The sequence below is a fragment of the Caulobacter sp. UNC358MFTsu5.1 genome (assembly GCF_000712075.1).
In the GTDB taxonomy this organism is placed as follows: Bacteria; Pseudomonadota; Alphaproteobacteria; order Caulobacterales; family Caulobacteraceae; genus Caulobacter.
Map to the genome: position 1 here is coordinate 456,587 of NZ_JONW01000007.1, position 94,036 is coordinate 550,622.

The following is a 94,036-nucleotide window of genomic DNA, read 5'->3' on the forward strand; positions in this document are numbered from 1 at the left end:
CGGCTTGCCGTCCTGCCAGATCGACTGGTGCACGTGCATGCCCGAGCCGTTGTCGCCGAACATCGGCTTGGCCATGAAGGTGGCGGTCTTGCCGTAGGCGTGGGCCACGTTGTGGATCACGTACTTATACAGCTGCATCCGGTCGGCCATGGTGACCATGGTGTCGAACTTCAGGCCGAGCTCGTGCTGGGCGGGCGCCACTTCGTGGTGGTGCTTTTCCGGCTTCATGCCCAGCTCGCCCATGACGGCCAGCATTTCGCCGCGCAGGTCTTGAGCCGAGTCGATCGGGTTGACCGGGAAGTAGCCGCCCTTCGGACCCGGGCGGTGGCCCATGTTGCCTTCCGGATATTCCTTGGCCGAGTTGCCCGGCAGTTCGACGCTGTCGAACGAGTAGCCGGTGTTGTTCGACGCGGTGTTCCAGCGGACGTCGTCGAAGATGAAGAACTCGGCTTCCGGACCGAAGAACACGGTGTCGCCGATGCCCGACGACTTGACGTAGGCCAGGGCGTTCTTGGCGATCGAGCGCGGGTCGCGGTTGTAGGGGGTGCCCGTGTCAGGGTTCACCACGTCGCAGAACAGCGCCAGGGTGGTCTGCTGGTAGAACGGGTCGATGATCGCGCTGGTCAGGTCGGGACGCAGCTTCATGTCCGACTCGTTGATGGCCTTCCAGCCGGCGATCGACGAGCCGTCGAACATGGTGCCGTCGTTGAGGAAGTCGTCATCGACCAGATCGATGTCGAAGGTCACGTGCTGCAGCTTGCCGCGCACGTCGGTGAAACGGACGTCGACGTACTTGACGTCCTTTTCCTTGATCAGGTCCAGGATTTGCTTGGCGGTGCTCATCGTTATCCCCTTTGAGCGTTAAGCGGTTTCGGTCCGGGCCTAGACGGCGGACGGGCCGGTTTCTCCGGTGCGGATGCGGACGACTTCCGTGATCTCCGACACGAAAATCTTGCCGTCGCCGATGCGGCCCGTGCGGGCGGCGTTGGTGATGGCTTCGAGCGCGGCGTCCAACTGGCTGTCTTCGACCACGACTTCGACTTTGATCTTGGGGAGGAAGTCGACGACGTACTCGGCGCCGCGATAGAGCTCGGTGTGGCCCTTCTGGCGGCCGTAGCCCTTGGCTTCCAGCACGGTCATGCCCTGCACGCCCATGTCCTGAAGCGCCTCTTTGACCTCATCCAGCTTGAACGGCTTGATGACGGCTTCGATCTTTTTCATCAGACTTCTTTCACGCCCATACGGCGCGGGCGCCGCTGACTGAGCGGCACGGAGCACGCCGGCCTGTCGGCTCACAAGCGTGCTGACGCGCTTTATGGGCCGAGTTCTGTCGAGTTTGGCTCATTGATCATTATTTGTGCACGTAAAGCCTGAAACTTCATCAGTGCGTGTTTGGGCGCCCAAACCGCTCCGGGAGCGTCGATTGCGGATCGAGGATCGTCGAAACCGCCGTTTCTGGGACGAAGAACCGGTCCGAACGCGCATGGTGCGAGGCGGGAGGGCGTCGCGGGCGTTTCGGCGGAATGGCCAAAAATGCGTCGCCGATTCGAAAACTGCTGAAGATTGTGGCGGAATCCGCGACGGACGTGGCGGAGAAGTCGGGGTTGGTTTTTGCGCGTTCGCACGTTTCGACGGTGAAGCGCGCCCAGGCCGGCCGGGAAATCTTGGAACAACATCCGGCGTCACGGGCGCGACCGGGAAGATATTGCGAGGACGGGGAAGGCCATGAACCGCATTCGGATGATCCGCCACGGCCGTCCCGCCTCGACCTGGGGCGACAGCGATCCGGACCCGGGACTGGACCCCGCGGGCGCCGAGCAGGCGAGGGCGGTGGCCGGGCGCCTGCTGGCCTTGCCCGAGGGGGAGCGCCCGTCCCGGGTGGTCAGCTCGCCGCTGCGGCGTTGCCGCGAAACGGCCCAGCCGCTGGCCGACGCCCTGGGCGTGCCGGTCGAGATCGATCCCCGGGTCGGCGAGATCCCGACGCCGGCGGCCCTGGACGCCGAAGCGCGGCCCGGTTGGCTGCGCCAGGCCTTCCAGGGTCGATGGCGCGATATCCAGGGCGATCTGGACTATGTCGCCTGGACCCGGCAGGTGGCCGAGGGCGTGGCCTCGCATCCCGGCGCGGCGGTGTTCAGCCATTTCGTGGCCCTGAACGCGGCGGTGTCGGCGGCGACGGGCGACGAGGCGGTGGCGGCGTTCCGGCCCGACCACGTGTCGGTCACGGTGTTCGATGTGGTCGACGGCGCGTTGATCCTGGTCGAAAAGGGCCAAGAGGCCTCCACCCAGGTGCTGTAGAGTTGGAGAGAGGAGCCGCCGTGCCGCGCGAGATCATGACCGTCGCCGAGATGACCGCGGCGGACCGCGCGGCCGCCGAGGCCGGAACTCCGACCGCCGTGCTGATGGAGCGCGCCGGCCGCGCCGTGGCCGAGGTCGTCCGCGAACGCTACGCCCGCTGTGCCACGGTGGTGTGGTGCGGACCGGGCGACAACGGCGGCGACGGCTATGTGATCGCCCGGCATCTGAAGCGTCGAGGCTGGCCGGTGCGGGTCGAGGCGCTGGCGCCGCCGGCCAGTCCCGCCGCCCAGTGGGCCGCCGCCCGCTGGAAGGGCGAGGTCGGTCCGCTGGTTTCGGAGCCCGGCTCGTCGGCGCTCTATATCGATTGCCTGTTCGGGGCGGGCCTGTCGCGACCGCTCGAGGGTGAGGCCGACCGCCTGGCGCGGGTCATGCCGGGCGCGGCGCGGATCGTCGCCGTCGATGTTCCCAGCGGGATCCTGGGCGACACCGGGCTTCCCCTGGGCGAGCGGGCCGTGAAGGCCGAGCTGACCGTCACCTTCCACCGGCGCAAGCCCGCGCACGTCCTGGCGCAGGGGCGGGCCGCGTGCGGCGAGGTGGTGGTGGCCGATATCGGCCTGGAGGAGATCGGCGAGGGGCGTCTGCTCGAGAACGAGCCCGGCCTCTGGGCCGAGCGCTTCCCGTGGCCGGCGGTCGACGCCCACAAGCACGCGCGCGGACGGATGATGGCGGTCAGCGGCGAGGCCTGGAACACCGGCGCGGCCCGGCTGGCGGCGCGCGGGGCCCTGCGGATCGGGGCCGGGGTGGTGACCGTGCTGTCGCCGCCCAACGCCCTGGCCGTCAACGCCGCCCACCTGGAAGCGATCATGCTGGCCCCGTTCGAGAGCGAATACGACCTGCAGACCCGCGCGGCGAATGCGGACGCCGTGGTGATCGGACCCGCGGCCGGGGTGGGGGAGGCGACCATGCGGCACGTCTTCGCCCTGGCCCGCAACGGCGCGGCCCTGGTCGTCGACGCCGACGCCCTGACCAGCTTCGCCGAGGACCCCGCCGCCCTGTTCTCGGCCCTGGACCGCGACGACGTGCTGACCCCGCATCCCGGCGAGTTCGAGCGGGTCTTTCCCGGGCTGCTGGCGGCCTCGCCCGAGCGCATCGCGGCGGCGCGGGAGGCCGCGCGGCGGGCCGGGGCGGTGGTCCTGCTGAAGGGACCGGACACGGTGGTCGCCGCGCCCGACGGCCGGGCGGCGGTCGGCCTGAACGGCGCGCCCTGGCTGGCGACGGCCGGCGCGGGCGACGTGCTGGCCGGGTTCATCGCCGGCCTGATCGCCCAGGGCATGGAGAGTTTCGAGGCGGCGTGCGCGGCAGCCTGGATCCACGCCGAAGCGGGCGCGGCGTATGGGCCGGGCCTGATCGCCGAGGACCTGCCGGACCTGTCGACCGCCGTGTTGCGCAGGCTGTGGAAGGCGCGAGCGCGCGCTTAGTGGTCGCGCCGGACCAGGACGACCTGGGTGCGGACGCCCTCGTCGAACAGGGTGTGGCTGATGGCCAGCGCCGTCTGGAAGGTGCGCTCCTCGACGGTGTCGATGAAGAGCACGCGCGAACCGTGCTTCACGGTCCAGCCTTTTTCATCTTGGACGACTTCGATGGTTTCCATGACGCGCTCACCCGGGGACGGACTGAGACGCAAACCCATCCGGGGCGAGATCGTTCCGCGCCGACTCTCTTGGTTTTCAGGGGGAAACACCGGCCCGGGCGTCAGTCGGGGGGGCATGGCCCGGGCCGGCGTAAATCCGGGGCGTTCTTGAACAGCCGCGGACATCTGCATAACCGGCCGGCCTCTTCTTTGTTCCCGGTGTTCCGAAGAAATTTTCGCGCTTCGCGGATGCGCCGCCGGAAGGTCGCTGAAGGGGCGAGTCGGCGGTCGCGATCGCCTGGCGACTTGCCAAGCCGGCCGGGCATGTCTAACCCGCTGCGGCGCATCGTGCGGATGTGGCGAAACTGGTAGACGCACCAGATTTAGGTTCTGGCGCTGAGAGGCGTGGAGGTTCGAGTCCTCTCATCCGCACCACGCCGTCGGGCCTCGCGCCCGGCGGACGCGCCGCTTTATCGGGTCAATGGCCCGTGAGAGTGCACCAATGCCCTTGGATGGTCGCGAAACGCGTGACATAAGGGCGCTCTTTCGCCGCCCCGGTGACGTGGGCGGCTTTGATGTTTTGACCCCTGGGGCGGACGACGGGCGCGGGCGCCCGAAGAGCCGAGAAGCTAAGAATGTCGATGCAGATCGTTGAAAAGTCGGGCGAAGGCCTCAGCCGCGTTTATGGCGTGACGGTGCCCGCGAGTGAACTCGCCACGCGTCTCGAGGCCCGTATCGCCGAAGTCGCGCCCCAGATGAACGTCAAGGGCTTCCGTCCCGGCAAGGTGCCGACCGCCCACGTTCGCCGCCTGTACGGCAAGGCCCTGATGGGCGAAGTCATCGAGGCGACGCTGAACGAAGGGACCCAGAAGGTCCTGGAAGACAACAAGCTGCGCCCCGCCGGCCAGCCGGACCTGAAGCCGTCGTCCGACATGGACAAGGTGCTCGCCGGCGGCGAGGACCTGGCCTTCGAACTGGCCGTCGAGGTGATGCCGGAATTCGAACCGATCGACCCCGCCTCGATCGAGCTGACCAAGCCGGTCTACAAGGTCTCGGACGCCGAAGTCGGCGAGGCCCTGGCCGATCTGGCCAAGCAGGCCCGCACCTACGCGCCGCGCACGGGCAAGTCCCTGAAGGCCAAGGACGGCGACCAGCTGCTGATCGACTTCGTCGGCACCATCGACGGCGTGGCCTTCGACGGCGGCACCGCCAACGACGCCGAGCTGACGCTGGGTTCGGGCCAGTTCATCCCGGGCTTCGAAGACCAGCTGGTCGGCGCCAAGCCGGATGACGTCGTCACCGTGAAGGTGACCTTCCCGGCCGACTACCAAGCCGCCAATCTGGCCGGCAAGGACGCCGAGTTCGCCACCACCGTCAAGGAAGTGCGCGCCCCGGTCGACGCCGAGCCGGACGACGAGCTGGCCAAGCGCCTGGGCCTGTCGGACCTGCAGGCCCTGAAGGACCTGCTCAAGTCGAACCTGGAAGGCCGCTACGCCAACAGCTCGCGCTTCAAGCTGAAGCGCGCCCTGCTGGACATCCTGGACAGCAAGCACGACTTCGCCCTGCCGCCGCGCATGGTCGACGCCGAGTTCGCCGGCATCTGGCAACAGGTCCAGGCCGACAAGTCGCAAGGCGGCCTGCCGCCCGAGGACGAAGGCAAGACCGAGGACCAGTTGAAGGACGAGTACAAGAAGATCGCCGAGCGCCGCGTGCGCCTGGGTCTGGTGCTCGCCGAGATCGGCCGCAAGAACGACGTGGCCGTCACCGAGCAGGAACTGGCCGACGCCATGATGCGCGAAGCCCGCCAGTACGGCCCGCAGGCCCAGCAGGTGTTCGACATGTATCGCCAGCGCGCCGACCTGCAGGCCGCCCTGCGCGCCCCGATCTATGAAGACAAGGTCGTCGACCTGATCTTCGGCAAGGCCAAGATCGAGGAAAAGGAAGTCTCCAAGGAAGAGCTCCTGGAAGAAGACGATCTGCCGGAAGGCTACGGCGGCTAAGACCTCCGTCACCCGACGCGAAGAGGGCGCGGTCCGCGAGGGCCGCGCCCTTTTTCGTGGCGGAAGCTTCGCCCCGGCTCCTTGCAACCTGTTAAGGGCCACGCGATATGCGTTGACGACGGCGCGCGGGGCCGATTCGTGCTCGCGCCGCCCAGACACGATTAAAAAGGGCGATCCCTATGTATGATCCGATGGCGACGGCGATGAACCTCGTGCCGATGGTGGTCGAACAGACCAGCCGCGGCGAGCGGGCGTTCGACATCTTCTCCCGTCTGTTGAAAGAGCGGATCATCTTCCTGACCGGTCCCGTCGAAGACGGGATGGCCAGCCTGATCTGCGCCCAGCTGCTCTTCCTGGAGTCCGAGAACCCCAAGAAGGAAATCGCCATGTACATCAACTCGCCGGGCGGCGTGGTGACCGCGGGTCTCGCGATCTACGACACCATGCAGTACATCAAGAGCCCGGTGTCGACGGTGTGCATGGGCATGGCCGCCTCGATGGGCAGCCTGCTGCTCTGCGCCGGCGCTCCCGGCCAGCGCATCGCCCTGCCGAACGCCCGCATCATGGTCCACCAGCCGTCGGGCGGCTTCCGCGGCCAGGCCTCGGACATCATGCGTCACGCCGAGGACATCGCGAAGACCAAGCGCCGCCTGAACGAGATCTACGTCAAGCACTGCGGCCGCACCTATGACGAGGTCGAGCGCGACCTGGACCGCGACAACTTCATGAGCGCCGAGGAAGCCAAGGCCTGGGGCCTGATCGACCACATCAACGAGAACCGCGACGCCTCGGACGAGAAGGCCTAGGCCTCTCTCAGTCCTTGAAGCTTTGGAAAAGTCGTCGACCGCGAGGTCGGCGGCTTTTTCATTTCGGATAACTTTGGTTTGTCTTCGGGCCGCGGCGCATGTGAAATGCGGGCCTCAGGGGGAGTTCAAGCCATGGCCTTCAAGTTCAGCCGCGTGGCGGCGTTCGGTCTGTCGGGCGCGGTGCTGGCGCTGGCCGCCTCGGCCCACGCGCAATGCGATCCGGTGGTTTGCGCCAATCCGTACTCCTCCCAGAACATGCCGACCGCCCTGGCGCCGCGAACCTTCACGACGTTGGAGGCCGCCAAGAGCTATTGCCGCTCGGAGCCGATCGTCTGGCGGGCGAACGCCGGCGGGAAGATCTACGCCGCCAAGGCCAAGGGCTACGGCACGATCAAGCCGGGCTTCTACATGTGCCGCTCGCACGCCCAGACCGTGGCGCGGATCGACGCCGCGGCGGGGCGCAAGCCGCGCTAGAATGCAACGCCCCTAGCTCCACCGGTCTTTTGTTTCTGACGCAGGCGGCCGATCCGCCTTCGACAGTCTCGGAGTCCGGAATGCCGCTGGCCAAGTTCGCCGCCCCGATCCTGGCTGTTTCCCTGGCGCTGGGCGGCTGCACCAGCCTGGGCGTCCGGCAGGTCGGGGTGGACCGCGTCGACTATGTCGACAAGCTGCGCGACAGCGAAAAGCAGCAGTTGCTCTCCAACATCGTGGCCATCCGGTACGGCGACGCCCCGCTGTTCCTGAACGTGACCTCGGTCATCAGCCAGTACACCCGTGAGGCCTCGGCTCACATGGGCGCGACCCTGGATCCCGCCTCGGACTCCGACGGCGGCTCGGCGGGCGGCGAGGTGCTGCTGCGCGAGACGCCGACCGTCACCTACACCCCGGTCACGGGCTCGCGGTTCGCGCGCAGCATGCTGGCGCCGATGCCGCCGGCTTCGTTGCTGGCGATGATGGAGGCGGGGTGGGCCTCCGACGACCTGCTGAACGTCGGCGTCCGCTCGATCAACGGCGTGACCAACGCCAGCCATGCCGATCTCTTCCAGCAGAAGGTCGATCCGAAGTTCACAGAGGTCGCGGGCGCCTTCCGCCGCCTGCAGCGGAGCGGGGCCATCTCCGTGCGGCTGAAGGAGCGCGACAAGACCTATTCGGGCAGCGCCATGGTCGGGGCCGACATCAGCGACGTCGACCGAGCGGACCTGGCCCTGCTGAAGCAGGCTCTGGGTCTGCGGTTCGACGGCGGCGAAAGCACGGTCGTCTTCGCCAAGGTCGGCGGCGAGAACGAGCTGGCCCTGGCCACCCGCTCGATGTTCGAGATTCTCAGTGAACTCGCGCTGGGCGTGGAGATCGGCGAGAGCGCGGCTCCGCGCGCCGACGCATTGATCCGCGTGCACAGCGGCCCCAAGGCGCCGGCCGACGCCTACGCCTCCGTGCGCTATCGCGGGCGGTGGTTCTGGATCGACGGGGCGGACGAACACTCGCGCCGGATTTTCCTGCTGACGCAGATGCTGCTGTTCCTCAATGACGAGGAGGGCGCGACCCACGCGCCCTTGCTGACGATCCCGGCGGGCTAGCCCGGCTTGCCCCGGAAGATGCGGTAGCCCTTCTCGTGGGCGATCGCCAGCATCTCGCGGTCGCCGGAGGTGTCGCCGTAGGCGGCGGCCAGCGACAAATCGTCGCCGAAGACCTCCTTCAGGCGAACCACCTTCTCGGGGCCCCGGCAGTTGGCGCCGAGCAGGGGACCTAGCACCTTGTCGTCGGTGCTGATCATCAGTTTCGACCCGATCAGGACGTCGGCGCCCAGGCCGCGGGCGAACGGGGCCACCACCACGTCGGGCGAGGCGGTGACGATCACCAGCTTGGCGCCCTTGGCCCGCCAGCGCCGCCAGACGGCCAGGGCGTCGGGGCGGAACAGCTTGGGCGCCTCGGACTGGGCGAAGGCGCGGGCCTCCTTCTCCAGCTGCTCCAGGGGCACGCCGCGCAGGAATTCCCGGACTGCGGCGGCCTTGATCTTGCCCCGGTTGCGGTCGAACACGTAGCCGACGGCGGCGGGGAACAGCCGCACCATGCCCATGAAATGCCGCGCGGGGCTGACCCGCCACTTCAGGAAGGCCGTGAAGCTGTCGCGAACCGTCAGGGTGCCGTCGAAATCGAAAGCGACCAGGGGAGGGCCCTCGTGCAGATCCCCCGTCATCGGCGTCGAGGCCGAAAGGCCCTTGGCCATCAGTGAACGTTTCGCCATTCGTCTCCGCGCTCACGCGCCCCGCAACCGAGCCCGTCTTGCATCACGATTCCGCTTCCACCGCTAAGCTCTTCGCGGATTCAGGGGCGCTCGCGCCAGAGCGTCGCGCGGAGCGAACCGCCGCCGTCTTGCGTTGAGGGTCTGGAACGCCATCTTAGAGAAGAATTCCATGAAACCGTATGCATCATCCACGAACTTGGGGGCTGTAAATCGGCTCCAAGGCTTGTGCCGTGCGTCCGGATCGGGGAATGTCAAGGATTAGACAACTCCCGGCGGATATCCTGCTACTTCGGTGGCGGGTTAGGCGCTAAGGAGTCGGTGGTTTCGGCTTCGGCCTGGACCGCCCTAGCGTGAGAAGCGACCATGACGAAAGCCGCGAGCGGCGATACCAAGAGCACCCTGTACTGTTCTTTCTGCGGAAAGAGCCAACACGAGGTGCGCAAGCTCATCGCCGGCCCGACGGTGTTCATCTGTGATGAATGCGTCGAACTCTGCATGGATATCATCCGTGAAGAGCACAAGATCGCCTTCGTGAAGTCCAAGGACGGCGTTCCGACGCCGCGCGAGATTTGCGAAGTCCTGGACGATTACGTGATCGGGCAGAACCACGCCAAGAAGGTCTTGGCCGTGGCGGTGCACAATCACTACAAGCGCCTCAACCACGCCTCGAAGAACAACGACGTCGAGCTGGCCAAGTCGAACATCCTGCTGGTCGGTCCGACCGGTACGGGTAAGACCCTGCTGGCCCAGACCCTGGCTCGAATCATCGACGTGCCGTTCACGATGGCCGACGCCACGACGCTGACCGAAGCCGGTTACGTCGGCGAGGACGTCGAGAATATCGTGCTGAAGCTGCTGCAAGCCGCCGACTACAACGTCGAGCGCGCCCAGCGCGGCATCGTCTACATCGATGAAATCGACAAGATCAGCCGCAAGTCCGACAATCCGTCGATCACCCGCGACGTGTCGGGCGAGGGCGTGCAGCAGGCCCTGCTGAAGATCATGGAAGGCACCGTCGCCTCCGTGCCGCCGCAGGGTGGGCGCAAGCATCCGCAGCAGGAGTTCCTGCAGGTCGACACCACCAACATCCTGTTCATCTGCGGCGGCGCCTTCGCCGGCCTGGAGCGCATCATCTCGGCGCGCGGCCAGGCCAAGTCGATCGGCTTCGGCGCGAAGGTGGCGGATCCGGAGGAGCGTCGCACGGGCGAGATCCTGCGCGGCGTCGAGCCCGACGACCTGCAGCGCTTCGGCCTGATCCCGGAATTCATCGGCCGTCTGCCGGTGATCGCCACCCTGGAGGACCTCGACGAGGCCGCCCTGGTGAAGATCCTGACCGAGCCGAAGAACGCCTTCGTCAAGCAGTACCAGCGCCTGTTCGAGATGGAGAACATCGGCCTGACCTTCACCGACGACGCCCTGCACGGCGTCGCCAAGAAGGCCATCGCCCGCAAGACCGGCGCGCGCGGCCTGCGCTCGATCATGGAAGGCATCCTGCTGGAGACCATGTTCGAGCTGCCCAACTACGAGGGCGTCGAGGAAGTGGTGGTCAACGCCGAGGTCGTCGAAGGCCGGGCCCAGCCGCTGCTGATCTACGCCGAGAAGAAGGGCGGGGCCGCTTCGGCCTAGGCCTTTCGGCGAAGCTCGCCAAATCGGGCGCGTCCGGCCTCGCCGGGCGCGCCCTTTTCGTCACAGTGGACCTTCGCGCGTCGTGACGCTTGGCGCCGGGCGCGTCCGAAAAAATCCGGGCGGCGGCAGGACTTAGGCGTCCCGGCTCACGCGGCAGCACGGATCATGCATGGTGGAGCAGGGCGGGGGGCATGGGCGTTGCACCTTGACCGCTGGTCCGCGACCCGTCGCCGCTACCGGGCGAGTGCGCTTGAACCGTGTTGCAAAAGGTCCACATAAATAACGAACATCCGCTCAGTCCCGAGCGGACGGGCCGTACGACTCAGGCGCATCGTCTGGGTGACGGCGGCCCGCGTGGCCGAGCGCGAGTGCAACGCGCCGGCCAGGAGTAGAAAGCATCATGTCTGAGATTCGTACGCTTCCTGTGCTGCCCCTGCGGGATATCGTTGTGTTCCCGCACATGGTGGTCCCGTTGTTCGTCGGGCGTGACAAGTCCGTTCGCGCCCTCGAAGAGGTGATGCGCGGCGGCAAGGAGATCCTTCTGGTCACCCAGAAGAACTCGGCCGACGACGATCCGGCCCCCGCCGACATCTACGACGTCGGCGTCCTCGCCACCGTCCTGCAACTGCTGAAGCTGCCCGACGGCACCGTGAAGGTGCTGGTCGAGGGCAAGGGCCGCGCGGCCGTCGTGCGCTTCACCGACCAGGAGGCCTATTACGAGGCCCAGGTCGGCGAGGTGAACGAGGACCAGGGCGTCGGCCCCGAGGCCGAGGCGCTGTCGCGCGCGGTCGTCGAGCAGTTCGAGAACTACGTCAAACTGAACAAGAAGGTGCCGCCCGAGGCCCTGGCCTCGATCCCGCAGATCGCCGAGCCGGGCAAGCTGGCCGACAGCATCTCGGCCCACCTGTCGGTCAAGATCGGCGACAAGCAGCACCTGCTGGAAATCTTCGACGTCGTGAAGCGCCTGGAGAAGGTCTTCGCCCTGATGGAGGGCGAGATCTCGGTGCTGCAGGTCGAGAAGAAGATCCGCTCGCGCGTGAAGCGCCAGATGGAGAAGACCCAGCGCGAGTACTATCTGAACGAGCAGATGAAGGCGATCCAGCGCGAGCTGGGCGACCCCGACGATCAGCGCGACGAGCTGATCGAGCTCGAAAAGCGCATCAAGAAGACCAAGCTTTCCAAGGAAGCCCGCGCCAAGGCCGAGGGCGAACTGAAGAAGCTGCGCAACATGAGCCCGATGTCGGCCGAAAGCACCGTGGTCCGGAACTATCTGGACTGGATGCTGTCGATCCCGTGGGGCAAGGCCAAGACCAAGAAGATCGACCTGGTCGAGGCCGAGGCGATCCTCGAGGAGGACCACTACGGCCTGGAGAAGGTCAAGGAGCGCATCCTTGAATACCTGGCCGTCCAGGCGCGCACCAACTCGCTGAAGGGCCCGATCCTGTGCCTGGTCGGTCCTCCGGGCGTCGGCAAGACCTCGCTGGGCCGCTCGCTGGCCAAGGCGACCGGTCGCGAGTTCGCCCGCATCTCGCTGGGCGGCGTGCGCGACGAGGCCGAGATCCGCGGTCACCGCCGGACCTACATCGGCTCGATGCCCGGCAAGATCATCCAGACCATGAAGAAGGCGAAGACCACCAACGCCTTCGTCCTGCTGGACGAGATCGACAAGATGGGCAGCGACTACCGCGGCGACCCGTCCTCGGCCCTGCTGGAAGTGCTGGACCCGGCTCAGAACGGGACCTTCGGCGACCACTACCTGGAGGTCGACTACGACCTGTCGCAGGTGATGTTCGTCACCACGGCCAACAGCCTCAACATGCCCCAGCCCCTGCTGGACCGCATGGAGATCATCCGCATCCCCGGCTACACCGAGGACGAGAAGGTCGAGATCGCCAAGCGTCACGTCCTGCCCAAGCAGATGAAGGACCACGGCCTGAAGCCGTCGGAATTCGTCGTGCCGGAAAAGGCCATCCGCGACCTGATCCGCTACTACACCCGGGAAGCCGGCGTGCGGTCGCTGGAGCGGGAACTGGGCGCCCTGGCCCGCAAGACGGTCCGTGACCTGGCGCGCGAGAAGCTCACCTCGATCACGATCGACGACGAGCGTCTGGCCAAGTACGCCGGCGTGCGGAAGTACCGTTACGGCGAGACCGACGAAGTAGACCAGGTCGGCATCGTCACCGGTCTGGCCTGGACGGAGTTCGGCGGCGACATCCTGACCATCGAAGCCGTGAAGATGCCGGGCAAGGGCCGCATGACGGTCACCGGCAACCTCAAGGAAGTGATGAAGGAGTCGATCTCGGCGGCCCACAGCTATGTCCGCTCGCGGGCCCTGCAGTTCGGCGTCAAGCCGCCGGTGTTCGAGAAGACCGACGTCCACGTGCACGTGCCTGACGGCGCGACGCCCAAGGACGGTCCGTCGGCCGGCGCCGCCATGGTCACCGCCATGGTCTCGGTGCTGACCGGCATCCCGATCCGCAAGGACATCGCCATGACCGGTGAGATCACCCTGCGGGGCCGGGTCACCGCGATCGGCGGCCTGAAGGAGAAGCTGCTGGCCGCCCTGCGCTCCGGCGTTAAGACGGTCCTGATCCCTCAGGAGAACGAGAAGGACCTGGCCGACGTCCCGCAAAGCGTGAAGGACGGACTGGAAATCATCCCGGTCTCCACGGCCGACGAAGTGCTGAAGCATGCCCTCACGGGGCCGCTGACGCCGATCGAGTGGAGTGAAGAGGATGAGCCGATTGCTGCAACTGCGAAGGTCGACGACGGCGACAGTGACGCTGTTCTGACCCACTAAGAGTAACTTATTGGTGATAACTTAGGCGGCGCGGAGATTTTCCGCGCCGCCTTTGTTTGACGGGCCGTCTGAACCCCGCATACTCCCGGTCGAGCGAAGCGGCGTGAGCTGAAGCCGGCGCCGCCGCTTTCATGCTGGGAGAAGAACATGACCACAAAGGCCGAACTCGTCACGGCGATCGCCGAAAAGGCGGGCATCAACAAGAACCAGGCTAAGGACGCTCTCGAGGCTTTTATCGACGCCGTCACCAGTTCGCTGAAATCGGGCCAGGACGTGCGTCTGGTCGGCTTCGGCACCTTCAAGGCCGTCTCCCGCGCCGCGGGCACCGCGCGCAACCCGCGCACCGGCGAGACCGTGAACCGTCCGGCGTCGAAGACCGCCCGGTTCCAGGTCGGCGAAGGTCTGAAGACCACGCTGAACGGCTGATCCAGTACAGGATTTGGAAGGGCGGGACGCCCGACGGCGTCCCGCCTTTTTCTATGCAGGACTTTCCCGGGCGGACGGGGTATCTCCCACATCCTCGTCCGTCTTGGCCTCGTCCGCCTCGAACGGACCTGAAAAGGCTTAGGTCCGATTGGCCTTGGGGCGGTTAGCTCAGCGGTAGAGCGTCTCGTTTACACCGAGAGGGTCGGGGGTTCGATCCCCTCACCGCCCACCAAGACCGGGACCCGGTCGGCGATGGACATTCGCCGTCGACGCCCGCACTGATCGGCCATGGCCGACGAACCCGCCGACATCACCATCACGCGCCTGACCTGGATCGACCAGGTCCTCGACGCGGTCGAGACGCCGCGCGGGCGCCTGCGGATCACCTTGGGCCTGGGCTCGGGCCTGGCGCGGCGCGCGGGCGATCCGCCGGGCGTGGTGTGGGCGATCGGGGATCGCGGGCCCAACCTCAAGATCGGTCCCGCGGTCGACGACCATGGCCTGGCGCATCTGTCGGGCCTGGCCGGGCGGGAGGGCGCCAAGATCATGCCGAGCCCGGCGATCGGTCCCATGCTGGTCCAGCTGCGCGTCGAGGGCGACACGGTCGCCTGCCTCCAGGTCCTGCCGTTGCGCGACGCGACGGGCGCGGCCTTCGACGGGCTTCCGGGCCCCGGCGGGGACATGGCGGCGATGGAGCCGGCCTTCGACCTGTCGGGCGCCCCGCTGGGCCACAGCCTGGCCGGCGGCGACACCGAAGGGGTCGTGGCCCTGGCCGACGGGACGTTCCGGGTGGCCGACGAATACGGGCCCTCGATCCTGGTCGTGGCGGCCGACGGCGTGGTCCAGGCGCGCTGGGTTCCGGAAGGCGAGGGGGCGGGCCTGGCGGGCGCGGCCTATCGCGTCGAGGCCGTGCTGCCGCCCCTGTCCGCGCGCCGTCGCCTGAACCGCGGCTTCGAGGCCGTCGCCCTGTCGCCCGACGAGACGCGGTTGCACGTGATCCTGCAAAGCCCGCTGGCGCCAAAGGACGAGACCGACGACGAAGGGTGGGGACGCGCCCGGCTCTGGACGCTGGACGCCCGGACAGGCGCGCCGCTGGCTGAGCATTTCTATCCGTTCGACGCGCCGGAGACCTTCCGTCGCGACGCCCTGGCCGAGCCGGTGGGACCCGACGACCTGAAGATCTCCGAGGCCGTGTCGCTGGGCGGCGACCAGCTGTTGGTGCTCGAGCGGATTTCGCGGACGTCCAAGCTCTATCGCGTGACCCTGGACGCGCCCGTGCTGACCAAGACCCTGGTGTTGTCGACCGACGATTGGCCCGAGATCGACGCCGATCTGGAGGGCATGGCGTTGCTTTCGGATCGCGACCTGCTGCTCAGCACCGACAACGATTTCGGCGTCGAGGGGCGGGAGACGGCCTTCTATCGCGTGACGTTCGCCGCGCCGCTTGCCGGCGGCGAGCCGGTCTAGGTACGGCGGATGGCGGAGATCTTGGATCGGCGGGCGTTGAACCGGGCGCTGCTGGCGCGGCAGCATCTTCTGGCGCGCGCCGACCTCTCGGCGCCCGAGGTGCTGAACCGGTTGATCGCCCTCCAGGCCCAAGCCGCCCCCGCACCCTATTTCGCCCTGTGGACCCGTTTGAAGACCTTCGCGCCCCAGGACCTGTCGGCCCGGCTGGAGGATCTTTACGTCGCGCGGGGGACCCTGATGCGCGGAACCTTGCACGTGGCGATGGCGGCCGACTTCGCGGCGATCTGTCCCCTGATCCAGCGCGGCCTCGACCGGGTCCTGACCGAGGGAAGCGTCCATGGCCGCGCCCTGGCGGGGCTGGAGCCGGACGAGATCGCCTCGGCCGCGCGGGACCTGTTGCGCCAGGGCGCGCTCACCGCGACCGAGCTTCGCGACGCCCTGGCCGAGCACTGGCCCGGGCGCGATCCCCAGGCCTTGGCCATGGCGGCCCGCGTCCGCCTGCCGATGCTGCAGCTGCCGCCGCGCGGCCTATGGGGACGAAGCGGCCAGCCGACCCTCGCGGCGATGGCGGACCGCCTCGCCACGCCCAAGCCAGGCCTGGACCTGCCCGAGCTGGTGCGGCGCTATCTGGCGGCGTTCGGCCCGGCCACGGTCGCCGACGCCCAGACCTGGCTGGGGCTCACCCGCCTGGCGCCGGTCTTCGATGCGCTCCGGCCGTCGCTGGCGGTCTTCCGGGGCGAAGACGACGCGGAGCTGTTCGACCTGCCCGAGGCCGAGCGGCCGCCGGGCGACGCCGAGGCGCCGGTCCGGTTCCTGGGCGAGTTCGACAACGTGCTGCTGGGCCACGACGACCGGTCGCGGATCATGTCGTCCGAGCACAAGCGCCGGCTCTACACGGTCAACGGCGTCGTGCGGGCAACCGTGCTGGTCGACGGCGTCACGGCGGGGCGCTGGCGCATCGAGGACGGCAAGGCGTCGTCGACCCTGCACGTGGAGCTGTTCGACAAGGTCGCCAAGCCTGTCGCCAAAGCCTTGGCTGAAGAGGGCGAGCGCCTGCTGGCCTTCGGCGCGAAGCACGCCGGCGGCGAGGTGCGGATCGCGGTGGCCGAGGCCTAGGGCGCGAGGCCTTCCAGCACGGCCGCCGCGTCGCGGGCGACTTCGTCGGCGCGGATGGCCGCGCCCAGGGCCTGGGCGGCGGTGCGGAAGGCCGGCTCGTCCAGCAGGCGGCGCACGGCCGCGGCGATGGCGTCGGGGCCCGCGTCGGCCGACAGGGTCAGGCCGGCGCCGCGATGGACGACCCGGGCGGCGTTGTCGTTCTGGTCGCGCCCCATCGGCAGGCACAGCAGAGGTACGCCCGCCATCAGCGGCCGCAGGGCCGAGCCGTGGCCGGCATGGGTGACGAACAGGGCGGCGTCCTCCAGCAGGGCGCCGTGCGGGGCGCTGCGGACGACGGCGACGTTGGCGGGGGCCTCGAACTCGGCGGGATCGATCGTCGGCCCCGTGGTGACCACGCCGCGCACCGGCAGTTGACCCAGGGCGGCGATGATCGCCCGCAGCACCGGCTCCTGCGCCTGGTAGAGGCTGGAGAACGACACCACGACCAGCGGCGCGTCGTCCGGCGGCGGGGCGAACGGCTGGACCCAGGCCGGATCGGCCAGATAGGGACCGACATGGGCGAAGGGGGCGGGCAGGGGCTCCGGCGCGAAGTCGAAGGCTTTGCTGGTGGCCAGCAGGATCGCCCGGGCGCCGTCGAGCTGAGCGAACAGGTCCTCCAGCGGCGCCAGGCCCAGGGCGGCGCGGGCGGCGTTCAGGTCAGGGAGGCCGGCCTGGAAGAAGGTCCGGCTCATCTGGCCGACCATGGCGTGCATGCCGCGTTCCTCGTCGTTGGCGGCGGGAAGCATGCCGGCCCCGAACGGCGGCGCGCCGGGCATCGTCGGCAGCGACCAGATATTGGCGGCCAGGAGGGCCAGCGGCAGGCCCCGGGCCTCCGCCGCGGCCATCGGGCCCAGCAGCAGCTCCTGCGAGACGACGACGTCCGGCGCGAAGGCGTCGATCGCGGCCAGGGTGTCGTGGGCGTAGGCGAGGGCCGGGCCGGCCATCACGCGGTCCAGCAGGCGCTGGATCACGGCCAGCGGATTGTCGGCCTCGTGGTCCTTCAGGCGGTCGTCGTCGCGGGACTTGCCGGTCTGGAAGGGGGCGGTTGTCCAGGCGCGGAACGGCACGCCCAGGGCCGCGGCGTCAGGCGCGTTGCACGGATCGCTGAGGACCAACACCGCGTGCCCGCGCGCCGCCAGGTCGCGGGCGACCAGCAGCATGGGCTGCACATGGCCGCCGCCTTCCCAGGTGGTGAAGAGAAACCGCGCCATCAGAGCTCCCGACCATATCCGCGCCCCCTGCGTACGCGGTCGGGCCGAGCCTTGCCATAAGCAATCAAAGTGATATCACTTTGCCATCAACCCTGGAGGGCTCCATGTCCGACGCGCCGAGTATCAACCGATCGACCGAACGCGCCTTTGGCGGGATCGGCGGCGGGCTGCCGCTGCTGTCGCTTCCCCTGATGCTGATCGCCGCCGTCTGGTGCTTCAAGCTGGGCGGGCCTCCCGGCGTCCTGGGCGGGGCGGGGCTGATCGTGCTGTTCCTGCTGACCAGCTGCGGCTTCTACTCGCTGCAGCCGAACGAGGCCTATGTGGTCACCCTGTTCGGGACCTATGTCGGCACCGACCGCCGGACCGGCCTGCGCTGGGTGCTGCCCTGGTACGGCCGCAAGAAGATCAGCCTGCGGGTGCGCAACGTCACCAGCGAGACGCTGAAGGTCAACGACAAGCGCGGCAACCCGATCGAGATCGCCGCCAACATCGTCTGGCGCGTGTCGGACACCGCCCAGGCCCTGTTCGACGTCGACGACTACGTGACCTTCGTGAACATCCAGATCGAGACCGGCCTGCGCGAGACCGCCTCGCACTACGCCTACGACCACGACGACAGCGGCGAGCCCACCCTGCGGGCCGACGCCGCCCATGTGGGCGACCGCCTGGAGAAGGACCTGCGCACCCGCATCGCCGTGGCCGGGGTGGCGATCGACGAGGCGCACCTGATGCACCTGGCCTATGCGCCCGAGATCGCCGGCTCGATGCTCAAGCGCCAGCAGGCCGAGGCGGTGCTGGCGGCCCGCCGCACGATCGTCGCCGGGGCGGTCGGCATGGTCGAACACGCCCTGCAGCAGCTGAGCGAGCGCGACGTCGTCGTCCTGGACGACGAGCGGCGGGCGGCGATGGTCTCGAACCTGCTGGTGGTGCTCTGCGCCGACCGGGAGGCCCAGCCCGTGGTCAACACCGGCACGCTCTACGGCTGATCCGGTGCCTGCGTCCCCCCCAGAGTCGCCGAAAGGCGGTCGTCGTGCGTTTCTGATGCGTGTGCGACCCGATGTGCTGGCCGCCGTCGAAACCCTCGCGGCGGCCGAACTGCGTAGCGTGAACGCCCAGGTCGAAATGCTACTGCGCGAGGCCCTCTCGCGACGTGGCGTGCTGCGAGCGCTGGACACCGGTTCAGCTTCGGAGGAACCTCCGTCCCCGTGAGTGTCTTAAGGCTCTGCGACCGTCACGACGGACGCGGCTGACAAGCGAGGTTCCGGCGTGATGGATTTGAGGTTTGATCAGCTCTCGACGTTCGGCGAGGCGGAAGACCCCCAGTTCAAGGCGGTCCGGTCCGGCGGAAAGCCGATCAGGCTGGTCGACACCACCATGCTGTACGCGCCCCGCAGCGGCGGCGTGCGCCGCTATCTGAACTCGAAGCGGACCTGGATCGCGGCGAATCGGCCGCAGGTGCGCCACACCCTGGTCGTGCCCGGTCCGCGCGACGCGCACGACGGGCACGGACGGGTTTCGATCTACGCGGCGCCGCTGCCGTTCGGCGACGGCTATCGCTGGCCCGTGGTCAAGAACGCCTGGATGGAGCGGCTGATCCGCCAACGCCCCGACATCATCGAGGCCGGTGATCCGTACACGCCCGGCCTGGCCGCCCTGAAGGCCGGCGACGCCCTGGGCGTGCCCGTCGTGGGCTTCTGCCATACCGATCTCGGCGCCCTGGCCGCGTTGCACATCGGCGAGTGGGCCGAGAAGCCGGTCCAGAAGCGCTGGGCGGCGATCTACAGCCAGTTCGACCAGGCCGTGGCTCCCAGCCAGTTCATCGCCGGCCGGCTGATCGAGGCCGGCGTCAAGGACGCGATCGGCCTGCCGCTGGGCGTCGACACCGAGATCTTCAATCCCCATCGCGGCGACCGCGAGGCCCTGCGCCGGCGCCTGGGCCTGACCAGCCGCCATCGCATCCTGGTGTTCGCCGGCCGTCCTGCCCGCGAGAAGAAGCTGGACGTCCTGGTCGAGGCGGTCGAGCGCCTGGGCGACCCGTATGTGCTGCTGTTCGTGGGCGCCGGCGGCGGCGCGCCGTCCAGCGACCGGGTGATCTGCATGGACTATCAGCGCGACCCGCAGAGCCTGGCCGCCGTGCTGGCCGGCTGCGACGCCTTCGTCCACGCCAACGACAACGAACCCTTCGGCCTGATCGTGCTGGAGGCCATGGCCTGCGGTCTGCCGGTGATCGGCGTGGCGGCCGGCGGCGTGGCCGAGTCCGTGGACGAGACCGTCGGCGCCCTGGCCACGGCCTCGGAAGCCCGCGCCTTCGCCGAGGCGGTGGAGTCGGTGTTCGCGCGCGACATGGTGGCCCTGGGCCAGGCCGCCCGCCTGCGGGCCGAGCTGCGGCACGGCTGGGACCCGGTGTTCCGCAAGCTGTCGGCGATCTACGGCCGCCTGACCGGCTGCGCCGCGTTCGAGGACGCGGAACAGCCGGTCCTCGAAACGATCGGCTGGAACTAGGCCGCGGCCTGCGTGAGGCGGCCGCGCACGTCGGCCAGAATCTCGTAGGACCGTTTCCGCGCGGCGTGGTCGTGAATCTGCGAGGCGGCCATCAGCTCGTCGGCGCCGGTGGCGTCCAGCACCTTCTGGATCTTGGCACGGACCGTTTCGGGCGAGCCGATCGCCGAATAGCGGAAGGTGTGGTCCAGGCCCGCGATCTCCGATTCCGAGGCGACGTCGCGGATGTCGTCGACCGGCGGCGGCAGCAGGCCGGGATTGCCGCGCCTCAGCGCCACGAACTGCTGCTGGCTGGACGTGAACAGGCGGCGGGCCTCCTCGTCGGTGTCGGCCGCGCAGACGCCGATACAGACCAGCACATAGGGCTGGGCCAAGGCTTCCGACGGCTTGAAGGTCCGCCGATAGATGGCGATGGCCTCCATCAGCTGGTCGGGGGCGAAGTGGGCCGCGAAGGCGAACGGCAGGCCCAGGGCGGCGGCCAGCTGGGCGCTGTAGGTGCTGGAGCCCAGCAGCCACAGCGGTACGTCCTGGCCCTCGCCGGGCACGGCGCGCACGGCCTGGCCCGGCTGGGCGGGCTTGAACCAGGCTTGCAGTTCGACGACGTCCTGGGCGAAGCTGTCGACCGCGCCCATGTAGCGGCGTAGGGCCCGCATGGTGGCCTGGTCGGTGCCCGGCGCGCGGCCCAGGCCCAGATCGATGCGGCCGGGATACAAGGCGGCCAGGGTGCCGAAGGCCTCGGCCACCATCAGCGGCGCGTGGTTGGGCAGCATCACTCCGCCCGAACCGACCCGGATCGTCGAGGTCCCGGCCGCCACGTGGCCGATGACCACGGCGGTCGCGGCGCTGGCGATTCCCGGCATGTTGTGATGCTCGGCCAGCCAGTAGCGGTGATAGCCCAACTGTTCGGCGTGGCGGGCCAGGTCCAGGCTGTTGTGGAGGGCCTGGCCGACGCCGGTCCCTTGCGGGACGGGGGCCAGGTCGAGGACGGAAAAGGGCAGGGGATGAGCGTGCGACATGCACGCTAGATCGGAACGCGGGAGGCGAACCTCAAGGCGACCGGTTCGTACTAGCGTCGACGTGGCGATCGGCGCAGGAATCGCCATGGACAATCGCGCCGCCCGGGCGGCGAACGGAGAGGCTCATGGCGTTGAAGTGCACCCATCTGGAACAGATCCAGGACGTGACGCCCGGAACGGCCGGTTGCGAGGAGTGCCTGAAGACGGGCGACGCCTGGCTGCATCTGCGTCTTTGCCGGACCTGCGGGCACGTCGGCTGCTGCGACCAGTCGAAGAACAAGCACGCCACCAAGCATTTCAAGGCCACGGGCCACCCGATCATCGAGGGCTACGACCCGCCGGAGGGCTGGGGCTGGTGCTATGTCGACGAGGAGTTCTTCGAGTTCGATCAGCCGACCCCGCATCCGGGACCGATTCCGCGATTCTATTGAGACGCGGCGAATCCCTGGACGGGGGGCCAGGGGCGGGATTTGGATTTTCGTGTCGAGGACGAAGGGAAGTGGCGCGAATGACGGGACTTGAACCCGCGACCTCCGGCGTGACAGGCCGGCGCTCTAACCAACTGAGCTACATCCGCGTCGGGCGCGAACAAGTGTCCGGCGCGGTCGTTCCGTAAGCCAAACTGGCGGTGGGTGCGGCCAACTTCAGGGAAGGTGGCGCGAATGACGGGACTTGAACCCGCGACCTCCGGCGTGACAGGCCGGCGCTCTAACCAACTGAGCTACATCCGCATCTGGCTCCGCCGAAGCGAAGTGCGACCCGCCGTTCGGCGAGGGGCGTCTGATATGTCGGGCGAAGACTCGTGTCAACGGCCATATCGAAGAAGAGATCAAACGTCGCCGGAGCGGCCGCGATTTCGTGTGGATCGGCGCGCCGGCCGGCCTGTATCCGGCAGATCGACGTTAGGTAAGGGGAGACCTAGTTGCGACCGTTTCTCAATGTGTCCGAGGCGTTTGAAGCCTTGGCGACACTGAGCTACAACCCGCTCGATTCAAGCCAAGGGCTGTCATGAACGCCTTCCTTCTCCAGTATCTGCCGATCGTGATCTTCCTAGGGATCGCGGCGGTCATCGGCATCGTCTTCATCCTCGCGGCCGCGGTGCTCGCCCCCAAGGCGCCGGACCCTGAAAAGCTGTCCGCCTACGAATGCGGCTTCAACGCTTTCGACGACGCGCGCATGAAGTTCGACGTCCGGTTCTATCTGGTCTCGATCCTGTTCATCATCTTCGACCTGGAAGTGGCCTTCCTGTTCCCGTGGGCCGTTTCGCTGATGAAGCTGCCGCACGACGTGGCCGCTTTCGCCTTCTGGTCGATGATGGTCTTCCTGGGCGTTCTGACCGTCGGCTTCATCTACGAATGGAAGAAGGGCGCCCTCGAATGGGAGTGATCGTTCCCCCCACCGGCGCGGCCCCGAGCTCGCCCCTGGTTCCCGCCGGTTCCGCCGCGCGGTCGACGGTGCAGGGCTATGACCCCAAGCTGCACGACCCCTATTTCGACGGCCTGTCGGGCCAGCTGGCCGACAAGGGCTTCGTCACGGCGGCCGCCGACGACCTGATCACCTGGGCCCGCACCGGCAGCCTGATGTGGATGACGTTCGGCCTGGCGTGCTGCGCCGTCGAGATGATGCACTCGGCCATGCCGCGCTACGACCTGGAGCGCTACGGCTTCGCGCCGCGCGCCAGCCCGCGCCAGTCCGACGTGATGATCGTCGCCGGCACGCTGACCAACAAGATGGCCCCGGCTCTGCGCAAGGTCTACGACCAGATGCCCGAGCCCCGCTACGTCATCTCGATGGGCAGCTGCGCCAACGGCGGCGGCTACTACTACTACAGCTACAGCGTCGTGCGCGGCTGCGACCGCGTGGTGCCGATCGACATCTATGTTCCCGGCTGCCCGCCCACCGCCGAGGCCCTGGTCTACGGCGTGCTGCAGCTCCAGAAGAAGATCCGTCGCACGGGGACAATCGAGCGATGACCGACGTGACCGCCACCGAGGCCGAAGTCCCGGCCCTGTCGCCCCTGGAATCCCTGGGTCAGGCCATCGTCGCCAATTCGGCGGGCGCGATCACCGCGTTCCACGTGGCGTTCGGCGAGCTGAACCTGCTGGGCCCGGCCAATCGCGTCGTCCAGGCGCTGACCTTCCTGCGCGACCACCCCGACTACCGCTTCCACCAGCTGGTGGACCTGACGGGCGTCGACTATCCGGAGCGCGAGCGTCGTTTCGACGTGGTCTACCACCTGCTGTCGCTGGTGAAGAACCATCGCGTGCGCTTCAAGGTCCAGACCGACGAGGACACCGCTGTCCCCAGCGCGACCCCGGTGTTTCCGGTGGCCGACTGGTTCGAGCGCGAAGCCTTCGACATGTACGGGATCTTCTTCGACGGTCACCCCGACCTGCGCCGGATCCTCACCGACTACGGCTTCCACGGCCACCCGCTGCGGAAGGACTTCCCGATGACGGGCTATGTCGAGGTCCGCTACGACGACGAGCTGAAGCGCGTGGTCTACGAGCCCGTGAAGATCACCGAGTTCCGTGCGTTCGACTTCCTGTCCCCGTGGGAGGGCGCCAAGTACGCCCTGCCGGGCGACGAGAAGGCTGGGAAGTAAGTCATGACTGGTTCCAATTCCCCCGCCGCCGCGACCGACTTCTTCCATGACGCGCCGTCGCTGCCGGCCGTGCCGGAAACCCCGGTCCGCAAGTTCAACATCAACTTCGGCCCGCAGCACCCGGCCGCGCACGGCGTGCTGCGCCTGGTGCTGGAGCTGGACGGCGAGATCGTCGAGCGCGTCGATCCGCACATCGGCCTGCTGCATCGCGGCACCGAGAAGCTGATGGAGGCCCGCACCTACCTCCAGAACATCCCGTACTTCGACCGCCTCGACTACGTGGCGCCGATGAACCAGGAACACGCGTTCTGCCTGGCCATCGAGAAGCTGCTGGGCGTTGAAGTGCCTAAGCGCGGCCAGATCGTGCGCGTGCTGTTCTGCGAGATCGGCCGCATCCTGAACCACCTGCTGAACGTGACGACCCAGGCCATGGACGTCGGCGCCCTGACGCCGCCGCTCTGGGGCTTCGAGGAGCGTGAGAAGCTGATGGTGTTCTACGAGCGCGCCTGCGGCGCTCGCCTGCACGCCAACTATTTCCGTCCGGGCGGCGTCCACCAGGATCTGACCCCGTCGCTGGTCGACGACATCGAGACCTGGGCGAAGGCCTTCCCCAAGATCTGCGACGACATCGAAGGCCTGATCACCGACAACCGCATCTTCAAGCAGCGCAACGTCGACATCGGCGTGGTGACCAAGGAAGACGCGCTGGCCTGGGGCTTCTCGGGTGTGATGGTGCGCGGTTCGGGCCTGGCCTGGGACCTGCGCCGCAGCCAGCCCTACGAGAACTACAACGACTTCGAGTTCGACATTCCGCTGGGCAAGAACGGCGACTGCTACGATCGCTATCTCTGCCGCATGCAGGAGATGCGCGAGTCGACCAAGATCATCCTGCAGGCCGTCGCCATGCTGCGCGCCACGCCTGGCCCGGTGATGACCGAGGACAACAAGGTGGCTCCGCCGCGCCGCGCCGAGATGAAGCGGTCGATGGAAGCCCTGATCCACCACTTCAAGCTCTACACCGAAGGCTTCCGCACGCCGGAAGGCGAGGTCTACGCGGCCGTCGAGGCGCCCAAGGGCGAGTTCGGCGTCTATGTGGTCAGCAACGGCACTAACAAGCCGTACCGCTGCAAGATCAAGGCTCCGGGCTTCTCGCACCTGGCCGCCATGGACTGGATGAACCGCGGCCACCAGCTGGCCGACGTCTCGGCCATCCTGGGCTCGCTCGACATCGTGTTCGGCGAGGTGGACCGGTGAGCCTGGTCGACATCGCTCAGGCCCAGCTGGACGCCTACAACGCCCAGGACCTGGACGCCCACTGCGCCCACTTCACCGACGACGTCGTGGTCGCCGGCCTGAACGGCGACGTGGCGCGCACGGGCATCGAGGCCTATCGCGCCTGGTACGAGGCCGCGTTCGCGCAGTTCCCGAACAACAAGGCCAAGCTCCTCAACCGCATCGTGGTCGGCTCGAACGTGATCGACCACGAGCACGTCGATCGCGGCAACGGCGACGCGCCGTTCCAGGTCGCCGCCATCTACACCTTCAGGGGCGACAAGATCGCCCGCGTGGATTTCGCCCGATGAGCGTTCGTCGTCTCGCTAAAGAGCAACCCGCTAGCTTCGCCTTCTCGAAGGACAGCCAGGCCAAGGCCGACTGGTGGAAGGCCAAGTACCCCGCAGAGCGTAAGCAGTCGGCGGTGATCCCGATGCTGTGGCTGGCCCAGAAGCAGGAAGGCTGGGTGTCCGAGCCCGCCATCCAGGAGATCGCCAAGCAGCTGCAGATGCCGGTCATCCGCGTGCTGGAGGTCGCCACCTTCTACGTGATGTTCCAGCTGCAGCCGGTCGGCAAGGTGGCCTTCGTCCAGCTGTGCGGCACCACGCCGTGCCAGCTGCGCGGCGCGCTGGACCTGAAGGCCGTGCTGAAGGCCAAGATCGGCGAGGCCCATGAGGTTTCGGCCGACGGCAAGTTCAGCTGGGAAGAAGTCGAGTGCCTGGGCGCCTGCTGCAACGCGCCGATGGCCGCCATCAACGACTACTATTACGAGGACCTGACGCCGGAGAGCCTGGCCCAGATCCTCGACGATTTCGCCGCCGGCAAGTCGCCCAAGCCGGGCAGCTACGAAGGCCGCGGCGCGTCGGAGCCCAAGGGCAAGATCCAGACCCTGACCGATCCGAAGCTGTACGACGGCTCGGCGGCCAAGAAGATCAAGATCCCGAACCTGCCCGAAAAGCCGAAGAAAGCGCCGAAGACGGAGCCGACGGCCTGATGCAACACGCCGACGCCATCCAGAAGAAGCGACTGACCGCGATGTTCGCCATCGACGCGGTCTGCTTCGTGCTGGCCGGTGCGGCGATCATTGGCTACGTCGCTTTCGAACAGGGCTGGCTGGCGCCGGTGTTCATCGGCGCCATCGCCGTGGGCCTGGGCGCGCAGATCTGGTTCATCCTGGGCTGGATGAAGGCCGCCAAGCAGGACGAGGAGGGCAGGGCGTCGTGACCGACGATTCCGAACTCCTGGCCAAGCGCGTGGCCTATGTGAGGACCATCCGGGGTCTTTACCGCAACGAGCGCATCGCGGGCCTGCTGGGCTCCCTTGTCGGAGCCCTGCTCCTGATCTGGGGCCGAATGGGCCAGGGGGCGCCCGCCTGGGCCGTTCCCGTCGCTTTCCTGGTGATAGGCGCCGCCTGGTCGCTTTTCGCCTATGTCATCATTCGTCGGACGCGCTATGTGCGCGCCCATCCATTCGATCCGCAAAGCTGAGTCATGGTCGGTATCCTCGAAGACAAGGACCGCATCTTCACGAACCTCTACGGTCTCCAGGATTGGGGCCTCGAGGGCGCGAAGAAGCGCGGCTGCTGGAATGGCACCAAGGACATCCTGGACGCCGGGCGCGACTGGATTATCGACAACATGAAGAACTCCGGCCTGCGCGGCCGGGGCGGGGCGGGCTTCGGCACCGGCCTGAAGTGGTCGTTCATGCCCAAGGAAGTGAAGGACGGCCGTCCGCACTACCTGGTCGTCAACGCCGACGAGTCCGAGCCGGGCACCTGCAAGGACCGGGAGATCATGCGGCATGACCCGCACCTCCTGATCGAGGGCTGCCTGATCGCCTCGCGCGCCATGCTGGCCCACGCCTGCTACATCTACATCCGCGGCGAATACGTCCGTGAACGCGAAGTGCTGGAAGCCGCCATCAAGCAGGCCTACGAGGCCAAGCTGATCGGCAAGAACAACGTCCACGGCTGGGACTTCGAGCTCTACGTCCACCACGGCGCCGGCGCCTATATCTGCGGCGAAGAGACGGCCTTGCTGGAAAGCCTGGAAGGCAAGAAGGGGCAGCCGCGCCTGAAGCCGCCGTTCCCGGCCGGCGCGGGCCTCTACGGCATGCCGACCACGGTCAACAACGTCGAGTCGATCGCCGTCGCCGGCACGATCCTGCGTCGCGGCGCGTCGTGGTTCGCCGGCTTCGGTCGTCCGAACAACGCCGGCACCAAGCTGTTCTGCGTCTCAGGCCACGTGAACCTGCCCTGCAACGTCGAAGAAGCCATGAGCATCCCCTTCCGTCAGCTGATGGAAGACCACTGCGGCGGCATCCGCGGCGGCTGGGGCAATCTGAAGGCCGTGATCCCGGGCGGATCGTCGGTGCCGATGATCCCCGCCGAGCAGTGCGAAGACCTGCCGATGGACTTCGACGCCCTGCGGAACCTGAAGTCGGGCCTGGGCACCGCCGCGGTCATCGTCATGGACAAGTCCACCGACCTGGTCCGCGCCATCGCCCGCCTGTCGTACTTCTACAAGCACGAGAGCTGCGGCCAGTGCACGCCGTGCCGCGAAGGCACCGGCTGGATGTGGCGGGTCATGGAGCGCATGGCCACCGGCGAGGCCGATCCGAAAGAGATCGACACCCTGCTGGACGTCACGACCCAGGTCGAGGGTCACACCATCTGCGCCCTGGGCGACGCGGCCGCCTGGCCGATCCAGGGCCTGTTCCGTCACTTCCGCCACGAGGTGGAGGACCGGATCGCATCCTATCGTAGCGGTCGCCTGCACGTGCAGGGCGCCAAGCTGATCGCGGCGGAGTAAACGATTATGGCAATCGCCAAGGTCAACGGCGTCGAGGTCGAGTTCGAGCCCGGCATGACGGTTCTGCAGGTGGCGGAGCTGGCCGGGGAAGAGATCCCGCGTTTCTGCTATCACGAGCGTCTGAGCATCGCCGGCAACTGCCGCATGTGCCTGGTCGAGGTGAAGCCCGGTCCGCCGAAGCCGCAGGCGTCGTGCGCCCTGCCGGCCGCCGAGGGCCAGGAGATCTTCACCAAGACCCCGATGGTCAAGAAGGCCCGCGAAGGGGTGATGGAGTTCCTGCTCATCAACCACCCGCTGGATTGCCCGATCTGCGACCAGGGCGGCGAGTGCGACCTGCAGGACCAGGCCATGGGCTATGGCCGCGACGACAGCCGTTACGAAGAGAACAAGCGCGCGGTCGAAGAGAAGGCCATGGGCCCGCTCATCAAGACCGTGATGACCCGCTGCATCCAGTGCACGCGCTGCGTCCGCTTCATCACCGAGGTGGCCGGCTCGCCGGAGATCGGTCTGATCTCGCGCGGCGAAGACGTTGAAATCACGACCTATCTGGGCGCGGCGGTGACGTCGGAGCTGAGCGCCAACGTCATCGACCTGTGCCCGGTCGGCGCCCTGACCTCCAAGCCCTACGCCTTCGAGGCGCGGCCCTGGGAGCTGAAGAAGACCGAGAGCGTGGACGTCATGGACGCCCTGGGCTCCGCCATCCGCGTCGACGCCCGCGGCGCCGCGGTGCTCCGCGTGCTGCCGCGCGTCAACGAGGACGTCAACGAGGAGTGGATCAGCGACAAGACGCGCTACGCCGTCGACGGCCTGCAGCGTCAGCGCCTGGACCGCCCGTACGTCCGCGTCGGCGGCAAGCTGCAGCCGGCCTCGTGGGCCCAGGCCTTCGCCGCCGTCGCCGCCAAGATCAAGGCCGCCAAGCCGGAGCGCGTCGGCGTCATCGCCGGCGACCTGCAGGACGCCGAGAGCCTGAAGGCCACCAAGGACCTCTTCACCGCCCTGGGCGTGAAGAACCTGGACGCCCGCCAGGACGGCTCGGCCCTGGGCGCCGGCCCGCGCGAAAGCTGGTTGTTCAACTCGACCATCGCCGGCGTCGAGAACGCCGACGTGGTGCTGTTCGTCGGCGCCAATCCGCGCCTCGAGGCCCCGGTCCTGAACGCCCGCTTCCGCAAGCAGTGGATCGCCGGCAAGACCCGCTTCGGCGTGATCGGCGAACAGGCCGACCTGACCTTCGACTACGACTACCTGGGCGCCGGGACCAAGACCCTGTCGGGCCTGGCCAAGGCCAAGAACGACTTCGTCACGGCCCTGAAGAACGCCGAGCGTCCGGCCATCATCATCGGCCAGGGCGCGCTGAGCCGCGCCGACGGCGCCGCCGTGCTGAAGGCCGCCGCCGCCGTGGCCAAGACCTTCGGCGTCGTGCGCGACGGCTGGAACGGCTGGAACGTGCTGCACACCGCCGCGGCGCGCGTGGCCGGCCTGGACCTGGGCTTCGTCCCGGGCGAGGGCGGCCTGTCGACGGCGGACATGCTGAAGCCGGGCGCGCTGGACGTGCTGTTCCTGCTGGGCGCCGACGAGTGCGAGACCGCCGCCTCGGACGCCTTCAAGGTCTATCTGGGCACCCACGGCGACAACGGCGCCCACAAGGCCGACGTCATCCTGCCGGGCGCGGCCTACACCGAGAAGAACGGCCTGTATGTGAACACCGAAGGCCGCGTCCAGATGGGCGAGCGCGCGGTGTTCCCGAAGGGCGAGGCCAAGGAAGACTGGTCGATCCTGCGGGCCCTGTCCGAGCACCTGGGCGCCAAGCTGCCCTACGACAGCCTGGACCAGCTGCGCGCCAAGCTGTTCGCCGAGCACCCCACCTTTGGCCAGATCGACTACGCCCCGGGTTCGGTGGCGACGTCGTTCGACCTGTCGGGCCTGGGCGGCGCGGGCGAGCTGTCGGACGCTCCGTTCGAAAGCCCGATCAAGGCCTTCCACCTGACCAACCCCATCGCGCGCGCCAGCGTGACCATGGCCGAATGCGCGGCCACGGCTTCGGGCGCCGCCAAGATCGCGGCGGAGTAGGCCGGTGAGCGAATTCTTCTCGAACCCCGCGGTGACCTGGACCCTGCTGACGACCGGCGGGATCCTGCTGGTCGTGATCTGGGTGCTGCTGAGCCTGGCGTTCCTGCTGCTGGCCGACCGCAAGATCTGGGCCGGCGTGCAGATGCGCAAGGGCCCCAACGTGGTGGGTCCGTTCGGCCTGCTGCAGTCCTTCGCCGACTTCTTCAAGTTCGTGCTGAAGGAGATCATCATCCCGGCCGGCGCCGACAAGGTGATCTTCCTGCTGGCCCCGCTGCTGAGCCTGGTCCTGGCCTTCGTGGGCTGGGCCGTGGTGCCGTTCGCGCCGGGCTGGGTGGTCTCCAACCTCAACGTCGGCATCCTGTACCTGCTGGCGATGAGCTCGCTGGGCGTCTACGGCATCATCATGGGCGGCTGGGCTTCGAACTCGAAGTACCCGTTCCTGGGCGCGCTGCGCTCGGCGGCGCAGATGGTGTCGTACGAAGTCTCGATCGGTCTGATCATCATCACGGTGATCCTGCTGGCCGGTTCGATGAACCTGTCGACCATCGTCGAGAAGCAGTCGGGCTGGATCTGGAACTGGAACGTCTTCGGCGGCGGCCTGCACAACCTGGTCCTGATCCCGGTCATGGTCATCGCCATGGGCATGTTCTTCATCTCGGCCCTGGCCGAGACCAACCGCCCGCCGTTCGACCTGCCCGAAGCCGAATCCGAACTCGTGGCCGGTTATCAGGTCGAGTACAGCTCGACCCCGTACCTGCTGTTCATGGTCGCCGAATATTCGAACATCGTCCTGATGTGCGCGATGATCAGCGTCCTGTTCTTCGGCGGCTGGAACCCGGGCTTCCCGACGGGCTTCCTGGCCAGCTGGCCGCTGTTCCTGGCCAATCTGTTCCTGGCCCTGGTGTTCTTCGCCAAGATCGTCTTCTGGTTCTTCATGATCGCCATGGCCAAGGCCATCGTGCCCCGCTACCGCTACGACCAGCTGATGCGGCTGGGCTGGAAGGTCTTCCTGCCGATGTCGCTGGTGCTGGTGCTGCTGGTTTCGGCTTGGCGCATCTTCGGGATACAGGGGTGATCGGGAAGGGGACATACCTGGCGCTGACCGCGCTGGGTCTGGCCCTGGCCGGCTGCGCCACCGACGGCGCGGCGCCGGCCAAGACGTCCTATTCGCTGGGGCGCGGCACGGTCTCCTACGACCAGCTGCGGCGCGACAGCGAGCGATGCGCCGCCGACGGCGGCAAGATCGAAGCCAAGCAGGAGGGGGGCGACCCCGCTCAGCTTTCGAACTACACCTGCGTCATTCCGAAGGGCGGAAAATGACGCGGAAGGCGCGCTGGACCGGAATGATCGCCTTGATCGTCCTGTCCGGATGCGCCGGCTTGGAGCACCCGCGCGGCCTTCCGCCGCCACGGACCGGCTCCATGGACGAACAGGTCGAGGCGCGGCGGCAAGCCGAGGCCAAGACCAAGGAATGCGTGATCCGGCAGTCCATCCGCCGGGAACAGGTCGAAGCGGGCAGGGACGTACGTCCCCTCCCAAAAGAGAAGTGTTAGGAGAGCTCTGGTGTTCCAGCGCATCACACAGGCGGTCAAGGGCGTGGCCCTGCTCGACTTCGCGGGCGCCTTCGGCCTGGGCATGAAGTACATGCTCGCGCCGAAGAAGACGGTGATCTATCCGAACGAGCGCGGCCCGCAGTCGCCCCGTTTCCGCGGCGAGCACGCCCTACGCCGCTATCCGTCGGGCGAAGAGCGCTGCATCGCCTGCAAGCTGTGCGAGGCCATCTGCCCGGCCCAGGCCATCACCATCGAGGCCGAGCCGCGCGACGACGGCAGCCGCCGCACGACCCGCTACGACATCGACATGGTCAAGTGCATCTACTGCGGCCTGTGCCAGGAGGCCTGCCCGGTGGACGCCATCGTCGAGGGCCCGAACATCGAGTTCGCGGTCGAGACGCGCGAAGAGCTCTACTACGACAAGGAAAAGCTGCTCGACAACGGCGACCGTTGGGAACGGCTGATCGCGAAGAATCTGGAGTTGGACGCGCCCTACCGCTAAAGGACGGGGCGCGATTCAGAGGGTAAGCGACCGGTCCCCCGACCCGTCGTTGTTTTATGGTTTTTGAGGGAGCACCTGGGCCAATGGCCTTGCCGGCGATAGCTTTCTATTTGCTCGCGGTAGCGACCGTGGTGGCGGGTCTTCTCGTCGTCTCGGCCAAGAACCCCGTGCACTCGGTGCTCTTCCTGATCACCGCCTTCTTCTCGGCCGCGGGCCTCTTCGTCCTGATGGGCGCGGAGTTCCTCGCGATGCTGCTGATCGTCGTCTATGTGGGCGCGGTCGCGGTGCTGTTCCTGTTCGTCGTGATGATGCTCGACGTGGACTTCGCCGAGCTGCGGCAGGGCTTCGCCCAGTACCTGCCGATCGGCGGCCTGGTCGGCGGCGTGCTGACGATCGAGATGATCATGGTGGCGGCCTCGGTCGTCGCCGGCGGCGCGGCCGGCAAGAACGCCGAGCCCCTGGCCTCGCCGGTCGGCGTGCCGAACACCGAGGCGATCGGCCGGGTGCTCTACACCGACTACGTCTTCTTCTTCCAACTGGCGGGCCTGGTGCTGCTGGTGGCCATGATCGGCGCCATCGTCCTGACCCTGCGTCACAAGCCGGGCGTCAAGCGCCAGAACATCGGCAAGCAGAACGCCCGCACGCCCAAGACCGGGATGGAACTGGTGCAAATCAAGCCGGGCGAGGGGATCAGCGAATGATCGGCCTGTCTCACTATCTCGTCGTCGCCGCCATCCTGTTCACGATCGGCGTCTTCGGCATCTTCGTGAACCGCAAGAACATCATCGTCATCCTGATGTCGATCGAGCTGATCCTGCTGGCGGTGAACATCAACCTGGTGGCCTTCTCGGTCTTCCTGCATGACGTGGTGGGGCAGGTCTTCGCCATGTTCGTGCTGACCGTGGCCGCGGCCGAAGCGGCCGTCGGCCTGGCGATCCTGGTGACGTTCTTCCGTAACCGCGGTGACATCGCCGTCGACGACGCCAGCGTGATGAAGGGCTGATCGCAGTGCAGACTCTCGTCACCATCCTCGTCCTCGCGCCGCTGGTCGCCGCGATCGTCGCCGGCCTCTTCGGCCGCCGCATCGGCAACGTCGCCTCGCAGGCGATCACCACGGGCGCGCTCATCCTCAGCTGCGCCCTGGGCTGGTACACGTTCAGCCAGTGGACCTGGGGGCACATGGAGGCCTTCACGGTCAACCTGCTGCCCTTCATCCACGTGGGCAACTTCGTCTCCAACTGGTCCATCCGCATCGACGCGCTGTCGAGCGTGATGCTGATCGTGGTGACGACGGTCTCGGCCCTCGTGCACATCTATTCCTGGGGCTACATGGCCGAGGACGACAGCAAGCCGCGCTTCTTCGCGTACCTGTCGCTGTTCACCTTCGCCATGCTGGCCCTGGTCACCGCCGCCGACTTCATGCAGCTGTTCTTCGGCTGGGAAGGGGTGGGCCTGGCCTCGTACCTGCTGATCGGCTTCTGGTTCAAGAAGGCCTCGGCCAGCAGCGCGGCCATCAAGGCCTTCGTCGTGAACCGCGTGGGCGACTTCGGTTTCGCCCTGGGCATCATGACCACCTACTGGGCGTTCGGTTCGATCCAGTTCCACGAGATCTTCCCGCAGATCGCCGCCGGCGCTTCGCGCACCTGGGAGTTCGCGGGCCACACCTTCCCGCTGGTCGACATCGCCTGCTTCCTGCTGTTCATCGGCGCGATGGGCAAGTCGGCGCAGTTCTTCCTGCACACCTGGCTGCCGGACGCCATGGAAGGCCCGACCCCGGTCTCGGCCCTGATCCACGCGGCGACCATGGTCACCGCCGGCGTCTACATGCTGTGCCTGCTGTCGCCGATGTTCGAATACGCGCCAGTCGCCAAGAACATCGTCACGGTGATCGGCGCGGTCACGGCCCTGTTCGCCGCGACCGTCGGCCTGACCCAGAACGACATCAAGCGGGTGATCGCCTACTCGACCTGTTCGCAGCTGGGCTACATGTTCTTCGCGGCCGGCGTCGGCGCCTACCAGGCGGCGATGTTCCACCTGTTCACCCACGCCTTCTTCAAGGCGCTGCTGTTCCTGGGCGCCGGTTCGGTGATCCACGGCATGCACCACGAGCAGGACATGCGCCGCTACGGCGCCCTGGCCAAGCTGCTGCCGGTGACCTTCCTGGCCATGACGATCGGCACGATCGCCATCACGGGCCTGGGCATCCCGCCGCTGCACCTGGGCTTCGCCGGCTTCTACTCGAAGGACACCATCATCGAGGTGGCGTTCGCCGCCGGCCAGCACAACGGCATCGCGCTGTTCGCCGGCGTGATCGGCGTGATCGTGGCGGGCCTGACCTCGTTCTACTCCTGGCGCCTGGCCTTCTTCACCTTCAACGGCAAGGCCCGCTGGGGCCACGACGATCATCACGCCGCCGACCATGGGCATGACGCGCACGACGCCCATGGCCATGACGACCACGCCCACGCCGAAACCCACGACGAGCCGCTTCCGGACGCGCACGACGACCATGGCCACGGCCATGATCACAAGCCGCACGAGAGCCCGTGGGTGATGCTGTTCCCGCTGGTCGTGCTGTCGATCGGCGCGGTGTTCGCCGGCTTCTTCTTCAACGACTTCTTCGTGGGCCACCACCAGCAGGAGTTCTGGCGCGGCGCGATCGTCAACGCCCCGACCAACCACGTGCTGCACGAGGCCCACGAGGTTTCGGAGCTGGTGAAGTACAGCCCGCTGATCGCCTCGATCGTCGGCCTGCTGATCGCGGTCTGGGTCTATCTGGTGAAGGGCGACGAGCGCCTGGGCGAGAAGCTCGCGGCGCGCAACGGCCCGCTGTACGTCTTCTTCTACAACAAGTGGTTCTTCGACGAGCTGTACCAGGCCACCTTCGTGCGCTTGACCAAGTTCCTCGGCGACCTGTTCTGGAAGGGCGGCGACCAGAAGCTGATCGACGGCTTCGGACCCGACGGCGTCAGCGCCGTCAGCTACGACGTCGGCCGTCGGACCGGCAAGCTGCAGTCCGGCTACCTCTACCACTATGCGTTCGTCATGCTGCTCGGTGTCGCCGGGCTCCTGGCCTACGCCCTGTTCCGCTTCCACTAGGGAAGATCGATGACCGGCCTTCTCAGCCTCACCACCTTCGCCCCGCTCGTCGGCGTGGTCCTGCTGCTCGGCGCCCGCGCCCTGCACGGCGACAACGCCAAGACGGACAACCTGGCCAAGTGGATCGCCCTGGCGACCACCCTGGTCACCTTCGCCCTGTCGGTCGTGCTGGTCGCCCAGTTCGACGCCAAGGACCCGGGCTTCCAGTTCGTGGAAGACGTCAGCTGGTTCGCGGGTCTGCACTACCGCATGGGCGTGGACGGGATCTCGATCCTGTTCGTCCTGCTGACGACCTTCCTGCTGCCGATCTGCATCATCGCCGGCTGGAAGTCGGTCGAGAAGCGGGTGGTCGAATACCTGATCTGCTTCCTGGTCCTCGAGACCCTGGTGATCGGCGTGTTCTGCGCCCTGGACCTGATCCTGTTCTACCTCTTCTTCGAGGGCGGCCTGGTTCCGATGTTCCTGATCATCGGCATCTGGGGCGGCAAGCGCCGGGTCTACGCGGCCTACAAGTTTTTCCTCTACACGCTGCTCGGCTCGGTGCTGATGCTGGCCGCGATCCTGTCGATGATCTCGATCGCCCACACCTCGTCGATCCCGGCGCTGATGGTCTTCAAGTTCGCCCCGTGGCTGCAGACCTGGCTGTGGCTGGCCTTCTTCGCCAGCTTCGCGGTCAAGATGCCGATGTGGCCGGTCCACACCTGGCTGCCCGACGCCCACGTCGAGGCCCCGACGGCCGGTTCGGTGATCCTGGCGGGCATCCTGCTGAAGATGGGCGGTTACGGCTTCCTGCGCTTCAGCCTGCCGATGTTCCCCAACGCCTCGGAGCTGTTCCAGCCGCTGGTGTTCGCCCTGTCGGCCATCGCCATCGTCTACACTTCGCTGGTCGCCTTCCGTCAGACCGACATCAAGAAGCTGATCGCCTATTCGTCCGTCGCCCACATGGGCTTCGTGACCATGGGCATCTTCTCGGGCAACGCCGCCGGCGAGCAGGGCGCGATCTTCCAGATGCTGAGCCACGGCCTGATCTCGGGCGCGCTCTTCCTCTGCGTCGGCGTGGTCTATGACCGCATGCACACCCGCGAGATCGCCTTCTACGGCGGCCTCACCAACCGCATGCCCTGGTACGCGGCCGTCTTCATGCTCTTCACCATGGGCAATGTCGGCCTGCCGGGCACCTCGGGCTTCGTCGGCGAGATCCTGACCATGACCGGCACCTACCAGGCCTCGACCTGGACGGCGCTGGTGGCGGCCTCGGGCGTCATCTTCTCGGCGGTCTACGCCCTGAACCTGTACCGTCGCGTGATGTTCGGCGAGATCGTCAATCCCGAGCTCAAGGACATCACCGACCTCGACAAGCGCGAGATCCTGATCTTCGCCCCGCTGATCATCGGCACCCTGGTGCTCGGCGTTTACCCCAATCTTGTGTTCAACCTGACCGCGTCGTCCGTCGACGGGCTCGTCGGCGCCTGGCGCGCCGCCGTGGGCGGGTGAGGGACCCCATGACGTTCGCCGCCAACTTCTCCCTCGTTCTCCCCGAAGTGATCCTGGGCCTCTCGGCCCTGGTTCTGCTGGTCTGGGGCGCCTTCCACGGCAAGGTCACGCCGCTGTTCAACGGCGCGGCCGTCCTGGCCTTGCTGGGCGCGGCGGTCGCCGCCGTGGTCGGACCGCACGGCCACGCCTTCAACGGCGTCTACGCCGCCGACGCCGCGGCCACCTACGCCAAGGTCGCGATCTACGGCTTCAGCGCCATCGCCGTCATCCTGGGCGACCGCTGGCTGGCCGTCCGCGGCGACCAGAAGTTCGAGTTCGCCGTGCTGGTGGTCCTGTCGGCGCTGGGCATGGGCGTCACCGCCTCGGCCGGCGACCTGATCAGCCTCTATATCGGCGTCGAGCTGCAGTCGCTGGCCCTGTACGTCCTGGCCGCCTTCCGCCGCGACGACGCCAAGTCGTCGGAAGCGGGCCTGAAGTACTTCGTGCTGGGCGCGCTGTCGTCGGGCCTGCTGCTGTACGGCGCTTCGCTCATCTACGGTTTCGCGGGTTCCACCCGCTTCGCCGACATCGCCGCCGCCGGGGCCGCCGTCGCCCATGGCGCGCACGGCGTGGGCCTGCTGTTCGGCCTGGTGTTCCTGCTGTGCGGCCTGGCGTTCAAGGTCTCGGCCGCGCCGTTCCACATGTGGACGCCGGACGTCTACGAAGGCGCCCCGACCCCGGTCGTCGGCTTCTTCGCCGCCGCGCCCAAGCTGGCCGCCATGATGATGTTCGCCCGCGTGCTGGGCGACGCCTTCCCGGACTCGGTGGCCCAGTGGCGCCAGATCCTGGTGGTCACCGCGCTGCTGTCGGTCTTCGTCGGCGCCTTCGCCGGCCTGGCCCAGAACAACCTCAAGCGCCTGTGGGCCTACAGCTCGATCGCCAACGTCGGCTACGCCCTGCTGGGCGTGGCGACCGGCGGCGAGACCGGCCTGCACTCGATGCTGCTGTTCATGACGCTGTACATGGTCGACGTCACCGGCTTCTTCGCCTGCCTCCAGGCCCTGTCGCGCGACGGCAAGCCGATGGAGACCATCGAGGACATGGCGGGCCTGGTGAAGGAGCGTCCGGGCATCGCCCTGGCCATGACCGCGTTCTCGCTGTCGGCCCTGGGCCTGCCGCCGTTCTCGGGCTTCTGGGCCAAGTTCTACGTCTTCGGCGCGGCCATGGGCTCGGGCGACGTCATGCTGCAATGGGCGGCTGTGCTGGGCCTGGTCGGCAGCGTGGTGGCGGCGTTCTACTACCTGCGCCTGATCAAGACGATGTGGTTCGACGCGCCGGTCGCCGGCGTGGACAAGCCGCAGCCGACCGCCCGCGCGGTGGGCTTCGCCGCGGCGCTGTTCTCGTTCCCGATCGTGCTGGTCGCGCTGATCTGGCTGGACCCCGCCGCCAGGGCCGCCGCGGCGGCCTTTGGCCACGCGTGACGTGACGGGCGAGTCCACGCCCGTCGTCGTCCTCGACGAGATCGACTCGACCAACGCCGAGGCCCGTCGCCGCGCGGAAGCGGGGGAGGCGGGCCCGGTCTGGCTGGTCGGCCTGCGCCAGACCGCCGGCCGGGGGCGGCGCGGCCGCGCCTGGGAGACCGGCGACGGCAACCTGGCCGCCACCCTGCTGTTTTCCACCGACAAGCCGCCGGGCGAGGCCGCCCAGGTGTCGTTCGTGGCTGCCCTGGCGGTCGCCGACCTGCTGGCGGCCTATGTGCCGGCGAGCCTGGTCAGCCTCAAATGGCCCAACGACCCGCTGCTGAGCGGGCTGAAGGTCAGCGGCATCCTCGTCGAGTCCGGGACCCGGCCGACCGGCGGCCTGTGGATCGCCGTGGGGATCGGGGTGAACCTGGCCCGCAAGCCGATCGACAGCGAACGCCCCGCCACGGCCCTGACCACCTGGCGCGACGCCCCGCCGCCGTCGCCCGTCGAGGCGATCGAGGTCCTGTCGGCCGCCTTCGCGCGCTGGAACGACGTCTGGCTGCGCCTGGGTTTCCCCGCCATCGCCGACGCCTGGACCGCCCGCGCCCACGGCCTGGGCGAGGCCTGCGTCGCCCGCCTGGGGACCGAGACCCTGGAAGGGATCGCGGAAGGACTGGACGGCGACGGCGCGCTGCGTCTTCGTCTGGCCGACGGCCGACTGCGGCGGGTCACCGCCGGCGACGTCTTTTTCGGAGGGGCCTCCTGATGCTGCTGGCCATCGAGCAAGGCAACACCAACACCATGTTCGCCATCCACGACGGCGCGACCTGGATCGCCCAGTGGCGCGCGGCCACCGAGAGCACGCGCACGGCCGACGAATACGTGGTGTGGCTGTCGCAGCTGCTGTCGATGCAGGGCCTGGGCTTCCGCGCCATCGACTCGGTGATCATCTCCAGCGTGGTGCCGCAGTCGATCTTCAACCTGCGCAACCTGAGCCGGCGCTATTTCAACGTCGAGCCGCTGGTGATCGGCGAGAACGCCAAGCTGGGCGTCGACGTCCGCATCGACAAGCCTTCGGAGGCCGGCGCCGACCGCCTGGTCAACGCCGTGGGCGCGCACATGGTCTATCCCGGCCCGCTGATCGTCATCGACAGCGGCACGGCCACCACCTTCGACATCGTCGCCGCCGACGGCGCCTTCGAGGGCGGCATCATCGCCCCGGGCATCAACCTCTCCATGCAGGCCCTGCACGAGGCCGCCGCCAAGCTGCCGCGCATCGCCATCCAGCGCCCGGCCCGCAACCGCGTGGTCGGCACCGACACCGTCAGCGCCATGCAGTCGGGCGTGTTCTGGGGCTATATCTCGCTGATCGAGGGCCTTGTGGCCCGGATCAAGGCCGAACGGGCCGAACCCATGACCGTGGTCGCCACCGGCGGCGTCGCCTCGCTGTTCGAGGGCGCCACCGACAGCATCGACCACTTCGACTCAGATCTGACCATCCGTGGTCTCCTCGAAATTCATCGTCGTAACACCCATTTAGAGACGTAATGACCAAATTCACCGACAAGCCTTCCCCCAAGGACGAGCTCGTCTTCCTGCCCCTGGGCGGGTCGAACGAGATCGGCATGAACTTCAATCTGTACGGCTATGGCCCGGCCGACGACCGCAAGTGGATCGTCGTCGACCTGGGCGTGACCTTCGGCGACCAGACGACGCCGGGCGTCGAGATCATCCTGCCCGACCCCGAATTCATCGAGGCCTATGCCGACGACATCCTCGGCATCGTCCTGACCCACGCCCACGAAGACCACCTGGGCGCCGTGCACTGGCTGTGGCCGCGCCTGAAGGCGCCGGTGTTCGCCACGCCGTTCACCGCCTTCCTGCTGCGCGAGAAGCTGCGCGACGCCGGCCTGCTGGGCGAGGTCGAGATCACCGAGGTGCCGCTGAGCGGCAGCTTCGATCTGGGCCCGTTCCACCTGGAAATGGTCACCCTGACCCACTCGATCCCGGAGCCGAACGGCCTGGCGATCAAGACGCCGCTGGGCACGATCCTGCACACCGGCGACTGGAAGATCGATCCCGATCCCCAGTTGGGCGGCCCCACCGACGTCGACGCCATCCGCAAGCTGGGTGACGAGGGCGTGCTGGCCATGGTCTGCGACAGCACCAACGTTTTCGTCGACGGCGAGGCCGGCTCGGAAGCCGGCGTGCGCGAGGCGATGAACAAGCTGATCGCCGGCCTGACGGGCAAGATCGCCGTGGCCTGCTTCGCCTCGAACGTGGCCCGGATGGACACCGTGATCCGCGCCGCCCAGGCCAACGGCCGCAAGGTCTGCCTGGCCGGCCGCTCGATGCACCGCATGGCCGCCGCCGCCCGCTCGGTGGGCCTGCTGGAAGGGCTGGAGCCCTTCGTCACCGACGATCAAGCCAAGTACCTGCCCGAGAACGAGGTGCTGTTCCTGTGCACCGGCAGCCAGGGCGAGGCCCGCGCGGCCCTGGCCCGGATCGCCGAAGGCACCCATCCGCACGTCAAGCTCTCGCAGGGCGACCACGTGATCTTCAGCTCGCGGGTCATCCCGGGCAACGAGATCCCGATCCGCAACCTGCAGAACAAGCTGGCCGACCGCGGCGTGCGCCTGCACACCGAGCGCGACACCCCGGGCATCCACGTCAGCGGCCACCCTTGCCGCGACGAGCTAAAGCAGATGTACCAGTGGGCCCGGCCGCAGATCGCTGTGCCGACCCACGGCGAGCGCCGCCACCTGATCGAGCACGCCGCCTTCGCCAAGGACCTGCAGGTGCCGCACGCGGTCAGCCCGCGCAACGGCGACATGGTGCTGCTGGCCCCCGGCCATCCGTCGATCATCGATGAGGTCCCGTCGGGCCGTCTCTACGTGGACGGCGGCGTCGTGACGCCGGAGAACGGCGAGGCCCTGCGCGAGCGGCGGCACGCGGCGTTCAACGGCGTGCTGGCCGTCTCGATCGTGCTGGACGGCCGCAACCGCGTGGTCTCGGGCCCGCAGGTGCGCGGCCTGGGCCTGGCCGGCGACGCCGAGTACCCGCTGGACGACGCCCTGGACGACCTGGCGGAGGAGGCCGAGAACGCCTTCAAGCGCCTGGAAGGAGACCAGCGCGAGATCGACGAGGCGATCGAGAGCGCCATCTCCAAGGCCGTGAAGAAGGCGGCCTTCCGCATCTGGGAACGCAAGCCCGTGGTCGAGACCACGGTCCTGCGGATCTGACGCTCCATGGACGAGGCGACACGGCCGCCCGAACCGGCGATCGAACCCACGCCCGAGCCCGGCTGGCGGCGGACCTTGCGTCTGCTGACCGGTCCGGCCTGGGCGCTGGGCTTGCTGACCCTCGTCCTCTGGATCGTCTCCGGCGTCCAGTTCCTGGCCAAGACCCAGGGCTGGGAGGAGGCCATGTTCGCCCTCGGCTCGCTCTACCCGCCGTACTTCCGGCAGGGGTTCTGGTGGACGCCGCTGACGCACATCTTCCTGCACGGCGGGCTGCTGCACATCTTCATGAACACGACCGCCCTGGTCAGCCTGGGCCCGGTCATCGCCGTGCGCCTGGGCAGCGACCTGAAGGGGGCCCTGCTGTTCTGGGCGTTCTTCCTGATCTGCGGCGTGGCGGGCGGTCTGCTGTTCCTGGGCCTGCACTGGAACGGCGAGATCTCGGCCGTCGGCGCGTCGGGCGCGATCTGCGGCCTGTGGGGCGCGGTGGCGCGGCTGACCGCGGACGGCGAGCTGGCTCCGGTCTTCTCCCGCCAGGTCGGCAAGCAGACCTGGTCGTTCGTCGTCATGAACCTGGTGCTGATCGCCATCGGCTTCGGCATCGGCAGGGCGTCGGGGCAGGGGGGGCTGATGATCGCCTGGGAATGCCACGTCGGCGGCTTCATCGCCGGCCTGTTCCTGGTCCAGGCCTTCCCGGTCCGGTACTGGTGGCTGCGTCAACCCGCCTGAGCCCGGCCGTTTGAAACGCCTCGCCGCGGCGCCCTGAAGTCGTCTATACCCTGGGCAAAACGAACAGAGGGCCGTCAGCGCCCCAGCCCGCAGGATACGAAGCCATGATCGGCAAGCTCAACCACGTCGGCGTCGCCACGCCCTCCATCGACGAGTCGGTGAAGATGTACCGCGACCTGCTGGGCGCGACCTCGCACACCGAGAAGTGGGCCATGCCCGAGCAGGGCGTGTGGGTTTGCTTCGTCAACCTGCCCAACAGCCAGATCGAGCTGATCGAGCCCTACGGCGAGGCGTCTCCGATCCACGGCTTCCTGGCCAAGAACCCCAAGGGCGGCCAGCACCACATCTGCTTCGAGGTCGAGAACATCTACGAGGCCCGCGACAGCCTCGTCGCCAAGGGCGCCACCGTACTGGGCGAGCCGCGCATCGGCGCCCACGGCACCCTGATTATCTTCGTTCACCCCAAGGACATGGGCGGCATGCTGGTCGAGCTCATGGAAACGCCGAAAGAGGCTCACTGATGGGTCCCGTCACCTGCATCGCCGTCTATCTGACCATCTGGTGGACCACGCTGTTCGCCGTGCTGCCGCTGGGCAACCGCACCTTCAAGGAGATGGGGATCGAGCCCCCGCCCGGCGCCGATCCGGGCGCGCCGGTCAATCCGAACCTGAAGCGCAAGTTCTTCACCACCACCTGGGTGTCGGCCCTGGTGATGGCCGGCCTGCTGCTGGTCATCCATTTCCACCTGATCGAGCTGCCGGCTCTGCCCGCCACCTATTGATCCTAGGAATGGCGCCCACGCCTTGGGCGGACGACGCTGAAATTGCCGACATTCGCCCAATCCGTGGGCGAACTTCGCCAACTGGTCAGGCCAGACGCAATCGGGCGCCCCGAACAATCGTTCGGGGCCTAGTCTCAGACTCACGAGGCCGGGTTTTCCGACCTTGCTCTGTGGCGTCTTCCCCGACGATGACTTGCAAGGCCGCGCGAGGACCGCGCGGCCTTCTTTTCTTTGTCCACAGGATTGGCTCAGCCATCTTTTCGCCGCGCGCGTTGCCAAGCTGACGCCTGAGCGGCTATCTCAACGCCGTATTCAAGCATCGAGAGCGTGACGGTCGCCGAAACCGCCCACACTTTCGGCTGTCACGCTCTTACGTTTCCCGGAGACGACCCTTCCATGCGCCTGTCGCGCTATTTCCTGCCCGTCCTGAAAGAAGCTCCTTCCGACGCCCAGATCGTCTCGCACCAGCTGATGCTGCGCGCGGGCATGATCCGCCAGGAGGCGGCGGGCATCTACGCCTGGCTGCCGCTGGGCCTGAAGGTGCTCAACAAGGTCGAGCAGATCGTCCGCGAGGAAATGGACCGGGCCGGCGCCATCGAGCTCTTGATGCCGACCCTGCAGCTGGCCGACCTGTGGCGCGAGTCGGGCCGCTACGACGCCTACGGCCCCGAGATGCTGCGCATCGTCGACCGTCACGAGCGCGAGCTGCTGTACGGGCCCACCAACGAGGAGATGATCACCGAAATCTTCCGGGCCTATGTGAAGAGCTACAAGGACGTTCCGAAGAACCTGTACCATGTGCAGTGGAAGTTCCGGGACGAGCGCCGTCCGCGCTTCGGCGTGATGCGCGGCCGCGAGTTCCTGATGAAGGACGCCTATAGCTTCGACCTCGACGCCGAGGGCGCGCGCAAGGCCTACAACCGCATGTTCGTGGCCTATCTGAACCTGTTCTCGCGCATGGGCCTGAAGGCCGTGCCGATGCGCGCCGACACCGGCCCGATCGGCGGCGACCTCAGCCACGAGTTCATCGTCCTGGCCGACACCGGCGAAAGCGCCGTCTTCTGCCACAAGGACCTGGTCGAGATGGCCGCGCCCGGCCCGGACGTCGACTGGTACGGCGACCTGCAGCCGCTGGTGAACCAGCGCACGGCGCTCTACGCCGCGACCGAGGAAATGCACGACGAGGCCGCCTTCAACGCCATCCCCGAGGGCGACCGCCTGTCGGCGCGCGGCATCGAGGTGGGCCACATCTTCTCGTTCGGGACCAAGTATTCCGAGCCGATGAAGGCCCTGGTCACGGGTCCGGACGGCAAGGACGTGCCGGTGCAGATGGGTAGCTACGGCGTCGGCGTCTCGCGCCTGCTGGGCGCGATCATCGAGGCCAGCCACGACGAGGGCGGCATCATCTGGCCCGAGTCCGTCGCCCCGTTCGGCATCGCGATCATCAACATGCGCCAGGGCGACGCCGCCTGCGACGAGGCCTGCGAGACCGCCTACAAGGCGCTGAAGGCCGCCGGCCGCGACCCGCTGTACGACGACACCGACGCCCGCGGCGGCGCCAAGTTCGCCACCGCCGACCTGATCGGCGTGCCGTGGCAGCTGATCGTCGGCCCCAAGGGCATCGCCGAGGGCGTGGTCGAGATCAAGAACCGCAAGACCGGCGAGCGCCATTCGGCGCCGCTGGCGGACGTCATCGCGCAACTGTCGGGCAAGGCCGCCTGATGGCCCTCGGCGCCGGTCCGTTCGGAACCTGGGAGCGCACCGTCGCCTGGCGGTACCTGCGCAACAAGCGCAAGAACGGCGGCGTGGCGCTGATCGCCATCATCTCGTTCGCGGCGGTGATGCTGGCGGTCTTCGCCCTGATCACCGTGATGAGCGTGATGAACGGCTTCCGCGCCGAGCTGCTGGGCCGGCTGCTGGGCTTCAACGGGCACGTCTACGCCCAGGGGCCGCTGCTGAACGGCCCCGACCGGGACGGCGTCATCACCCGCATCAAGGCCGTGCGCGGGGTCACCCAGGCCGCGCCGATGGTCGAGGCCCAGGCCATGGTCATCGGCCCCAGCCAGGTGTCCGGCGCCATCGTGCGCGGGGTCACCCCGGCCGACCTGCGCGGCATGAAGATGATCTCGTCGAACATCAAGCGCGGCTCGCTGACCGGGTTCGGCGACGGCGAGTACGGCGGCGACATCGTGCTGATCGGCGACCGCATGGCCCGCAACCTCGGCCTGTCGGTCGGCGACGCCATCACCCTGATCTCGCCCTCGGGCCCGGCCACGGCGTTCGGCAGCTCGACGCGCGAGAAGGACTACACCGTCGGCGGCATCTTCAGCGTCGGCATGAGCCAGTTCGACGAGAGCTTCGTCTACATGGCGCTGCCCCAGGCCCAGCTGTTCTTCGGCCGCGACACCTCGATCGACTATGTCGAGATCAAGGTCGCCGACCCGGACAAGGCCAAGGAGATCAAGCCGATCATCGAGCAGGCCACCGGTCCGGGCGCCTTCGTCCAGGACTGGATGGACAAGAATTCCAGCTACTTCAACGCCCTGCAGGTCGAGCGCAAGGTGATGCGGCTGATCCTGTTCTTCATCGTGGCCATCGCCACCCTGAACATCATCTCGGCCCTGGTCATGCTGGTGAAGAACAAGGGCCGCGACATCGCCATCCTGCGGACCATGGGCGCCAGCCAAGCCTCGATCCTGCGGATCTTCATCATGGCCGGCGCCTCGATCGGCCTGTCGGGGACCCTGGCGGGCCTGCTGCTGGGCACGCTGTTCTGCGCCAACATCACCGCCATCCAGAACTTCGTGGAATGGGCGACGGGGACGGCGGTGTTCAGCGCCGACATCTATTTCCTGGCCCATATCCCGGCCAAGATCGACTGGGCCGAGGTGGCGAGCATCGTCGGCATCTCCACCGCCATGAGCATCCTGGCCACCCTGCCGCCCGCCATCCGCGCCTCGCGGCTCGATCCGGTCGAGGCCCTTCGCTATGAGTGATCCCACCCAGCCCGTGGCCAGCCCCGTCCTGGCCCTGCGCGGCGTCGAGCGCACCTATGTCACCGAGGCCGGCCCGCTGAACGTGCTGCGCGGCGTCGACCTGGACGTCTATCCGGGCGAGGTGGTCGGGCTGATCGGTCCGTCCGGTTCGGGCAAGTCGTCGCTGCTGCACGCCGCCGGCCTGCTGGAAAAGCCCAACGCCGGTATCATCGCCCTGGACGGCCGCGACTGCTCCAAGCTGTCCGAGCGCCAGCGCACCAAGGTGCGCCTGTCGACCGTGGGCTTCGTCTACCAGTTCCACCACCTGCTGCCCGAGTTCAGCGCGCTCGACAACGTGGCCATGCCCGCCATGATCGCCGGCAAAGGCCGGGCCGAGGCGCGCGCCGCGGCCCAGGTGATGCTGGACCAGCTGGGCCTGGCCGGCCGCGTCGAGCACCAGCCGGGCCAGCTGTCCGGCGGCGAGCAGCAGCGCGTGGCCATCGCCCGCGCCCTGGCCAATCATCCGAAGCTCCTGCTGGCCGACGAGCCGACCGGCAACCTCGACCCCGCCAATTCGTCGGCGGTGTTCCAGGCCCTGTACGAGCAGGCCCGGCAGCGCGGCGTGGCGGCCCTGATCGCCACCCACAACATGGAGCTGGCGCGCTACATGGACCGGGTCTTCGCCTTGAAGGACGGGCACCTGGCGCCCCAGAGCTTTTAGCTAGAACAGGTACCGCAGCGCTGTCTGCACCACCGTCTGGGTCTGCTGGCGCGCCTCGCCCAGGCGGACCCGTTCGGGCCGGTCGCTGTCGATCCGCAGGCCCTCGAACACCAGATGGACGTCCGGCCGCACGTCCCAGCGATAGGCGACCAGCGCCGCCCAGCCGTGCTCGGCGTTGTCGTCGACCGCCTTGTTGGTGCGGTCGGTGGTCGAGAACTGGTCGAGGCGCCCGGTCAGCGAGCCCGGACCCAGGTCCCGCGTCGCCGAGACATAGGCCGACTGGAAGCCGACGTCGGTCCACAGGCCCTTGGCGTTGGAATAGCCCATCAAGGTCTCGCCCTGCATCGCCTGGGCCCGGAGGTGGGTGGCCCCGTCCAGGTCCCAGCGGGCGCCCAGGTTGAAGAACCGGGTCTCCCAGGACCATTCGCGCTTGTCGACGCTGGTCCGGTCGCCGTCATTGTCATAGGCGAACAGGTCCAGCATCAGGCTTGGGCTGGGTCGCCACTCGACGCGCCCGTAGACGCCCGCCCGGCCGTCCAGTTCGCGCACCGGGGTGGTGTAGGGCGCCTGGCGCTTGGCCATGAACGGGCTGAGCGGGGGCAGGGGGAAGTCGCCGGTGGCGCTGGACTTCAGGTCGTGCAGCGCCCAGCCGCGGAAGGTCAGCAGGGTGCCGGCGGTGTCGCCGTGGGTGAAGACTCCCACCGTCGCGGCCAGCTTCTGCCCGGCGATCGCGCCGCGCGCCGTGGCCTCGATCCCGACCACCTTGGTCTCCTCGGCCACCCAGCTGTTGATCGCCGACGGGGTGATGGTGTCGGGCACGGACCATTCCAGCCCGTCGTGCTCCAATGAGATCGGCGGGTACATCAGCCCGGCGCGGCCGCTGAAGCGGACGCCCCCGGCGATGTCGCCGCGATAGGTCAGATAGGCTTCGCCCGCGTCGACCACGCGATCCTGATGCTGCTGGCCTTGGGCGACGATCACCGCGCCCAAGTGCGAGGACAGGCGGGGATTCCACACGATCGAGGCCTCGCCCAGCTCGGGCCCGGCGCTGTCGCCGAACCGGCCCTTGCCCAGGCCGCCGTCGATCCAGGCCGTTTCGCCGCCGGCCGCGCCCAGGCGCAGGTCGATCAGGCCCGACACGGTCCCGCGCGAGAACAGGTCGGCCTCGGCGCGCGCGTCCGCGGCGGCCGAGAGGCCGATAGCCGCGCCCATGATCGCGACAAGTCTCCGCAACGTCGTCATCCCCCGATGCGGGAGCAGCCTAGAGCGATGCGTCCTGAAATTGCGTTAAACGCTCCGAGGTCAGAGCAGTGCGTCGCGCATCGCCGCGTAGAAGCCGGCCTGGTCGATCTTCTTGATGATCCGCGCGTTCGGCGGCCGGCGCTTCAACGCCGGATCGGCCAGTTCGATGTCGGGCAGGATGGCGTGCGAGACGCTCAGATAGCCGCGCGTCAGCTCGCCCATCGTCTCGACGTCGACGACCGCCACCTCCGACTCCAGGATCAGGCCCTCGTCCAGCGCCACGGCGCAGGTCAGGGCGTCGGGGTGCAGGCTGCCGTCCAACCCTTGCGTTTCCTGGGCGAAGGCCAGGGAGGTGCGGTTGACCTTGGTGAAGAACGCCGCGCGCGGGGTGCCCAGGGCCTCCAGCGCCGCCAATTGATCCAGGCTCAGCAGGCCGTCGCGCAGGGTTTCGGTCCAGGTGACGATGCTGGTCGGGAAGCCGGCGTTGATCACGATCTTGGCGGCCTCGGGATCGACGTAGAGATTGTACTCGGCCGCCGGGGTGACGTTGCCGACGCCGTTGTCGGTGCCGCCCATGATCCACAGGTGCTTGACGGCCTGGGCGATGCGCGGCTCGCGCAGATAGGCCAGGGCGATGTTGGTCAGGGCCGCCTGGGCGATCAGGGTGATCTCGCCGGGCGCCGCCATGATCCGCCGGACGATCTCGTCGGCGGCGTGGCCGGGGGAGGGGCGCTGGACGGCCCGGGGCAGGTCGCTGTCGCTCATGCCGTCGGCCCCGAACACATAGGCCGCGTCCAGGGGCGCGCGGGTGAACGGCCGCTGGGCGCCCAGATAGACCGGGACCTCGCCGCCGCGCCCGCAGGCTTCCAGGGTGGCCAGGGCGTTCTCGGCGTGCTGCTCGAAGCCGACATTGCCGTGGGCGATGGTGATGGCCTCAACGCTCACCCCGGGACGGCGCAGGGCCAGCATCAGGGAGAAGGCGTCGTCGCCGGCGGTGTCGGTGTCGATGATCAGGCGCATGGCCGCGATCTGCGCCGATCCGCGCGGCAAATCCACCGGAAATGCGGGGTGCGGCCCGTCGGCGCCGGCTCCGCGACAAAAAAGCTCGCAATCGAACAAGGGTCTCTTGCGCATGAGAACAAAAGTGGAATATAGAACAAACAAGCAACGACCGCAGAGGTGTCCCCATGGTCCGTATCGCGCGTGAGTCTTTGGCCCTTGTATCTGTCGCCAGCTTCGTCTGGATGATGTGCCAGGTCGCCCAGTTGGTGGCCTGAGTCGTGGAACCATGAGGTGCGGTGATGTCGGACAGTGAAGGTCAGGGTTTCGTCCACCTTCGCGTGCGTTCGGCCTATTCGCTGCTGGAAGGGGCCATCAAGGCCGACAAGATCCCGGGCATGGCCGCCAAGGAGGGCATGCCCGCCGCGGGGCTGACCGACCGGGCCAATCTGTTCGGGGCCCTGGAGTTCTCCGTCTACTGCAAGGACTACGGCGTCCAGCCGATCATCGGCTGCGCCCTGCCGGTCTCGGGCGTCGGGGCCGGTCCCACCGAGCGCTGGGCCCGCGTGCCCACGATCACCCTGCTGGTCCAGAACGAGCAGGGCTATCTGAACCTCTCCGAGCTCTCGTCCCTGGCCTATATGGAAAGCGCCGAGCTGCCCGAGGCGCAGGTGCCCTGGAAGAAGGTCCTCGAGCTGAACGAGGGGCTGATCCTGCTGTCGGGCGGTTCCGACGGCCCGGTCGACGCCCTGTTCGCCGCCGGCAAGACCGCCGAGGGCGAGGCGGCCCTGGCCGAGATGCAGCGGGTGTTCGGCGACCGCTTCTATGTCGAGCTCCAGCGCCACGGCCTGCCGCGCCAGGCCGCCGCCGAGCCGGGCCTGGTCCACTGGGCCTACGAGAACGATGCGCCGCTGGTGGCCACCAACGACGCCTATTTCGCCAAGCCCGAGACCTACGAGGCCCACGACGCCCTGCTGTGCATTTCCGACGGCGCCTTCGTCGGCCAGGACGAGCGTCGGCGGGTCACGCCCGAGCACTGGTTCAAGCCCGCGGCCGACATGCGCAAGCTGTTCGCCGACCTGCCGGAAGCCTGCGACAACACCCTCGACATCGCCCGCCGCTGCGCCTTCATGGTGCACAAGCGCGACCCGATCCTTCCCAGCTTCCCCACCGGCGACGGCCGCAGCGAGCCCGAGGAACTGACCCACCAGGCCAAGGAAGGCCTGCGCAAGCGTCTGGCGGCCTTGCCGGAACTGGCCGCGCCGGAACAGGAATACTGGGACCGGCTGGACTTCGAGCTGGGCATCATCATCAAGATGGGCTTCCCCGGCTACTTCCTGATCGTGTCCGACTTCATCAAGTGGGGGAAGGAGCACGACATCCCGGTGGGGCCGGGACGGGGTTCGGGCGCCGGGTCGCTGGTGGCCTGGGTGCTGACCATCACCGACCTGGACCCGCTGCGCTTCGGCCTGCTGTTCGAGCGCTTCCTCAATCCCGAGCGGGTCTCGATGCCCGACTTCGACGTCGACTTCTGCCAGGAGCGACGCGAAGAGGTGATCTCCTACGTGCAGGAGAAGTACGGCCGCGATCGCGTGGCCCAGATCATCACCTTCGGTTCCCTGCAGGCCCGCGCCGTGCTGCGCGACGTCGGGCGGGTGATGCAGCTGCCGCTGGGCCTGGTGGACCGTCTCTGCAAGATGGTGCCCAACAACCCGGCCGCGCCGGTGACCCTGGCCCAGGCGATCGACATCGAGCCGCGCCTGAAGCAGGCCCGCGACGAGGACGCCAACGTCAAGGCCTGCCTGGACGTGGCCCTGCAGCTGGAAGGCCTGTTCCGCAACGCCTCGACCCACGCCGCCGGCGTGGTGATCGGCGACCGGCCCCTGACCCAGCTGACTCCGCTCTATCAGGACCCGCGCTCGGACCTGCCGGCCACCCAGTTCAACATGAAGTGGGTCGAGAGCGCCGGCCTGGTGAAGTTCGACTTCCTGGGCCTGAAGACCCTGACCGTGCTGGACCGCGCGGTGAAGCACCTGCGCAAGCGCGGCGAGATCGTCGACCTGGGCCAGCTGCCGTTCGACGACGCCAAGACCTACGAGCTGCTCGCCTCGGGCCAGACGGTCGGCGTGTTCCAGCTGGAAAGCCAGGGCATGCGCGACACCCTGCGCAAGATGCGCTGCGGCTCGATCGAGGAGATCACCGCGCTGATCTCGCTGTACCGCCCGGGGCCGATGGACAACATCGACACCTTCGTGGACTGCAAGTTCGGCCGCAAACCCGTCGACAACCTGCACCCCTCGCTGGAGAAGGTGCTCAAGGAGACCTACGGCGTCATCGTCTACCAGGAACAGGTGATGCAGATCGCCCAGATCCTGGCGGGCTACAGCCTGGGCGAAGCCGACCTTCTGCGCCGGGCCATGGGCAAGAAGAAGAAGGAGGAGATGGATCTCCAGAAGATCCGTTTCGTCGCCGGGGCCAAGGAGAAGGGCGTCCCGGAAGAGCAGTCGGGCTCGATCTTCGAACTGGTGGCCAAGTTCGCCGGCTACGGCTTCAACAAGTCGCACGCCGCCGCCTACGCCCTGATCTCGTATCAAACGGCCTGGCTGAAGGCCAATACGCCGGTCGAGTTCCTGGCCGCCTCGATGAGCCTGGACCTGTCGAACACCGACAAGCTGGCGGTCTTCCACCAGGACGCCCGGCGGTTCGACATCACCGTGCGTCCGCCCAACGTCAATCGCTCGGGCGCCGACTTCGAGGTCGAGAACGGCGAGGTGCTCTACGCCCTGGGCGCGGTGCGCAACGTCGGCCTGGAGGCCATGAAGCACCTGGTCGCCATCCGCGAGGAGGGCGGGCCGTTCCGCGACATCTTCGACTTCGTCGAGCGGGTCGATCCCAAGCTGGTCAACAAGCGGGCGATCGAGAACCTGGCGCGGGCCGGGGCCTTCGACTGCTTCGACAAGAACCGCGCCCAGATCTTCGCCTCGGCCGACGTGCTGATCGCCCACGGCCAGAGCATCGCGGCCGACCGGGCCGGCGGGCAGGGCGCGCTGTTCGGCGGCGGCACGGGCCGCCCGCGCCTGAAGAAGACCGAGCCCTGGACCCAGGTCGACCTGCTGGACGAGGAACTGGCCGCCGTCGGCTTCTACCTGACCGGCCACCCGCTGGACGACATGGTGGGCGTCCTGCGCCGCCGCCGCACCCACATGCTGACCGAGGTGATCCCGCGCGCCGAGGCCGGCATGGAGGCCTTCCGCATGTGCGGCGTGGTCCGCCGGCGCCAGGAGCGCGCCTCGCAGAGCGGCGACCGCTTCGCCTTCGTCTCGCTGTCCGATCCCAGCGGCGAATACGAGGTGCTGTTCCCGCCGGAGTCTCTGCGCAAGTGCCGCGAGGTGCTGGAGCCGGGCAAGGCGGTGTCTATCAAGGTCCGGGCCAAGGCCCGCGACGGCGAGGTGCGGTTCTTCGGCGACGACGCCGAGCCGATCGAGAAGGCCATCGAGAACATGGTGGCCGGCCTGCGCCTGCACCTGTCGCCGACCGCCACCGAGATCGAGGCGCTGAAGAAGCGCCTGGAGCCGGCCCTGTCGCAGCGCGGCGGCGAGGTCAGCGTGGTCGCCGCCCTGGGCGGTGGTCGCGAGATCGAGATGAAACTGCCCGGCCGCTACACCCTGGACGCGGCCCTGCGCGGCGCCCTGAAGACGGCGCCCGGCGTGGCGCTGCTGGAGGATGTCTAGGGGACCGGTTCCCAGCGCGGCGCGGCGGCCTTCCAGCCGGCGCCGGCATGGTCCTGCGGGCAGGGGACGCATCGCGCCTCCGCTCCGACGGAGCCTGCGACTTGGCCCGGGCTATCGGGCGAGTTCTTGGGAGGTCGCGGCTAGGCCGCTTTCCCCTTGGCCCGCCCCTTGGCCCGCAGCGTCAGGCAGTAGCCGAGCGTCACCGCGATGCCCGTGAGGACCGCCGCGGTTCCGCCCCAGACCGCCGTCGGGATCGGGGCGAACGCCCACAGGCCGGCATAGATCAGCCCGCTGACCACCAGGGACCAGGCCGCGACCCGTCGGGCCTTGCGGGCCTGGGCGCTGGGGACGAAGGTCTTGGGCATGCGGTTGCCGTACCAGGCGATCATCAGCCCGTTGGCGCCGACCACCCGGGTGACCATCTCGCCGTCGATATAGCCCAGCTTGCGCGACAGGGTCGCGACCAGCGCCAGGACGAGGAGGGCGCCGCCCCAGGCGAGGCTCCCGACCAGTTCCTTCTTCGTCTGGGTCATCGCGCGATCTCCTTCTCGAGCTTCGGCTCCGGCGCGTCCGCGTCCAGGCCGAACGATTGGACGAAGCCCAGCAGCGCTTCTTCGAGCACCGAGAGCTTCAGGTGATAGAGGACGGACTTGCCGGCCTTCTCGGCGTGCACCAGGTCGGCCTCCTTCAGCACCGCGAAGTGCGCCGACATCGTCGGCTTGGAGACGTCGAACTGGTCGGCGAGCTCGCCGGCGCTCATCGGCCCCTTGCGCAGCAGGTGCAGCACCCGCCGCCGGGTCGGATCGGAAAGGGCTCTGAAGACGTGGCTCATGATGAGACAATTAGCTAAACGTCAAAATGAGTCAAGGCGGATCGCATCGGGCGCGCGCACGGCGTCGTGATGCGAAGGTTGGAGCGGCGCCGCGATGTCGGGATCGCCGCCCGCCGAACGTCTTCAAGGCGCCGAGAGGGCGCGAACGAAAGGGAGAAGAGACCATGGCCAGACACGAAGGCGGCTGTCAGTGCGGGCGGGTGCGTTATGCGGTGGACGTCGAGTTGGACGGCCTGATCACCTGCAACTGCTCGCGCTGCGCGAAGCTGGGCTCGGTGCTGGCCTTCGCGCCCGCGGCGGCTTTCGAGCTGAAGCAGGGCGACGACGCCCTGACCGAGTACCGCTTCAACACCCACAAGATCTCGCACCTGTTCTGCGAGACCTGCGGCATCCAGTCGTTCGGGCGCGGCGTCGCGCCGGACGGGTCCGAGATCGCGGCGATCAACGTCCGCTGCCTGGACGACGTCGACGTCTTCGCCCTGAAGCCGCATCCGTTCGACGGCAAGTCGATGTAGCGGCCTACCAGGCCTCGGCGCGGCAGTTGGGCAGGCGGGCGCGGCTGAGGCGGCGATAGGCGGCCTTGCCGCAGCCGACGATCATCGGCGCGTCGGCCCCGCGCAGCAGCGGCAGGTCGTCCAGGCTGTCGGTGTAGGCGTAGGCCCAGCGCTTGCCGTGGCCGGCTTCCGCCAGGGCCTGGCACTTGCGCTGGTTGCGGCAGTGGACGTCGGCCACCCAGCCGCCGGCCCGATGCTTCAGCGAGGTGCCCAGCACCACGATGGGCCGGTCCAGCGGGTCGATCAGGGCCTGGGCCAGCACGGTGGGGGCGGCGGTGACCACCACCACCTCGTCGCCGTGGGCCAGGTGCTCGTCCAGGGTCGCCATCCCCGGTCCGCGCCAGCGCAGCGGCAGGGCCTTGTCCCGGAAGCGGTCGGCGAAGTCGGCGCAGGATTCCCGCAGCTCGCGCTCGTTGAGGCCCGCCGTGGCGATCCACAGCAGGATCGAGGCGCCGGCCCGGCGCGTGCGCGGCGCGACGACCATCGGGATGGCGACCGGCGCGACCAGCAGGGTGGCGAGTAGACGGGGAACGGAGCGGCGAACCCGGCCCCACAGCCACAACGCCGTGGAATCGCCGTCCAACAAGGTGCCGTCGAGATCGAAGACCGCGAGCATGGCCTTCTCCTAGCGTCCGAACCTGTCAGCCGTGTGTCACGCCTGTGGGCGGGATGTGGCGGCCTGTGGATAAAACGCGGCAGGCGGCCCTTCGGCTCACGCGTCGACAAAGGCTTGGCGATGCCGCGCGATGTAAGTCGGATTTGGTCGGAGACTTGGATTCTCGGGCAGATGAATGCGATCCATCTGGCTAGCAAACAGGCTCCGCAGTTCACTCGGCACTTTATTGTGCGAGACCAGCAGCCTGTAGTCATCGGTAAGCGAAATCAGGTGACGGTCGAACAACCAGTGAACTGTACCTGACAGGGCGATACCGTTTCGCACGGTGTCAGGACCGCCGTCGGCGACTGGCCAGATATGCGCGGCTTGGACTTCCGAGCGGCCGCCGCCATTGATGATACGCAAGCCGGTCACGGCGCACCGGTCGTCATATGCTTCGCAGACTTGCCGTCGGAAGTTTGCGTCTCGAATTTTTCGATTGATCAGGATCGCCTCGACTCGTCGGGCCTGCTCGGCTGGCGGGGCGTCGAACACGAACGTCTCACCCAACTCATGAAAGCCACCGGGGACTCCGAAGCGGCGCGCATTCGATGGCTCTAGAGTTTCGCTCAATCCCGCCAGGACAATCGCAGCGAAATCAGCATCTTCCAGCGGCCGCATGGCTCGTCCCTGGACGCCCGCGCCAACCCGATTGGCGTCCTCGATCGCACGCAGCGGGGCTTCCCAATACCCCTCGGATCCGGCGAAGGGCACTGGAGCGTCGAAGGGGAGGTAGTCTCCTAACATTGCATAGGCGTGGTCTGGACGCGCAGGATCGGGCCTGACCCCCAGGACGCGTGCGACAGCTACGTAGGCTCTGCGACCCCGGTTGCGCTGGGGTTCTCTCAAGACGACCCAATCGCCCTGAGCCGCGAGCGCGGCGGCCATGTAGTTACTGCGCGCTGGGAAATGATAGCGATGAGGAAGCTCGTCATCGTAACCGGAGTTCGGCTTCGTATCGAAGACAGCCTTCACGAGCATTCCCTTGGTCGAGTGCTGCTAGCAATGGACCGCTCGCAGCTTGACCGGTCAAGGGCACGTTATCGCGTCTAAGGGCTTGCTTTCTGGTCCGTTCACGCCTATTTGCGCGGCCATTCCACACGTGGACGTGCGGCGACGCCGGGGAGACATCCCGTCGTTACCGTTCCGGTCCCGGTCCGAATCGTTCGGAGCGGGGGTGTCCACGGAGGTTCAACCGGAAGAAGGAGACCTATCATGGCGCTTCCCGAATTCTCCATGCGTCAGCTCTTGGAAGCTGGCGCCCACTTCGGCCACCAGACGCACCGCTGGAACCCGAAGATGGACCGCTACATCTTTGGTTCGCGTTCGAACATCCACATCATCGACCTGTCGCAGTCGATCCCGCTCCTGCACCAGGCCCTGGTGAAGGTGCGCGAGGTCGCCGCCGCCGGCGGTCGCGTGCTGTTCGTCGGCACCAAGCGCCAGGCCAGCGACCCGGTCGCCACGGCCGCCAAGCGCTGCGCCCAGTACTACGTCAACCACCGCTGGCTCGGCGGCACCCTGACCAACTGGCGCACCGTCTCGGGCTCGATCTCGCGTCTGCGCGAGCTGGAAGGCGTCCTGGCCGGCGAAGGCCAAGGCCGTTCCAAGAAGGAACTGCTGCAGCTGACCCGCGAGCGCGACAAGCTGGAACTGTCGCTGGGCGGCATCAAGGACATGGGCGGCATCCCCGACATCATGTTCGTGATCGACACCAACAAGGAAGCGATCGCGATCCTCGAAGCCCGCAAGCTGAACATCCCGGTCGTCGCCATCCTCGACACCAACTGCGATCCGGACGGCATCACCTATCCGATCCCGGGTAACGACGACGCCGCCCGTGCCCTGCAGCTGTACTGCGACCTAGTCGCCGACGCCGTCCTGGACGGCCTGGCCGCCGGCCAAGCCGCCTCGGGCGTCGACCTGGGCGCTTCGGTGGCCCCCGTCGAGCCGACCCTGGCTCGCGAGCTGACCCCGGAGCCGGTGGCTGAAGCCGCCGCCGCCCCGGAAGCCGCTCAAGAAGCGACCGCCGAGGCGATCGAAGCCGTCGCCGAAGAGCCGGCCGCGAGCTGATTTTCCGACCACCGCGCCGGGACTTCGGTTTCGGCGCGGTCGTTGTGACCCTGTCATGCGACCGAGCTATCAAGCTCGGTCGCTAAACGTTTGAATCTGGAGGATTTCATGGCTGAGATCACGGCAGCGCTGGTGAAAGAACTGCGCGAAAAGTCCGGCGTCGGCATGATGGACTGCAAGAAGGCCCTGCAAGAAAACGGCGGCGACATCGACGCCTCCATCGACTGGCTGCGCGCCAAGGGCCTGTCCAAGGCCGCCAAGAAGGCCGACCGCGTCGCGGCCGAAGGCCTGGTCGGCATCGCCGTCCGCAACGACGGCGCCGGCATGACCGCCGCCGCGGTGGAAGTGAACGCCGAAACCGACTTCCTGGGCCGTAACGACCTGTTCCAGAACGCCGTCCGCAAGATCGCGGCCGTCGGCCTGGACAACGACGGCGTGGACGCCATCAACGCGGCCAAGACCGCCGACGGCGACGTCGTGTCGGAAGTGCTGACCAACCTGATCGCCACCATCGGCGAGAACATGGTCCTGCGCCGTTCGGCCAAGTTCGCCGTCTCGCAAGGCGCTGTGTCGTCGTACATCCACAACGCGACCGCTCCGGACCTGGGCCGCATCGGCGTGCTCGTGGCCATCGAAGGCGCCGGCGACCAGGCCAAGATCCTGGAGCTGGGCCGCAAGATCGCCATGCACGTGGCCGCGACCGCCCCGCTGTCGCTGTCGTCGGACGACCTGGACCAGGCCGCCATCGAGAAAGAGCGCCAGATCTTCACCGAGCAGGCGCTGGAGTCGGGCAAGCCCGCCGCCGTCGTCGAGAAGATGGTCGAAGGCCGCATCCGCAAGTTCCTGGAAGAAGTCGTGCTGCTGAAGCAGGCCTTCGTCATGAACCCGGACCAGACCGTCGAGCAGCTGGTCGCCGAGACCGGCAAGGAACTGGGCTCGCCGCTCACCGTGAAGGGCTTCGTCCGCCTGGCCCTGGGTGAAGGCGTGGAGAAGGCTCCGGAAGGCGATTTCGCCGCCGAAGTCGCCGCCATGGCCGGCCAAGCCTAAGTCTCTTCCGCCGCCTTCCGGGGCGGCGGACAGGACCGCCTATGAAAAGGCGCGGCGCGCATAGAGCGCGCGCCGCGCCTTTTTTGCGCCCGGGTCGCGCTTCTGCACGCGATCTGGCCGGTATCAGCCCGGAAAACCGATCCCACTTTTCCGGAACGCGCACTATGTTGCGTCCCGACGACTCAGGAAGAGCCTCCGCATGTCCGAACCTCAGCACAGACCCTATCGCCGCGTGCTTCTGAAGGTTTCGGGCGAGGTGCTGATGGGCGACACGCCCTACGGCATCGACACCAAGACCGTCGAATCGGTGGCCGAGGACATCCGCGAGATCGTCCAGTCCGGCGTCGAGCTGTGCCTGGTCATCGGCGGCGGCAACATCTTCCGCGGCATGGCCGGCGCGGCCAAGGGCATGGAACGCTCCAGCGCCGACTACATGGGCATGCTGGCCACCGTGATGAACGCCCTGGCCATGCAGGACGCCCTGGAGCGCATCGGCGTCTCCACCCGCGTCCAGTCGGCCATCCCGATGGCCACGGTCTGCGAGCCCTACATCCGCCGCCGGGCCCAGCGTCACCTGGAAAAGGGCCGGGTGGTGATCTTCGCCGCCGGCACCGGCAACCCGTTCTTCACCACCGACACCGCCGCGGCCCTGCGCGCCGCCGAGATGCAGTGCGACGCCCTGTTCAAGGGCACCAGCGTCGACGGCATCTACAGCGCCGACCCCAAGAAGGACCCGGCCGCCAAGCGCTACGACACGCTCAGCTACATGGACGTCCTGGCCAAGGACCTGCGGGTCATGGACGCCTCGGCCGTGGCCCTGATGCGCGACAACGACATCCCCATCGTGGTCTTCTCCATCAAGGGACGCGGCAACCTGCTGAACGTCCTGAAGGGGCAGGGAACGCACACCGTCGTTTCCGGCGACCGCGCCGCTTAATTTCCCAGCGAAGAGAGCCCAAGCCATGGCCACCGCCGAAAAACCCGTCCTGTCCCGCTACAAGGACCGCATGGACAAGTCCGTCGCCGCGCTGAAGGAAGAGTTCGGCTCCCTGCGCACCGGCCGCGCCTCCGCCAGCCTGCTGGACCAGGTGATGGTCGACGCCTACGGCTCGACGACCCCGCTGAACGCGGTGGCCTCGATCAGCGTGCCCGAGCCGCGCCAGATCAACGTCAACGTCTGGGACCGCGGCGTCGTCGTCTCGGTCGAGAAGGCGATCCGCAACGCCGGCCTGGGTCTGAACCCGGTCGTCGAGGGCCAGAACCTGCGTATCCCGATCCCGCCGCTGACCGAGGAGCGCCGCAAGGAGCTGGTCAAGGTGGCCGGCAAGTACGCCGAGCAGCAGAAGGTGGCCGTCCGCAACATCCGTCGCGACGCCAACGACGACCTCAAGAAGGCTGAAAAGGCTTCCGTCATCAGCGAAGACGAGCTGAAGAAGATGGAGACCGAGGTCCAGAAGTTGACCGATGCGGCGATCAAGCAGGTCGACGAGGCCTTGAAAACCAAAGAACAAGAGATCATGCAGGTTTAGCATCGACCTGCGTTGTGGGGGGCGATGAGGGAAGGCTGAAGCGCATGGCGCCGACGACCGGCCTGCAGAATGTCTCGACGCGCGCCGGGGGCGCCAAGTCGGGCCAGTCTCTGCATGTGGCCATCATCATGGACGGCAACGGCCGTTGGGCGAAGCGGCGCAACCTGCCGCGCGTCCTGGGCCATCGCGCCGGCGTCAACGCCCTGAAGCGGACCGTCGAAGGCGCCGCGGCCCTGGGCGTGGGCGTGATGACGGTGTTCGGCTTCTCCACCGAGAACTGGAGCCGCCCGCCGCAGGAGGTGTCGGAGCTGATGGGCCTGCTCAAGGCCTATCTGGAGTCCGATATCGACCGCCTGGCGCGCGAAGGCGTGAAGGTGCGGATCATCGGTCGCCGCACCGGCCTGGCGACCGACGTCCTGGCCGTGATCGACCGGGCCGAGAGCCGCACCGCCCACAACAGCGACTTCCTGCTGCAGGTGGCCTTCAACTACGGCGGTCGCGCCGACATCGCCGACGCCGCGCGGGCCTTCGCCCTGGCCGTGGAGCGCGGCGAGGCCCGGGCCGAGGACCTGGACGAGGCCCTTTTCGAGCGGCATCTGTCCACCGCCGGCGCCCCGGCGCCGGATCTCATCGTGCGCACCAGCGGCGAGCAGCGGATCTCGAATTTCCTGCTTTGGGAGTGCGCCTACGCCGAACTCGTGTATCAGGACGTTCTTTGGCCGGACTATGGGCCCGAACACCTGGCCGCCGCGTTGACGGAATATCGCAGCCGCGACCGTCGCTATGGAGGTATCGCCGTCGATGACGTCGCCGTCGCCGGCTAAACGTTTCAACTGGAGCAACCTGCGGATCCGTGTCGCCTCGGCCACGGTGCTGGTGCCCACGGTCGTGGCCGCCGTGTGGTTCGGGAACGTCTGGTTCCTGGCCCTGATCCTGGTCGGCGTGGCGCTGCTCGCCCGCGAGTGGGCCGAGATGAGCGCTCGGCGCTCGGCGCTGGGCGTGGCGGTGGCCATCGGCGCGGCCGTGACGATCTCGGTGATCGTCGCCTATCTGGGCCACTACTACATCACCTGGCCCGTGGTGATCATCGGGGCCCTGGCCGCGGCCCTGATGGCGCGCGGCGCCCTGGAGCGCCGGGCCGATGCGGCCTACGGCGTGATCTACATCGCCCCCGCGGTCATCGCGATGATCTGGCTGCGCCGCATGGACGCCGGCCTCAGCTGGACCCTGCTGCTGTTCACGGTCACCTGGTTCGCCGACATCTTCGCCTACGTCACCGGCAGCCTCCTGAAGGGCCCCAAGCTGTGGCCGCGCTATTCGCCCAACAAGACCTGGTCGGGCTTCTTCGGCGGGCTGGTCGCCGCCTCGCTGGGCGCAGTCGGGATCGTGGCCCTGTCCCGGGTCCTGCCGGCCTTGCAGGACCTGCACCTGGCCTGGCCCGTGGCCGCCTTGATCGGCCTGCTGGGCGGCCTGGCCACCATGACCGGCGACCTCTGGGAATCGATGCTCAAGCGCCGGTTCGGCGTGAAGGACTCCGGCGACCTGATCCCCGGCCACGGCGGCATGCTGGACCGCGTCGACGGCCTGATGTTCGCGGCGATCGTGGTCGCCGCGGCCCGGCTGCTGGACCAGTGGGGATGGCTGCCTTGACCGCCCATCGCGAGGCCGCGGCCCGCAAGGTCGTGGTGCTGGGCTCGACAGGCTCGATCGGCGTGTCGACCCTGGACCTGTTCGAGCAGGCTGGCGTCGCCGTCGAGATCCTGGCTCTGACGGCCGGCCGCAATGTCGGCAAGCTGGCCGAGCAGGCCCTGCGCTGGAAGCCCCAGGTGGCGGTCATCGACGACGAGACCTGCCTGCCGGAGCTGCGCGAGCGTCTGGCCGGCTCCGGCGTGCGGGCCGCGGCCGGCCCGGCCGCCGTCTCCGAGGCCGCCGCCATGGGCGCGGACTGGGTGATGTCGGCCATCGTCGGCGCGGCCGGCCTGGCGCCCACCCTGGCGGCCGCCCGCACCGGCGCGGTCATCGCCCTGGCCAACAAGGAGAGCCTGGTCTGCGCCGGTCCGGCCCTGCTGGCCATCGCCCGGGCGGCCGGCGGTTCGGTGATTCCCGTCGATTCCGAGCACTCGGCGATCTTCCAGGTGCTGCAGCGCGATTGTATCGACCAGGTATCGCGTCTGATCCTGACGGCCTCCGGCGGACCCTTCCGGACCTGGGACAAGGCCGCCATGGCCAAGGCCACGCCGGAGCAGGCGGTGGCCCATCCCAACTGGTCGATGGGCGCCAAGATTTCGGTCGATTCCGCGACGATGATGAACAAGGGCCTCGAGATGATCGAGGCGTCGTACCTGTTCGAGACCCCGCAAGAGCGCATCGACGTCGTGATCCATCCGCAGTCCGTGATCCACAGCCTGGTCGAATATGCCGACGGCTCGACCCTGGCCCAGCTGGGCCCGCCGGACATGCGCAGCCCGATCTCCTGCGCCTTCTCCTGGCCCCAGCGCCTGTCCTGGCCGGCCAAGCCCCTGGACCTGGCCGCCTACGCCCAGCTGACCTTCGAGGCGCCGGACCTGGACCGCTTCCCGTCGATCGCCATCGCCCGCGAGGCCCTGCGCCTGGGCGGCGGCGCGCCCGCCGCGATGAACGCCGCCAACGAGGTGGCCGTCGCGGCCTTCCTTGACCGCCGGATAGGCTTTCTGGATATTGCCGGCGCGGTGGCGGGGACACTTGAGCGCATGAACGGCCTAGGCGAGCTTGCCGACAGCACAGGCGACGCCCTCGACAGCGCGATGATGACCGACGCTTCGGCCCGCCGCATTGCGGCCGAGGTTGTCGGCCAGAAGCGTATCTAGAGACGGATCGGGGAGTTAGGCGCCACCTTATGAGCGGTATTCTGTTAGGCCTCGTCGCGTTCGTGTTCGTGCTGTCCGTGGTCGTGACAGTGCACGAGCTCGGCCACTTCCTGGCCGCGCGGGCCTGCGGCGTGGCGATCGACTGCTTCTCGATCGGCTTTGGTCCCCAGATCATCTCTTGGCGCGACAAGACCGGGGTCGAATGGCGGATCGCCTGGATCCCGCTGGGCGGCTACGTGCGGTTCTCGGGCGACGACAACGCCGCCAGCGTGCCCGACGGCGGCGACCTGGCCATTCTGAAGGCCGAGATCGCCGCGCGTGAAGGCGAGACGGCCGTTTCTCGCTACTACCATTTCAAGCCGGTGTGGCAGCGTGCGTTCATCGCCGTGGCCGGGCCGATGGCGAATTTCCTGCTGGCGATCACCGTCTTCGCCGTGATTCTGGCGACCCTGGGCGAGTATCGTCATCCGGCGACGGTCGATCGGGTCCCGGCGGGCGGCGCGGCCGCGGTGGCCGGCTTCAAGCCCGGCGATCTGATCACCAAGGCCGACGGTCGCAGGATCAAGAACTTCGAGGACGTCGGCCGCTACGTCATGTTGCGCTCGGGCCTGCCCATCGATTTCACGGTGAAGCGCGGTGATCAGACCCTGAACCTGGTGGCCACCCCCGTCCAGGTCGAGATCAAGGACAAGATCAACGGCCGCGCCAAGATCGGCCGCCTGGGCATCGAGAACCTCAGCCGCCCCTACCACTACCGCTCGAGCATCTGGCGCGCCGTTCCCGACGCCACGGTCGAGGTCTGGGACCAGGTCAGCACGATCGGCTTCTATCTGGGCCGCCTGGTGACGGGCCAGATCTCGGCCGACCAGATCAGCGGCGTGATCGGCATCGGCCACGCCGTCGGCGCGGTGGCCCAGGCCTCCACGGCCAACGCGCCCGACCTCAAGACGCTGTTGCTGGGCTTCTTCGTCGGCCAGATGCTGATGGTGGCCACCCTTTCGGTCAGCATCGGCTTCATGAACCTGCTGCCCATCCCGGTCCTCGATGGCGGCCACCTGCTGATGTACGCCTACGAAGCGATCGCCCGCCGGCCGCTGCAGGCCAAGTTCCAGGCGGCCGGCTTCAGAGCGGGGCTTGCCTTGATCCTCGGTTTCATGCTGTTCGCGGCGTGGAACGACCTTCACCGCTACGACGTGTTCAAATTCATTGGCGGCCTGTTCTCGTGACCTGTTCTCGCGAACCCGGCCGTCCGTCCATGATTGGTCCCATGAGCAAAATCCGCGCCCATAGCGCCGCGTTCGCCACCGGCGTTGCGCTCCTCCTCGGTTCCACGGCGCTGACCGCGCCGCAGGCCGCCTTCGCCCAGGCCCAGACGACGGGCGTGGTCCAGCGCATCGTGGTGCAGGGCAACGAGCGGATCGAGCAGGGGACCGTGCTGTCCTACCTGCCCATCCAGCCGGGCGAGACGGTCGATCCCCAGCGCCTCGACCTGGCGCTGAAGACCCTGGCGCGCACCGACCTGTTCGCCGACGTGAAGATCGAGCTGCAGGGCGGCGACCTGATCGTGAAGGTCGTCGAGAACCCGATCATCAACCAGGTGGTCTTCGAGGGAAACTCGGCGCTCAAGGAAGACAAGCTGAAGGATGAGGTGCAGATCCGTCCGCGCGGCATCTTCACCCGCGCCAAGGTGCAGGCCGACGTCCAGCGCATCATCGAACTGTACCGCCGTTCGGGCCGCATCTCGGCCACGGTGACGCCGAAGGTGGTCGAGCTGCCGCAGAAGCGCGTCGACCTGGTGTTCGAGATCAACGAAGGCCCCAAGAGCGGCGTCCTGGGCGTCAACTTCCTGGGCAACCAGGAGTTCTCGGACAACGACCTGAAGGACGTCATCGTCACCAAGGAGTCGCACTGGTACAAGTTCCTGACCAGCAACGACAACTACGACCCCGACCGGATCGAATACGACCGCGAGCAGCTGCGTAAGTTCTATCGCAACCGCGGCTACTTCGACTTCCGCGTGGTGGCGACGGTCGCCGAACTGGCCACCGACAAGAACGGCTTCGCGGTCACCTACACGATCGACGAAGGCCCCAAGTACAAGTTCGGCAAGATCACCGTCGAAACCGAGCTGAAGAAGCTGAACGGCGACCTGCTGGCCCAGATCCTGCCGGTCCGCACGGGCCAGCTGTACGAAGACGACAAGATCGAGCAGGCCACCGACGCCCTGACCTTCGCGGCGGGCGCCGCCGGCTTCGCCTTCGTGGACGTGCGTCCGCGCTACGTGCCCAACCACGAGACCAACACCGTGGACGTGGTGTTCTCGGTGCGTGAAGGCCCGCGCGTCTACGTCGACCGAATCGACATCGTCGGCAACACCCGCACGCTGGACTACGTCGTGCGCCGCGAGCTGGAGGTCGCCGAGGGCGACGCCTACAACCGCGTCCTGGTCGACCGCTCCAAGAACAACGTCCGCGCCCTGGGCTTCTTCAAGGACGTCAACATCGAGGAAGTGCCCGGCGCCCAGCCCGACCGCACGACCCTGCGGGTCAAGACCGAAGAGCAGCCGACGGGCGAACTGTCGTTCAGCGCCGGCTACAGCTCGGTCGACAAGCTGGTGCTGGACGTCGGCATCACCGAGCGGAACTTCCGCGGCCGCGGCCAGAACCTGCGGGCCCGCGTCTCGGTCGGTTCGCTGCGTCAGCAGATCGACTTCGGCTTCACCGAGCCGCGCTTCCTGGGCCGCGACCTGCGCGCGGGCTTGGACCTGTATTCGTACCGCTACGACCTGAGCGACTACGCCGCGTACGACACCGAGTCGACCGGCGGCACGCTGCGCGTGGGCTTCCCGCTGACGCAGAACGCTTCGATGAGCCTGCGCTACCAGCTTCGTCAGGACAAGGTGAGCGTGGAGGACAGCCTCTGCACCAGCGGCTCGGTCTCCGACATCCTCTGCCTGCAGCGCGGTTCGTACATCACCTCGCTGTTCGGCTACAACCTGCGGATGGACAAGCGGAACGATCCGATCCAGCCGACCCGCGGCTGGTTCGCCGACCTGAGCCAGGACCTGGCCGGGTTCGGCGGCGACGTGAAGTACCTGAAGACCGAGACCGACGCCGGTTGGTACTGGGGCTTCAACAAGGACTTCATCTTCAGCGCCACCGGGTCGGCGGGCTATATCGAAGGTTGGGGCGGCGACAACATCCGCATCAACGACCGCTTCTACAAAGGCGGCTCGACCTTCCGCGGCTTCGAGATCGCGGGTATCGGCCCGCGCGACACGACGACGCAGAGCAGCGCCCTGGGCGCCAAGCTGTATGCGATCGGCACGTTCGAATTGACGGTTCCGACCTTCCTGCCCGAGCAGTACGGCATCAAGGCCGCGGTGTTCTCCGACTTCGGTACGGCGGGCCAGCTGGACGACATCGATCGTCTGAACTCGGACGGCACCATCAACCAGAACATCAAGGACGGCCTGGGCCTTCGCGCCTCGGCGGGCTTGAGCATCGACTGGAAGTCGCCCATGGGCCCCATCCGGTTCGATTTCAGCCACATTCTCGCTAAAGAAGACTACGACAGAACCGAAACCTTCCGGTTCTCCACCTCCACAAGGTTCTAACCAACATGACCTCCAAGTTCCTCGCCGCGACCGTTTCGGGTCTGGCCGCTCTCGCCACGGCGTCGGGCGCTTTCGCCCAAGCCGCGCCGCCCGCCGCCGCGGCCGCCCCGGCCGTGACCCACGGAGCCCCGATCGCCGGCGTCTGCATCTTCTCGAGCCAGCGCGCCGTGGCGACCTCGCAGGTCGGCAAGGCGGTCGACGCGCGCCTGAAGACCATCATCGCCCAGGTCAACGCCGAGCTGACGGCCGAGCGCACCAGCCTGGACAACGACGCCAAGGCCCTGGACGCCAAGAAGGCCACCCTGGACCAGAGCGCCCTGGAGCAACAGGCCGCCGCCCTGCAGGTGCGCGCCAACGCCTGGCAGCGTAAGGGCCAGCTGCGCCAGCGCGAAGTCGAGGCCACCGAGCAGAAGCAACTGGCTCGCGTCTATCAGGAACTGGACCCGGCCATCCGCCAGGCCTATCAAGCCAAGAGCTGCGCGATCCTGATCGAGCGGGAATCGGTCCTGCTGGGCAATCCGGCCATGGACATCACCGACTCCGTCGTGGCCGCGGTCGACGCCCGCATCAAGACCCTGACCTTCGATCGCGAACGTCTGGACCAAGCGGCTCCGGGGGCTCAAGCTCTCCAGCCGACGACTCCCAAGAAGTAGTCGAGTCGGCCTGGGCGTGTCGCCCGGGCCGCTCCCGAGAGGACCGATGCCGGACCCGCGCTTTTTCGAAGACCTGGGTCCGGCGACCCTCACGGAACTGGCCAGCCTGAGCGGCGCTCGGCTGGCCGATCCCGCCCACGGGAACCACCAGGTCTCGCACGTCGCGCCGCTCGAGAGCGCTGACGCCGGGTCCGTCACCTTCCTGTCCGATCCCAAGCGCCTGGCCGACCTGGCCGGCCTGAAGAGCGCGGCCTGCTTCCTGAAGCCCGAACACGCCGCCCAGGCTCCGGCCGGCGGCCTGTTGCTGCTGACCAGCCATCCGCAAGCCGCGTGGGCCGCCGCCGCCCAGAGGCTGCATGCGCCCCGGCGCCACGACGGCGCGCAGCACGTCCATCCCGACAGCGAGCTGGAGGAGGGCGTCGTCCTGTCCCCGGGCGTCGTCGTTGGGCAGGGCGCCAGGATCGGCCGCAACACCTATCTGGCGCCCGGCGTGGTGATCGGGCCGGGCGTGGCCGTGGGCCGCGACTGCCGGATCGGCGCCAATGCCGTCATCGGCTTCGCCCTGGTCGGCGACCGGGTGTCGATCCATGCCGGGGCGGTGATCGGCGAGGCCGGATTCGGCGCGGCCGGCGGCCCCAAGGGCGTCGTCGACCTGCCGCAGCTGGGCCGGGTGATCCTGCAGGACGGCGTGACGATCGGGGCCAACAGCACCGTGGACCGCGGCGCGTTCGGCGATACGACCATCGGCGAGAACACCAAGATCGACAATCTCGTCCATGTCGCTCACAACGTCCGGCTCGGTCGCAACTGCGTCGCCGCCGCCTTCACGGGCATTTCCGGCAGCACGACGGTGGGCGACGGAGTCGCGTTCGGCGGCAAGGCCGGCGTGGCCGATCACCTGACGGTCGGCGCGGGCGCCCAGATCGGCGCCGCGGCGTCGGTCTTCAAGGACGTCCCGGCCGGCGAAACATGGACTGGGTTTCCCGCGCGACCGCTCAAGCGGTGGCTGCGGGAGACCGCGTGGCTGTCGCGCAAGGCGGGCGGCCGGGAACCAAGGGGCTAGAATGAGCCGATCCAAGACCACCGAGCCCGCTGAGGTTTCGTCCATCGACATCGCCGAGATCCTGAGCCGGATCCCGCACCGCTATCCGTTCCTGCTGGTGGATCGCGCCGAGGACTATCGTCCGCACCAGTCGATCGTAGGCATCAAGTGCGTGACGATCAACGAGCCGTTCTTCCAGGGCCACTTCCCGGGCAATCCGGTGATGCCCGGCGTGTTGATCATCGAGGCCCTGGCCCAGACGGGCGCGGTGCTGATGAGCAAGTCGCTCGAGGTCGACACCGAGGGCAAGACGATCTTCTTCATGTCGGTCGACAACGCCCGCTTCCGCAATCCCGTGCGCCCGGGCGACGTGATCCGCATGGAAGTCGAGGTGCTGCGCGCCCGCTCCAGCATCTTCAAGTTCAAGGGCGTGGCCAAGGTCGGCGACAAGGTCGCGGCCGAGGTCGAGTTCGCGGCCATGGTGGTGGAGACTCCCAAGGCATGACCCAGGTCCATCCGTCCGCCATCGTCGATCCCGCCGCCAAGCTGGCGGACGACGTCGTCATCGGGCCGTTCTGCATCGTCGGCCCGGACGTGACCCTGGGCGCGCGGGTGCGTCTGCTGTCGCACGTGGTGGTCGACGGCGTCACCACCATCGGCGAGGACACCGAGGTCCACGCCTTCTCGTCCCTGGGCGGTCCGCCCCAGCACCTGGGCTACAAGGGCGAACGCACCGAGCTGGTCATCGGCCCGCGCAACATCATCCGCGAACAGGTGACGATGAACACCGGCACGGCCTCGGGCCGTGGCGTGACCACCATCGGCGCCGACGGCTTCTTCATGGCCGAGGCGCACGTGGCCCACGACTGCATCGTCGGCGACAACGTGGTCCTGGCCAAGGGCGCGACCCTGGGCGGCCATGTCGATGTCGGCAACTTCGTGTTCGTGGGCGGCCTGGCGGCCATCCACCAGTTCTCGCGCGTGGGCCGCTACAGCTTCATCGGCGGCCTGGCGGCGGTGACCAAGGACGTCATCCCCTACGGTTCGGTGTGGGGCAACCACGCCCACCTGGAGGGGCTGAACCTGGTGGGCCTCAAGCGCCGGGGCTTCAGCCGCGAGGCGATCAACGCCCTGCGCGCCGCCTACCGCCTGCTGTTCGCCGACGAAGGCACCTTTCAGGAACGCCTGGACGACGTGGCCGAGGCCCATGCCGGCACGCCCGAGGTAATGGAGATCGTCGAGTTCATCCGCGCCGACGGCAATCGGCCGCTGTGCCTGCCGGAACGCGAGGTCTAGGGAGGGGCCATGCGCAAGCTTGGTCTGATCGCTGGAGGCGGCTCCCTGCCGGTGGAGCTGGCCGCCCACTGCGAGGCGGCCGGCCGGCCGTTCGCGGTGATGCGCCTGAAGTCGTTCGCCCTGCCGGTCCTGGCCCAGTATCCCGGCGTCGAGGTCGGGCTGGGCGAGTTCGGCAAGGCGTTCAAGGCGCTGCGGGAAGAGGGCTGCGAGGCCGTCTGTTTCGCGGGCGTCGTCGATCGTCCCGACTTCGCGACCCTCAAGCCCGACCTGCGCGGCCTGGCGGTGATCCCGGGCCTGGTCAACGCCGCCCGCAAGGGCGACGACGCCCTGCTGCGCCGCGTGCTGGCCGAGTTCGAGAAGGAAGGCTTCGTCATCGAGGGCGCCCACGAGGTGCGCGGCGAGATGACCCTGCCGCGCGGTCCCCTGGGCAAGCACGTCCCCAAGGACGGCCACATCGCCGACATGGACCGCGCCCTGCACGTGGCGCGCGCCATCGGGGCTCTCGACGTGGGGCAGGGCGCCGTGGTCTGCGACGGCCTGGTCCTGGCCGTCGAGGCCCAGGAGGGGACCGACGCCATGCTGCGGCGGGTCGCCGACCTGCCCCAGGCCGTCCGGGGCAACCCCGAGGCCCCGCGCGGCGTGCTGGCCAAGGCGCCCAAGCCGATCCAGGAGACCAAGGTCGACCTGCCCACCATCGGCGTGGCCACCGTGCAGCGCGCGGCCCGCGCCGGCCTGGCCGGCGTGGTCGGCGAGGCCGGACGCCTGCTGATCGTCGACCGCGAGCAGGTCATCGCCTGCGCCGACGACCTGGGCCTGTTCGTGTACGGGGTCGAGCCCCGCGCCGACGCATGAGCGCCGAAAGCCTCCCGCAGTCCGGACCGCTGACCGTGATGCTGGTGGCGGCCGAGGCCTCGGGCGACGCCCTGGGCGCCAGGCTGGCCCACGTGCTGCGCGACCGCCTGGGCGGCGACAAGGTGCGCTTCGTCGGCGTCGGCGGGGCCAAGATGGCGGCCGAGGGGGTGGAGAGCCCCTTCGACATCGCCCAGCTGTCGATCCTGGGCATCTTCGAGAGCCTCAAGGCCTATCCCCGCGCCATGGCGCGGCTGAAGGACACCCTGGCCCTGGCGGCCCGCGAGAAGCCCGACGTGGCGGTGCTGATCGACAGCTGGGGCTTCAACATCCGCCTGGCCAAGGCGCTGCGGAAGCAGGACCCCGGCCTGCCGCTGGTCAAGTACGTCGCCCCCCAGGTGTGGGCCTATCGCGCCGAGCGCGCCAAGGACCTGGCGACGGCGGTGGACCTGCTGCTGTCGATCCAGCCGATGGACAAGCCGTTCTTCGACGCGGTCGACCTGCCCAGCGTCTTCGTCGGCAATTCGGCCCTGGCCCACGACTTCAGCCACGCCGACCCGGCCCGGCTGCGCGCCGCGATCGGCGCGGGTCCGGGCGACCCGATCCTGCTGGTGCTGCCCGGCAGCCGCCCGTCCGAGATCCAGCGGGTCATGCCGCGCTTCGAGGACGCCGTGCAGCGCCTGAAGGCCCAGCGGCCCGACCTGCACGTCGTCGTGCCCGCCGCCTCGACCGTGGCCGACAGCGTCAAGGCCCGGGTCGCGGCCTGGCCGTTCCGGGCCCATGTGATCGAGGACGAGGCGCTGAAGGACGACGCCATGGCGGCCGGCACGGTCGCCCTGGCCTGCAGCGGCACGGTGACCACCGAGCTGGCCCTGGCCGGCTGTCCGGTGGTGGTCGGCTACGTGACCGGCGCGATCACCTACAGCCTGCTCAAGACGATGTTCAAGCCGCGCTGGGTGACCCTGTTCAACATCGCCGCCCAGGACACGGTCGCGCCCGAGCTTCTACAGGGGGATTGCACCGGCCAGGCCCTGGCCGCCGAGGTCGCCAGGCGGCTGGACGATCCGGCGCTGCGCGCGGCCCAGGTCGCCGCCCAGGACGCCGCCCTGGTCAAGATGGGACGCGGCATGCCCGATCCCTCCGAGGCGGCCGCTTCGGCCCTCCTGGACTTCCTGAGGGCGCGCGGAAGGGCCGTCTAGGCGTCGCCAGGGGCGGAGCCTCCGCCGCCAGGCTCGCCGCCTGCTCCAGGGCCGTGAACAGGGCCACCACGTCGATCGGCTTGGCCACGTGGTCGTCGAAGCCCTCGGCCAGCAGGGCGTCGACCTGGTGGCTCATGGCGTTGGCGGTCAGGGCGATGATCGGCGTCCGCGCGCGGCCCTCGACGGCCTCCAGGCGGCGGATCTCGTGGACAGCGGCGACGCCGTCCATCACCGGCATGTGGACGTCCATCAGCACCAGGTCCCAGCCGCCGTCGCGCCAGGTCTCGAGGGCCTGGGCGCCGTTGGCGACCACCTGGGGGGCGATGCCGGCCTGGCCCAGGATCGCCTTGAGCACCAGCTGGTTGACGTGGTTGTCCTCGGCCGCCAGCACCCGCAGCGGCGCACGCGGCGCGGCCTCGGGCGCGATGACGATCCGGGGCTCGGCGGCGGGCAGGGGGCTCAGGCGGTCGGCCGGCAGGCGGACGGTGAAGGTCGAGCCGAAGTCGACCGCGCTGGACACGACGATCTCGCCGCCCATCAGCACGCAGAGGTCGCGGCAGATGGCCAGGCCCAGGCCGGTGCCGCCGTAGCGGCGGGTGCTGGAGGCATCCAGCTGGCTGAACTTGCCGAACAGGCGGTCGATGTCGCGGGGCGCCACGCCGACGCCGGTGTCGGCCACGGCGAGCTCCAGCCAGTCGCCCGTGACCCGCGCCGACAGGTCGATCGCCCCGGTGTGGGTGAACTTGGCGGCGTTGGACAGCAGGTTGCCGATCACCTGGCGCAGCCGCAGCGGATCGCCGCGATAGAGGCCCTGGGCCTCCGGGGCGATGCTCAGGGTGTAGGCCAGGCCCTTCTGCCCGGCCAGGACCGAGAAGGCGTCGTGGCAGCCGACCAGCAGCTCGGGCAGGTCGAAGGCCACCGCCTCGACCTCCAGGCGGCCGGCCTCGATCTTCGACAGGTCCAGCACGTCGTTGAGGATCGCCGTCAGCCCCTCGCCGGACTTGCGGACGATGTCGAGCCGCTCGCGCTGGGCGTCGCTCATCGTCTCGGCCTGCATGACCTGGATCATGCCCAGTATGCCGTTCAGGGGCGTGCGGATCTCGTGGCTCATGGTGGCCAGGAAGGTGGTCTTGGCGGCGTTGGCGGCGGCGGCCTCGGCCTCCTTCTCGCGGGCGGCGGTCAGGGCCTGGACCAGGTCGCGCTGGGTGGCCGCGCGATGCAGGGCGGCCAGCAGCACATAGGCCAGGAAGGCGAGCGCGGCGATGAAGGCGACGGCCGACTGGCCGCCGGTCTCGCCGACGGCGGGCCGCGCCAGGGCCAGGCCGGCGGTCAGCAGCACCGCCAGCAGCGAGGCCGCGCCGATGCGGCGCGAGATCGGGAATTCGGCGGTGCTGCTCAGGGCCACCGCGCCCAGCATGGCCGCGCCGGCCACGGCGGAGGCCCGGCCGCCCTCGACGGCCATGGCCAGGGGCAACAGGCCGTAGACGCCGGTGTAGACGAAGGTGACGGCGGCGTAGAGCCACTCCTGGCCCGGGCTGGGCTCGGCCGTGCGGTCGACCCACAGGCCCATCAGCTGGTTGCCGGCCATGAACAGGGCGACAGCCGCCAGCCAGGCCGCGACCCAGCGCGGGTCCAGCCAGGCGATCGACCCGGCGGCCGCCAGCAGCGTCATGGGCAGGATGGTCTTCAGGTCACGGCGTCGATGGGCCGTGATGTCCGTCCAGGCCAGGGATGGGGCGGCGCGCGTCAAGCCCGAACTCCAAATCAGGGGCGCACTGTCGGCGCGCGGCGTTAGCAAAGCCTTTAAGACGCGCTTCACGGCTCTCGACTAGGTTGGAAGCTCCGGCGGCCCTCTCGCCGCCGGCCGGAGACCTGGCGTGACGATCTTCTCGGTCGCCCCTCTGTCGTCCCTGACGCCGTCGAATCCCGTGAACCGGGCCGACCAGGCGGCCGACGCGCTCGCCCGCATCGCCGTGATCCAGACGGTCGAGACCCTGGGCGCGATGATCGACCAGTCCAACTCCCAGTCCCAGGGCGATCTGGCCAACCTGGCCAAGAACGCGGTGGGCGAGGGCGAGGCCAATTTGGCCCGGGTGGTCGACGCCAAGGGCGTCGCCGTCGGTCCCGAGGTCCAGGCCGAGACCCCCGCCCGCGCCGTGGCCGCCGCCGCCGGCCGGGCCGCCGCCCGCCAGGCGGGCCTGGCGCCCCTGATGGCCGACATGGCCCAGGCCGCCGCCGAACCCGACACCCCGCGCCAGGTCAAGGCCGCCATCGCCCAGGTCATGGCCCTGAGCGCCCGCCTGGACGGCCAAATCAGCGGTCCCGAGATCCGCCAGGCCCTGCAGCGCTCCGGCCTGTTCCTGGAGGCCCGCCTGGCGGCCGGCGACCAGGCCCAGCGCCGGCAGCCCCTCACCGTCAGCGCCCCGCCCAAGACCGTCCCGACGCCCACGCCCAACAGCGACATGAAGGCCGCGCTGCTGGTCTTCCGCGAAGTGGTCAAGACCTGGGCCGAGGGCCTGCCGCCGATGTCGGCCCAGGCCGGGGCCGCGCCGAACGCGATGACAGGCGCCGCGCCGGACCCAGCCGCCGCCCAGGCCGCCGCCTCGGCCCAGCTGGCCAGCCGGGGTACGCCCCAGGCCCTGGCCGCTTCGGTCTCGACGCCGGCCGATCCGTCGGTCGAGGCGGTCGCCGCCGAGCCGGAGGCCGCGGTCCAGGCTTCGCCGACCGACGACGGCGCGCCGCCGCCCGCTCGGCCCGTCGTCAACGCGCCTTGGCAGGCGGTCCGCCCGACGCCGGCACCTCCGCCGCCCCTGCCGGCCTTCGGCGCGATCGTCGCCGAGGACTTCCCGCCGACGCCCCTCGACGCGCCGCGCGCCGCCTCGGCGGCGGTCCTGGCCTATGGCGGACCCGAGGCCGCCCCGGCCCCGCCGTCCCAGACCCCGCCGCCCTACGCCGGGGCGCCGACCCACGCCCAGGCCGCCGCCCAGCCGGGCCTGCCCGCCGGAGCGGGGCCGCACGCCGTCGCCCAGCGCCTGCTGGCCGAGAGCGGCGCGGCCCTGGCCCGCACCGAGCTGCTGCAGATCGCCTCGCTGCCCGAGCCGCCGCCCGCCGGCCGTCCCGCCGAGGCGCAGGGCGCGCGGTGGGTGTTCGACATGCCGTTCATGACCCCTCAGGGGCCGGCCGCCGCCCAGTTCGAGATCAGCCGCGACGGCGGCGGCGGCGCGGGCGGGGAGGGCGGTCCCGCCCTGGGCCGCACCTGGCGCGCCCGCTTCTCGCTGGACGTCGAGCCGATGGGCCCCGTCCACGCCCAGGTGGCCCTGACCGGCGACCGCGCCCGCGTGTCGCTGTGGGCTGAACGTCCCGCCGCCATGGCCCGCCTGCGCACCGGCGAGGAACGCCTCAACAGCGCGCTCCGCGAGGCCGCCCTGGAACCCGAGGTCGCCTTCCACACCGGCCAGCCGCGCGCCTCCGCCGCCGCGCCGGGCCAGTTCCTGGATCAAGCCACATGAAGGGGGCCACATGACCGGCCCCGTCCGCGCCGCCGGGCCGCGCATCGCTGTCGCCCTGCGCTACGAAGAACCCAACGCCCCGCGCGTGGTCGCCACCGGCCGCGGCTGGGTGGGCGACAAGATCATCGAGACCGCCCGCGAGCACGGCGTGCCGATCGAGGAGAACCCGGCCCTGGCCCAGGCCCTGTCGACCATCGAGATGGACGAGGAGATCCCCGAGGCCCTCTACGTGGCCGTGGCCGAAATCCTGGGCTTCATCCTGCGCTCGGCCGAGGGGCGCTAAAGAAAAAGGCCCCGCTTTCGCGAGGCCTTTTCCGTCTTCAGCGATCGTGCGCGGCTCAGCCGCGCTTTTCGACCGGCACGTAGTCGCGCTGGGTGGCGCCCGTGTACAGCTGACGCGGACGGCCGATCTTGCGCGAGGGGTCCTCGAACATTTCCTTCCACTGGCTGATCCAGCCGACGGTGCGAGCCAGGGCGAACAGCACGGTGAACATGTTGGTCGGGAAGCCCATCGCGCGCAGGGTGATGCCCGAATAGAAGTCGATGTTCGGGTACAGCTTGCGGTCGATGAAGTACTGGTCGCTGAGCGCGACCTTCTCCAGCTCCATGGCCACTTGCAGCAGCGGGTCGTTGATGCCCAGCTGCTCCAGAACCTCGTAGCAGGTCTTCTGCATGACCTTGGCGCGCGGGTCGAAGTTCTTGTACACGCGGTGGCCGAAGCCCATCAGCTTGTACTTGCGGTCCTTCACGCCCTGCACGTAGGCGGGGATGTTCTCGACCGAGCCGATCTCTTCCAGCATCTCCAGGGCTTCCTGGTTGGCGCCGCCGTGCGACGGGCCCCAGAGGCAGGCGATGCCGGCGGCGATGCAGGCGAACGGGTGGGCGCCCGACGAGCCGGCCAGGCGGACGGTCGAGGTCGAGGCGTTCTGCTCGTGGTCGGCGTGCAGGATGAAGATGCGGTCCATGGCGCGGGTCAGGACGGGGTTGGGGACCCAGTCCTCGGCAGGCACCGAGAAGCACATGCGCAGGAAGTTTTCCGAGTACGACAGCTCGTTGCGCGGCGTCACGAACGGACGGCCCTGCGAGTACTGGAAGGCGCGCGCGGCGATGGTCGGCATCTTGGCGATCAGGCGATGGGCGCTGATCTCGCGTTGCTTGGGATCATCGACGTTCAGGCTGTCGGCGTAGAAGGCCGACAGGGCGCCGACCGCGCCGGTCATCACGGCCATCGGGTGGGCGTCGCGGCGGAAGCCCTGGAAGAAGCTGTCGAACTGGGCGTGCAGCATCGTGTGGTAGGTGATGTTGCGTTCGAACTTGGTGAATTCGTCGGCCGTCGGCAGTTCGCCGTTCAGCAGCAGGTGGCAGACCTCGAGGAACGAGGACTTCTCGGCCAGCTGGTCGATCGGATAGCCGCGGTGCAGCAAAACGCCGGCGTCGCCGTCGATATAGGTGATCTTGCTTTCGCAGGACGCGGTCGAAGTGAAGCCCGGATCGAAGGTGAAGTGGTCGGACTCGCCGTACAGCTTGCGCACGTCCAGGACGTCCGGACCCGTGCTGCCCTTGAGGATCGGCAGGTCGTAGTTCTTGTCGCCGATCGTCAGCGTGGCTTTGTCGGTCATGCGAGAGACCCCTTCAATAGTGGAACGGTCAGTCCAGTTTTCGATTTCGCGGTTGCGTTATAGCGCCTCATGCGCGCGACGCCAGGGCGTCGTCAAGTCGCCCCAGAGACTCGTCGCGACCGAGGGCCGCCATGATCTTGTTCAGGTCGGGCGCCTGGGAGCCGCCCGTGAGGATTCCGCGCAGCGACGGGCCGAACTTGCCAAAGCCCACGCCCTCGGATTCCGCGAAGGATTTCAACAGGGTTTCCAGTTCCGACACGCCCCAGACCGGCGCGGCGCCCAGCTGGGCGCGCAGGCGGGTCAGCCGCTCGACGGTCTCGTCGGTCAGCTGCTTGACGGTCTTCTCCTCCAGCGCCAGCGGGCGCACCTTGAGGGCGAACTCGCAGTGGTCGGCCAACTCCAGGATGGTCTTGGCGCCTTCCTTGACCTGCGGCACCACGGCCAGCAGGCGCGCGGAGACGTCGGCCGGCTGGTCGCCGCCGCGGGCCTGCAGGGCCTTGAGGGTCAGGTCGGCCAGGCGGGCGTCGTCGGCCACGCGCAGGTGCTGGCCGTTGATGAAGTTCAGCTTGGCCCAGTCCAGGCGGGCGGGGGCCTTGACCACGTCCTTGATGTCGAACCAGCTGATCGCCTGTTCGTCGGTGAAGACCTCGTCGTCGCCGTGGCCCCAGCCCAGGCGGGCCAGGTAGTTGCGCATGCCCTCGGGGATGTAGCCCATGTCGGCGAACTCGCCGACGGCCTGGGCGCCGTGGCGCTTGCTGAGCTTGGCGCCGTCCGGGCCGTGGATCAGCGGGATGTGGCCGAAGGCCGGCACGTCCCAGCCCATCGCCTGGTAGATCAGGGTCTGGCGGGCGGCGTTGTTCAGGTGGTCGTCGCCCCGGATCACGTGGGTGACGCCCATGTCGTGGTCGTCGACCACCACGGCCAGGTTGTAGGTCGGCGCGCCGTCGTTGCGCAGCAGGACCAGGTCGTCCAGCTCGATGTTGCGGAAGGTCACCGGACCCTTGACCTGGTCGTCGACCACGGTCTCGCCGTCCAGCGGACCCTTGAAGCGGATCACGTGGGGCAGGGTGGGGTCGTTCGGCGGCGGGGCGTCGCGCCAGGGCGAGCGGATGGCCTTGCCTTCGGCGCGGGCCTTCTCGCGGGCGGCCTCCAGCTCCTCGACGGTCATCCAGCAGCGATAGGCGCAGCCGGCCTCCAGCATCTGCTGGACGACCTCGCGGTGGCGGTCGGCGCGGCTGTACTGGAAGATCACCGGCTCGTCGGACTTCAGGCCCAGCCAGTCCAGCCCCTCGAAGATCGCGGCGACGGCGGCGTCGGTCGAACGCTCGCGATCGGTGTCCTCGACGCGAACAAGGAACTTTCCACCCGTATGGCGTGCATATAACCAGTTGAACAGCGCCGTGCGCGCGCCGCCGATGTGCAGGAAGCCGGTCGGCGACGGGGCGAAGCGGGTGACGACGCCCGAAACGGGCGAGGGGGGATTGGTCATCGGGATCAAGGCTGACGAACTGGAGGCCACGGACGTGGCGAGGACGCTGCCGGACGGGTCCGGTGGCTGGGCGGCGCGTCTTAGCACGCGTCTTCGCGCGCTTCCTAGCCTGAGAGCGGTAACACGCTCGCTGATCTCCGAGATCGCCCCCAATCGCGAGCGCTGGATGCTGTGGGCGCCGGTGGCGTTCGGCCTGGGGGCGGCCGGCTATCTGGAGCTGAAGGCCGAGCCGTCGTGGGCGCTGCTGGTCGGCGCGACCCTGGGGCTGGCCGTCCTGGCGGGGCTGATCGGCCGTCGCGCGACGCGCGGTTTGCCGGTCTTCCTGGCGCTGGCGACGCTGCTGGCGGCCGGGGCGCTGGCGGGGAAGGTCCGCTCCCACGCCGTCGCCGCGCCGATCCTTTCGGGCGAGCGGGCGGTGATGACGATCGACGGCTTCGTGGTCGACGTGGTCAGCCCGGGCGCCGGCGGGCCGCGCCTGCTGATCGCCCCGGTCTCGATCAGCCGCCTGGCGCCCGAGGACACGCCCAAGCGGGTGCGGGTGACCGTCGAGGCCGAGGACATCGTCGCGCCGGGCCAGGCGATCCGTCTGCGGGCGATGCTGGGACCGCCGCCGCCGCCGGCCGCGCCCGGGGCCTACGATTTCGCCCGCGACGCCTGGTTCCACGGCGTGGGCGGGGTCGGGTTCGCGATCGGCCAGACGCGGCCCGTGGCGCTGGACCCGCCGCCCTGGCGGCTGCGCGCGGCCATGGCCGTCAACGCGCTGCGCTGGCGGCTGGCCAGCCGGATCGTCCGGGACATGGGCGTCGAGCGCGGCGGGATCGCCGCCGCCATGGTCACCGGTCACGAGGCCTGGATCACCCAGGACCAGACCGACGCCATGCGCGCCTCGGGCCTGGCCCACATCCTGTCGATCTCGGGCCTGCACATGGCCATCGTCGGCGGCTTCGCCTTCGGCCTGGTGCGCCTGCTGATCGCCGCCTGGCCGTGGGCGGCGCTGCGGGTTCCCGGCAAGAAGGTCGCGGCCCTGGCGGGGTTGGCGGCGGTCGGGACCTATCTGGCGGTGTCCGGCGCGCCGCCGCCGGCCCTGCGGGCGGCGATCACCGCCACCGTGGCCTTCGCCGCCATCCTCTTCGACCGCCAGGCCATCACCCTGCACGGCCTGGCGATCGCGGCCCTGGTCATCCTGCTGGTCCAGCCGGAGTCGGCGGGCGCGCCGGGCTTCCAGATGTCGTTCGCCGCCACCGCCGCCCTGGTGGCCCTGGCCGAGGCTTGGCCACGTCCGGTGCGCGAGATCTCGACGCCCTGGTGGATCCGCGCCATCCAGGGTGGGACCGGCTGGCTGGCGGTCAGCATCGGGGCCAGCTTCGTGGCGGGCATGGCCACCGGGCCGTTCGCCATGCAGCACTTCAACCGCGTGGCCGTCTGGGGCCTGCCCGCCAACTTGGCGGTGGCGCCGCTGTCGTCGTTCGTGATCATGCCGTTCCTGGCCCTGGGCGCGGCCCTGGAGCCCTTCGGCCTGGGCGCGCCGTTCCTGGCCGTGGCCGGCTGGGGCATCGCCGCGATGATGGGGATCGCCCAGGCCTTCGCCGGCCTCGGCGGGGCCCAGCACGTGGTGGCCAGCGGGCCGCCCTTCACCCTGGCCCTGGCGTTCGTGGGGCTGATGCTGCTGTGCCTGTGGCGGGGACGCCTGCGCTGGCTGGGCGCGCCCCTGGCCCTGGCGGTGGCCCTCTGGCCGCGTCCGACCCCGCCCGACGTCTGGATCGCGCCGGACGGCAGCACGGCGGCCGTGCGCCAGGGCGGAGAGGCGGTGCTGCTGCGGCCCGACGCCCGCCGGTTCGGAGCCGAGCTGTGGGGCCGCCGCCGGGGCCTGGTCGTGCCGGAGAGCGCCGCGCCCAGCCTGCTCTACGCCTGCGACCGCCGGTCCTGCGCCCCGACCGCTCGAGCCCCCGTGGCCCTGGCCTTGTCATGGAGCAAGACGGCGCCGGACTTCACCGACCTGGCGGCGATGTGCGGCCAGGCCGAGATCGTCGTCCTGCGCGGCGCCGCGGCGGCCGTGCCGCCGGCCTGCCGCGACCGGATCGTGCTCGACGCCGACGACTTCGCGGCCGGCGGCGCGGCCGAGCTCTATCGGCGCGGCGACGAATGGTGGATCGTCTGGGCCCAGCCGCTGCGGGGCGTCCGCCCCTGGAGCGGCGCGGCGAGGGGATAGCCATGCTGAAAGTGTGGGGACGGCGCAGCTCGGCCAATGTCCAGAAGGTGCTGTGGCTCGTCGGCGAACTGGACCTTCCGCACACGCATGTTCCGGCCGGCGGCGACTTCGGCGGGCTGGACGATCCGGCGTTCCGGGCGCTGAACCCGCACGGCAAGGTGCCGGTGATCGACGACGGCGGGGTGGTGGTCTGGGAGTCCCACGCCATCCTGCGCTACCTGGCGGCCGTCCATGGCGCGGACCGCTTCTGGGCCGCCGATCCCGCCGTCCGGGCGCCGATCGATGGCTGGATGGACTGGGCGCAGACGGCGCTGCAGCCCGCCTTCCTCACCGGTGTGTTCTGGGGCGGGTACCGCACGCCGGAGGCCCAGCGCGACGTCGGGGCCGTGGCGCGGGCCCTGGACCGGACGGTCGCCTGCCTGGCTCAGGTCGATCGTCTGTTGGCGGATCGTCCCTTCGTCGGCGGCGAGACCCTGTCCCTGGCCGACATCGCCATCGGGACCCATCTCTACCGATATTTCGAGCTGGAGATCGACCGGCCGGACCTTCCGCGCCTGGCGGCTTGGTTCGAGCGGCTGACGGCGCGGGCGGCCTATCGCGAGCACGTGATGGTCCGGTTCGGGGACCTGAAGGGGCGGTTGGCGTTCTGAGCCTTGTGGGCGAACGACGGAGGCGATCATGGAACGACACGGCGGCTGCGCCTGCGGGGCGGTGCGCTATGTGGCCAGCGGCGGACCGCTGCGGGTGGGCCTGTGCCATTGCCTGACCTGCCGCAAGCGCCACGGCGCGCCCTGCAACGCCTTCGCGGCCTTCCGCGCCGACAAGGTGCGGATCGAGGGACGGACCCAGGTCTGGGCCGGCGCCGAGCACGGCCTGCTGCACGGGTGTCCGATCTGCGGTTCGCCGCTGTTCTGGACGGCCGACGAGGAGGGCGACGACGAGATCGAGATCCACCTGGGCGGGCTGGACGAGGTCGGCCAGTTCACGCCGCAGTACGAGGTCTGGGTCAAGCGCCGCGAGCCGTGGATGGCGCCCCTGAACGTGCCGCAATATGTCGAGAACCGGCCGGCGGGGATGCCGACCTAGGGGCTATTCGAAACGCACGCTGAAGCTGCTGTAGCTGCGGGACGTGAAGCGGATCGTCAGATGCAGGGTGCGTCCCTCGATCGATTCGCCCGACTTGACCCTGGCGGCGACCCGGGAGGCGGCCAGCAGCTTCGCCGCCGCCTGGTCGAAACCGTAGCCGTCGGTCCGCGGCGCCCCCACCGAGCAGCCCTCCAGCGCGCCGTGCCCGCCGATCTTGCAGGTGGCCTCGACCACATCGGACACGCCCATGCGCTGGGCGTAGTCGGGATAGTACTGATCAGCTCGGAACTTGCCCGTGTTGATCTTCACCTCCTGCGCGCCGAGCGGGGCCTGGGTCGAAGCTGGGACGGGCGAAGCCATGGCGGCCGGCGCCGCCTGCAGGGCCAGGATGAACGGTAAGATCAAGGCGTGTTCCTTGAGGTGACGTCGTCCTTGGGTAGCTTGAGCATGGATCGCCGTCCACCACGCTCCCGCAATCTGGAACCCAAAAAAAAAGCGCTGAGTCCGGTCAGCCAGACTCAGCGCCTTACGATCTTGGTCCCGGCGTTCGCCGGGATGAGCGGACCAGAAACCTAGTGATAGCGCCGGATCAGGCCCACCAGCTTGCCCTGCACCTCGACCTGGTCGGGGCCGAAGATGCGGGTCTCGTACTTGGGGTTGGCCGCTTCCAGGGCGATCGAGCCGCCCTTCTTGCGCAGGCGCTTGAGGGTGGCTTCCTCGCCGACCAGGGCCACGACGATCTCGCCGCTGTTGGCCGTGTCGCCCTTCTTGATGATGACGTAGTCGCCGTCGAGGATGCCGGCCTCGATCATCGAGTCGCCCTGGACTTCCAGCACGTAGTGCTCGCCGCCGCCCAGCATGGTCTCGGGCACCGGCAGGCGCTCGCGTTCGTGCTGGATGGCGTCGATCGGGGTGCCGGCGGCGATGCGGCCCAGGATCGGCAGCTCGCGGGTGTTGTCGGCGGCGATCGGCGCGGCCGGGATCGACGGGGCCTGCCCGCCGCCCTCGACCACCTGCGGCTTGAAGGCGCCCCGTCCCTTGGGCGGGGAGGCCGTCGTCGCCTGCTGAGGCAGCTTGACCACTTCCAGCGCCCGGGCCCGGTGGGCCAGGCGGCGGATGAAACCGCGTTCCTCGAGCGCGGTGATCAGGCGGTGGATGCCGGACTTGGACGCCAGGTCCAGCGCCTCCTTCATCTCGTCGAAGGAGGGGGAGACGCCGGTCTCCTTGATCCGTTCGTGGATGAACATCAGCAGCTCGTGCTGCTTGCGCGTAAGCATGTCCGGCCTCGCCAGTCGTCGCGGAACAAACCGCAAACCTCTACGAATGTTCTCTAGGTGTTCTTCGTTGATGTCAAGTTAACGGTGTTCGCCGGAACGGCGGGCGAAAACGCTAGGAAATACAGGCCCCGATCCGGGATCTTGGTGACGCTCGACGGCGGTCCGGCCGAATCGAGGCCTGCCCGGCTTGACGGCCGGCCGCCCGAGGCGGAGCCTCCTGAACAACGATAAGTCACGGGAGGACGCGACCCATGGCCGAGCGCGCCTACGACCTGGTCCTGCGCGGCGGGACGGTGCTGGACGGGACCGGCGGCCCGGGCTTCGTCGCCGACGTGGCGGTCAGGGACGACCTGATCGCCACGATCGGGCCGGGCCTGGCGTCGGGCCGCGAGGAGATCGACGCGCGGGGCCGCCTGGTCACCCCGGGCTTCGTCGACATCCACACCCACTACGACGGCCAGGCCACCTGGGACACGTCGATGACGCCCAGCGCCGGGCATGGGGTCACCACCGTGGTGATGGGCAACTGCGGCGTGGGCTTCGCGCCCTGCCGGCCCGAGGACCGTGACCGGCTGATCCGCCTGATGGAGGGCGTCGAGGACATCCCGTTCCCGGTGCTGACCGAGGGCCTGCCCTGGGCCTGGGAGAGCTTTCCCGACTATCTGGATTTCCTGGCCGGCCGCGCCTTCGACGTCGACATCGGCGCCCAGCTGCCGCACGCGGCGCTGCGGGTGTTCGTGATGGGCCAGCGCGGGGCCGACCGCGAGCCGGCGACGCCCGCCGACATCGCCGCCATGGCCGCCATCGCCCGGCGGGCGGTCGAGGCGGGAGCCCTGGGCTTCTCCACCTCGCGGACGCTGAACCACCGCACCAGCGACGGCCAGCCGACCCCCACCCTGACGGCGGGCGAGGACGAACTGACCGGCATCGCCCTGGGCCTGGCCGCCGCCGGCAAGGGCGTGCTGCAGCTGGTCTCGGACTTCTTCCCCGACGGCCCGGCCGAGCTGGCCATGCTGCGGCGGATCGTCGAGCGGTCGGGGCGGCCGCTGTCGTTCTCGCTGGTCCAGAGCCCCAAGTCGCCCGAGGGCTGGAAGGCGATGCTGGCGGGCCTGGCCGAGGCCGTCGACGCCGGCCTGCCGATGAAGGCCCAGGTCTGCGGCCGGCCGGTGGGCGTGCTGTTCGGCCTGGAGCTGACCCTCAATCCGTTCAGCCAGAACCCGGTCTTCGCCGAGATCGCCAAGGCGTCCCTGGCCGACAAGGTCGCGGCCCTGAACGATCCCGACTTCCGCGTCCGGCTGCTGGTCCACGACGGCGACGCCAAGGGACCGTTCGCCGGCAGCGCGCTGCGCGCCTGGGACAACCTCTTCCCGATGGACGCCGTCCCCGACTACGAGCCGACCGCCGACCGGACGGTGGCGGCGATCGCGGCGCGGGAGGGACGCGACCCGGCCGCCGTGGCGCTGGACGCCATGCTGCGGAACGGCGGGCGCGGCATGCTCTACCACCCGTTCCTGAACTACGCCGACGGATCGCTGGACCCCAGCCTGGCCATGCTGCTGCATCGCGACACCGTGCCGGGCCTGTCCGACGGCGGCGCCCATGTGGGCATGATCTGCGACGGCAGCTTCCCGACCAGCAACCTCGTCCACTGGACGCGCGAGCGCACGCGCGGGCCGCGCATCCCGCTGGAGACCATGGTGGCGATGCAGACCCGCGACACCGCCGCCGCCGTGGGTCTGCTGGACCGGGGCCTGATCGCGCCCGGCTATCGGGCCGATCTCAACGTCATCGACTACGAGGGGCTGAGGCTGGAGGCGCCCGCCGTGGCCTACGACCTGCCGGCCGGCGGGCGGCGCCTGAGCCAGAAGGCGCACGGCTATGTCGCCACCGTCGTGGGCGGGGTGGTCACCCGGCGCGACGGCGAACCGACCGGCGCCTTGCCCGGCCGCCTGGTGCGCGGGGCGCGGGCGGCGCCTGCGGCCCTGGCGGCCGAATAGGGCGAGTCGGGACGCGGGAGATCAGTCGGAGGTTGACCGCACGCGCCGCCCTGCCTGTAGTGCCTTGGGCGACCATCGGATGGGCGGGCATGGATCGAATCTGGCTGTTGAACGCGGGCTGGCCGCGCGCCTTCTGGGTCAGCTACGCGGCCTTCGCGCTGTTCGAGGTGTGGGTCTGGCTGCGCGACCGGCGCGGGGCCGGCGGCCAGGACGCCGACCGGGGCAGCCTGCGGGCCCTGGTGGCGGTGATCGCCGCCGGGATCTTCGTCGCCTTCTTCGTGGCCTATACGCCCTCCACCGCCTTCGCCCGGCTGACGGCCTGGAAGGCCGAGGCGCGGCTGGCGGCCCTCGTCCTGATCTGGGGCGGGCTCGTGCTGCGCCTCTGGGCGATCCTGACGCTGGGGGCCTTCTTCCGGCGCACGGTGCATCTGCACGACGACCACCGGATGGTCACCTCGGGTCCGTACCGGATCGTCCGCAACCCCGCCTATCTGGGCAGCCTGCTGACCCTGGTCGGCGTCGGGCTGGGCCTGGGCAGCTGGCTTTCGGCCGTGGTCCTGGCGGTCGCCGGCCTGATCGCCTTCGGCCAGCGGATCCGGGTCGAGGACGCGGCCATGACCGCGCGCTTCGGCGAGGCCCATCTAGCCTATCGCAAACGCAAGGCCGCGCTGATCCCGCTGATCTGGTAGGCCGGCTCAGGGAGCCAGGTCGGACCGGTCCTTGGCCTTCAGCTGCAGCCAGTCCTGGAACGGTTGGTGGTAGGCCAGGTCGAAGACCTCGGCCTGGAGCTTGAAGGGCAGGTTGGCCTCGCTGTTCCACAGCATCACCACGCCCGTCCGGGTGGCGGGGTCGAACATCATGGTCGAGCGATAGCCGGTCACCGCCCCGCTGTGGCCGACCAGGCGGTGGCCCTTGTAGGTGAAGCTGCGCATCCCCAGGCCGTAGCCGGGATGCTGCAGCGAGCGGCCCAGCGGCGAGTTGCCGTAGGGGCGGCCGGTGTTGACGCGCGGGCGCTGGATGTCGGCCAGCACCCCGGCGGGCAGGACGGCGGGCGCCTGGCCCATCTGGGCCTGCATCCACCGCGCCAGGTCGACGATGTTGGAATTGACCCCGGCCGCGGCGGGCACCCGATAGTAGAAGTCGGTCAGGGGCGCGGTGTGGCCCCAGCGCGAGGGCGGCGCCCAGTGCGGCGCGTCCCGCAGGCCGTCCAGGCCGATGGTCGCGCTGGTCATGCCCAACGGCGCGAACAGCCGCTGGCGCGCCTCGTCGGCGTAGGATCGGTGGGTGGCGGCCTCCACGACCTCGCGGATCGTGTCGTAGGCGATGTTCTGGTAGCTGTGGCAGGTGGCCGGCGGGCACAGCAGGGGCACGGCCGCCAGGCTTTCGCGGATCATCTTCGGATCGCGTCCGCCCTCCAGCCAGCCGTCATAGGCGTTGCGGGGCAGGCCGGTGCGCTGGGACAGCAGCTGCTCGACCGTCAGGGTGTTCTGGGCGTCGTTCGGCAGGCGCAGGCTGACGCCGAACTTGCCCAGCGGGTCGTCCAGCGAGAACGCCCCTTCGTTCGCCAGGCGGGCGCTGAGCGTGGCGGCCACGGTCTTGGACAGCGAGGCCCAGCGGAAGACGGTGTCGGCGCCGACCTTCTCGCCGTCGCCCGGCGTGGTCCGCCCGTAGCCCTGGACGAACGACAGGCGGCCGTCCTCGACCACGGCGATGGCCAGGCCCTGCATGGACCGGTCGGTCATCATCGTCCGGATGCGGGCGTCCAGGGCGCGGTAATCGATCTGGCCGCGCCACGCGTCGGGCTTCAGGGGCAGGACGGCGGGCGTCGGCGGGGCGGTGACGGCGGTCGCGACGGCGGGCTCGGACGTCGGCTCGGTCGCGCGCCCGCGGTGCTGCGTCGCCAGGATCAGCGCCGCCAGGCCGACGACGGCGACGACGGCCAGGCCCGGCACCACGCGCCAGTCGCGCCAGAACCGACCTTTGCGGGCGTCCAGCTCTATCGGATCGAATTCGTTCAACGCCCTATCCCAGCAGGGCTCGGGTGGCGGCGGCCACGTCGGCCTGGCGCATCAGGCTCTCGCCGACCAGCATGGCCTTGGCCCCGGCCGCCTCCATCCGCACCACGTCCTCATGAGTGAAGACGCCGCTCTCGGTGACCAGCAGGGCGTCCTTGGGGGCCTGGGCGGCCAGGCGTTCGGTGACGGCCAGGTCGACCACGAAGCTCTTGAGGTCGCGGTTGTTGATCCCGACCAGGGTCGAGCCCAGTTGGCCGGCGCGGTCCATCTCGGCCTCGTCGTGCACCTCGACCAGGGCGTCCATGCCCAGGCGCGCGGCTTCCGCCATCAGGTCGGCGGCCAGGGCGTCGTCGATCATGGCCAGGATGACCAGGATGGCGTCGGCGCCCAGGGCGCGGCTCTCGGCCACCTGCCAGGGATCGACCAGGAAGTCCTTGCGGATGCAGGGCAGGGCGACGGCCGCGCGGGCGTCGATCAGGTAGCCGTCGGCGCCCTGGAAGCTGGGGCCGTCGGTCAGGACCGACAGGCAGGCCGCGCCGCCGGCGGCGTAGGCGCGGGCCAGGGCCGGCGGGTCGAAGTCGGCGCGGATCAGCCCTTTGGACGGCGAGGCCTTCTTGATCTCGGCGATCAGTGACAGCTTGCCGGGGCCGTGGGCGGCCTCCAGGGCGGCCTTGAAGCCCCGCGGGCTGCTGGCGGCGCGGGCGGCGGAATCGACCTGGGCGAAGGCGCGGCGGCGCTTACGGTCGGCGACGTCCTCGCGCTTGTAGGCGGCGATCTTGGCGAGGATATCGGTCATGCGGGAAGCGTTTCACTGTTGGTGGCGGCGACCAGCCCGGCCAGGGCGGCGCGGGCGCGGCCGTCGTCCAGCACCGCGCCGGCCAGTTCCACGCCTTCGCGCAGGGTCTCGACCTTGTCGGCCACCAGGAAGGCGGCGGCGGCGTTGAGCATGACGATGTCGCGGTACGGACCCTCGCGGCCGTCCAGCAGGGCGGTCAGGGCAGCGGCGTTGTAGGCGGGCTCGCCGCCGGTGATGTCGGCCAGGGCGGCGCGGGGCAGGCCCACGGCTTCCGGCGTGATCGTGAACAGCCGCAGGGACCCGTCGCGCCATTCGGCGACCTCGGTCTCGCCGGTGGTGGTCAGCTCGTCCATGCCGGCCCCGTGCACCGACCAGGCGCGCTCGGCGCCGAGCGCGCCCAGGGCCTTGGCCACGGGCTCGACGAAGCGGTGGGCCGAGACGCCCACGACCTGGCGCTTGGCGCCGGCCGGATTGGTCAGCGGGCCCAGCAGATTGAAGATCGTGCGGAAGCCCAGCTGCTGGCGGATCGGCGAGACGTGCTTCATCGCCCCGTGGTGCGACTGGGCGAACAGGAAGCAGATGCCGGCCGTGTCCAGCGCATGGCGCTGCTGGGCCAGGCTGGCGTCGATGTTCACGCCCAGGGCGGCCAGGACGTCGGCGGTGCCGGACTTGCTGGTGATCGCCCGGTTGCCGTGCTTGGCCACCTTCAGCCCGCCGCCGGCCGCCACGAAGCCCACGGCGGTGGAGATGTTCAAGGTGTGCAGGCCGTCGCCGCCGGTGCCGCAGACGTCGACCACGTCATAGGGGTGGTCCAGGTGGATGGCCGCGCGGCGCATGGCGCGGGCGCAGGCGGTGATCTCGCCCACGGTCTCGCCGCGCAGGCGCATGGCGGTGACCGCCGCGGCCACCTGGGCGGGCGTCGGTTCGCCACGCAGGCAGGCGGCGAAGAAGATCTCGGCGTCGTCCTCGTCGAGGGTCTGGCCGTCGGCCAGCTTGGCCAGCAGGGGCTTGAAGGCGTCGGACATCGGCTAGACCCAGATCGCCGCGTCGCGCTTGACCTTGGCCAGGTCCAGGAAGTTGGCCAGCAGCTGGTGGCCGCCCTCGGTGGCGATGGACTCGGGGTGGAACTGCACGCCGTAGACGGGGCGGGTCTTGTGCTGCACGCCCATGATCTCGCCGTCCTCGGTCCAGGCGGTGATCTCCAGGTCGGCGGGCAGGGTGGCCTTGTCGACCGCCAGGCTGTGGTAGCGCGTGGCGATGAACGGGTTGGGCAGGCCTTTGAACACGCCCTGGTCGTTGTGGAAGATCTTGCTGGTCTTGCCGTGCATCACTTCCTTGGCGCGGATCACCTCGCCGCCGTAGGCCTGGCCGATGGCCTGGTGGCCGAGGCACACGCCCAGGATCGCCAGGTCGTCGGGCGCGCCGCGGAGCAGCGGCAGGCAGATGCCGGCCTGGTCGGGGGCCTTGGGGCCGGGCGACAGCAGGACCGCGTTCGGCCGCAGACCCAGGGCTTCCTGCACCGACAGGTCGTCGTTGCGATGCACGACGGTGTCGGCCCCCAGCTCGTTCAGATAGTGGACGAGGTTGTAGGTGAAGCTGTCGTAGTTATCGATGACCAGGATCATGACGCCGCCTTTCCAGGTTCAGCCTTCTAGCCGGTTTCACCGAAAAGGTGAGGGTCTTCGCGGCAAGTTTTTCTGCGGGGGCGCTCAGCCGGCCGACCAGCGCGCCGGGCAGCGTGAAAGCGTCGCATTGCTTCATCTGGGGGCTGGGGCATGCTGACGCCATGAACCCCGCTGATTCCGCCCTCGATTCCGCCGCGATCGCCTACGCCCGGGCTCTGCTGCGCAAGCCGATGCGCCGGCAGAAGATGGGACCGGTCCTGGCCGCCGCCGCCTTCGCGGCGTTCAGCGCCGTGACCTTCGCGGTGGTGATGGTGGTGGCCCCGCCGGCGGTCGTCCAGCACCTGCCGTCCGACCGCCTCGACGGAAACTAGGCGAAGCGCCCAATTCTAGGCGAAGCGCCAAGCCTCTTCGGCCGCGCGCTTGAGGGCCCGCGACTTGTGCAGGGTCTCGTCGTACTCGGCGTCCGGGTCGCTGTCGGCCACGACGCCGCCGCCGGCCTGGACGTACATCATGCCGTCCTTGACCAGGGCCGTGCGCAGCACGATGCAGGTGTCGACCGAGCCGTCGGCGCCGATGTAGCCGACCGCGCCGGCGTAGCCGATGCCGCGCTTCTCGATCTCCAGCTCGTCGATGATCTCCATGGCCCGCACCTTGGGCGCGCCCGAGAGCGTGCCGGCGGGCAGGGCGGCCATCAGCACGTCGACCGGATCCACGCCGTCCGGCGCGTCGCCCTCGACGTTGGAGACGATGTGCATGACGTGGCTGTAGCGCTCGATCTTGAAGCTGTCGGTCACCCGCACGTTGGCGTGCTTGCCCTTGGCGGCCGGATCGTTGCTGCCGGCGTGCTTGAGCATCGCCACGCGGCCCACGTCGTTGCGGCCCAGGTCCAGCAGCATCAGGTGCTCGGACCGTTCCTTGGGATCGGCCAGCAGCTCCTTCTCCAGCGCCAGGTCCTGCTCGGGCGTGGCGCCGCGCGGACGGGTGCCGGCGATCGGGCGGATCGTGATCTTGCCGTCGCGCAGCCGCACCAGGATCTCCGGCGAGGAGCCGACCAGGTTGAAGCCGTCCAGGTCCAGGAAATACAGGAACGGCGACGGATTGGTCCGGCGCAGCGAGCGGTACAGGGCGAACGGCTCCAGCGGGAACGGCGCGCGGAAGCGGTGGCTGGGCACCACCTGGAAGATGTCGCCGGCCCGGATGTACTCCTTGGCCTTCTCGACCACCTCGGCGTAGTCGGCGCGGCTGACCGGAGTGGTGAACTCGGCCTGGCCGTGGCTCTGGCGCGGGGCCTGCTGGGTCAGCGGGCCGCGCAGGTCGGCCATCACCGACTCGATCCGGCCCTGGGCGGCCGCATAGGCGTCGGCGGCCGACACGCCCGCCTGGGGACGCGCGGTGGTGACCAGGATGATCTCCTGGGCGATGGCGTCGAACACGGCCACGATCGACGGCCGGGTCATGATCCCGTCCGGCAGGCCCAGGGTGTCCTGGTTGACGTCCGGCAGGCGTTCGGCCAGGCGGACCATGTCGTAGCCCAGGGCCCCGAACACGCCGGCCGACGGCGGCGGCAGGCCGGCCGGCAGCTCGATCCGCGAGCGGGCGATCAGGTCGCGCAGGCTGTCCAGCGCGCCGCCCGCCTGGGGCGTGAAGCGGCCGGCGGCGATGTCGTCGCCCTCGGCGATCTCGGCCTGGTCGCCGCGGCAGCGCCAGACCAGGTCCGGCTTCATGGCCACGATCGAATAGCGCCCGCGCCAGGCGCCGCCCTCGACGCTTTCGAACAGGAAGGCGTACGGCCGCCCGTGACCGATCTTCAGATAGGCCGAGACCGGGGTCTCCAGGTCGTCGATCAGCCGGGTCCAAACCACCTGCGGGCGGCCGGACTCGTAGGCGGCGGTAAAGGCGTCGAGCGCGGGCTCCAGGCTCATTGAGCCAGACCCTTGGGAGCCTTTTTCGCCGGAGTCTTGCCGTCCTCGGAGGGCAGGGCGCTGGTGTCGACGCCGATCGCCTGGCGGGCCAGGGTCAGGTTGACCTTGGTCTTCAGCTCGGTCTTGGCCGCGTCCTGGGCCGACTGGCCGATGGCGCGGAACAGGCCCTGCGAGACCTGCGGGCGCATGGCCTCGGTGATCTGGGCCATCTGCTCGGGCGAGCCGGAGTGGATCTTCTCGACCATGGCGACCAGGTAGCCGCCCTGCGGGCCGCGGGCGACGAACGGCTGGCCCGGCTTGGCGCCGAAGGTGCTGATCAGCAGGTCGCGGCCCAGGCCCTGGAACTGGCGGGCGTTCTGGCGGGTGATGTTGGGGACGCGCTGCACCTGGGTCTGGGACGCGGCGGCGACGGCCTCCAGCGACTCGCCCTTCTTGACCCGCTCGCTCAGCGCGTCGGCCTTGGCCTTCATGCGCTGGAACAGCTGGTCCAGCTGCCACTGCTGCGCCAGGGGCGCGCGGACCTCGGCCAGCGGCGGCATGGCCGACGGGATGACCTTCTCGACGCGGACGGCGAAATACTCGCCCTTGCCGGCCTCGATCAGTTCGCTCTCGCCGCCGGCGGGCAGTTCGAAGGCGGTCTTCAGGGCGTCCGGGGTCAGGGCGGGGTCGGGCTGACCGCCCTGGTCGACGCCGGTGGCGGCGACCGGCGCGGTGGTCCGCACGAAGGCGCCGGCCTTGGTGGCCGCGTCGATCAGGTTGGCGCCGCCGTCGTGGGCGTCCTGGTAGGCCTGGGTCTGCTCATAGGCCTTGGCCTGGGCGGCCTGGGCCTTCAGCTCGGCCTCGATGGCGGGGCGTTGCGATTCCAGGCTGGGCGTGGTGGCGGGGTTGATCTTGACCAGCTTGACCACCGAGAGGCCGAACTCGCCGGCGACCGGGGCGCTGACCTGGCCGGCCGCCAGGGCGAACACGGCGTCGGCCACCTTGCGGTCGGGCAGGGCGGTCTTGGGCTTGGAGTCGATCACCAGCGGCTGCTTGCCGTAGGCGCTCGCGATGGCGGCGGGCGCGTCGCCCTTGGTCAGGCGCTGGACGATCGTCGCGGCGGCCTTGGCGTCGGGAGCCTGGATCTGGACGAACGAGCGGGTCTCGGCCGTGCCCAGGGTGTCCTTGCGGAAGTTGTAGGTCTTGACGATCTCGGCCTCGGGCACGGTCACCGTGGCCTCCAGGGCCTTGGCGCTGAAGCGGGCCACCGACAGGACCCGGGTCTCGGGCCGGGTCAGCTGGGCGGCGTGCTCCTTCATGAAGGCCTGCAGCTGGGCGTCGGTCGGCGCGCCCGGCTTCTCGACGGTGGCCGGATTGATCGCGAAGGCGGCCAGGTCGCGGCCTTCCAGGGCGTAGGCGGCCTGCAGGGCCGAATAGAGGCGCGGCGCGCGCAGACCGGCGGCGACGGCGCTGAAGGTGTGGGTCTGGGCGATGTCGTCGCGCAGCGAGGCTTCGAAGCGGGCCGGGGTCAGGTCGTTCTGGGCCAGCAGGCGCTGGTACAGCTGGTTGTCGAACTTGCCGGTGATCGGGTCGAACGGACGCTGGCCCGGGGGCAGGGCGGCCAGCTGCTCGCGCAGGGTGTCGGCCACCAGCTTGTCGGACGCGCGCACGCCCATCTTGTGCAGCAGCTCGGCCAGGGATTCCTGCAGGGCCAGCTGGGTCAGCATCTTGCGGTCGACGCCCTGCTGGACGGCGATGTCCGGCGTGATCGTCTGGCCCTGGGCCTGCTCGCGCTTCCGGAAGTTCTCGAACTGCGCCTTGAAGTCCTCCGGGCTCATGTTCCGCGAGCCGGCCGCGATCACCCACTTGCCGGGGGGATGGCGGAACACGTCGCTGATGCCGAACACCGCGAAGCTGACGATGAGCAGACCAAACAGGACCACCGCGAACGGCGATTTGGCGAAGGAGCGGAAGCCGGCGAGCATGACTGGGAGAAACCTTCCTCGAAAATCGCGGGTTCTCCGCAGGGCCAAGGCCCTAGCGAAGAAGCGGACGCGAGCAGCGGGTATAGTAGAGCCGCGGGGCGCCGGGCAAGCGGCGGCGGGTTCGACCGGTCTTGACTTCCGTCTCGCCAAGGGTCCCAAACCGGGTCCATGACCCTTTCGCTGACGACGCCCCGGCCGCTGATCGCCGGAAATTGGAAGATGTTCGGGCTGGAGGCCTCGCTGGACGAGGCGCGGGCGGTGGCGGCGGCCCTGGCGGCCAAGCCGCCCGCCGCCCGGGTGGCCATCTGCCCGGCGGCCACCCTGCTGAGCCGGATGGCCGAGGCCATGGCGGGCGAGGCGGTGATCGTCGGCGGCCAGGACTGCCATCCGGCCGCGGCGGGGCCCCATACCGGCGACATCTCGGCGGCGATGCTGGCCGACGCCGGCGCCACCTTGGTGATTCTCGGCCATTCCGAACGCCGCGCCGCCTACAAGGAGAGCGACGCCCTGGTGTCGGCCAAGGTCGAGGCCGCCCTGGCCGCCGGCCTGGAGCCGATCGTCTGCTTCGGCGAGACCCTGGCCCAGCGCGACGCCGGCCAGGCCGAGGCGGTGGTCACGGGCATGGCCCGCGAGTCGCTGCCGGCCGCCCTGGCGGGTCAGGCCTTCGCCGTGGCCTACGAGCCGGTCTGGGCGATCGGCACCGGCCGCACCCCGACCCCGGAAGACATCGAGCACATCCACGAGGCCCTGCGGGCCGTGCTGGTCGAACGGTTTGGCCAGCACGGCGCGACCGTGCCGATCCTCTACGGCGGCTCGGTCAAGCCCGACAACGCGCGGGAAATCCTGGCGGCGCCCGAGGTCGGCGGCGCCCTGGTCGGCGGCGCCTCGCTGAAGGCGGCCGACTTCCTGGCGATCATCGAGGCGGCTTAGGGCCTAGGGAGCGAGCTGGGCGGCCATGGGCGGCGCGGGCCGGGCCGACCAGGCGCCGATCCGCCGGGCCACCTCGCTGGGGCCGGCGGCGTCCAGCGCCTCCTCGAAAGCGTCCAGCGCATCCAGCAGCTCGTCGCCGAAGAAGATCCCCGACCACTGGCCGCCCACGAACGCGGGGAGGCAGGCGTCCACGTCGCGGGCGGCCGCTTCGAGGTCGGGCGTCTTGTTGGCCAGAAGGGCGAGGTTCTGCAGGGTTACCCGGACCCGCTGGATCGCCAACGCCACCGTTCCGGCGACATCTTCTGGAGAGGTTTCGACAGCGATCTTACGGACCGCTTTGAGATGATCAGAGATGTGTTTGGAACTCGACATAGTACAACTCCTAACGCTCGAACCCGATATTCCGCCATCTCCCGATTTTTGAGATCGGGGAAAACCCTGGTCTCGGCCGCCGTTTTTCCCGCACCTTAGGTTGTGAAGCTCGGGTCGCCATATCGATTTTCGGTTGTTAGCGCTCCCACGGGTTGTGCTTGCGCGGAGGGGACATGCACTCAGGGCGGTGCGCCGGCCAGGTTCGCGGGGCGTGCGATGTGAGTGCGTGTCCCCCAAGTCGTCCGCTGACGGGGACATGCCCTTGGGGCGTGTCCCCAGGTCTCGCGCGGCGCCAGGTGGTTGGGGACACGCCGCAAGGGCATGTCCCCGGTCGGACTTAATCCTCGGCGGATAGCGAACAGACTTCAGCGTTTTCAATGCCTTGAACTTTTTCGACCGAACTTGTCCTCACCCTTCCAGGCGCCCGTATCCTGATCCCACCTGAAAGCAGGGAAGGGCGTCCGGCCGGCGACCGAACGGCTTTCGGGGGTGGACGAGCGGGAAGCGCTCGCCGGTGGTCTTGAGTGACGCCTTCGCGGCGGTCCTGGGCAGGTTCTTCTGTGAAGACGAAACCCAGGCGGCGGGGGATCGGCGGACGCAA

The 94,036-nt window shown here is 68.9% G+C and carries 93 protein-coding genes and 4 tRNA genes (1 of these 97 only partly in view); 71 read left to right on the plus strand and 26 right to left on the minus strand.

What is annotated here, in order from left to right:
- A protein-coding gene (gene glnA / locus BR39_RS0114570) for a type I glutamate--ammonia ligase (protein ID WP_029913259.1) crosses the window boundary here: on the minus strand, positions 1 to 843 show its 5' portion. 567 nt of this gene lie to the left of the window's left edge; only the first 843 of its 1,410 coding nucleotides appear in the window; its start codon is at positions 841 to 843; its stop codon lies off the left edge, out of view.
- A 39-nt stretch (positions 844 to 882) separates the two neighbouring features.
- Positions 883 to 1,221 carry a P-II family nitrogen regulator gene (locus BR39_RS0114575; protein WP_029913261.1) on the minus strand — a complete coding sequence of 113 codons (339 nt, stop codon included), beginning with the start codon at positions 1,219 to 1,221 and terminating at the stop codon, positions 883 to 885.
- Positions 1,222 to 1,725: 504 nt separating this feature from the next.
- Here BR39_RS0114575 and BR39_RS0114580 point away from each other — a divergent pair.
- Together BR39_RS0114580 and BR39_RS0114585 are read left to right on the plus strand one after the other, a co-directional pair.
- A complete protein-coding gene (locus BR39_RS0114580; RefSeq protein ID WP_029913264.1) occupies positions 1,726 to 2,295 on the plus strand; it encodes a histidine phosphatase family protein in 570 nt (189 codons plus the stop codon).
- A 20-nt stretch (positions 2,296 to 2,315) separates the two neighbouring features.
- Positions 2,316 to 3,773, plus strand: a complete 1,458-nt coding sequence (locus tag BR39_RS0114585) for a bifunctional ADP-dependent NAD(P)H-hydrate dehydratase/NAD(P)H-hydrate epimerase (RefSeq protein WP_029913266.1) — start codon at positions 2,316 to 2,318, stop codon at positions 3,771 to 3,773.
- Here the strand turns inward: BR39_RS0114585 and BR39_RS26515 are convergent.
- Positions 3,770 to 3,946, minus strand: coding sequence for a hypothetical protein (locus BR39_RS26515; protein ID WP_156035776.1), 177 nt, complete (start codon positions 3,944 to 3,946; stop codon positions 3,770 to 3,772). The two genes, BR39_RS0114585 and BR39_RS26515, sit on opposite strands and share 4 nt — an antisense overlap.
- Before the next feature lie 329 nt (positions 3,947 to 4,275).
- On the opposite strand from BR39_RS26515, the gene BR39_RS0114595 reads away from it, so the two are divergent.
- From BR39_RS0114595 to BR39_RS0114615, 5 genes are all read left to right on the plus strand, one after another.
- A tRNA-Leu gene (locus BR39_RS0114595) sits at positions 4,276 to 4,360 on the plus strand.
- A gap of 206 nt (positions 4,361 to 4,566) precedes the next feature.
- Entirely contained in the window at positions 4,567 to 5,925 is a 1,359-nt protein-coding gene (gene tig, locus BR39_RS0114600; RefSeq protein WP_029913272.1) for a trigger factor, read from the plus strand.
- Between the two features lie 179 nt (positions 5,926 to 6,104).
- Positions 6,105 to 6,731 carry an ATP-dependent Clp protease proteolytic subunit gene (locus BR39_RS0114605; protein WP_029913273.1) on the plus strand — a complete coding sequence of 209 codons (627 nt, stop codon included), beginning with the start codon at positions 6,105 to 6,107 and terminating at the stop codon, positions 6,729 to 6,731.
- Positions 6,732 to 6,863: 132 nt separating this feature from the next.
- Entirely contained in the window at positions 6,864 to 7,205 is a 342-nt protein-coding gene (locus tag BR39_RS0114610; RefSeq protein WP_029913274.1) for a hypothetical protein, read from the plus strand.
- 80 nt (positions 7,206 to 7,285) lie between these two features.
- Positions 7,286 to 8,305 (plus strand): hypothetical protein, encoded by a 1,020-nt coding sequence (locus BR39_RS0114615; RefSeq protein ID WP_029913275.1) that lies wholly within the window; start codon positions 7,286 to 7,288, stop codon positions 8,303 to 8,305.
- On the opposite strand, the gene BR39_RS0114620 is transcribed toward BR39_RS0114615, so the two are convergent.
- Complete coding sequence (locus BR39_RS0114620; RefSeq protein ID WP_029913276.1) at positions 8,302 to 8,973, minus strand: HAD-IB family hydrolase; 672 nt, start codon at positions 8,971 to 8,973, stop codon at positions 8,302 to 8,304. The two genes, BR39_RS0114615 and BR39_RS0114620, sit on opposite strands and share 4 nt — an antisense overlap.
- Positions 8,974 to 9,336: 363 nt before the next feature.
- Here BR39_RS0114620 and clpX point away from each other — a divergent pair, with 363 nt between their 5' ends.
- The 6 genes from clpX to BR39_RS0114650 all read left to right on the plus strand — a co-directional run bounded on the left by clpX (position 9,337) and on the right by BR39_RS0114650 (position 16,408).
- Positions 9,337 to 10,599 (plus strand): ATP-dependent protease ATP-binding subunit ClpX, encoded by a 1,263-nt coding sequence (clpX, locus tag BR39_RS0114625; RefSeq protein ID WP_029913277.1) that lies wholly within the window; start codon positions 9,337 to 9,339, stop codon positions 10,597 to 10,599.
- Positions 10,600 to 10,999: 400 nt separating this feature from the next.
- Entirely contained in the window at positions 11,000 to 13,399 is a 2,400-nt protein-coding gene (lon, locus tag BR39_RS0114630) for an endopeptidase La (RefSeq protein WP_029913278.1), read from the plus strand.
- 147 nt (positions 13,400 to 13,546) lie between these two features.
- Positions 13,547 to 13,825: an HU family DNA-binding protein gene (locus BR39_RS0114635; protein ID WP_029913280.1), complete on the plus strand. Its 279-nt coding sequence runs from the start codon at positions 13,547 to 13,549 to the stop codon at positions 13,823 to 13,825.
- A gap of 157 nt (positions 13,826 to 13,982) precedes the next feature.
- Positions 13,983 to 14,057 (plus strand) — tRNA-Val (locus BR39_RS0114640).
- Between the two features lie 56 nt (positions 14,058 to 14,113).
- The gene (locus BR39_RS0114645; RefSeq protein WP_029913282.1) at positions 14,114 to 15,292 is read left to right on the plus strand and encodes an esterase-like activity of phytase family protein; all 1,179 of its coding nucleotides are present in this window, start codon (positions 14,114 to 14,116) and stop codon (positions 15,290 to 15,292) included.
- A gap of 9 nt (positions 15,293 to 15,301) precedes the next feature.
- Positions 15,302 to 16,408 (plus strand): winged helix DNA-binding domain-containing protein, encoded by a 1,107-nt coding sequence (locus BR39_RS0114650; RefSeq protein WP_029913284.1) that lies wholly within the window; start codon positions 15,302 to 15,304, stop codon positions 16,406 to 16,408.
- Here the strand turns inward: BR39_RS0114650 and BR39_RS0114655 are convergent.
- Positions 16,405 to 17,658, minus strand: a complete 1,254-nt coding sequence (locus BR39_RS0114655) for a glycosyltransferase (protein ID WP_029913286.1) — start codon at positions 17,656 to 17,658, stop codon at positions 16,405 to 16,407. The two genes, BR39_RS0114650 and BR39_RS0114655, sit on opposite strands and share 4 nt — an antisense overlap.
- Positions 17,659 to 17,762: 104 nt before the next feature.
- On the opposite strand from BR39_RS0114655, the gene BR39_RS0114660 reads away from it, so the two are divergent.
- Together BR39_RS0114660 and BR39_RS0114665 are read left to right on the plus strand one after the other, a co-directional pair.
- Positions 17,763 to 18,644: an SPFH domain-containing protein gene (locus BR39_RS0114660; protein WP_029913288.1), complete on the plus strand. Its 882-nt coding sequence runs from the start codon at positions 17,763 to 17,765 to the stop codon at positions 18,642 to 18,644.
- 283 nt (positions 18,645 to 18,927) lie between these two features.
- The gene (locus BR39_RS0114665) at positions 18,928 to 20,160 is read left to right on the plus strand and encodes a glycosyltransferase family 1 protein (RefSeq protein WP_029913290.1); all 1,233 of its coding nucleotides are present in this window, start codon (positions 18,928 to 18,930) and stop codon (positions 20,158 to 20,160) included.
- Here the strand turns inward: BR39_RS0114665 and BR39_RS0114670 are convergent.
- Complete coding sequence (locus tag BR39_RS0114670) at positions 20,157 to 21,173, minus strand: LLM class flavin-dependent oxidoreductase (RefSeq protein WP_029913292.1); 1,017 nt, start codon at positions 21,171 to 21,173, stop codon at positions 20,157 to 20,159. The two genes, BR39_RS0114665 and BR39_RS0114670, sit on opposite strands and share 4 nt — an antisense overlap.
- A 125-nt stretch (positions 21,174 to 21,298) precedes the next feature.
- On the opposite strand from BR39_RS0114670, the gene BR39_RS0114675 reads away from it, so the two are divergent.
- A complete protein-coding gene (locus BR39_RS0114675; protein ID WP_029913294.1) occupies positions 21,299 to 21,604 on the plus strand; it encodes a UBP-type zinc finger domain-containing protein in 306 nt (101 codons plus the stop codon).
- Between the two features lie 69 nt (positions 21,605 to 21,673).
- Here the strand turns inward: BR39_RS0114675 and BR39_RS0114680 are convergent.
- Together BR39_RS0114680 and BR39_RS0114685 are read right to left on the minus strand one after the other, a co-directional pair.
- Positions 21,674 to 21,750: transfer RNA gene (locus BR39_RS0114680), tRNA-Asp, on the minus strand.
- 77 nt (positions 21,751 to 21,827) lie between these two features.
- Positions 21,828 to 21,904, minus strand: a tRNA-Asp gene (locus BR39_RS0114685).
- A gap of 277 nt (positions 21,905 to 22,181) precedes the next feature.
- Here BR39_RS0114685 and BR39_RS0114690 point away from each other — a divergent pair.
- The 28 genes from BR39_RS0114690 to BR39_RS0114825 all read left to right on the plus strand — a co-directional run bounded on the left by BR39_RS0114690 (position 22,182) and on the right by BR39_RS0114825 (position 46,462).
- Positions 22,182 to 22,559: an NADH-quinone oxidoreductase subunit A gene (locus tag BR39_RS0114690; protein ID WP_029913296.1), complete on the plus strand. Its 378-nt coding sequence runs from the start codon at positions 22,182 to 22,184 to the stop codon at positions 22,557 to 22,559.
- A complete protein-coding gene (locus BR39_RS0114695) occupies positions 22,529 to 23,146 on the plus strand; it encodes an NADH-quinone oxidoreductase subunit B family protein (RefSeq protein ID WP_156035777.1) in 618 nt (205 codons plus the stop codon). The genes BR39_RS0114690 and BR39_RS0114695 overlap by 31 nt, the downstream gene beginning before the upstream one ends.
- Entirely contained in the window at positions 23,143 to 23,778 is a 636-nt protein-coding gene (locus tag BR39_RS0114700; protein WP_029913299.1) for an NADH-quinone oxidoreductase subunit C, read from the plus strand. Before BR39_RS0114695 ends, BR39_RS0114700 begins: the two co-directional genes overlap by 4 nt.
- A 3-nt stretch (positions 23,779 to 23,781) precedes the next feature.
- Positions 23,782 to 25,032 carry an NADH-quinone oxidoreductase subunit D gene (locus BR39_RS0114705; RefSeq protein ID WP_029913301.1) on the plus strand — a complete coding sequence of 417 codons (1,251 nt, stop codon included), beginning with the start codon at positions 23,782 to 23,784 and terminating at the stop codon, positions 25,030 to 25,032.
- Positions 25,029 to 25,361: a nuclear transport factor 2 family protein gene (locus BR39_RS0114710; protein WP_029913304.1), complete on the plus strand. Its 333-nt coding sequence runs from the start codon at positions 25,029 to 25,031 to the stop codon at positions 25,359 to 25,361. Before BR39_RS0114705 ends, BR39_RS0114710 begins: the two co-directional genes overlap by 4 nt.
- Positions 25,358 to 26,044, plus strand: a complete 687-nt coding sequence (nuoE, locus tag BR39_RS0114715; protein ID WP_029913306.1) for an NADH-quinone oxidoreductase subunit NuoE — start codon at positions 25,358 to 25,360, stop codon at positions 26,042 to 26,044. Before BR39_RS0114710 ends, nuoE begins: the two co-directional genes overlap by 4 nt.
- Positions 26,044 to 26,274 (plus strand): hypothetical protein, encoded by a 231-nt coding sequence (locus BR39_RS0114720; RefSeq protein WP_029913307.1) that lies wholly within the window; start codon positions 26,044 to 26,046, stop codon positions 26,272 to 26,274. The genes nuoE and BR39_RS0114720 overlap by 1 nt, the downstream gene beginning before the upstream one ends.
- Positions 26,271 to 26,537: a hypothetical protein gene (locus tag BR39_RS0114725; protein WP_029913309.1), complete on the plus strand. Its 267-nt coding sequence runs from the start codon at positions 26,271 to 26,273 to the stop codon at positions 26,535 to 26,537. The genes BR39_RS0114720 and BR39_RS0114725 overlap by 4 nt, the downstream gene beginning before the upstream one ends.
- A gap of 3 nt (positions 26,538 to 26,540) precedes the next feature.
- Entirely contained in the window at positions 26,541 to 27,860 is a 1,320-nt protein-coding gene (gene nuoF / locus BR39_RS0114730) for an NADH-quinone oxidoreductase subunit NuoF (RefSeq protein WP_029913311.1), read from the plus strand.
- A 6-nt stretch (positions 27,861 to 27,866) separates the two neighbouring features.
- Positions 27,867 to 29,927 (plus strand): NADH-quinone oxidoreductase subunit NuoG, encoded by a 2,061-nt coding sequence (nuoG, locus tag BR39_RS0114735; protein WP_029913313.1) that lies wholly within the window; start codon positions 27,867 to 27,869, stop codon positions 29,925 to 29,927.
- Between the two features lie 4 nt (positions 29,928 to 29,931).
- A complete protein-coding gene (nuoH, locus tag BR39_RS0114740) occupies positions 29,932 to 31,002 on the plus strand; it encodes an NADH-quinone oxidoreductase subunit NuoH (RefSeq protein ID WP_029913314.1) in 1,071 nt (356 codons plus the stop codon).
- Complete coding sequence (locus BR39_RS0114745; protein ID WP_029913316.1) at positions 30,999 to 31,247, plus strand: hypothetical protein; 249 nt, start codon at positions 30,999 to 31,001, stop codon at positions 31,245 to 31,247. The genes nuoH and BR39_RS0114745 overlap by 4 nt, the downstream gene beginning before the upstream one ends.
- A gap of 23 nt (positions 31,248 to 31,270) precedes the next feature.
- Complete coding sequence (locus tag BR39_RS0114750; RefSeq protein ID WP_029913318.1) at positions 31,271 to 31,480, plus strand: hypothetical protein; 210 nt, start codon at positions 31,271 to 31,273, stop codon at positions 31,478 to 31,480.
- A 10-nt stretch (positions 31,481 to 31,490) separates the two neighbouring features.
- The gene (gene nuoI / locus BR39_RS0114755) at positions 31,491 to 31,982 is read left to right on the plus strand and encodes an NADH-quinone oxidoreductase subunit NuoI (RefSeq protein ID WP_019847591.1); all 492 of its coding nucleotides are present in this window, start codon (positions 31,491 to 31,493) and stop codon (positions 31,980 to 31,982) included.
- Positions 31,983 to 32,065: 83 nt separating this feature from the next.
- On the plus strand, positions 32,066 to 32,683 hold the full coding sequence (locus tag BR39_RS0114760) for an NADH-quinone oxidoreductase subunit J (protein ID WP_029913320.1): 618 nt from the start codon (positions 32,066 to 32,068) through the stop codon (positions 32,681 to 32,683).
- Positions 32,680 to 32,985 carry an NADH-quinone oxidoreductase subunit NuoK gene (gene nuoK, locus BR39_RS0114765; RefSeq protein ID WP_029913321.1) on the plus strand — a complete coding sequence of 102 codons (306 nt, stop codon included), beginning with the start codon at positions 32,680 to 32,682 and terminating at the stop codon, positions 32,983 to 32,985. The genes BR39_RS0114760 and nuoK overlap by 4 nt, the downstream gene beginning before the upstream one ends.
- Positions 32,986 to 32,990: 5 nt before the next feature.
- Entirely contained in the window at positions 32,991 to 35,081 is a 2,091-nt protein-coding gene (nuoL, locus tag BR39_RS0114770; protein WP_029913322.1) for an NADH-quinone oxidoreductase subunit L, read from the plus strand.
- Positions 35,082 to 35,090: 9 nt separating this feature from the next.
- Positions 35,091 to 36,575, plus strand: a complete 1,485-nt coding sequence (locus BR39_RS0114775) for an NADH-quinone oxidoreductase subunit M (RefSeq protein ID WP_029913323.1) — start codon at positions 35,091 to 35,093, stop codon at positions 36,573 to 36,575.
- A gap of 8 nt (positions 36,576 to 36,583) precedes the next feature.
- Positions 36,584 to 38,035: an NADH-quinone oxidoreductase subunit NuoN gene (gene nuoN / locus BR39_RS0114780; RefSeq protein ID WP_029913324.1), complete on the plus strand. Its 1,452-nt coding sequence runs from the start codon at positions 36,584 to 36,586 to the stop codon at positions 38,033 to 38,035.
- Position 38,036: 1 nt separating this feature from the next.
- Entirely contained in the window at positions 38,037 to 38,783 is a 747-nt protein-coding gene (locus BR39_RS0114785) for a biotin--[acetyl-CoA-carboxylase] ligase (RefSeq protein ID WP_029913325.1), read from the plus strand.
- On the plus strand, positions 38,780 to 39,565 hold the full coding sequence (locus BR39_RS0114790) for a type III pantothenate kinase (protein ID WP_035018517.1): 786 nt from the start codon (positions 38,780 to 38,782) through the stop codon (positions 39,563 to 39,565). The genes BR39_RS0114785 and BR39_RS0114790 overlap by 4 nt, the downstream gene beginning before the upstream one ends.
- A complete protein-coding gene (locus BR39_RS0114795) occupies positions 39,565 to 41,259 on the plus strand; it encodes a ribonuclease J (RefSeq protein WP_029913329.1) in 1,695 nt (564 codons plus the stop codon). The genes BR39_RS0114790 and BR39_RS0114795 overlap by 1 nt, the downstream gene beginning before the upstream one ends.
- A gap of 6 nt (positions 41,260 to 41,265) precedes the next feature.
- Entirely contained in the window at positions 41,266 to 41,985 is a 720-nt protein-coding gene (locus BR39_RS0114800) for a rhomboid family intramembrane serine protease (protein WP_029913331.1), read from the plus strand.
- 104 nt (positions 41,986 to 42,089) lie between these two features.
- On the plus strand, positions 42,090 to 42,506 hold the full coding sequence (mce, locus tag BR39_RS0114805; protein WP_029913333.1) for a methylmalonyl-CoA epimerase: 417 nt from the start codon (positions 42,090 to 42,092) through the stop codon (positions 42,504 to 42,506).
- Positions 42,506 to 42,766 (plus strand): DUF1467 family protein, encoded by a 261-nt coding sequence (locus tag BR39_RS0114810; RefSeq protein WP_029913335.1) that lies wholly within the window; start codon positions 42,506 to 42,508, stop codon positions 42,764 to 42,766. Before mce ends, BR39_RS0114810 begins: the two co-directional genes overlap by 1 nt.
- A gap of 396 nt (positions 42,767 to 43,162) precedes the next feature.
- The gene (gene proS / locus BR39_RS0114815) at positions 43,163 to 44,488 is read left to right on the plus strand and encodes a proline--tRNA ligase (RefSeq protein WP_029913337.1); all 1,326 of its coding nucleotides are present in this window, start codon (positions 43,163 to 43,165) and stop codon (positions 44,486 to 44,488) included.
- Positions 44,488 to 45,762 (plus strand): lipoprotein-releasing ABC transporter permease subunit, encoded by a 1,275-nt coding sequence (locus BR39_RS0114820; RefSeq protein ID WP_029913339.1) that lies wholly within the window; start codon positions 44,488 to 44,490, stop codon positions 45,760 to 45,762. Before proS ends, BR39_RS0114820 begins: the two co-directional genes overlap by 1 nt.
- A 13-nt stretch (positions 45,763 to 45,775) precedes the next feature.
- Complete coding sequence (locus BR39_RS0114825) at positions 45,776 to 46,462, plus strand: ABC transporter ATP-binding protein (RefSeq protein WP_035018518.1); 687 nt, start codon at positions 45,776 to 45,778, stop codon at positions 46,460 to 46,462.
- Here the strand turns inward: BR39_RS0114825 and BR39_RS0114830 are convergent, their stop codons facing one another.
- Positions 46,463 to 47,674: a hypothetical protein gene (locus BR39_RS0114830; RefSeq protein WP_029913342.1), complete on the minus strand. Its 1,212-nt coding sequence runs from the start codon at positions 47,672 to 47,674 to the stop codon at positions 46,463 to 46,465.
- A 90-nt stretch (positions 47,675 to 47,764) separates the two neighbouring features.
- The gene (locus tag BR39_RS0114835) at positions 47,765 to 48,724 is read right to left on the minus strand and encodes a nucleoside hydrolase (protein WP_029913344.1); all 960 of its coding nucleotides are present in this window, start codon (positions 48,722 to 48,724) and stop codon (positions 47,765 to 47,767) included.
- A 167-nt stretch (positions 48,725 to 48,891) separates the two neighbouring features.
- Here BR39_RS0114835 and sidA point away from each other — a divergent pair, with 167 nt between their 5' ends.
- Complete coding sequence (gene sidA / locus BR39_RS25375) at positions 48,892 to 48,981, plus strand: cell division inhibitor SidA (RefSeq protein WP_035018457.1); 90 nt, start codon at positions 48,892 to 48,894, stop codon at positions 48,979 to 48,981.
- Between the two features lie 24 nt (positions 48,982 to 49,005).
- Complete coding sequence (gene dnaE, locus BR39_RS0114845; RefSeq protein ID WP_029913346.1) at positions 49,006 to 52,434, plus strand: DNA polymerase III subunit alpha; 3,429 nt, start codon at positions 49,006 to 49,008, stop codon at positions 52,432 to 52,434.
- A 140-nt stretch (positions 52,435 to 52,574) separates the two neighbouring features.
- Here the strand turns inward: dnaE and BR39_RS0114850 are convergent, their stop codons facing one another.
- Both BR39_RS0114850 and BR39_RS0114855 read right to left on the minus strand, forming a co-directional pair.
- The gene (locus BR39_RS0114850) at positions 52,575 to 52,967 is read right to left on the minus strand and encodes a hypothetical protein (protein WP_029913348.1); all 393 of its coding nucleotides are present in this window, start codon (positions 52,965 to 52,967) and stop codon (positions 52,575 to 52,577) included.
- Positions 52,964 to 53,266: an autorepressor SdpR family transcription factor gene (locus BR39_RS0114855; protein ID WP_029913350.1), complete on the minus strand. Its 303-nt coding sequence runs from the start codon at positions 53,264 to 53,266 to the stop codon at positions 52,964 to 52,966. The genes BR39_RS0114850 and BR39_RS0114855 overlap by 4 nt, the downstream gene beginning before the upstream one ends.
- 164 nt (positions 53,267 to 53,430) lie before the next feature.
- On the opposite strand from BR39_RS0114855, the gene BR39_RS0114860 reads away from it, so the two are divergent.
- The gene (locus tag BR39_RS0114860) at positions 53,431 to 53,781 is read left to right on the plus strand and encodes a GFA family protein (RefSeq protein ID WP_029913352.1); all 351 of its coding nucleotides are present in this window, start codon (positions 53,431 to 53,433) and stop codon (positions 53,779 to 53,781) included.
- Positions 53,782 to 53,785: 4 nt separating this feature from the next.
- Here the strand turns inward: BR39_RS0114860 and BR39_RS0114865 are convergent, their stop codons facing one another.
- Positions 53,786 to 54,436: a haloacid dehalogenase-like hydrolase gene (locus tag BR39_RS0114865; protein WP_029913353.1), complete on the minus strand. Its 651-nt coding sequence runs from the start codon at positions 54,434 to 54,436 to the stop codon at positions 53,786 to 53,788.
- A 96-nt stretch (positions 54,437 to 54,532) separates the two neighbouring features.
- Positions 54,533 to 55,450 carry an HNH endonuclease gene (locus BR39_RS26200; RefSeq protein ID WP_081916829.1) on the minus strand — a complete coding sequence of 306 codons (918 nt, stop codon included), beginning with the start codon at positions 55,448 to 55,450 and terminating at the stop codon, positions 54,533 to 54,535.
- 240 nt (positions 55,451 to 55,690) lie between these two features.
- Here BR39_RS26200 and rpsB point away from each other — a divergent pair, with 240 nt between their 5' ends.
- The 15 genes from rpsB to lpxB all read left to right on the plus strand — a co-directional run bounded on the left by rpsB (position 55,691) and on the right by lpxB (position 70,625).
- Complete coding sequence (gene rpsB, locus BR39_RS0114870) at positions 55,691 to 56,548, plus strand: 30S ribosomal protein S2 (RefSeq protein ID WP_029913355.1); 858 nt, start codon at positions 55,691 to 55,693, stop codon at positions 56,546 to 56,548.
- A gap of 108 nt (positions 56,549 to 56,656) precedes the next feature.
- Positions 56,657 to 57,595 (plus strand): translation elongation factor Ts, encoded by a 939-nt coding sequence (gene tsf, locus BR39_RS0114875; RefSeq protein ID WP_029913357.1) that lies wholly within the window; start codon positions 56,657 to 56,659, stop codon positions 57,593 to 57,595.
- 199 nt (positions 57,596 to 57,794) lie between these two features.
- A complete protein-coding gene (gene pyrH / locus BR39_RS0114880) occupies positions 57,795 to 58,532 on the plus strand; it encodes a UMP kinase (protein WP_029913360.1) in 738 nt (245 codons plus the stop codon).
- A gap of 25 nt (positions 58,533 to 58,557) precedes the next feature.
- The gene (gene frr / locus BR39_RS0114885) at positions 58,558 to 59,124 is read left to right on the plus strand and encodes a ribosome recycling factor (protein WP_029913362.1); all 567 of its coding nucleotides are present in this window, start codon (positions 58,558 to 58,560) and stop codon (positions 59,122 to 59,124) included.
- Positions 59,125 to 59,168: 44 nt separating this feature from the next.
- On the plus strand, positions 59,169 to 59,948 hold the full coding sequence (gene uppS, locus BR39_RS0114890) for a polyprenyl diphosphate synthase (protein WP_029913364.1): 780 nt from the start codon (positions 59,169 to 59,171) through the stop codon (positions 59,946 to 59,948).
- Positions 59,926 to 60,774 carry a phosphatidate cytidylyltransferase gene (locus BR39_RS0114895; protein WP_029913365.1) on the plus strand — a complete coding sequence of 283 codons (849 nt, stop codon included), beginning with the start codon at positions 59,926 to 59,928 and terminating at the stop codon, positions 60,772 to 60,774. Before uppS ends, BR39_RS0114895 begins: the two co-directional genes overlap by 23 nt.
- Positions 60,762 to 61,970, plus strand: coding sequence for a 1-deoxy-D-xylulose-5-phosphate reductoisomerase (locus tag BR39_RS0114900; protein WP_029913367.1), 1,209 nt, complete (start codon positions 60,762 to 60,764; stop codon positions 61,968 to 61,970). The genes BR39_RS0114895 and BR39_RS0114900 overlap by 13 nt, the downstream gene beginning before the upstream one ends.
- A gap of 29 nt (positions 61,971 to 61,999) precedes the next feature.
- The gene (locus BR39_RS0114905) at positions 62,000 to 63,196 is read left to right on the plus strand and encodes an RIP metalloprotease (protein ID WP_029913369.1); all 1,197 of its coding nucleotides are present in this window, start codon (positions 62,000 to 62,002) and stop codon (positions 63,194 to 63,196) included.
- Positions 63,197 to 63,225: 29 nt separating this feature from the next.
- On the plus strand, positions 63,226 to 65,586 hold the full coding sequence (bamA, locus tag BR39_RS0114910; protein WP_029913371.1) for an outer membrane protein assembly factor BamA: 2,361 nt from the start codon (positions 63,226 to 63,228) through the stop codon (positions 65,584 to 65,586).
- A 5-nt stretch (positions 65,587 to 65,591) separates the two neighbouring features.
- A complete protein-coding gene (locus BR39_RS0114915) occupies positions 65,592 to 66,239 on the plus strand; it encodes an OmpH family outer membrane protein (RefSeq protein WP_029913373.1) in 648 nt (215 codons plus the stop codon).
- Between the two features lie 46 nt (positions 66,240 to 66,285).
- On the plus strand, positions 66,286 to 67,302 hold the full coding sequence (lpxD, locus tag BR39_RS0114920) for a UDP-3-O-(3-hydroxymyristoyl)glucosamine N-acyltransferase (RefSeq protein WP_029913375.1): 1,017 nt from the start codon (positions 66,286 to 66,288) through the stop codon (positions 67,300 to 67,302).
- A gap of 1 nt (position 67,303) precedes the next feature.
- Entirely contained in the window at positions 67,304 to 67,786 is a 483-nt protein-coding gene (gene fabZ, locus BR39_RS0114925; RefSeq protein WP_029913376.1) for a 3-hydroxyacyl-ACP dehydratase FabZ, read from the plus strand.
- Positions 67,783 to 68,577, plus strand: coding sequence for an acyl-ACP--UDP-N-acetylglucosamine O-acyltransferase (lpxA, locus tag BR39_RS0114930; protein ID WP_029913377.1), 795 nt, complete (start codon positions 67,783 to 67,785; stop codon positions 68,575 to 68,577). Before fabZ ends, lpxA begins: the two co-directional genes overlap by 4 nt.
- 9 nt (positions 68,578 to 68,586) lie before the next feature.
- Positions 68,587 to 69,429, plus strand: coding sequence for an LpxI family protein (locus BR39_RS0114935; protein WP_029913378.1), 843 nt, complete (start codon positions 68,587 to 68,589; stop codon positions 69,427 to 69,429).
- Complete coding sequence (gene lpxB, locus BR39_RS0114940; protein WP_029913379.1) at positions 69,426 to 70,625, plus strand: lipid-A-disaccharide synthase; 1,200 nt, start codon at positions 69,426 to 69,428, stop codon at positions 70,623 to 70,625. Before BR39_RS0114935 ends, lpxB begins: the two co-directional genes overlap by 4 nt.
- Here the strand turns inward: lpxB and BR39_RS25380 are convergent.
- Complete coding sequence (locus tag BR39_RS25380) at positions 70,537 to 72,375, minus strand: ATP-binding protein (RefSeq protein ID WP_081916815.1); 1,839 nt, start codon at positions 72,373 to 72,375, stop codon at positions 70,537 to 70,539. The genes lpxB and BR39_RS25380 overlap by 89 nt on opposite strands.
- A gap of 127 nt (positions 72,376 to 72,502) precedes the next feature.
- Between BR39_RS25380 and BR39_RS0114950 the strand changes: the two genes are divergently transcribed.
- Together BR39_RS0114950 and BR39_RS0114955 are read left to right on the plus strand one after the other, a co-directional pair.
- A complete protein-coding gene (locus BR39_RS0114950) occupies positions 72,503 to 74,134 on the plus strand; it encodes a flagellar hook-length control protein FliK (protein ID WP_051695732.1) in 1,632 nt (543 codons plus the stop codon).
- A gap of 10 nt (positions 74,135 to 74,144) precedes the next feature.
- Positions 74,145 to 74,417: an EscU/YscU/HrcU family type III secretion system export apparatus switch protein gene (locus BR39_RS0114955; protein ID WP_029913383.1), complete on the plus strand. Its 273-nt coding sequence runs from the start codon at positions 74,145 to 74,147 to the stop codon at positions 74,415 to 74,417.
- A gap of 55 nt (positions 74,418 to 74,472) precedes the next feature.
- On the opposite strand, the gene gltA is transcribed toward BR39_RS0114955, so the two are convergent.
- On the minus strand, positions 74,473 to 75,753 hold the full coding sequence (gene gltA / locus BR39_RS0114960; protein WP_029913386.1) for a citrate synthase: 1,281 nt from the start codon (positions 75,751 to 75,753) through the stop codon (positions 74,473 to 74,475).
- Positions 75,754 to 75,820: 67 nt separating this feature from the next.
- Positions 75,821 to 77,242 (minus strand): glutamate--tRNA ligase, encoded by a 1,422-nt coding sequence (gene gltX, locus BR39_RS0114965; protein WP_029913392.1) that lies wholly within the window; start codon positions 77,240 to 77,242, stop codon positions 75,821 to 75,823.
- Between the two features lie 166 nt (positions 77,243 to 77,408).
- Here gltX and BR39_RS0114970 point away from each other — a divergent pair, with 166 nt between their 5' ends.
- The 3 genes from BR39_RS0114970 to BR39_RS0114980 are packed head-to-tail and all read left to right on the plus strand — an operon-like array spanning position 77,409 to position 80,537.
- On the plus strand, positions 77,409 to 79,451 hold the full coding sequence (locus BR39_RS0114970) for a ComEC/Rec2 family competence protein (protein WP_081916817.1): 2,043 nt from the start codon (positions 77,409 to 77,411) through the stop codon (positions 79,449 to 79,451).
- A 2-nt stretch (positions 79,452 to 79,453) separates the two neighbouring features.
- Positions 79,454 to 80,101, plus strand: coding sequence for a glutathione S-transferase family protein (locus BR39_RS0114975; protein WP_035018460.1), 648 nt, complete (start codon positions 79,454 to 79,456; stop codon positions 80,099 to 80,101).
- A 28-nt stretch (positions 80,102 to 80,129) separates the two neighbouring features.
- On the plus strand, positions 80,130 to 80,537 hold the full coding sequence (locus tag BR39_RS0114980) for a GFA family protein (RefSeq protein WP_029913402.1): 408 nt from the start codon (positions 80,130 to 80,132) through the stop codon (positions 80,535 to 80,537).
- 3 nt (positions 80,538 to 80,540) lie between these two features.
- On the opposite strand, the gene BR39_RS0114985 is transcribed toward BR39_RS0114980, so the two are convergent.
- Together BR39_RS0114985 and lexA are read right to left on the minus strand one after the other, a co-directional pair.
- Positions 80,541 to 80,942 carry an energy transducer TonB gene (locus BR39_RS0114985; RefSeq protein ID WP_029913404.1) on the minus strand — a complete coding sequence of 134 codons (402 nt, stop codon included), beginning with the start codon at positions 80,940 to 80,942 and terminating at the stop codon, positions 80,541 to 80,543.
- Between the two features lie 167 nt (positions 80,943 to 81,109).
- Complete coding sequence (gene lexA, locus BR39_RS0114990; protein ID WP_029913406.1) at positions 81,110 to 81,814, minus strand: transcriptional repressor LexA; 705 nt, start codon at positions 81,812 to 81,814, stop codon at positions 81,110 to 81,112.
- A 251-nt stretch (positions 81,815 to 82,065) separates the two neighbouring features.
- On the opposite strand from lexA, the gene BR39_RS0114995 reads away from it, so the two are divergent.
- Together BR39_RS0114995 and BR39_RS25860 are read left to right on the plus strand one after the other, a co-directional pair.
- Positions 82,066 to 83,811: an amidohydrolase family protein gene (locus BR39_RS0114995; RefSeq protein ID WP_029913410.1), complete on the plus strand. Its 1,746-nt coding sequence runs from the start codon at positions 82,066 to 82,068 to the stop codon at positions 83,809 to 83,811.
- A gap of 89 nt (positions 83,812 to 83,900) precedes the next feature.
- A complete protein-coding gene (locus BR39_RS25860; protein ID WP_051695735.1) occupies positions 83,901 to 84,500 on the plus strand; it encodes an isoprenylcysteine carboxylmethyltransferase family protein in 600 nt (199 codons plus the stop codon).
- A 6-nt stretch (positions 84,501 to 84,506) separates the two neighbouring features.
- Here BR39_RS25860 and BR39_RS0115005 read toward each other — a convergent pair whose 3' ends face one another.
- From BR39_RS0115005 to BR39_RS0115020, 4 genes are read right to left on the minus strand one after another with little or no spacing between them, the layout of a single operon-like run.
- Entirely contained in the window at positions 84,507 to 85,829 is a 1,323-nt protein-coding gene (locus BR39_RS0115005; RefSeq protein ID WP_035018461.1) for a serine hydrolase, read from the minus strand.
- Between the two features lie 4 nt (positions 85,830 to 85,833).
- Positions 85,834 to 86,622, minus strand: a complete 789-nt coding sequence (gene trpC / locus BR39_RS0115010; RefSeq protein WP_029913418.1) for an indole-3-glycerol phosphate synthase TrpC — start codon at positions 86,620 to 86,622, stop codon at positions 85,834 to 85,836.
- A complete protein-coding gene (trpD, locus tag BR39_RS0115015) occupies positions 86,619 to 87,647 on the minus strand; it encodes an anthranilate phosphoribosyltransferase (protein WP_029913421.1) in 1,029 nt (342 codons plus the stop codon). The genes trpC and trpD overlap by 4 nt, the downstream gene beginning before the upstream one ends.
- A 3-nt stretch (positions 87,648 to 87,650) precedes the next feature.
- On the minus strand, positions 87,651 to 88,247 hold the full coding sequence (locus BR39_RS0115020; RefSeq protein ID WP_029913423.1) for an aminodeoxychorismate/anthranilate synthase component II: 597 nt from the start codon (positions 88,245 to 88,247) through the stop codon (positions 87,651 to 87,653).
- 161 nt (positions 88,248 to 88,408) lie between these two features.
- Between BR39_RS0115020 and BR39_RS26760 the strand changes: the two genes are divergently transcribed.
- A complete protein-coding gene (locus tag BR39_RS26760; protein ID WP_029913427.1) occupies positions 88,409 to 88,618 on the plus strand; it encodes a hypothetical protein in 210 nt (69 codons plus the stop codon).
- Between the two features lie 15 nt (positions 88,619 to 88,633).
- Here the strand turns inward: BR39_RS26760 and trpE are convergent, their stop codons facing one another.
- Together trpE and BR39_RS0115035 are read right to left on the minus strand one after the other, a co-directional pair.
- On the minus strand, positions 88,634 to 90,169 hold the full coding sequence (gene trpE / locus BR39_RS0115030; protein ID WP_029913430.1) for an anthranilate synthase component I: 1,536 nt from the start codon (positions 90,167 to 90,169) through the stop codon (positions 88,634 to 88,636).
- Positions 90,166 to 92,133 carry a peptidylprolyl isomerase gene (locus BR39_RS0115035; RefSeq protein WP_029913432.1) on the minus strand — a complete coding sequence of 656 codons (1,968 nt, stop codon included), beginning with the start codon at positions 92,131 to 92,133 and terminating at the stop codon, positions 90,166 to 90,168. The genes trpE and BR39_RS0115035 overlap by 4 nt, the downstream gene beginning before the upstream one ends.
- Before the next feature lie 168 nt (positions 92,134 to 92,301).
- Between BR39_RS0115035 and tpiA the strand changes: the two genes are divergently transcribed.
- On the plus strand, positions 92,302 to 93,063 hold the full coding sequence (gene tpiA / locus BR39_RS0115040) for a triose-phosphate isomerase (protein WP_029913435.1): 762 nt from the start codon (positions 92,302 to 92,304) through the stop codon (positions 93,061 to 93,063).
- Positions 93,064 to 93,066: 3 nt separating this feature from the next.
- Here tpiA and BR39_RS0115045 read toward each other — a convergent pair whose 3' ends face one another.
- On the minus strand, positions 93,067 to 93,348 hold the full coding sequence (locus BR39_RS0115045) for a hypothetical protein (protein ID WP_156035778.1): 282 nt from the start codon (positions 93,346 to 93,348) through the stop codon (positions 93,067 to 93,069).
- Positions 93,349 to 94,036 lie beyond the last annotated feature (688 nt).

Bases quoted from the DNA above. Each gene is read 5' to 3' on its own strand.
- sidA (WP_035018457.1), top strand. From the start codon at position 48,892: ATGGTCCGTATCGCGCGTGAGTCTTTGGCCCTTGTATCTGTCGCCAGC.
- uppS (WP_029913364.1), top strand. From the start codon at position 59,169: ATGGCGCCGACGACCGGCCTGCAGAATGTCTCGACGCGCGCCGGGGGC.
- BR39_RS25860 (WP_051695735.1), top strand. From the start codon at position 83,901: ATGGATCGAATCTGGCTGTTGAACGCGGGCTGGCCGCGCGCCTTCTGG.
- nuoE (WP_029913306.1), top strand. From the start codon at position 25,358: ATGAGCGTTCGTCGTCTCGCTAAAGAGCAACCCGCTAGCTTCGCCTTC.
- BR39_RS0114900 (WP_029913367.1), top strand. From the start codon at position 60,762: ATGGCTGCCTTGACCGCCCATCGCGAGGCCGCGGCCCGCAAGGTCGTG.
- proS (WP_029913337.1), top strand. From the start codon at position 43,163: ATGCGCCTGTCGCGCTATTTCCTGCCCGTCCTGAAAGAAGCTCCTTCC.
- BR39_RS0114750 (WP_029913318.1), top strand. From the start codon at position 31,271: ATGATCGCCTTGATCGTCCTGTCCGGATGCGCCGGCTTGGAGCACCCG.
- trpE (WP_029913430.1), bottom strand. From the start codon at position 90,169: ATGAGCCTGGAGCCCGCGCTCGACGCCTTTACCGCCGCCTACGAGTCC.
- trpC (WP_029913418.1), bottom strand. From the start codon at position 86,622: ATGACCGATATCCTCGCCAAGATCGCCGCCTACAAGCGCGAGGACGTC.
- BR39_RS0114610 (WP_029913274.1), top strand. From the start codon at position 6,864: ATGGCCTTCAAGTTCAGCCGCGTGGCGGCGTTCGGTCTGTCGGGCGCG.
- BR39_RS0114615 (WP_029913275.1), top strand. From the start codon at position 7,286: ATGCCGCTGGCCAAGTTCGCCGCCCCGATCCTGGCTGTTTCCCTGGCG.
- nuoF (WP_029913311.1), top strand. From the start codon at position 26,541: ATGGTCGGTATCCTCGAAGACAAGGACCGCATCTTCACGAACCTCTAC.
- BR39_RS0114695 (WP_156035777.1), top strand. From the start codon at position 22,529: ATGGAAGAAGGGCGCCCTCGAATGGGAGTGATCGTTCCCCCCACCGGC.
- clpX (WP_029913277.1), top strand. From the start codon at position 9,337: ATGACGAAAGCCGCGAGCGGCGATACCAAGAGCACCCTGTACTGTTCT.
- BR39_RS0114690 (WP_029913296.1), top strand. From the start codon at position 22,182: ATGAACGCCTTCCTTCTCCAGTATCTGCCGATCGTGATCTTCCTAGGG.
- BR39_RS0114650 (WP_029913284.1), top strand. From the start codon at position 15,302: ATGGCGGAGATCTTGGATCGGCGGGCGTTGAACCGGGCGCTGCTGGCG.
- BR39_RS0114975 (WP_035018460.1), top strand. From the start codon at position 79,454: ATGCTGAAAGTGTGGGGACGGCGCAGCTCGGCCAATGTCCAGAAGGTG.
- lpxB (WP_029913379.1), top strand. From the start codon at position 69,426: ATGAGCGCCGAAAGCCTCCCGCAGTCCGGACCGCTGACCGTGATGCTG.
- BR39_RS0114720 (WP_029913307.1), top strand. From the start codon at position 26,044: ATGCAACACGCCGACGCCATCCAGAAGAAGCGACTGACCGCGATGTTC.
- BR39_RS0114670 (WP_029913292.1), bottom strand. From the start codon at position 21,173: ATGTCGCACGCTCATCCCCTGCCCTTTTCCGTCCTCGACCTGGCCCCC.
- bamA (WP_029913371.1), top strand. From the start codon at position 63,226: ATGATTGGTCCCATGAGCAAAATCCGCGCCCATAGCGCCGCGTTCGCC.
- dnaE (WP_029913346.1), top strand. From the start codon at position 49,006: ATGTCGGACAGTGAAGGTCAGGGTTTCGTCCACCTTCGCGTGCGTTCG.
- BR39_RS0114575 (WP_029913261.1), bottom strand. From the start codon at position 1,221: ATGAAAAAGATCGAAGCCGTCATCAAGCCGTTCAAGCTGGATGAGGTC.
- BR39_RS0114830 (WP_029913342.1), bottom strand. From the start codon at position 47,674: ATGGGCGCGGCTATCGGCCTCTCGGCCGCCGCGGACGCGCGCGCCGAG.
- BR39_RS0115020 (WP_029913423.1), bottom strand. From the start codon at position 88,247: ATGATCCTGGTCATCGATAACTACGACAGCTTCACCTACAACCTCGTC.
- BR39_RS0114850 (WP_029913348.1), bottom strand. From the start codon at position 52,967: ATGACCCAGACGAAGAAGGAACTGGTCGGGAGCCTCGCCTGGGGCGGC.
- BR39_RS0114970 (WP_081916817.1), top strand. From the start codon at position 77,409: ATGCTGTGGGCGCCGGTGGCGTTCGGCCTGGGGGCGGCCGGCTATCTG.
- BR39_RS0114645 (WP_029913282.1), top strand. From the start codon at position 14,114: ATGGCCGACGAACCCGCCGACATCACCATCACGCGCCTGACCTGGATC.
- frr (WP_029913362.1), top strand. From the start codon at position 58,558: ATGGCCACCGCCGAAAAACCCGTCCTGTCCCGCTACAAGGACCGCATG.
- lpxA (WP_029913377.1), top strand. From the start codon at position 67,783: ATGACCCAGGTCCATCCGTCCGCCATCGTCGATCCCGCCGCCAAGCTG.
- BR39_RS0114705 (WP_029913301.1), top strand. From the start codon at position 23,782: ATGACTGGTTCCAATTCCCCCGCCGCCGCGACCGACTTCTTCCATGAC.
- pyrH (WP_029913360.1), top strand. From the start codon at position 57,795: ATGTCCGAACCTCAGCACAGACCCTATCGCCGCGTGCTTCTGAAGGTT.
- BR39_RS0114810 (WP_029913335.1), top strand. From the start codon at position 42,506: ATGGGTCCCGTCACCTGCATCGCCGTCTATCTGACCATCTGGTGGACC.
- BR39_RS0114935 (WP_029913378.1), top strand. From the start codon at position 68,587: ATGCGCAAGCTTGGTCTGATCGCTGGAGGCGGCTCCCTGCCGGTGGAG.
- BR39_RS0114800 (WP_029913331.1), top strand. From the start codon at position 41,266: ATGGACGAGGCGACACGGCCGCCCGAACCGGCGATCGAACCCACGCCC.
- BR39_RS0114775 (WP_029913323.1), top strand. From the start codon at position 35,091: ATGACCGGCCTTCTCAGCCTCACCACCTTCGCCCCGCTCGTCGGCGTG.
- gltX (WP_029913392.1), bottom strand. From the start codon at position 77,242: ATGACCAATCCCCCCTCGCCCGTTTCGGGCGTCGTCACCCGCTTCGCC.
- BR39_RS0114980 (WP_029913402.1), top strand. From the start codon at position 80,130: ATGGAACGACACGGCGGCTGCGCCTGCGGGGCGGTGCGCTATGTGGCC.
- trpD (WP_029913421.1), bottom strand. From the start codon at position 87,647: ATGTCCGACGCCTTCAAGCCCCTGCTGGCCAAGCTGGCCGACGGCCAG.
- BR39_RS0114995 (WP_029913410.1), top strand. From the start codon at position 82,066: ATGGCCGAGCGCGCCTACGACCTGGTCCTGCGCGGCGGGACGGTGCTG.
- lpxD (WP_029913375.1), top strand. From the start codon at position 66,286: ATGCCGGACCCGCGCTTTTTCGAAGACCTGGGTCCGGCGACCCTCACG.
- tpiA (WP_029913435.1), top strand. From the start codon at position 92,302: ATGACCCTTTCGCTGACGACGCCCCGGCCGCTGATCGCCGGAAATTGG.
- BR39_RS0114915 (WP_029913373.1), top strand. From the start codon at position 65,592: ATGACCTCCAAGTTCCTCGCCGCGACCGTTTCGGGTCTGGCCGCTCTC.
- BR39_RS0114580 (WP_029913264.1), top strand. From the start codon at position 1,726: ATGAACCGCATTCGGATGATCCGCCACGGCCGTCCCGCCTCGACCTGG.
- BR39_RS0114820 (WP_029913339.1), top strand. From the start codon at position 44,488: ATGGCCCTCGGCGCCGGTCCGTTCGGAACCTGGGAGCGCACCGTCGCC.
- rpsB (WP_029913355.1), top strand. From the start codon at position 55,691: ATGGCGCTTCCCGAATTCTCCATGCGTCAGCTCTTGGAAGCTGGCGCC.
- BR39_RS0114620 (WP_029913276.1), bottom strand. From the start codon at position 8,973: ATGGCGAAACGTTCACTGATGGCCAAGGGCCTTTCGGCCTCGACGCCG.
- BR39_RS0114635 (WP_029913280.1), top strand. From the start codon at position 13,547: ATGACCACAAAGGCCGAACTCGTCACGGCGATCGCCGAAAAGGCGGGC.
- BR39_RS0114700 (WP_029913299.1), top strand. From the start codon at position 23,143: ATGACCGACGTGACCGCCACCGAGGCCGAAGTCCCGGCCCTGTCGCCC.
- BR39_RS0114660 (WP_029913288.1), top strand. From the start codon at position 17,763: ATGTCCGACGCGCCGAGTATCAACCGATCGACCGAACGCGCCTTTGGC.
- BR39_RS0114865 (WP_029913353.1), bottom strand. From the start codon at position 54,436: ATGCTCGCGGTCTTCGATCTCGACGGCACCTTGTTGGACGGCGATTCC.
- BR39_RS0114955 (WP_029913383.1), top strand. From the start codon at position 74,145: ATGACCGGCCCCGTCCGCGCCGCCGGGCCGCGCATCGCTGTCGCCCTG.
- BR39_RS0115035 (WP_029913432.1), bottom strand. From the start codon at position 92,133: ATGCTCGCCGGCTTCCGCTCCTTCGCCAAATCGCCGTTCGCGGTGGTC.
- BR39_RS0114855 (WP_029913350.1), bottom strand. From the start codon at position 53,266: ATGAGCCACGTCTTCAGAGCCCTTTCCGATCCGACCCGGCGGCGGGTG.
- BR39_RS0114860 (WP_029913352.1), top strand. From the start codon at position 53,431: ATGGCCAGACACGAAGGCGGCTGTCAGTGCGGGCGGGTGCGTTATGCG.
- tsf (WP_029913357.1), top strand. From the start codon at position 56,657: ATGGCTGAGATCACGGCAGCGCTGGTGAAAGAACTGCGCGAAAAGTCC.
- mce (WP_029913333.1), top strand. From the start codon at position 42,090: ATGATCGGCAAGCTCAACCACGTCGGCGTCGCCACGCCCTCCATCGAC.
- lon (WP_029913278.1), top strand. From the start codon at position 11,000: ATGTCTGAGATTCGTACGCTTCCTGTGCTGCCCCTGCGGGATATCGTT.
- BR39_RS0114795 (WP_029913329.1), top strand. From the start codon at position 39,565: ATGACCAAATTCACCGACAAGCCTTCCCCCAAGGACGAGCTCGTCTTC.
- nuoN (WP_029913324.1), top strand. From the start codon at position 36,584: ATGACGTTCGCCGCCAACTTCTCCCTCGTTCTCCCCGAAGTGATCCTG.
- BR39_RS0114675 (WP_029913294.1), top strand. From the start codon at position 21,299: ATGGCGTTGAAGTGCACCCATCTGGAACAGATCCAGGACGTGACGCCC.
- BR39_RS0114895 (WP_029913365.1), top strand. From the start codon at position 59,926: ATGACGTCGCCGTCGCCGGCTAAACGTTTCAACTGGAGCAACCTGCGG.
- fabZ (WP_029913376.1), top strand. From the start codon at position 67,304: ATGAGCCGATCCAAGACCACCGAGCCCGCTGAGGTTTCGTCCATCGAC.
- BR39_RS26515 (WP_156035776.1), bottom strand. From the start codon at position 3,946: ATGGAAACCATCGAAGTCGTCCAAGATGAAAAAGGCTGGACCGTGAAG.
- gltA (WP_029913386.1), bottom strand. From the start codon at position 75,753: ATGACCGACAAAGCCACGCTGACGATCGGCGACAAGAACTACGACCTG.
- BR39_RS0114835 (WP_029913344.1), bottom strand. From the start codon at position 48,724: ATGCGCCTGATCATCGACACCGACACCGCCGGCGACGACGCCTTCTCC.
- BR39_RS0114760 (WP_029913320.1), top strand. From the start codon at position 32,066: ATGGCCTTGCCGGCGATAGCTTTCTATTTGCTCGCGGTAGCGACCGTG.
- BR39_RS0114665 (WP_029913290.1), top strand. From the start codon at position 18,928: ATGGATTTGAGGTTTGATCAGCTCTCGACGTTCGGCGAGGCGGAAGAC.
- BR39_RS0114905 (WP_029913369.1), top strand. From the start codon at position 62,000: ATGAGCGGTATTCTGTTAGGCCTCGTCGCGTTCGTGTTCGTGCTGTCC.
- lexA (WP_029913406.1), bottom strand. From the start codon at position 81,814: ATGCTTACGCGCAAGCAGCACGAGCTGCTGATGTTCATCCACGAACGG.
- BR39_RS0114655 (WP_029913286.1), bottom strand. From the start codon at position 17,658: ATGGCGCGGTTTCTCTTCACCACCTGGGAAGGCGGCGGCCATGTGCAG.
- nuoG (WP_029913313.1), top strand. From the start codon at position 27,867: ATGGCAATCGCCAAGGTCAACGGCGTCGAGGTCGAGTTCGAGCCCGGC.
- BR39_RS26760 (WP_029913427.1), top strand. From the start codon at position 88,409: ATGAACCCCGCTGATTCCGCCCTCGATTCCGCCGCGATCGCCTACGCC.
- tig (WP_029913272.1), top strand. From the start codon at position 4,567: ATGCAGATCGTTGAAAAGTCGGGCGAAGGCCTCAGCCGCGTTTATGGC.
- BR39_RS0114605 (WP_029913273.1), top strand. From the start codon at position 6,105: ATGTATGATCCGATGGCGACGGCGATGAACCTCGTGCCGATGGTGGTC.
- nuoK (WP_029913321.1), top strand. From the start codon at position 32,680: ATGATCGGCCTGTCTCACTATCTCGTCGTCGCCGCCATCCTGTTCACG.